Below are 111,932 nucleotides of genomic sequence, written 5' to 3'. Positions count from 1 at the left end.
GCGTCGGCGCGCAGTACGAGTCCGAGATCGTCTACCAGAACATGCAGGAGCGCTGGGAGGAGAAGGGTGTCATCTTCTGTGACATGGACAAGGCCGTCCAGGAACACGAAGACATCCTCAAAGAGTACTTCATGACCAAGGCCGTGCCGCCGAGCGACAACAAGTTCGCGGCGCTGCACGGCGCTATCTGGTCCGGTGGGTCGTTCGTCTACGTCCCCGAGGACACCACGGTCGATATGCCGGTCCAGGCGTACTTCCGCATGAACTCCGACGGCATGGGCCAGTTCGAGCACACGCTCATCATCGCCGAGGAGAACTCCGAAGTCCACTACATCGAGGGCTGTTCCGCCCCGAAGTACTCGGAGTTCAACCTTCACTCCGGCGGCGTCGAAGTGTTCGTCAAGGAGAACGCTCACGTCCAGTACTCGACCGTGCAGAACTGGTCGAAGAACACGTACAACCTCAACACCAAGCGCGCCATCTGCGAGGCCGACGGCACGATGGAGTGGGTCTCGGGCAGCATGGGCTCGAAGGCCACGATGCTGTACCCCTCGACCGTCCTCAAAGGGCCCGGCGCGACGGACAACCACATCACCATCGCCTTCGCCGGCGAGGGCCAGGACATCGACACGGGAGCGAAGGTCTACCACAACGCCCCAGAGACGAAGTCCACCATCGAGTCCAAGTCCATCAGCAAGGACGGCGGCCGCACGAACTACCGCGGTCTCGTCCACATCGCTGACGGTGCCGAAGACTCTTCGACCTCCGTCGAGTGTGACGCCCTGATGTTCGACAACGAGTCCACGTCGGACACGATGCCGTACATGGAGATTCAGGAGTCCAAGGTCGACGTTGCCCACGAGGCGACTGTCGGCAAGATCGGTGACGAGGACGTCTTCTACCTCCAGTCCCGCGGACTGGACGACGACGACGCAAAGCAGATGATCGTCGCCGGCTTCATCGAGCCGATCACGGAGGAACTGCCGATTGAGTACGCCGTTGAGCTGAACCGCCTCATTGAGCTTGAGATGGAGGGGTCGCTCGGATAACCATGAGTACGCAGGTACACGCCAATCTCACAGAGGCCCAAGTGGAACAGATTTCAGACGATCTCGGCGAGCCGGAGTGGCTGCTTGAGACGCGAAAGGACGCGCTCGCGGCGCTCGAAGAGCTCGAAATGCCGGACGTTATCCGGACGCCGGGTCGGACGTGGACGAACCTCGACGCGCTCGAATACGAGTCGCTGGTCGACCCGCTCGACTACGCACAGGACAAGGACCGCGTCGACGCCGAGGGCGTCGAGGTCCTCTCTTGGAGCGAGGCGCTCGACGAGCACGAAGACCTCGTTGAGGAGCACTTCGGCAGTACCGTCGACCCGCAGCGAGACTACCTCACCGCGCTGTCGACGGCCCTGTTCTCGGCCGGGACGGTCGTCTACGTCCCCGAGGGCGTCGATGCCGAGGACGTGAAGATCCGGACGACGATGAACAGCCAGTCGCTGTTCAACTACACGCTCGTCCTCGCCGAGGAGTCCTCCTCGGTCACGATTCTGGAACGCCAGCAGACCGGCGAGACGACCGACGCTGACCAGTACTACTCTGGTATCGTCGAGGTCGTCGCCGAGGAGAACGCCTACGTCCAGTACGGCGCGCTCCAGAACCTCTCGGAAGAGACCTACAACTTCCAGGTCAAGCGCGGCCACGCCGACACCTACGCCACGGTCAACTGGATCGACGGCAACATCGGCTCCCGACTGACCAAGTCTAACGTCGAGACCCGACTGCTCGGCGACTCCTCGGAGTCCCAGATTCTCGGAGCCTTCTTCGGCCACGAGGACCAGCACTTCGACATCGCGTCGCGTGTCTGGCACGAGGCTGAACACACTATCGCCGACCTCGTCACCCGCGGCGTCCTCGACGATGACGCCCGCTCGGTGTACGAGGGCGTGCAGGATGTCGGTCGTGAGGCCTGGGACACGTCGTCCTACCAGCGTGAGAACACGCTCATGCTCTCCGACGATTCCGAGGCCGACGCGTCGCCGAAGCTCATCATCAACAACCACGACACCGAGGCCTCCCACTCCGCGACGGTTGGGCAGGTCGACGAAGAGGACATGTTCTACATGACCTCCCGCGGTGTCGACCCGGAGAGTGCAAAGAACATGCTCGTCGAAGGGTTCTACGTCCCGGTACTCGAAGAGGTGCAGGTCGACGAACTCCGCGAAGACCTCGACCAGCTCATCTACGAGCGTCTTCGGGAGTAACGAGGTCCCACAGCGGCCTCGAACTGCAACGGACCGGCCCGCGAGACGCGGCTTGTTTTTGCTGTTTTTTGTGACCGTCTGCAGTCAGTCACCAGTCGCGCTTATCGCCACGGAGCCAGACGTAGTCACACGGGTCCAGCAGGAAGGTGACGCCGCCGTCTTCGATGTGATAGCCGCCGTCACCGACTGCCTTCGACGTGTCGGCGTCGGGGACTTCCCACTGGAGGACGGCTTCGCGGTACTCGTCGGCGAAGTTATGGGCGAAGATGAAGGCGGTGTCACCGGTGTCGACGCGGTGAACGAGCACGTCCTTGTGGCCCGATTCGATCAGATGGAGGTCGCCGCCGCTGAGTTCTGGGTTGCGCTTGCGGGCCGCGACGAGACGCTGGATGTGTGACAGCAGCGAGTCAGGGTCGGCTTGCTGGTCAGCGACGTTGATGTGCTCGAAGCTGTACTCCTTCCCGACGACCGGCGGGTTGTAGCAGTCCTCGCGAGCGGCCGTCGAGAAGCCGCCGTTCTCGGTGTCGTCCCACTGCATCGGCGTCCGGACAGACTCCCGTTCGTCGAGCCACAGGTCCGAGCCCATGCCGATCTCGTCGCCGGAGAGGATGACCGGTGTCCCCGGATACGCAAAGAGGAGGCTGTGAGCCATCGCGATGCGGTCGTGGTCGTGGCCGAGGAGGTCTGCCAGCCGGAGCCGGTGACCCCGACCGAAAATCCACGAGGAACCGTCATCGGGGCCAAAGTACTCCCGGGCGTGTTCCAGCGCTTCGTGGGGGAGTTTCAGGAGGTTCCACTCGTCGTGGTTCCGGAGGAAGTTCGCCCACTGTCCGATCCCTGAGATGTCCGGCAGGACCTCGTTCGCGCGGTGGAGTGGCCAGGTGTCTCTGACGCCGACGCCGTACACCATGTGAGCGTTCAGGACGAAATTGAACAGGAGGTCGAACGCCTCGCCGTCACCGAAGTAGTAATCGAGGTGTTCGGGCTGGTCGTCGGCCTCGGCGATGAGGATGGCGTGGTCCTTCGTCTCCCTGACGACGCGTTTCAGTTCTTTGAACAGCTCGATGTCCTCGGTTGTCCCGTTGTGCCCCTTCGGCAGCAGCATCGGGTGGGCGGCGTCAATACGGAAACCGTCTGCTCCCTGGTCCAGCCAGAAGCGCATCACGTCGTGGATTTCGTCGCGGACAGCGGGGTTGGCGACGTTGAGGTCCGGCTGATGGTGGTAGAACTGGTGGAAGTAGTGCTTGCCGGCGACCTCGTCGTAGCTCCAGACGCCGTCCTCGCGGTCGGGGAAAATGTTGGTCGTCTGGTACGCATCGTCGAGGTGGCTAGTCCAGAGGTAGTAGTCGTGGTACTTCGAGTCCGGGTCCCCGCGGGCGCGCTGGAACCACTCGTGGTCGATCGAGGTATGGTTGAACACGAGGTCGGTGAGGACACGGATGCCGCGGTCGTGGGCGCGGTCGGTGAGTTCTCGGAAGTCTGCCAGTGTTCCCATCCGGTCGTGGACGCTGTAGTAGTCGGCGACGTCGTACCCGTTGTCCCGGAGTGGACTCGGATAGAACGGGCGGAGCCAGAGGCAGGTCACGCCGAGGTCCTCGATGTAATCGAGCTTCTCGATGAGGCCCCGGAAATCGCCCCAGCCGTCGCCGTTGCTGTCGTTGAACGTCTTTACGTCCAGTGTGTAGATGACCGCGTCCTCGTGCCAGCCGTGTTCGACCATCTCGTGTGTGCCATCGAGTCCCAGCCTCTGGTAGTTTCGGGTCCGTCCGCGGACCGAGCCTGAACGGCTTCAGTTCGACGACAGGGAACCGCTTAAGTCCGGCCCTCCCCGAACTACGTGTATGACTGGAGCACAGCACCGAGTGGGGGTTGTACCGTGAGTCTCACACAGCCAGTGGTGTCCGATCATCAGCTGGCCCGGTTGCTACAGATCGGCATCGTCCTCGAAGAGGTCGTCGAGGCACGGGCGGCCAAGCACGCCGAGGAAACGAGCGGAGAGCACGAACAGGCGGTGCTCGACCTCCTCGCGCACGCCGAGACGGAGTCGGCCGAGCACCGCCGGCAACTGGAGGCACTCATCGACGACCTCGAAGCGGACACCGTTCCGTTCGAGGAAATCGAGATGCTAGTCGAGGCCCAGTACGAGGCCGACGAGGACTTCGACGGCGTGTTGTACGACCAGCTCTGTAACGAGGAGACGGCGTACAAGTTCTACGACGACCTCATCGAAGCCATCGAGGCGTCCGACGTGACATTCACTATCGACCGCGAACGGCTGCTTGCCGTGCTGTCGGATATCCGCGAGGACGAGGCAGAAGGTGTCGAAGACGTGACCGACCTGATGGAGGACTATCAATGAACACGCAGGCCCAGTATCTGAAAGCGATCTATCTCACGCAACAGCAAGAAGACGGTCCGGCATCCACCGGCGACGTGGCCGATATGCTTGATGTCAGTCCGGCGAGCGCCAACGAGATGATCGGCAAACTCGAAAGCCGTGGGCTGCTGAACCACGAGAAGTACAAAGGCGTCGACCTCACCGACGACGGCATCGCACAGGCTCGCGAGGCGCTCCAGAACTACTGTATCATCGAACGGTTCCTCATCGAGGTGCTAGAGGTCGAGGAGTTCCGGGCCGAGGCAAAGCAGCTGGAGGGCGTCATCGACGAAACGGTCGCTGACCGTCTCGATACGATTATCGACCGTAAACCGCAGTGTCCCGACTGTTTCGACCCTGAGGGGGATGTCTGTGGCCTGCTCGAAGTCGAGGCTGAAGTCACCAGCGACTGACCGGCCGCTCTCGAAGCGTTCAAGTGCGTTCCGTCGATTATCCTGCATACGGATCGCTCATAGCGAGTGACGTCCCGTGGTGGTGAGCAAATCCTGTGGATTTGCGCGGTACACGGGACAGACGAAGTGAATGAAGTCCCGTGGTGTAGTGGCCAATCATAAGGGCCTTTGGAGCCCTTGACGGCGGTTCGAATCCGCCCGGGACTATCCTCCGACAAACGAACGTGAGAAGTGGGTGGCTCTCGCGGATTCGATATTCAGAAGACGAGAGGATTCGAGTCTTCGCGGTTCGAATCCGCTCGGGACTATTCAGAGCAAGCTTGTGAACCGTAGATATCCTCGGCGAGTCGAACTCAGCGGACGAGAAAATTCGAGTCCCCGTGGTCTGAATTCCACTGAAGTGTCGGCTACCAGAACACAAACAGCGGTCACATTTCTAGAGGGTGCGATAGCAGCGCTAACGGGCTGACACGCCCCATTCGAGGCAACAAATCGCAGTGCCCTCACATGAATAGCCCAACGAGTGTCCCAAATTCTGACACCGAACTGTAGATTTATGATGTTTCGTGCCAACTAGTGGCATATGAAAATCAGGGAGGCAGTGTCGTCGGACAGGCCGGCTATCCGTGACGTGGCGCGTCGCTCGTTAGAGGCGTCGTATTCGCTGGGGCCGAAGGCGATCACGAGCGCTATCGAGGAGTGGTACGACGAAGAGCGTATCAATCAAATACTTACAGAGGAGAGTAACCGGTTGATTCTCGTCGCTGAGCAGGATGGGCAGGTGGTCGGTCTCTCCGAGAGCGTCCTCTCAGGGGATAGCATCGGAACGATACTCTGGCTGCACGTCGACCCAGCGTACCGCGGCGAAGGGATCGGGTCGGCACTGTTTGACGAGACCCACGGAGAGCTCCACGACCGCGGTGCCGAGACGCTCCAAGGGCGCGTGCTGGCCGACAACGTCGAAGGCAACAGCTTCTACGAGGACCGCGGCTTCGAACGCGCTGGCACGGGCGAGGTCGACATCGCTGGGCGGACCTACGTCGAGAACCTCTACACCGACGCCGAAGAGCTCGGCCGCGAACCGATAACCGACGACGGCCGGACGGTCTACGTCGACCACAACAACCACGAGTCCGGGTCGATAGCGCCGTTCCACGTGGTCCACGTCACCGAAGAGGGAAGCGACCGCTACGGGTACTTCTGTAGTAACTGTGAGACGCTGGCGAACGCGATGGATTCGATGGGCCGTATCGAATGTAACAACTGCGGGAACGTTCGCAAGCCGATGCGGTGGGACGCCGCCTATCTGTAACTACGGCGGCGACTGGTCCCCTGTGCGCTGTGACGATTCCTGTCTGTTTGCCGGGAGGAGTATCAGCTTGTAGTACAGGCCGAACAGGCACAGGGCGATACCGACGCCGACGAGCACATCAGTCACCGCGTGTTCGTTCGCCGCGTGGGTCACGATCGACACATCGCCGACGGGCATGTGGAGTGGCTGGAGAGGCATGTATGCTGATTTATCTATTAGATGTAAAAAGCTGGACTGATGTTCCCAGCCGCTGAGAACCAGTCGCTGGCTGGCTCCCAGTAATGACCCTACCTGACACAGCGTCAGAGATAGTAATGCGTCCCTTCGGGAGACTGCGACGACGGGGTTTACCCCGCTATCTCCATCTGAAAATGCCGGTGTAGCAGCCGTTCTCCCTGTCGTAACGCTAAAGAGTCGAACGTACGTCTATATGTGTAAGATGACTATCGAAATCCGTTTCGGGAGGTGGTGCTGTGGGCGTCGAGATTAGGGAGTCACCTGTCTCAGCCGACGCGTTCGAGGAAATGAAGGAGTTCGTCCACGACTACCTCGCGGCGAGCGTCGAAAACGAAGAAGAGGGCGGCCGGATGCGCTGGTATCCGTGGCACTCCGCGGAGTATCGCTTCAACCACATCCTCAACGTCGTCGACATCGCGACAAAAATCGCCCGCAAGGAGGGCGCAAACGTGGACGTGACTCGCGTTGCAGCGTTGTTTCACGACATCGCGAAACTGGAAGCCGAGCAGGACCTCCATGCGGAAGCCGGCGCTCGGATCGCACGCGAGTATCTGCGGGCACACGGTGACTACCCAGAATCGTTCATCGAACAGGTCTGCGCCGCCGTCGAGGCTCACTCGTACCAGGGGCCGCTGGACGACCTGCCGCTGGAAGTACAGTGTCTCATCGAGGCGGACATCCTAGACAAAGTCGGCGCGAACGGGACCGCCCTGATGTTGTTGCGCATGGGCTATGAGTCCCGGACGCATATGGACGCGGCCGAGATGGTCGACCGTGTCATCGAGCGCGGTGAGGACGCGCGCGAGCGCGTGCAGAGTGACACCGCCGAGTCTATCGTCCACCAGCGGCTCAAGCGGACCCGTTGGTTCCAGGAGTGGCTAACGATGGAAGTCGCCGACATGGCTGTCGAAGACGACCTCGACGAGGTGGCGACTGGGATGGGCGATTCATAGCGCCCGCAGCAGGAACAGAACCCCAGTCCCGGCGAGAACAGCGGCACTAATCCACGCGACCAGCGGTGCGAGCCGCTCGATACGCGTTCTCGCGGCGACAATCGCCGCCGGAAATCCCGTAATCCAGATACCGATCCCGCCGAAAAACCCACCCAACAGCACCGGGTGGCCGGTTTGGACGGTTAATGCGTCAGACCCGACCGCGGGCACGTACGACGCCACGTCGACCACACCCGGTTCAAGGAGGCCCACGCCGACGGTGAGCCAGAAGGCGACCTGATAGGGGTTTGTCAGTGCCAGCACGAGCGCCTTGCGAAAGCCCCGGCTGTCCCCGGACGCGACCGACGACTCCCCCTCGGTAACTACTGTATTGGCCTCCTGAACTGCTCCGTACGCGAACCAGAGCATCAGGAGCCCGCCGGCACCGATCATCACTCGTCGAAGTCCCGGCGTCTCGGTGATGATCGTAGCGGCGCCGAGCACAGCGAGCACAAGGAAGCAGGCGTCAGCAGTCATCGCGCCGAGGCCAGCGAGGAAGCCGGCCCGCCAGCCCCGCAGTGCACTCTCCTCGGCAATAACGGCGTTCATCGGACCCGGTGGCGCGGCGAGAGCGAGGCCAAACAGGATTCCACCGAGAGCTGTCGGGACGAGCGAGAGCGCGCCGAGCTGGAGCAGGCCAGGTGAGTGATGCATCTATGGTCCGAGAAAACAGAGAGAAAATCCCGCAGACTTACAGCTTGCCGGCCTTCTGGAGCTTCATCAGGTCCTCGGTGTCGAGGGTCTCGCCTTCCTTGAACTTCTGGTAAATCTCCTCGGCTTCCTCGCGAGCGGCTTCCTGCTTTTCTTCACGCTGGGAGCGCTCCTGCTCTTCTTCCTTCTTGTCGAGCTCGCGGAGGCGCTTCTGGACGCGGACGAAGTCCTCGTGGTGCTGGTCGGCCGCTTCCTGGGCCTCGACGAACTCCTCGTGTTTCTCGTCGGCCTCGTCACGGATCTCGTCGGCCTCGCGGTAGGCCTCGATCATCTCGTTGTGGTGCTTCTGAGCCTCGTCGGCCAGTTCCGTGACCTTCTGGTGGTGCTTCGAGGCTTCCGAGCGGACCTCTTCCGCTTCCTCTTTGAGCTCTTCGAGGTCGCCGCCCTGGTCGAGCTTCTCCTGTTTCTCCTGGAGCTTCTCGCGCTTGGTCTCGATTTTCTCGATGAGCTCCTTCTCGTCCTCCGAGGAGAGCACTTCGGTCTGTTGCTTGAACTCGAGATCTTCGATCTCCTCTTTGAGTTGTTCGACCGACGTGCCCTCATCGAGTTCGAGGTCGTTTTTCAGGTTATCGACTTTGTCGAACAGCTCGTTTGCTTCCGCATTAAGCTCGTTTCGCTTGTCCTTGTGCTCTTGGACCTGCTCGTTGAGCTCGTCGCGTTTCTCGCGGTGTTCCTGGGCTTCGTCGACCTTTTCGCGAGTCTTCGCGTTCAGGTCGTCGCGGGCGGAGGCCCGCTCGGACGCCATCTGGTTCAGCTCGTTCCGTCGGTCGCGGAGCTGGCCGGCGAGTTTGATGAGCTCGCCTTTCGATTTGTTTTCGAGATCCTCTTCGGTTACTGTAACGTTCTTTGATTCGTCTATCGAGTCTGCCATTGTTGAATCCTCTATGCCATCACCGCTTCAGCACAGACAGTCGGCCCACTACTGAGGGGCTGACACCAATAACAAGGGTTCCCTCTCATGTTGGGCTGAAAGCGATACTGCCTGAACGCGGAAGCGTTCTGGTGTCTACGAATAGAGGTGGATATTGTTTAAACATTCCGGTGCACTGAATACCGCGTCAACGTCTCACACGCCCTATTTCGGGGGCGAGACGGTCACTATCGTCTGTGGTTCCCTTGTATATCACGGGCATATATCACTCGCTAATACGGTACTCGTTCTTGACGACAGTCTGGCCGTCGGTGGCGGCGAGCGTCACGTCGTCACCGGCTGAAAGAGTAAGCGTGTCGACGGTGACGCGGGCGAACGGACCGACAGTGTGTTCGGCCTGTTCGCGGTCCCCGTTGCAGTCCCATTCCACGGTGAGGTCCGCTTTTTCTGGACGGTCGTGGAGGACGACGACATCCCGCTCGCCGGGTGCTGGGTCCGAGAGTATTACCTGCGTGGGCTCGTAACAGTCGGCAAGAACACTGAACGCCGTCTTCCCGGTGCCATCCGTGGTGAGCAGACCCATACCGGCGTCACCGACATCTCGGAGGCTATCCACGATCATGAGTGGCGTGGCGCGGCGCCGGAGCGACTCGGCAACCTCGCGGACGACGCTGGCCTGATACGCCTGTGACGCGTCGAGGCCGCCGTCGACGTGTCGGTCGTGGCAGGCGCGATCGAACCCGGGACTGTCGCCCGGGTCCGGCCGCCCAAGCGCACCGGCACCAAAACCGGCGACGACATCGCCAACGCCGAACGTGGAACAGAGCCACGGGAGGTCGGCCGTGTCGGCATACTGCCACCCCGGGTACAGCGTGGCCGCGTCGGGACCGATTCCGGGCGGACCGACCACCGGAAACGTCGGAACGGCGTCGACGCTCCCGGCCACTGACTTGGCGTCCGTGCTGTCGTAGCCGGCTCGCCAAGCGCGCCATCGGACGCGAAGTCTGTCGAGGAACCCAGAGCCCAGCCCGTCAGCGTACGGAGATACTGGCTCGTCGTGAACACCGACCGCCGCGAAACTGGGATGCTGTGCGTAGGTCGTATCGAGCCGCGTTGCGAGGGCAATTCCTCGTTCGCGGTCGAATGAACCAGGGCCCGACAGCGGGAGGTCCTGCCAGAGCAGGACGCCGTGGTCGTCACAGGCGCGGGCCACTTCGGGCGGCGTTCCCTGTGCCCGAATCCGAACCAGATTTGCATTGGCGTCGACAGCCCGTGCGACATCTTCAACAGTTGGGTCCAGCAGCGTTACGCCGCGAACGGGCACGGCCTCGCCGTTGACCCGCAGGCCGTCGTCGTAGGAGACGGTGCGCAGTCCCGTCGTCACCGAGTGCTCGTCGTCGCCGAGCTTCGCCCTGAGAACGTAGCGGGACTGCGCGCCGCGGTCGTGGGGCCACCACAGTGACGGGTCGCGCACGTCCATCGTGTAGGCCACCGTTGTCCGCTCGTCACTGGTCGAGACGCGGGCCCGATCCATCATTCCGCCGCCACGCACGTCGCCTTCCGGCCGCAGAGAGAGGGTTATCCGGTCGTCGAGGGGCTCTTCGGTCAGGACGGTCGCCGACACCTCGACCGTCGCGTCGGACACGTCTTCTTCCGACACCTGTGGCTGGACTGAAAGCTCGCTCACGCAGGGGTCCGGTCTGGTTTCGATGCTCGCATCCCACCAGATGCCCGGGACGCAGCGCTCCGGCGGAAGCTGGTCGGTCGCGTGCAGGCCGCCAAAGCGGTCCTCTGGCGTGCGACACTCCACGACGATCCTGTACTCCTCGCTCTCGGGGAGGCGAATCCGGAGCGGTTCGAAGTAGGCATCGTGGCTGCTGAGTAAATCGCCGTTGCACCACACGCGTGTGTGCGCGTATGTTCCGTTCAGTACGAGCAGGGCGTGTGCGTCGCTCTCGTCCCGCGGGTCCGAGAACGTCGTTTCGTAGGCCACGGCCTCGGCGCCGGCGAACTGTTCTGGCCGGCCGGGTACCGACACCGGTTCCCACGCCTCCGGGGACGGCATCTCGTCGTCCGGCGCAACCGCCGCGCCGCGCCACTCCAGCGACATACCTTGTGGCCCGTTCCCCGAGGGCATATCCTTTGCCCCACGCCTTCACTTTCACTTTCACTGCGGGGACGGCTCGCTTTGACATAGGTAGCCACCTATTATCCAGATATGCTCACTGAACTGCACGAGGCAGCGACACCGACCTGCGAGGCCCAGCACTGCGAGCGCTCGCTCGGGGAGCCGGCGCTGGTGTTCGAGACCGACGCTGGCCGCCGCGAAGCGCACGAGTGCGTCTGCGGTGCGGTGACGGTTACCGTCGTCCGCTCCGAGTCGTCCCGCTGAAGTATGCCCGGCGGCGAGCGAGAGGTATGACACTCGAAGAAGTGGTCCACGCACAGGGCCACGAGAACGTCGCCGGCGAGCACGCGAGCACGCTAGAAGTGACGAGCGACGACTTTCTGACACCGGCCGGTGACTGCATTCTAGCTATCGAAGCTGACCGCGTCCCCGCCGACTTCGATGAGAAGTTCGTAGCGGCCTGCCAGGACGCCGACGCGACGATTACGGCGATTATCGAGGCTGGTGACCACACTGTTACCGTGACCGGAACCGGCCATCCAGACCTCTCCTTCGAGAACGACCGGAGCCACGTCCTGCGGACGAGCGACTACGTCGATGACCGGACTGTGATGGTAAACGCCGACGCGGCGGCCGGCGACGTGGACCGGGACCTCGTCGAAGCGCTCGCTGACGGGGCCGATGCGACGCTGACGCTTTCTGTCGAGCCCAGCGGCGACTGAGCGGTGGTTTCTACAGCGGTCGCGCCGCTCTCTGGCGCGGTCAAAAGAAAACAGGTTTGACGTCTAAACCAGCTTAGCTCGACGAAATAACGTCGTCGATGCGGACGATCATCGTCGCCGCCTCGGTGGCGGAGTCGACCGCTTCGCGCTTGACAGCGGCGGGGTCGAGGATGCCGTACTCGACGGGGTCAGCAACGACACCAGTCTGGCCTTCGCTGATGACGCCAGCGATGCCCTCGCTCTCGTGTTCGGCGCGGAGGTCGACGAGCGCGTCAATGGCATCGAGACCCGTGTTCTCGGCGAGCGTGCGGGGCAGGACGTCGACAGCGTCGGCGAACGCTTCGACGGCGAGCTGCTTGCGGCCCTCGATTGACGCCGCTTCGGAGCGGATGTGGTCGGCGATGGCAATCTCCGTGGCGCCTGCGCCGGGGACCACACCGCCAGCGTCGAGCGCGGCGATGACCACGTCGAGCGCGTCGTTGAGCGCGCGTTCGAGTTCGTCGACGACGTGTTCGGTGGAGCCGCGAGCGATAACTGTGACGGACTCGGCGGTCGCGCCGCCGGTAATGAACGTCACGTCGTCGTCGCCCTGCTTTTCCACGTCGACACTGTCAGCGTGGCCGAGCGCGTCCTCATCAAGAGCTTCGAGGGAGCCGACGCGCTTTGCGCCGGTCGCCTCAACGATGTCCTTCGCGGTCGAGGAGCTGATGCTGTCGGCGACGAAGACGCCTTCCTTGGCGAGCTGGGAGGCGACGCGGTCGGCGACGTCCTCGGTGACGAAGGCGACGTCAGCGCCGCTCTCGACGACTTCCTCGGCGTAGCCCTGCAGTTCGCTCTCTTCGGCGTCGAGTGCGGCGTTGAGCTGGTCGACGCTAGAGACGTTGTACTCGGCGTCGATGTTGCTCTCGCGGACGTCGAGCTCGGTGTCGATGACCGCGATGGACGCGTTCTCGACCGAGGACGGCATGTTGTCGTGGACGGCCGTCTCGTCAACGATGACGCCTTCGACGAGCTTGGTCGCGGAGGAAGCCGCACCCGTCTGGGTGTGGACTTCGATGTTGTCCCGGCGAACGCCGTTGTCGCTCTTGGCGTGACGGACGGCGTCGACGACGACTTCGGCGAGTTTCTCGGCCTCGACATCACCAGTGCCCTTGCCGGTCATCGATGATTCGGCGACCTCGACGAGCGTCTCGTCGTCGAGGTCGACATCGAGGACGATCTCGTTGATGGCCTCCTGTGCGAGTTCGGCGGCAGCGGAGTATCCCTCGACGATTGTCGTCGGGTGGACGTCGTCGTCGAGCAGGTCCTCGCCTTTCGTCAGCAGTTCCCCGGCCAGCACGGACGCGGTCGTCGTTCCGTCGCCCACTTCGTCCTCCTGGGTCTGGGCGACCTCGACGATCATCTGGGCCGCGGGGTGTTCGATATCCATCTCGGAAAGGATGGTCGCCCCGTCGTTGGTGATGACCACATCACCGTCGTCGGAGACGAGCATCTTGTCCATGCCGCGGGGACCGAGCGTGGTCCGTACGGACTCGCTTACGGCCTTTCCGGCGGAGATGTTCGATGACTGTGCGTCCTTTCCGTGTGTGCGCTGGGCGTCCTCATCAAGGATGAAAAGAGGCTGGCCGCCCATGCGTCGCTGGCCAGATGACATATGTGTTGAACCTCACTTAAGACAAGGCAAGCGGTTCTATATAAAACTTTCTAACGGCGCAGACCGCTCGTTGGGCGACAGCGCGGTTCCTGTCTCTGTAATCCTGGCCGGACCTACACATCTTTTAATATGGGTCTATACACACCGTATAGTAGATGCTAGAGCTGGAGCACGGCTTTCGGGTCGTCGACGTGCACGCACGGCTGGAACCCGACGAGCAGCGCCGGCCCCGAGACGGCATGGGTGACCCGGAGCAACTGGAACGGGAGATGCACCAGGCCGGCGTCGTCCGCTCCGTCGTCTTCCCTGGCGAGCGAGACGGGTCGTATCTGAAAGCGAACAACGCCGTCGCCCGGATGACCGTCGAGCGACCGATGGTCGCCTTCGCCAGAGTCAACGGCGCTCGGGACCCGGGGTCCGGCCCCGGGTCGGCGCTTCGCAACCTCGCAAGTAGTCGCACAGATGACCATACCTCGCCTGCGGACATCGAACAGTACGCCTACGACGACCGGTTCTACGGCTTCAAGCTCCATCCACCGACCGACGGGCTACCCGATGACGAAGTCCTCGCAGAACTGGAGTCAGTGTCGCTGCCCGTTATCGTCCACGGCGGCGAAGGGTTCCCGCCCGAAACTGTCGCCGAATCGCTGCTATCGTACGACTTCCCGGTCATTCTCTCACACTTCGGCGCGCATCCACTTCGGCAGGACCTGATGGAACGAGCCATCGACCTACTGGCGGCCCACGACAATCTGTATCTCGACACCAGCGCGGTCCGCTACCGGGGGCCGATGGAACGGGCGGTTCTGGAACATCCTGACCGTGTTCTCTTCGGGAGCGGCGTCCCCAGCGTTCACCCGAACGTGGCTGTCATGGAGATTCTGACACTGGATGTCCCCGAAGACGCGATGCGCAAGGTGTTCTCGAACAATCCAAACCGCGTCATCGAAGCGCTGGCGCCCTGATCGCCGGCAGCCGCCACACCGGTAGAACGGGCGACAGTCGTGGGTTACCGCCAGTCGTACACAGTCACTGCGCGGTCCGCACGCGCGGACCGACCGTTCGGATTCCGGCGGAGTGTCCGGTCGGTCACGCGTGCCCTGACTCCGTCGACGATTCCCGACCCGACGCCGCCGAACACGTCCTGCCCGTTGCCGAGCCACTGCGACGGCGTCGTCTCCCCGCGCACGACATCGACCAGCGCGTCTTTCGCGTCACCGATCGCGTGGCTGAGGAGTCGCCGCACCACAGTCGGCCGGACGTTGTAGTTTTTCACAAGTCGATACGCGAGCGAGCGGTACTTCCAGTTCCAGTCGGTCTCTGCGATGCCGCCGTCGGCCTCGAACTCGCGGCTGACACACATTTTTGTGCTCCAGTCGACACCGTACTCACTGGCGGCCATCCGGTGTGCGAAGTCCCGGGCGCTGCCGACATTCAGATACTCGTCGAATCCGTCCAGTGCTTCCAGTACCTCGGCATCGAACGCGACGTTGCCGGGGTTGAAATACGTCACGTCGCGGCCGGCTATCGTCCGTGTTTCTTCTGTTTCGGTCGTCATCCCGGCCCACAGTTGCTGGTGTGTCGGTCCGGTGATGGCTTGCGCGGTCCCCGAAAGCCCGTCTCTCACGGCGTCAGCCCAGCCGGACTCGACTGAGAGCGACTGATGGACGAGCGCGATAACGTCCCCCGTCGCCCGGTCGATGCCAGCGTTGCGGGCGACTGTCACCGAGCGGTCGGCGATTTCGACGAGAATAGACACGTCGTCCCGGTCGCGGATCATGCCAGTCGTCCCGTCGGCTGACGGGCCGTTGACGACGATTACTTCCGCATCCGGAACCTGCTCGGTGAGTGCGTCCAGACAGCCGGCCAGCTCTTCCCGGCCGTTCAACGTCGGGACCACTACCGAGATATCCATACCTCTGGGTAGGACGGCGAAGGCGCTTAAAAGTCGCGGGAGGCGGACGCGAACTCTCCGCTACAAAACCGGGAGCGTTTGAGCGGCGATGCGCTACACGTGGGTGTTCCAGTACGACACCGACGCCAACTTTTCGCCGAGCGGTGTGCCGCCAAGCGCCGTATCGAGCGAGCGGAACGAGGCGGCCAGTTCGTTCGGAATCTTCCGATAAAACCCGTACGGAAGGAGCCAGTCGTGGTTCGCGTCGGTCAGTTCCAGTCCGGCCCCGTCTAACAGCCGGTCGATCTCCCAGCGGGAGTAGAGCCGCGACCCCATCGGGAGCGCCCAGTTGTATATCGACCGGGTGGAAAACCGGTTGAACGTATCAAAGAAAACCTGCTCCTTCGAGACGCGGCGCATCTCCGCGAGAAACGCCGCAGGTGTGTCCGCCAGATGGAAAAAGCGCATCGCAAACACAGTGTCGAAATGGTCGTCCGGGAACGGGAGTCGGGCGGCATCGCCCCGCATGAACTCCACGTGGTCGTCGACACCGGTCGCCTGTGCTTTCTCACGGCCCTGCTGGAGCATCGGTCCCGAGATGTCCAGCCCGGTGATATTCGCGCCGCGCTCGGCCAGCATCACAGTGAACCGGCCGGTCCCGCAAGCTACCTCTAATACGTCCTTATCGGCCACGGGGCCGATTGCGTCGAGGACGGCCTGCTTCTCGCGTCGGTCGATCAGCCGACCACCACGGGAGAACCGCTTGGCCTCGTACTCTTCGGCCACGGTGTCGGCCTGATACCACTCCTGCCCTTTCACGGTGTATTGCTCACCCCGCGGGGGATAAAACGATACTGGAATCCCCTTTCATCGGTCGGGTTGTTTTCCAGTCCATCCGGAACCGGCCACACTCCTGGCCCTGAAAGTTCCGGGCACGTATTCCTGCTACCGGCCGGAACCGCACGATGGCGGTTTTGTATAAGGACACATTAAACACTTCATAGAATCTGTATTGTTTGGTCATGCATATAGCCAAGTTTTACCAGTAAGTCTGGAATATCAGCCACTATGAGCGCATTAACTGAAAACGCTGCACCGGCACCGTTCACCGATGAGGAGTTCCGCGACACGCTGCGTGAACTCCCGCCGAGCGCGAAGCTCGTCGCGAAGGTGCTGGAAGACGATGCTCCGTTGTCACAGGGCGACCTGGCCGAGAACTCGCTGCTCCCGGACCGTACTGTCAGGTATGCCCTGAACCGGCTGGAGGAGTCTGATCTGGTAGACTCGCGGTATAGTTTCACCGACGCACGCAAACAGGTTTATTTCCTCACGGTCTGACCGGCCGGCATGAACTGGCAGCGGGCCGACGTACCCGTCTCGACACGGGCACCAACTGGCAACACGGCGGCATACGTTTGTGGCGACGAGGCGGCGCTTCTCGTGGACCCTGCGGCGACGAACGATGCGCTCGATTCGCTTCTCAGCGACCGCACCCTCGCACACATTGCGCTCACGCACCATCACCCTGACCACGCTGGTGCCGTTGCACACTACGCCGGAGAGACGGGCGCGACGGTGTGGGCGCGCCACGGTCGAGCAGGCGCGTTTGAAGCTACGACCGGCGTTTCCCCGGACAGACTGTTCAGCGGAGGGACGACGATTCCGACTGATGCCGGCCCAGTGACCGTCATCGATACGCCGGGACACGCGCCGGAGCACGTTGCCTTCGCAACAGACGGGGCCGTCGTCTCCGGCGACCTCGCCGTCGCTGAGGGCAGCGTCGTCGTCGGTGCACCCGAGGGCGACGTTCGGGCCTATCTCGCGTCACTGCGCCGCCTCCACGCCAGAAACCCCGACGTGCTGTTACCGGGTCACGGCCCGCGTATCGAGACGCCACGGGAGACCTGTGCACGACTCATCAATCACCGACTGGAGCGTGAGCGGCGTGTTCGGGACGCTGTCGACCACGGCGCCACTACGCTGGACGAAATCCTCAACGCCGCCTACGAAAAGGACCTCACCGGCGTGCGCGACCTGGCCCGCGCGACGGTGCTGGCCCACATTGAGAAACTCGCTGTCGAAGGCGTGCTCTCGTGGGACGGCGACCGGGCCGTGCCGAACCCGGCGGAGTGACGCCTTTTTGCCCGTCGGCCCGCTAGCGATGCTGTGGACTCCTTGGAAACCGAACTTGAACGGGCCCGTGCCCTCGACGAGTCGGACTTGGCCGACGCAATCGAGACGATCGGGTTCGAATGCACCCGCTGTGGAGCCTGCTGCAAGGCCGAGTCAGCGTGTAGTGCGGGTGGCGCGAGTGACGGACCCGATGGGTCCGACGAGCAGCCCAAGTCCGCTGAAACCGATGCTGAACCCCACACTGCGACGGTGTTTCCCGACGAGATCCGGCAGCTACAGGCGACCGGGGAGTACGACTTCCGCGACGTGGCTCGACCGATGCCGTACGGACTGGCTGACGGCCCTGACGGCCCCGAAGGCGAGACGTTTGAGTGGGCGCTCCAGACCGATGACTGCGGCGACTGTACGTTCTACGCTGAGGACGGCGGCACGGGTGCCTGTACGGTCCACGCTGACCGCCCGCTCATTTGCCGGACCTACCCGTTCAGCGTCGCGCTCGGCGGGACGAGCCAGCCGATGGGCGAAGCCGTCGACGAGGCGGGGATGGTCCGGGCCCACGAATGTGAGGGGCTCGGTCGGGATATGTCCAGAGCCGACGCCGAGGAGTTGGCAGCAGCGCTCAAGGAGCGCGCCGTTCGAGAACTGACGGAAGCAATCGGCGTCCGCGACAACTACCGGCCCGTCGACCAGTCAGCCGGACAGGTCGTCGTCCACGACTCCGAAGGAGCCAAGCGCCCCGACGGCAGCCCCTACGAGTAGCGTCACACGTCGTCGATGATTTCGCCGACTGCGAAGTTCGACTTGACCTCGGTCACTTCGATCTTGACACGTTCGTCGATTTCGGCTCCCGGAACGATGATGACATAGCCGCGCTCGACGCGGGCGATGCCGTCGCCCTGCTTGCCGATGTCTTCAATCTCGACGTAGCGCGTCTCACCCGGTTCGACCGGCGGTTGTGGCTGATCCGGTGGCGTCTCCGCCACTGTCTCCTCGTCCGCCTCTGTCCCCTCGTCTGCGGAGATAAGCGCAACGCGGTAGGTACTGCCCGAGTCGACTGCGCCCGTCTCGACCTCTCGACGAGGGATCTCTACGACGTACCGGTCCCCCTCGCTGCGGATATCGGCACTGAACAGACACAGCAGTTGATCCGAGATTTCCAATGTGATAGACCTCCGTTCGGCCACAAAACGGCCCATTACTAAAGAACTGCCGGAGCGAGCGACCGCGGTGTTTCCCGCCTGTACCAACCGACTGTCGCGTGGCCCAACTCGCGGCAGTATGTCCGCTTCGAATGAGAGAAAACCGCAAGACTACGGGCCGTTAACCGTCTGTACCAAATCCAATAAGGGTGTCTCGGTGCTGCTAGTAACTGTACTAATGAGCGCCACCGCACAACCCACCGACAGTCCGCTCTCGGACAAGCAGCGACGTATTCTGGAGTATCTCCGTTCCAATGCTGACGACCAGACGTATTTCAAGTCCCGGCTTATCGGCGACGAACTCGGGCTCTCGGCGAAGGAAGTCGGCACGAACATGACCGCAATCGCCGACGGCGACCACGACGTGGCCGTCGAGAAGTGGGGCTACTCCTCCTCGACGACGTGGATGGTCGAAGCGTAAGCCCGGACTCCGCCGAACGAGCGGTACTGTCCCCCGCGCAGAGACGGTTCGGTGTCGTCGCTCACTTTTCCGTCAGTCACGACCCCTTGAGATGCATGCTTCTGTCTGCCGAGCTGAATGTGCATATTCATAACAGTTGACGGCATAGTCGGACCCAGTAATGGGAGAGGCTGGTTCCCCGATTCGAGTCCTCCACGTCGACGACGACCTGCAGTACGCGGAGACGACGGCGGCGTTTCTCGAACGAGAGCGGGCCGCGTTCGACATCGAGACCGCGACGAGTGCATCGGAGGGGCTGGCCCGACTCGAATCGGCGACGTTCGACTGCATCGTCTCGGACTACGAGATGCCCGGCGAAAGCGGCATCGACCTCCTTGAATCCGTCCGCGAGGCGTACCCGGAGCTACCCTTTATTCTGTACACGGGCCGAGGCAGCGAAGCAGTCGCCGGGGATGCTATTTCGGCTGGCGTCACCGACTACCTGCAGAAGACGTCTGACACCAGCCACTACGCACTTCTGGCCAACCGCATCACCAACGCCGTCCAACAGTACCGGTCACAGCGCGCCCTCGAAGAGAGCACGGACCGGCTGTCGCTGTTTATCGACCAGTCGCCGCTGGGCTTCGTTGAGTTCGACTCCGACTTCGAAATCGTCCGGGTCAACGACACCCTCACCGAGATATTCGGCTACACCGAAGACGAACTGCTCGGGGAGACGTGGGAGGTGTTCGTGAGTCCGGACAGCTACGACGACGTCGACGCGGTCACCTCTGCCCTCAGTGAGGCCAGCGGCGGCTACCACAGCGTCGACGAGAACGTCCGGAAAGACGGCGAGCGTATCATGGTCGAGTGGCACAACCGCCTCGTCACCGACGACGCGGGCGATGTCGTCACTATCTTCTCGCACTGTCAGGAGGTCACCGAGCGTATCGAGCGCGAGCGGAACCTCGCCCAGCTACGGGACTTTTTCGCCGAGGCGGAGGAACTGGGTGACCTCGGCGCGTGGGAGTTCGACGAAAGCGGGATGTCGACCTGGACAGCGGGCACCCGCCGCATCCACGAGGTCGACGACGACTTCGAGCCGACAGTCGAAGGTGGGCTGTCGTTCTACCATCCCGAAGACAGGGAGACAGTCGCGGACGCCGTCGATGCGGCCCTCGAAGACGGGGAACCGTATGACCTCGAAGTCAGGCTCATCACCGCGACAGGCGACTGTCGGTGGGTCCGGACCCGCGGCAAACGAGTCGAGGACGCGGAACGCCGCACGGTCCGGGGGTTCATCCAGGACATCACCGAACAGAAGGAACGTGAGCGCCGGCTCCGCGTCCAGAACGACCGGCTCGAGTCCTTCGCAAGCGTCGTCAGCCACGACCTTCAGGGGCCGTTGACGGTCGCGCAGGGCCACTTGGAACTGGCCCGTCAGGAAGGGACCGACGACCATCTCGACAGCATCGACAGCGCCCACCAGCGGATACAGACGCTCATCGACGACATCCTGACGCTCGCACGCGACGGCCGCGAGGCGACGACCACCGAGCCGGTCGACTTACACACCGCCGCGACCGCCTGCTGGCAGACCGTCGAAACTGGGGACGCGACCTTAGAGACCGACACCGACAGCGTCGTCGTCGCGGACCCCCGGCGGCTGCGTCGCCTGCTGGAGAACCTGTTCCGGAACAGCGTCGCACACGGATCCCTTCCCACCCAGGGACAGGATGGGGATGTCGAACACAGCACCACGCCGCCCCAGTCGGACGCCGTCGTCGAGCACGGCGACGGCGTGACGGTCACCGTCGGCGACATCGACGACGAAAGCGGGTTCTACGTCGCCGACGACGGGCCGGGCGTCCCCGAGGACGAGCGGGACGCGGTGTTCGAAGCGGGCTACTCGACCGCGTCCGACGGCACCGGCTTCGGCCTCGCAATCGTCGCTGACATCGCCGCCGTCCACGGATGGGATGTGAGCGTGACCGACAGCGAGGCGGGCGGGGCCAGGTTCGAGATAACAAGCATCGTCGAAGGGGGGAGAGACGGACGCGGCTGGGTTGACAGCCGGGACCCGAGCGTCACGGGTCGTACCGCAGTAGCGAGTCGGCCTCGCCGGCTAACGCGGCCACATCGTCGCCGAACGAATCGGCGTACCGAATCAGCAGTGTCAGCACGGTTTCGGGTTCCGTAACTGCGTAGCCGTCTTCTCTGGACAGGAGCCCGGCGGCCTCCAGATCGGCGGCGTAGTTGCTCACCGTCGGCCGTGAGACGTCCAGTTCAGTGGCCAGTTCCGACGCCGTCGCGTCCGGGCGGCGCAGCAGGGTGACGAGCATCCCGCGAGCCGTGGACCGCCGCAGGTAGCCAAGCGCCACCTGTTCGAACTCGGAGAACTGCCCGGCCGGGAAGTACCTGCGGTAGTCGCCGTCCTTCTGTGACGTGACGACGGCCTCGTTTTCCAGCCGGTGGAGGTGGTGCTGGGCCTCACCAGTCCCGAGTTTGAGGTCGTCACGAAGCTTCGAGAAGTGGGTCCCGGGGTGTGTCGAGACGTATCCGGCGATGGCGTCGGGCGCGTCGCTCTCGCTTCCGCTGTCGCCGAAGCGGGCAAACGGACTTGCTGCACCGAGGGCGGCAAAGCGACGGAGTGTCGCTCGTTTATCCTCGTCCACGTCGCCCTCACGCGTCATTGCTACCGAAAAGGTGGGTCGGTAATAAAACGTCTTCGCCTGATTCTCAGTTAGTTGTCTTTGTCGACTTCCGACGTTCGCGTCGTGTCGTCGGGACCGCCGGCCACGTCAGTCGTGCCCGAGTCGTTGTCTATCTCAGCGTCCATCTCCTCAATGACGTCGTCGGCGCTGTCGACGCCGGAGTCTTCGCCGTGTTTGATCTTCTGGGCTTCCTCTTCCATCGCTTCGACATCGACCTGCGCTTCCTCGTCGATCTGGCCGAGGATTTCCTCGATATCGTCCAGACCAAGCATCTCGCGGGTCTCGTCGTCGAAGTCAAGCGCTTCCAGCGAGTGACCGTTCTCCTTCACGTCGGAGCCCTGGAGGTGCTTGCCGTAGCGGCCCACCAGCGAGGTAAGCTCCTGCGGGAGGATGAACTTCGTCGACTCGCCCTGACCGATTTCCGCGAGCGTCTCCATCCCCTTGTCGATGACGGCGCGCTCGCCCATCGACTCGGCGGATTTCGCACGCAGGACGGTCGAAATTGCGTCACCCTGTGCTTCCAGAATCTGGCTCTGTTTCTCACCCTGTGCGCGGATGATGTTAGACTGCTTGTCACCTTCGGCCGTCTCGATGGCGGAGCGCCGTTCACCCTGGGCTTCCAGAATCATGGCACGGCGTTTCCGCTCGGCGGAGGTCTGTTGCTCCATGGCCTGCTGGACGTCCTTGGACGGGTTGACCTCGCGGACCTCCACGCTCTCGACGCGGACACCCCACTCGTCGGTGGGTTCGTCCAGCTCTTTCCGGATGCGGGCGTTGATTTCACCCCGCTTGTTCAGCGTGTCGTCCAGTTCCATGTCACCTAGGACGGCACGAAGGGTCGTCTGGGCGAGGTTGGAGACGGCACGTTCGTAGTTGTCGACTTCGAGGAACGCCTTCTTCGGGTCCATCACCTTGATGTAGACGACGGCGTCGGCGGTCACCGGCGAGTTGTCGCGGGTGATAGCCTCTTGCCGCGGCACGTCAAGCGTCTGGGTACGCATATCGAACCGCGTCACGTCGGAGACAAAGGGATAGATGAAGTGAATCCCCTGGTCGAGGACGCCGCGATAGGTACCAAGGACCGTGTAGGCACCTTTCTGGTACGGGCGGATGATCACGACGCTGGAGTACACCAGCGCGATGGCGATCAGGAGGAAGATTACGGTAACGAAACCGACGAGTCCTCCCAGACCTTGCAGCGGTGCTGTCGCGGGGAACATGACAATCAGAACTCCGGAGCGCGCAATGAAAAGGCTTCGGTGTCCCTGTCACAAACTACCGAATTGCACACCTACGCCCGCTCGGACTCTCGCTCCGGCTCGGCGTCCGCATCGCTCCGGTTTCGGTCACGTTCGAGCGCGCGGTCGATTTCGTCGCCTGCCGCCTCCACCGCTTCGACTTCCAGGACGTTCCCGCCGCCCGGGTCGATGACGATTACTTCCGTCCCCTCCTCGATGGGATCGCCGGAACTGCGAGCCTGATAATAGGGATTGAAACCGCCGTCTTCCAGTTTGACCTCGCCGTCGCTTCGGGTTACGCGCTCGGTAACCGTTCCGAACTGGCCCGTAAGCGAGTCAGAGCTGAGCGTCTGGCCCCGGCCCGGTGCGGCGAAGTCGAGCTTTCGATACCCCCAGAGCGTGACCGCTGTCGTTGCAAGGACAACGACAGTAAGGATGAGTGGGGCGAGGATACCGAGGCTTGCTGGAATGAACAGCCCGACCAGCCCTGCCGTCAGCAGGGCCACGCCGAGAACGAAAAAGTGGGTTCCGGGGGCGAGCGCCTCGCCCACGATGAGGCCCGCGCCGGCCAGAAACAGCAGAATGGAGAGCGACATACCTAACAGTGGTTCGGCCTGCAGCAGGGCAACTGTCGCCAGCGGATTCACCATGCTCTCACCTAGTGTCGGAGCAGGATTAAGTGTCGGGGTCGGGCGTGACACGCCCGGCACTGCTGTAGCGTTACGCGTCGCTCGTCCGGACGAAGAACCCGTACAGTACTGCGGTTCCGAGCGCGACGGACAGGACTACGCCGCCGAGTACGGACGGTGTGTACATCTCCGCCCCGAGGAACATCCGTCCGAGCGCGAGGATTGCGATACAGACCCCCAGCGCGACGAAGACGACATTCTCAGGCTTCGGCGCGTCGGGCGTCACCTCGAGGTCCGGAGCGAGCGAGCCGGCGACCGCGCCCTCCACGTCGTCAGCCGCGTCGCTATCTGGGTCGTCCTCGAGCTGAATAACGTCGGCTTCCGTCGCCAGTTCGTACTCCTCGGTGAACGTATCACCCGTAGCGGCCGCATCGTCTCGTGCGGCCCCGTCGTCATCCATGGTCCGCGGTACGTGCCGTGACTACAAAAGCGCTGGCGACTGCGATTACTTGATTCGGGTCCCCAGTGGGGCGTCCTCGTGCGTCGTCAGCAGGTCCGCCTCGTCGCCGGCGGCCAGCACCATCCCGTTGGATTCGATGCCGAACAGCTCGGCTTTCTCCATGTTCGCCAGCAGGATGACCCGCGTCCCGGGCAGGTCCTCGGCGTCGTGGAGCTGTCGGAGGCCGGCGACGACCTGCCGGACCTCGTGGCCGATATCGACCGCTAACTTGAGAAGCTTGTCCGCGCCCTCGACCGGCTCGGCGCTACGAATCTCGCCGACGCGCATGTCGACACCCTCGAAGTCCTCGAAGCTGATGCGGTCCTCGACGAGGGGCTGGAGGTCGGCGGCGTCTGTATCCCCGTCGTCCGCTTCGTCGCCGGCGTCCTCGCCGTCATCATCCTCGGACTCGTCGTCGCCGGCCGCCTCAACGCGCTCCTGTAGCTCCTCGTTCAGCGCCTCGATGTGGTCGTCCTCGACTTGCTCGAACAGCTCCGCGGGCTCGCCGAACTCGGCCGGCGGCGCTTCGAGCGCGCTGTCGAGGGTCACGTCGGCGACCGACCCCTGCTCGCCCAGCTGGCCCCACAGGCGCTCGGCTTTGCCCGGCAGGACGGGCTGGATGAGCACCGCGACGGCCTTCGTCAGCTGGACGCAGTCGCGGATGACCTGCTCGGCTTCCTCGGGGTCGTCGTCGACGAGGTTCCACGGCTCGTTGCGCTGGATGTACTCGTTGCCGTAGTTCGACAGCTCGATGGCGATTTCGGCGAGGGCGCGCACGTCGTACTCGCGGACGGCGGCCTCGAAGTCGTCGATGGCCGCCTCGATGCGTTCGCGCACGTCGTCGCTGACGGGCGCGTCGGGCGTGCCGTCGTAGTTGCGCTCGGCGAACAAAAGCGAGCGGTAGATGAAGTTCCCGACGTTGCCGACGAGTTCGCCGTTGACCCGCTCCTGGAAGCGGTCCCAGGAGAAGTCCACGTCGGTGTCGATCTGTGCGCCGGTGGCGATGTAGTACCGGAACAGGTCGGGGTGGAAGCCGGCCTCCAGGTACTCGTCGGCCCAGACCGCGCGGTTGCGCGAGGTCGAGAGGGCCTTGCCGTCGATGCCGACGAAGCCGGTCGCGAGGATGGCCCGGGGCTCGTTGTAGCCCGCGCCCCGCAGCATGGCGGGCCAGAAGACGGCGTGGTGCTGGATGATGTCACGGCCGATGACGTGGATTATCTCGCCGTTGTCCTCGCTCCAGTCGTCGTCCCACTCGGTATCGTGGCGCTCTTCGCCGTCGACCTTCCAGACCTGTTCCCAGTTGTACTCATCGTCGCCGACGCGCTCGGAGTACTGCTTCGTCGAGGCGACGTACTCGATAGGTGCGTCGACCCAGACGTACAGCACCAGATCCTCCCCGCCGTCGACGTCCTCGGGATAGTCGACGCCCCAGTCCATGTCCCGCGTGATACAGAGATCCTGCAGTTCACCCTCGATCCACTCGCGGGGCTGGTTCTGGGCGTTGTCGGTCCCTTCGAGACGGTCGAGGAAGTCCTGCAGATACTCCTGGAAGTCCGAGAGGCGGAGGAACTTGTGCTCGCGGGTGCGGTACTCGGCGGGATTCCCGGTCAGCGTCGAGACGGGGTCCTCGATTTCGCCGGGTTCGAGGTGGCGCTGGCATCCCTCATCGCACTCGTCGCCGCGGGCCTGCTCCCCGCAGTAGGGACAGGTCCCCTCAACATAGCGGTCGGGGAGGGGCTGGTCCTCCTCGGTGTCCCAGGCGACCTCTATTTCCTTCTCGTGGACGTGGTCGTTTTCGACCCACGAGCGGACGAACGACTGAGTGAGTTCGACGTTGGTCTCGTCGTCGGTGTGCCCGTAGTTGTCGAATTCGATGTTGAACTGCGGGAACGTCTCGGCGTAGGTCTCATGGAAGTCAAGCGCGAACTCTCGCGGCTCGACGCCTGCTTCGGCGGCGTTGACCGCTACTGGCGTGCCGTGCATGTCCGATCCCGAAACGAACGCCGTCTGCTGACCGATCCGTCGGAGAGCGCGTGACAGCGCGTCTCCGTCGACATACGTCCTGAGGTGGCCGACGTGCAAGTCACCGTTCGCGTAGGGCAACCCACAGGTCACGACCGCCGGCTGGTCCGTCGGAAACTCGTCGTTGCTCATACCTGTTCGTGTGCCACCGACGGGTCAAAAGGGGGTTGGTTTCGGCGTGGTGGCCGCGCTCCGGGGTCACAGCAACGCGAGCGTACCGCCTGCCAGCCCGAGTGTCACGACGAGCCGTCCGGCACTGCCGAAGAACGTCGCTGCGCCGAACCGATAGTAGTCGCGTTCGAGGACGGTGAACGCGTAGATAGAGATGGTGTCGGGGAAAAACGGCACACAGAGCGCGAGCGCCAGACCGACGTACCCGTACTTCTGTGCTAGCTGGACCGTTTTCTTTTCCGACCACTCGATGATGTTGAACCGTGAGCGCTTGATTCGGCGAACGAGCGGGCCGTACTCCTTTGCCTCCTGACCGATATGGAAGGCGACGAGACTGCCAAACGCCTTCCCCAGACCACTGACGATGATAATCGCCACCAGATTCCCGTTTGTGGAGAGTCCAAGTCGAAGGGTTTCGGCCGGAACCAGCACGACCTCGCTCGGAAGCGGGAGAATGAACGCGATCAGAAACGAGTACACCGCGATGATACCCAGTCCGGTCGGACCAGTGGCCGTACAGACGGCTTCTTCGAGCGGCGACAGTGGGGTGCCAGCGGTCGTACAGTCACCGATGAAGGCGATGAACGCTGCGGTCGGTACTACCAAGTCCACGTCTCTCTGTAGCAAACAGGCACTTCTAAACCTTCGTATGTCTTCTCGGGAGCGCTCAGTACGGATACGTTTGACACTAGAGAAGCGATTCAGTACCAATCGAGGCCAGCGGCTCAGTACCAGTCGAGATCCGCGACAAATGAGCGTAGCATCGACCGCGTGACGTGGGGCATACACACGACGCGCATCTCACCGGCCCCGGTCTTCGAGACCCGCCAGCCGCGATCCCGCAGTTCGTCGGTCATCGGCATCGAGAGGTCGGCCGCGACAAGCGGAAGTTCGGGCCCGACCACGTCGTGGCCCCGCGCTGATAGCTGGTCAGCCAGCCAGTCGGCGTTGGCCATCGACGTTTCGTACTGTTGCTCGTAGCCTGCCGGCCACAGCGATTCCATCGCCGCGACAGCCGAGGCCACGCCAGCGCCCGACCGCGTCCCCGTCAGCGTGAGCTGGTCCGTCGATTCCAGATACGGCGTTTCGACGGCGAGTTCGTCGAGCAGCGACCGGTCCCGAGCCAGCAGTCCGCCGGCGGGAACCGCCGCCTGTCCGACCTTGTGGGGGTCGATGGTCATCGTGTCGATGTCCGCGTGGCCGAAGTGCCAGTCGTGGTCGGTGAACGGAAGGTAGAAGCCGCCCCACGCGGCGTCGACGTGACAGAGGGCATCGACCGTTTCTGCGAGGTCGGCGATGGCCGGAATCGGGTCGACGTAGCCGTACTCGGTCGAGCCGGCGACGCCGACGACACACACCGTGTCTTCGTCGACGAGTTCCGACATCGCCGCCATGTTGACACGGTAGTCCGTTGCCGGCGCAGTCCGCAACTCAACCCCGAGCACGTCAGCGGCCTTCGTGAATGAAAAATGCGCGTGGACGGGCGCGACCACGTTTGGGTCGTCTGTATCGGCGCGATTACGGGCGATGCGTATCGCCTGCAGGTTGGCCTCTGTCCCGCCCGAGGCGACGTAGCCCGCGGGGTCCGAGAGGCCGGTCATCCCGCCGAGATAGTCGACGGCCTCGCGTTCCAGATCGGCGATGGTCTCGTACGTACCCGGGTCTCCGGGGTTCGTCGCGAGGAAGCGTTCCGCCGCTTCGCGTGCCGACGGGTGTGGCACGGTACACATCGACGAGAGGACGCGCTCGAAGTCCTGTGGCTCTGCCCGCTGGAGCATCTATCGCCAGTATAGAGGGGGGAGTGGTTTAGCCGTTGTGCTCGGGCGTGTCCGTTGTCTGCTGTTTATTCTTCCTGACCGTAGTCAGGCGGTAGAGCCACTCGTACTCGGTCCGGGAGCGCGCTTCACAGCCGACTTACCAGTTCGACGGCCCGATTTTCTTCGTCGCCTTCGCGCGAAAGCCTGTGGGACCGATCAGCGACTCGAACACAGTCTGGCGCTCGGAGTCGAGCGCGCCGCCGAAGGAGCCGACCCGCATGGTCCGATACGTCTCGAAGCCCTTGTCGTTGGAGTAGAAGTAAACGCTGCCGTGCAACAGCCCATGAATGAGCGCGTCCGACCGCACGTCGCCGGCGGGTCGGTCGAGTTTGACGAAGGCTACGTTCCCCCAGTTGACGACCGCCTCCCGGAGCCCCATCAGGAACGCGATCTCGTGGTTCTGTGGCAGGCCGAACTCCGTCGCCCGTTCGAGGTCGGTCAGCGAGTCGATGACGATGAGCGTCTCTGCGGCGTCGCTCACCCGGTCGCTGATATCGGAGAGAAGTTTCTCGAACGTCTCCGAAGCAGGCTTTCGCTCCGGTAGCTCCGCGTCGGGCTGTTCGATTTCGGCGTCGCTCCGGCGGGCATCGAACAGTGGTTCGGGGACTGGCAACAGCTCCATAAACCGCTGGGAGAAATCGGCGACGGCCATGTTATCGGTGAGCGTATCGAACTGGTAGCCGTCGAGCACGGCGTCGAGTTCGCTGTAGACGTGCTCGCGGTCGTGCGAGAGCGTGATGTAGGTCACCGACTCTGGAATTGCCTCGCTGCGCCGGGCGATGCCGTTCGGAACCATTTCCGGGCGGTGTTTCGCGAGCATCAGCGTGGCGAGGCTGGTGTACGTGAAGGCGTCGCCTCCCGCGTCGGAGGCCCCCGCCAGCAGGACCGTGCTCCCGGTCGGAATCCCGCGGACCTGTCCGTCCAGCCCAGGGATGCCGAATGGGATGTACGACACGCCGGAGCTGATACTCTTGGCTTCCGGCGTCGATTCGGGTGCCATACCGCAACGAGGCGAACGGCGCAAAAAAACCTGCTGGCTACGTCAGGCGGCGGCCTCAGCGGACCGATTCCAGCAACAGGCGCTGTTCGACGCGCTTGACCTCGTGTTGTACGTCACGCACAGCGTCGATGTTCGGCGAGATGGAGGTGACTCCCTCGTCGACGAGGAAGTCGACCATCTGTGGCTTCGAGGCGGCCTGTCCGCAGATGCTCGTCGACACGTCGTGCTCGCGGCAGGTCCCGATGACCTGGCGCATGAGTTCGAGGACGGCCGGGTGGAGTTCGTCGAATCGGTCGGCGACGTTGCCGTTGTTGCGGTCGACGGCCAGCGTGTACTGGGTGAGGTCGTTCGTCCCGAAGGAGACGAAGTCGATGCCGGCGTCACAGATTTCCTCGATGGACAGCGCGCTCGCCGGCGTCTCGACCATGACACCCCAGTCGCGCTTCTCGGGGTCGATGCCGACCTCCTGCATCAGCGACTTCGCCCGCAGGATGTCCTCGGCGTCGGTCACGAGCGGCAGCATCAGCTCGACGTTGTCGTAGCCGAGGTCGTACAGGCGCTCGAACGCGCGGAGTTCGAGCTTGAACTCGCCTGGCCGGTCGAGCGAGCGCCGGATGCCCCGGTAGCCCAGCATCGGGTTGTGTTCGCTGGGTTCGTCCTCGCCGCCCTGGAGCTGGCGGAACTCGTCGGAGGGGGCATCGAGCGTGCGGACCCGTACCGGCCGCGGGTAGAACGCCTCGGCGACCGAGCGGACGCCCTCGACGATTTCGTCGACGTAGGCGCGCTCGCCGTGGTCCTCGACGTAGCGGGCGGGCGTCTTGTCCGTCGAGAGAATCATGTGCTCGATTCGCAGCAGACCGACGCCGTCGGCCCCCGTCGCGGCGGCCCGCTCGGCGGCCTCCGGAATGGAGACGTTGACCTTGACTTCCGTTCCGGTCATCGGCTTGACCGGCGAGTGTCCCTCGACCGCCCCGGCGTCGTCCTCGTCTTCGCTCGTCTCCGGGACCTTCGCCCCTTTCTCGACTGTGCCCTTGTCGCCGTCGAGCGTGACCGTCTCGCCGTCACGGAGCTTCTGTGTCGCGTCCTCTGCGCCGACGACGGCCGGGACGCCGAGTTCGCGGGAGACGATGGCGGCGTGGCTTGTCATCCCGCCTTCGTCGGTGATAATGCCGTTTGCCCGTTTCATCGCCGGTACCATGTCCGGCGTGGTCATTTCGGCGACGATGATGTCGCCGTCCTCGACCTTGTCGAGGTTGTCGAGCTTGTCGACGATACGGACGACGCCGGTGACCCGGCCCGGCGCGGAGCCGATGCCGGAGAGCCGGACCGACTCCGACTGGCTCTCCATCGCCCCACCGTCGGCGACGCCCGACTGCGCCCCCGGCGGCTGACTCTCGGCTTCGTTGGCCGAGCCGGCGCTTCCTTCGGGGTCGTCGATGGTAGTAATCGGGCGGGACTGGAGCAGATACACCTCGCCCTCGTAGACTGCCCACTCCACGTCCTGTGGAGTGTCGTAGTGGTCCTCGACGCGCTCGCCGACCTCCAGGAGCCGGTGTATCTCCTCGTCGGAGAGGACTCGTTCGTTGCGCTTCTCTTCGGGAACGGAGCGTTCGATGGTCTCGCCGTCCTCGCCCCGTACACACATTACCTTCTTGTCGGCGACAGTCACCTCGTCGATGGTCCCCGTCTCGCGGTCGATGATGTAGTTGTCGGGCGAGACCGCGCCGGAGACGACCGCTTCACCCAGTCCCCAGGCAGCTTCGATGATGGCCGTCGGACCACCGGTCGAGGGATGGCTGGTGAACATGACGCCCGATTTCTCCGCGTCGACCATCTGCTGGACGACGACGGCGATGTCCACGGCGTCGTGGGCGAAGTCGTTCTCGTTGCGGTAGTAGATGGCCCGCTGGGTGAAAAGCGACGCCCAGCACTCCTTGACTCGCTGCAGGAGGTCTGCACGCGAGACGTTCAGGTACGTGTCCTGCTGGCCCGCGAAGGAGGCGTCCGGGAGGTCCTCCGCGGTCGCCGAGGACCGCACCGCCACGTCCTCGTCCCCCATCTCGTCGTAGGCGGCCAGCAGGTCCTCGCGGACCGACGGCGGGGTGTCGGTCTCTAGGATCAACTCCTGGGCGCGTTCAGCCGCCTCGGCCAGTGCCTGCGAGTCGTCGCTGTCGACATCGACGGCCTCGAATAACGGCTCGTCGATTCCAGTTGCTTCGATGAACGACCGATACGTGTCGGCGGTAACGACGAACGCCGACGGAACGGGCAGGTCCGCTCCGGTCAGTTCTCCGAGAGACGCCGCCTTGCCGCCGACCCGCGCCAGGTCGTCGGCACCGATTTCATCGAGCCACAGTGTTGGCATGGACTCATTCGTACCATCTCCAACGACAATTAAGGAAGTTCCGGTTACAGCCAGTGATGCGGCCGCTCTTCACTCGATTTCGAGTGAATTAGGCGGTCACGCCGCCGGTGCGGTTGCGTGGTCACGCCTCGATGATGTCATCGTCGTCGACAGCGGGGACGGTCACTGTGCCGTCCAGTGCAGTGACGGCGCGCCCGCCGACCCACACCTCGGTCCCGTCAGTATCGACTGATACCGTCCCGGGTCTGTCACGGAAGTGCCCGCCCTCAGCGATAATCTGCTCGATAGTGTCATCAAGCGCGCCGTAGCGGCGGACAAACGCCGCACAGGCCCCCGAGGCCGCCGCGGTCACCGGTTCCTCGGTCCGGCTCCCCGCTCGGAAGGCGCGTCCGTGGAACGTCGACCGGCGCGTCGCGTCGGCACCGACGGTGTCGAACGTGAACGGATACACGCCGGCTACGTCCAAGCGGTCACAGAGTGAGGCGACGGCGGCCACGTCAACGCTGAGAGCGCTCAGATGCTCGAAGTAGTTGACTGGGACCATGAGCCACGGCTCGCCCGTGTCGGCCGTCACGAGCGGGAGATCAGCGCCCACGTCCTTGAGCGTGGCTTCGTCGAGACCGAGTGCGTCCGCAACATCACTGTAGGGGAGGTCGACTTCGGTGATGTCGGCCCGGCCCTGTTCGACCCAGACCATCCCGTTCTGTTTTGTCTCGACAGCGACTTCGCCGGCGGCGGTAGCGACCGTCCACTCGCCGTCGCTGATTTCACCACGCTCGGAGAGCGCTGCGTGCGCGGCGACCACTGCCGTCTCCGCCTGTGCCAGTTCCTCGGTCGGCGAGAAGCAGCGAAGTTGGCGGTCGGTGTCTTCCGCCGGCAAGACGAACGCTGTCTCGGCGGCCCCCAGTTCGCTGGCGACGGCCCGCATCTGGTCTGCAGTCAGTCCGTCGGCATCGGGCACGACGCCGGTCGGTGTGCCGGCCGTCGGCTCCGCAGCGAACGCGTCGACAAGCAGCGCCTGTCGGGTATCCATGGCACGGAGTTGTGCTGACCCGCAGATAACCTTTTCCGGAGCTAGCCGTGGCCGTCCGGTGGTGAGACATGCGTCGATGACCGGGACGCACCCCTGACGGACGACTTTAGTACAGGGAGGTATCACTGGAACGCATGAGCGATGACGTCGATCTCCCTGAGAGCCACCCCCGCTACGAGTCGCTTTTGACCCGCCACCGGATCGAGGCGGGCGTCGACCGCGGTATCACCTCCCGACAGGGCCTCATCGCACAGGGCCGTGGCGAGGCCTTCGACTACCTGCTGGGTGAACACACGCTCGACAGCGCCGACGACGCCGAGCGTGCCGCTGCGGCACACATCCTCTCCGCCGACCACGCCGTGATTTCGGTCAACGGCAACGCCGCCGCGCTGGTCCCCGCCGAACTGGTCGAACTGGCCGAGGTGACCGGCGCTGACCTCGAAGTGAACCTGTTCAACCGAACCGAGGAGCGCATCGAGGCCATCGCCGAGTACCTCCGCGAACACGGCGCGACAGACGTGAAGGGGCTGACCGCCGACGGGCGCATCCCCGGCCTCGACCACGAGCGCGCGAAGGTCGACGCCGACGGCATCGGCGCGGCGGACGTGGTGCTCGTCCCGCTGGAGGACGGCGACCGCGCCGAGGCGCTGGGCGAGATGGGGAAGACGGAACTGGTCATTGACCTCAACCCTCAGAGCCGCTCGGCAGAGGTGGCGGCGGTCCCCATCATCGACAACATCATTCGCGCGATACCGAACATCACCGAGCATGCCCGTGACCTCCGCGGCGACCCGGCCGCCCAGCAGGACGCTATCGACACGTTCGACGCCGACAGCGCCCTGACCGCCGCCGAGCGGCGGATTCGGGAGGGCGACCTCGAATGAGCTTGCCGCCGTACATCTACGCCGACCGGCGGGTCCCCGACGAGGAGGCCGTCAGAGAGACGCTCGACCAGCGGACGATGACGGCCTTCGGCGATACCGAGCGACTCGAACGGCTCCACCGAGTGTTCTATCCGGTGTTCAAGGTCGACTACGAGTACGAGACCGGCGAGGGCAGACTGTTCGGCACGACGAGCAAATCCGAGACGGCGTTTCTCGACGGCCTCTGGGCGGACAACGACCGGGCCGTCGCCCAGTACGTCGACGACACCGACGCGGTGGTCCGGCGGGCGACCAGCGACTACGACTTCGGCCGTAGCGACCCGGCGCTCGGTCGCTCGGTCCTGTTGCAGTTCCAGGTCACCGACGACGACGCCCGGTCGCTACTGCCCCAGCGTGTCGCGGAGTACCGCGAACAGCGCCACGACTCCGCCTCGGGCGCGGCGAACGTGTTCCTCCGGAAGCTGCGCGAGTCCTACGGCCTGCCCGGTGATTTCGACCCCGACGGGTTCGACGGCGTGACCGCCGTCGACCGGCTCTACCTCCCCTTCTGGCTCGCCGAGTACCACTCGCCTGACAGCACGGATGTCAAGCTCGTCACGTTCCGGGACCCGGACGCCTCAACCGAGGACCTCAAACGCCACGGCTGGCTCGCGGAGTTTTTGAGCGCCGAACCCCGACGGCTGGCCGAGTACGGCTACGAGGTCAACCCCGACCGGCTCGAACGGAACATTCGGGAGCGGATCGACCAGTCCGACGACTCCGGCTCGGCCGGGACGGGCGGTGATTCCGGCTCCGACAGCAACGACGGCGCGCCCTCGATAAACCGCGAGCGACCCTCGGACGATGGGACGGTGGTCCAGCCCGACGGCGTCGACATGGAGGCCGACGGGCTGGTCGACCCGAACCCGTCCCGAAGCTTCGCCGACGTGGGCGGGATGTCAGAGCTACTGGAGACGCTCAACCACAAGGTCGTCCGGCCGCTGCAGGACCCGAGTGCCTTCGAGGAGTACGGCATCGGTGTCGTCAACGGCGTCCTGTTGCACGGCCCGCCCGGGTGCGGGAAAACCCACGTCGCCGGCGCGCTTGCGGGCGAGGTCGACCATGCCTTCATCGAGGTCACGCCCGCCGACGTGACCAGCAAGTACATGGGCGAACCCGCACAGAAGGTCGAGGAGCTGTTCCAGATTGCCCGCGCGAACGCCCCGTGTATCCTCTTTATCGACGAAATCGACGGCATCGCTGGCGCGCGTGACGGCGATAGCAACATGAACAGCAGCGAGCAGCAACTGGTCAACCAACTGCTGACCGAACTAGAGGGTATCGCCGACGAGGACGTGGTGGTGCTCGGCGCGACGAACCTCGTCGAAGACGTGGATGACGCCATCCGCCGCTCGGGGCGGTTCGACGAGCGGGTGGAAGTCCCGCCGCCGGACCCGCAGGCCCGAAAACAGATTCTCGAGATTCACCTCGCCGGCCGGCCGACGGCCGACGACATCGATTTGGACCCAGTCGTCGAGGAGACCGCCGGCTTCGCCGCCAGCGACATCGAACTCCTCGCGGAGGACGCCGCCCGCAAGGCACTGCGGGCGGACGCCCCCATCGGGACGAACCACTTGCTGCAGGCCGCCGCGGAGACCGACACCAGCATCCCGGACTGGGTCGACCCCGAGATGGTCGCGGAAAACGGCGTCGTCCAGCCCGACGGCGTCGACCTGCAGGCCAGCTCGCTCGTCGAGACTGACCCCGGACGCGACTTCGCAGACGTGGGCGGCATGGGCGAACTGAAGGAGCGGCTCGAAGACACGGTCCTCGACCCACTGGCGAACGCCGACGCCTACGCCGAGTACGGCATCGACGTGCTGTCCGGACTGTTGCTGTACGGCCCGCCCGGCTGCGGAAAAACCCACCTCGCCGGTGCGCTCGCGGGCGAACTCGGCCACAGTTTCGTCGAAATCAGCCCGGCAGACGTGACGAGCAAGTGGATGGGCGAGCCGGCCCGCAACGTCGCCGAGGTGTTCGAGGTGGCCCGCGCGAACGCTCCCTGCGTGCTGTTCATCGACGAGATCGACGGTATCGCTGGCTCGCGACGCGGCTCGATGAACACGAGCGAGCAACAGCTGGTCAATCAGCTGCTCACCGAACTCGAAGGCGCGGCGGCCGAGGACATCGTCGTGGTCGCCGCGACAAACTTCGTCGAGGACATCGACGCGGCGCTCCGGCGCTCCGGCCGCTTCGACGAGCGCGTGGAGGTCCCGCCGCCGGATGCTGAGGCTCGAAGACAGATTCTGGAAATTCATCTACAGGACCGACCCGTCGCCGGCGACATCGACTGGAACGCCATCGTCGAGCCGACGGCTGGCTACGCCGCCAGCGACCTCGAACTCGTCGCCGAGGACGCGGCGCGTCACGCCTTGCGAGACGGCTCGGACATAACGCAGGCGCACCTCGAAACCGCCGTCTGGGAAACGCATTCGAGCATTGCCGACTGGGACGACCGCGACCGCTATCAGGGGGCTGAGGGCACCGCGGACCTGGGGCTCGGGCCCTGAGGACGGCTCACTCTAGCTCCTCGTCGAGGGCCGCAGCAACCCGCTCGGTGAAGGCCGGTGACTCGACAAGCGCGCCCGCGGCCTCGATGTCCTCGTGGACCGGTCGGTCTGTGGTCAGCTTCGGGACCACTGCACGGACGGCGTCGTAGGCCTCGGCCGAACCGACGCCCAGTTCGAGGGCATCGTCGACGAAATCAGCGGCCTGTGCCCCACAGCACAGCTCGACGCCGAGAATCGCGGCGGCGTTTCGGGCCGCGTTTCGGGCCAGATAGGCCGACTGCGCGCTCATGCTGACGTGGTCCTCCTGATTGCCGCTGACGGGCGTGTTGTCCATCGAGGGCCGGCCAAAGGACCGACATTCGTTCAACAGTGCGGCAGCGGTGTACTGTGCGATCATGTAGCCCGACCGGACGCCGCTTCGCTCGGTGAGAAACGGCGGGAGGTGTGGCTCCTGCAGATTCGGATTGAGCATCCGGTCCGTCCGGCGCTCCGAGATGGCCGCGAGTTCGGTGAGCGCGTTCGTCAGATAGTCGAGGCGCATGGCGAGTACCGCGCCGTGGAAGTTCCCGCCGGACAGCACGCCCGCGCTGTCGGAGCCGGAGGCCCGGTCCCCAACCGCCTCGCGGGGGAATACCAGTGGATTGTCGGTCGCGCTGTTGAGTTCTACCTCGACGGCCTCCCGGAGATGGGCGACGGCGTCGCGGACCGCGCCGTGGACCTGCGGCAGACAGCGCATCGCGTAGGCGTCCTGCACGCGGTCGCAGTTTCGGTGGGACTCGACCACATCGGAGTCGGCCGTCAGCCGCCGGATGTTTCGCGCGCTCGCGGCCTGGCCGGCGTGGGGCCGGACGTCGGTGATGGCTTCGTGGGACGGTACTGTCGAGGAGAGGGTCACCTCCGTCGTGAGCGCACCGGCGATGTCGGCGGCGGCGACCAGCCGTTCCGCGTCGGCGAGGAGGAGTGCGGCCACGCCGACGGTCAGTTGTGTCCCGTTGATGAGCGCCAACCCCTCCTTGGCCCGGAGCGTCACCGGTTCGAGGCCGACTGCGTCGAGCGCCTCGTCGCCGGGGAGTCGGTCCCCTTCGACCTCGGCTTCCCCCTCCCCGATGAGCACCAGCGACATATGTGCGAGCGGGGCGAGGTCACCGCTCGCACCGAGACTGCCTCGCGATGGGACGACCGGGTGGACACCAGCGTCGAGCATCGCCACCAGCAGATCGACGACGGACTCACGGATGCCTGAATACCCCTTCGCCAGCGTGTTCGCCCGCGTGACCATCATCGCCCGGACTTCCTCGGTCGTCAACTCCCGTCCGACCGCGGCGGCGTGGCTCCGGAGAAGGTTCCGCTGGAGGTCGTCGAGGTCCGCGTGTGGGATGCGCTCGTCGACGAGATCGCCGAAGCCGGTAGTGACGCCGTACACCGCCTCGCCGCTGTCCAGCACGCTCTCGACGCGTTCGCGGGACTCACGGATTCGCTCGCGAGCGGTTTCGGCAACCGTGACGGTCGCGCCGTTCCGGGCGACGGCGACCACGTCGGCGGGCGTGAGCGACTCGCCGTCGAGGACAACTTCGGCGGTCATGGGTTGACCCCCCGGTCGTATGACTCATGCGTTGGGGTGCTGACGACTGAGCCGTCTTTCAGGACAGTGTCGACGACGTTGGTCCCGTACTGGTAGGGTATGTGGACGTGACTCGGCGCGGCAAGGACGACAACGTCACCGGGCGCACCCGCACGAAGCGTCCCAAGTCCGCCGGTCCTGTTCAGTGCGAGCGCGGCGTGGCTCGTCCCAGCGACCAGCGCTTCGGCCGGCGTCAGTCCCATCTCGACGCAGGCCAGCGACAGCGCAAAGCCCATGCTGTGGCTGTGGCAGTTCGGATTGAAGTCCGTCGCTACCGCGACGGGCGCACCCCGGTCGCGGAACGCCGTCGCGTCCGCGTACGCTGCGCCGAGACCGAACGCTGTCCCGGGTAGCAACACCGGCGTCACGCCAGCGTCGACAAGCGCGTCGATGTCTTCGCCGGTCGCGTGCAGGAGGTGGTCGGCACTGGCCGCGCCCACGTCCGCCGCCAACTGCGTCCCGCCGATATGGGCCAGTTCCCCGGCGTGGACCTTCGGTGTCAGCCCCGCGGCCGCGCCTGCTTCGAGGACCCGTCGGGACTGCGAGACCGAGAAGACCCCTTCCTCGCAGAACACGTCGCAGAACTCGGCGATGCCCTGCGATTCGACAGCCGGAAGCTGCTCGTCGACGACCGCCGCGGTGTAGTCGTCGGCGTCCCACCCCTCGGGAACAGCGTGTGCGCCCATGAACGTCGGGACCACGTCGACGGGATGAACGTCGTCGGCCCTGTCGATAACTCGGAGCATCCGTAGCTCCGTCTCCGTGTCGAGTCCGTAGCCGGACTTCACCTCGACTGTCGTCGTCCCGTGAGCGAGCATGGTGTCGAGATGGGCCAGCAGGTTCGACAGCAGCGTTTCCTCGTCGGCTTCCCTGACCGCTCGGACCGTTCTGAGGATGCCGCCGCCCGCTGCGAGGAGGTCCTGATATGACTTGCCGCGCAGTTTGGCGGCGAACTCGTCCGAGCGGTCGCCGGCGAACAGCGCGTGGGTGTGGGGGTCGACGAAGCCCGGAACGACGGCCTGACCGTCGGCATTGACAGCGTGCCCGGCGTTCTCCGGCGGGTACTCGGCAGTCACCTCCGTGGTTGGACCAACAGCGGCGACAGTGCCGTCCACGATGGCGACTGCGCCGTTCTCGTAGGTCTCCAGACTGCCGCCGTCGGCTGCCGGGCCGGCGACGAGTTCGGCCGCGCCGTAGACCACCGCATCGAGGGTTGTCATCGGTCACCTCCAAGGCCGCTGAGGAAGTGTGCGACGGCGCGGGCCCCGGCGCGGGCGGTCCGGTCCCCGGCGTCCAGCGGCGGCGCGCACTCGACTACCTCGAAGCCGGCGATACGATTGTCCGACGCCACGCGGCCCAGCATCCGGAACAGTTCCCGTGTCGAGATGCCGCCCGGCGTCGGCGCGCTCACGCCCGGCGCGGCTGTGGCGTCGAGCACGTCGAGGTCTAAGCTAACATAGACGGCGTCTACGTCACCAAGCGCGTCGAGCGCGTCGTCCACCGCGCCGGCTGGATCACCGGCCACCGACGCCGGCGGCAGGACTGTCCCGCCCTGCTCGGCGAGGTAGTCGTGGTACGCCGTCGAGGTTTCGAAGTGGCGCGCGCCGACAACGGCCAGTGCGTCGAGGCCTGCATCGTGCAGCTGCCGGTACGGCGTCCCGCTCGTCGGCTCGTCCCGAACGGCGCGGCAATCGAGGTGGGCGTCGAAGCTGACTGCGCCGACCGTTTCGTGAGCCACCAGCGGCGCGGCGTTCGGGAACGTCAGTGAGTTATCGCCACCGAGAAACACCGGTACTGCGCCCGTCGCGTGAATCTCGGCAGTCATCGAGCGGACAGCGCTCTGGACCCGTTCGACGCCGCCGGCCGGAATCTCGATGTCGCCGAGGTCGGCGACCGAGCGGACCGGTCCGCGTTCGATGTGATGCGTCTTCGCTCCGCCGAGTTCGCGTCGGAGAGCCGCCGGACCGGCACGCGCGCCCGACCGTCCGATGACGGCCCTATCGTACGGCTCTCCCACCAGTACAGCGTCGTACTCAGACGCGGTCGCGAGCGTGGCCGTCTCGACGATGTCGCCGAACTGCTCGTCGTTTGGGTCGCCGGAGGGGCCGGTCCACGGCGACGGGGCTGTCAGGTCAGTCATCGGTCGCGGTTGCGGTCACGCATCGGGACCGCGACGTCGTTCTCGTCGGCCATTTCCTGTGCGATTTCGTAACCGGCGTCGGCGTGGCGAATGACGCCCATCCCGGGGTCGGTCGTGAACACACGGCGGGCCTTCTCGGCTGCGAGATCAGACCCGTCGAGGACGACGTGGTTGTTCGTGTGCAGGGAGTTGCCGATGCCGACGCCGCCGCCGTCGTGGACGCTGACGATGTCCGCGCCGGCGGCACAGTTCAGCAGGGCGTTCAGGATCGGCCAGTCGGCGACGGCGTCAGTGCCGTCTTTCATCGCCTCGGTTTCCCGGTTCGGCGAGGCCACGCTCCCGGCATCCAGATGGTCCCGCGTAACGACGACGGGTGCCGAAATCTCCCCGTCAGCGACGAGTTCGTTGATGCGGAGCGCGAGGCGGGCACGCTCGGTCAGCCCGTCCTCGGTCGCGTACCCAAGCCAGCACACTCGCGAGGGGAGCCCCTGGAAGGATACCTGCTCCTGAGCGAGGTCGATCCAGCGGTGGAGGTCGTCCTTCTCCGGGAACAGCTCCTTGACCGTGTCGTCTGTCCGGTGGATGTCCGCGGGGTCGCCCGAGAGCGCGGCCCAGCGGAACGGCCCCTTGCCCTCACAGAACAGTGGGCGGATGTACGCGGGAACGAACCCCGGGAAGTCGAACGCGCTGTCGAGGTCGCGCTGGTCCTCGACCTGTCCACGGATGTTGTTGCCGTACTCGAAGGCGATGGCTCCCCTGTCTTGCAGTTCCAGAATGCCCTCGACGTGTCGCGACATCGTATCGAGGCTCTCTGCGACATACGTCTCGGGGTCGCGTTCGCGGAGCCGGTCGGCGTCCTCGACAGTGTAGCCAGCGGGGTAGTACCCTTCGAGTTCGTCGTGTGCGCTCGTCTGGTCGGTCACTACATCGGGGACGAACCCCATGTCCAACATCTCCGCGAGCATGTCGGCGGCGTTCATGTGGACGCCGACGCTGTAGGGCTCACCGTTCGCCGCGGCCGCCTGTGCGCGCTCGATGGCCGTCGCGAGCTCGTCGGTTTTCTCCTGGCAGTACCCCGTCTCGATGCGCCGGTCGATACGGTCCGCGTCGACTTCGGCCGCGATACAGACGCCGTGGTTCATCGTCACCGCGAGCGGCTGCGCACCGCCCATTCCGCCGAGACCGCCGGTGACGACAATCTTCCCGCGAAGGCCGTCGTTCTCTGGGTAGTGTTTCCGGGCAAGTGCGGCCAGCGTCTCGTAGGTCCCCTGGATGATGCCCTGCGTGCCGATGTAGGCCCACGAACCGGCGGTCATCTGGCCGTACATGATCTGTCCCTTTGCTTCGAGTTCGTGGAAGTGCTCCCAGGTGTCCCACTTGCCGACGAGGTTCGAGTTCGCGATGAGGACACGGGGGGCTTTCTCGTGGGTTTCGAATCGACCGACCGGCTTGCCGCTCTGGACGAGGAGTGTTTCGGTAGCGCCGAGTTCGCGGAGTTCGTCGACGATGGCGTCGTAGGCGTCCCACGATCGGGCCGCACGCCCGGTTCCGCCGTACACGACCAGCTTCTCGGGCTGCTCGGCGACGTCGGGGTCAAGGTTGTTGTTCAGCATCCGTAGCGCGGCCTCCTGTCGCCACCCTTCACACTCGATATCAGTGCCGGTGGGCGCACCCTGGTACTCGCGCCACTGTTCTGAGGGCGTCCCGACGTCGTGGCCGGTGTCTGGGCCAGACTGCTGTGTCATACCCTCCTGTTTGCGCCCGAGTGTGATAGCAGAGGCCCTCCTTGCGGAACTGTTTTTATATGTATGTGTGTATTGGTTGCTATGTACGAGGCGGTGTTCCGGGTGGCCGGTGACGGGGCCTACGAGGCGGCGACCGACGGGACGGGCACGCGAATCGAGCTGTGGTGTACCGACCACAGCGACCTCCTCTACGTCCGCGGAGGGGATGTCGGGCCGGTCGTCGAGCAGGTCCGTGAGACTGTCGGCGTCGCCGAGCGCCTCGAAACAGATGACGGGCAGGTTCTGGTCACAGAGGCGTGTCTGAAGGTACACTTAGCGGATACCGTCGAGCACTATCTGGCCGACGAGGGGTGTCTGCTCGTGCCGCCACTTCGGTACGCGGAGGGGCACAAGCTCGTTCGAGCGCTGGGGCTCAGTTCCGAGGCGCTGTCGGCGGTGTACCGGTCATTAGCGTCGGCGTTCGAGGTCACTGTCGAGTCGAAACGCGAGGTCGGATCACTGACGCCCGACGCGCCGCTGGTGACCGTTGGCGACGTGGTCCCGTCGCTCTCGCCACGCCAGCGCGAGGTGTTCCTGACGGCATACGAGCAGGGGTATTACGAACTGCCGCGCGGGACGACGACGGCGGCTATTGCGGACCGTGTTGGTGTCCAGCGCCGAACTGCGGAGGACCACCTGCGGCGCGCCGAAAAGAAACTGGCCGACGCGCTGGTGGGGTACCTGTAGCGACGGCGGGTGCGACCAATACGCTGTCCTAGCAGCACCCTGTTCGGGGATGGTATCGATGCCCGCAGTCCGGACACGTCGCGCTGAACGCCGTCGCGTCATACTCGAAGCCGGTGTCACACTGCTGGCAGACGAGTAGCTGTGCCATAACAGTAATGCAGGTCTGCGTCCACATCAGTGTCCTGCTGCCGCTGGCGGGGTGTATTTCCGTGTCCGGGCGAAGGGCCGAGTATGGACCTCGACCGCTTTACCGACGACACGCCGGCCGACGACGCACCCGGCGAGGCCAGGGTCTGTGTTGTCGCCGCGCAGACGGAGACGTTCGAACGCTGTCGGCAGGGTTTCTACCCGTCTCCGGAGTCGTATGACCGAACGACAGAACCGTTCGACTACATGGCGTTCTACCGGACTGCCCCGGTATCGGCGGTCACGCACTACGCTCCGGTGACCGCCAGAACGGAGCAGACCCGTGGCGGCCCGGGACCGATGGACGCTGACGATTGGGCCGCCCTCATCGACCCGTTCTCGGAGACGGACGATGTCGTAGTGTTCGAACTGGCCGACCTCGTACCGCTCGGAAGTCCTGTCGAGAACGACCAGCACGGCCTCCGAGGGGCGTGGTACTGCACTATTGAGAACCTACGGACCACCGATACGCTCTCGGCGCTGGCTGCTACCGCGACTACCTGAGCAGGGTCCGATAGCCCACGCAACACCCCGCTATCAGGGGCGAGGGTTCAAGCGGGAAGCGCCCGTATAGATGGCGAATGCTCATCTACCCATCAGTCCGAGACCACGGCGTCTCGCTGTGTGAGCGGGCCGGCTACGATGTGGCGGTGCGTGACGATAGCGGCGGACCGCCCGCGCTCGCGACGCCGAACGACGACGCGGTCGGTCTCGTGGATGCCACAGACCCGCGCCCCGTCGCTATCGAGCCGCTGACCGAAGCCAACGTCGGCCCCGATGGACTCATTCCCCGGTTCGTCGACGCGGTTCGGGAGGGCCGGGACTGCCTGTTCGTGGTCCCGTCAACGGAGGCAATGGGAACGACACTGACACAGATGGTCGCTACCATCCTGGGTGAGCCCGCCTGTCTCGCCGCCGACGGCCCTGACGGCCGGCAGTTCTACAATGGCCCCGACCGCGTCCCGCTCTCAGATGGAACCTACGCCTGTGCGCGAGCCCCCGCCAGTGACCTCCAGTGGCGCGAAGTCAGAGTCGATCAGGGTCGGCCCAGACTCGAACTCGGCGTCGGGACGGAGGTGATCGCAGTTCTCGAACACGTCGACTCGCTCGCCGAGGCCGGTCGCCACGCCTTCCAGCACGCCTACCGCCGGGCGGATAACGGGCAGTTCGAGGTGACAGCCGGCGGCGACGTAATCGAACGGTTCCCCGGTCCGACAGCGATGCGGCGCGGCGGCTACCCGCCCGTGCCGATGCCGCTGGTCCCTGAGCACCTGTTCCCCGAAAACGCGGACAGCTCACGGTGGGCCGTCTGCCAGCCCGATGGCGGTACGGACGTACTGACCGCTACTGGACTGAGTGCCTGGGGCTGACGGCGGGCATTTTCTTCTGCTACTGTGTGGACAGCGACTGGTGTCTGCATCAGAACGACTATGTACCACCGTAAAATATCACTAGGTGGTATGAGCGATTCCGACTCATTCGAACAGTTCAGCGACGTCGGCGAGGCGGAAGTCACACGCGCCATCGGGCAGGAGTGGACCGAGGAGTTCATGGACTTCTCGGACTCCGACGTGATTATCGTCGGCGGCGGCCCCTCGGGGCTGATGGCCGCGAAAGAACTCGCAGAGCGCGGCGTGCAGGTGATGGTCGTCGAGAAGAACAACTACCTCGGCGGCGGTTTCTGGCTCGGCGGTTTCCTGATGAACAAAGTCACCGTTCGGGACCCGGCCCAGCAGGTACTCGACGAACTCGACGTCGACCACAAACAGTCCAAAGACAGCGAGGGGCTCTACGTCGCCAACGGGCCTGAGGCCTGTTCCGGCCTCATCAAGGCCGCCTGCGACGCCGGCGCGAAGATGCAGAACATGACGGAGTTCACCGACATCGTCATCCGCGAGGACCACCGTGTCGGAGGCATCGTCATGAACTGGACGCCGGTCCACGCGCTACCCCGCGAAATCACCTGCGTCGACCCGATCGCCGTCGAGGCCGACCTCGTCATCGACGCGACCGGCCACGACGCGATGGCCGTCAAGAAACTCGACGAGCGCGGCGTCCTCAACGCGCCGGGCCTCGAAGACGAAGCCAGCGGCATGGACCAGACCGACGACGACACCTACGGTGCGCCCGGCCACGACTCACCCGGCCACGACTCTATGTGGGTCGGCGAGAGCGAAGACGCTGTCGTCGAACACACAGGCCTCGCCCACGACGGCCTCGTCGTCACCGGCATGGCCACCGCGACGACCTACGGCCTCCCGCGCATGGGCCCGACGTTCGGCGCGATGCTCGTCTCTGGCAAGCGCGCGGCGCAGGTCGCGCTTGATGAGCTTGAAGTCGATGCCGAGCCGGTCGACGTCACGAGTCGCGACGCAACCCCGGCTGACGACTGAATCCCCTCCCACGTCACTGGTTTTAAAAAACCCATCTTTTATACGTTTCAGTAATCCATTCAGGCCATAATATCGCATTAATACAAACAATTATACAACCGTGCGATAGTTCTGTTAGTGATTGACAATCAATGCCTGAAGAGATGCAGCGGAGCGACAACCACGGGTCTGACGAGCCAGTCGGCGGCGAGATCGCGGTCCAGCTCTGGAGTCGGCGACCGGTCTGTGGCCCTCGAACGACAGCTATCGACCGGTTCACAGAACTCGCCGCAACGGGAGTTATCGATGACTTCGATATTCAGACGTGGCCCGAGGAAATTCCCGTGTCCCAGCGGAGCGAGCATGGAGAGATGCTTGCGACTGTCGACAGATACGAACAGTGGGCGACCAGACGAGGACTGAGTCTCCGACCGCCCTTTGAGACGCGGACCTCGTCGTTACTCGTCGGCGGCAGTACGGAGGTGCTGCGACTCCCGATGATAGCCGTCGCCGTCTACGCGGACGACGATCTGGTCGGGGCATACCCGTGTACTGACGGGGAAACCACGTGGTCGGTCACGGACTGCATCGACGCGCTCACTGCGGACCCGACGGCACTCCCGCACGAACCGAAGTAGTGCTCGCCACTGGAACGTCACAGACTGTCCGTGGCGGTTCTGGCCAGCACTGCGGTAGGTGGCTGTCTCTCACCGGTAGCGCCGCATCGACCCGTTCGCTCTGATTCTTCAGTTCGCCGTCTCAATGCGCGGGGGTCTCCGAGACACAAATGGTATTACCCAACGATACCACTGGCTAATACAATGAAGTCCGTCACGCTGTACCGCGCCCCGACGGCGGTCGTCGACGCCGACGCGATCGCCGACTGGCTCGACGAACGGGTCGAGGCCACTGTCTCCGTCCGGGACCGGTTTCTCTCGTTGCATGGCGACTCGGACCTGGCGGAGTCGTTCGCGGAGGCGCGGGTGCTCTCGCCGTACGATCGCGAGACCGGGAACACGATGCTCGGCATCGTCCGCTACGAGGAGCGAGCCATAGAGTCGCCCGAGCGGGCCGGCGGCGTCATCTACGACGGGCTGGCCGTCCAGCGGGCGCTCCACGAGCGACTCCCCGAGTCCGAGCGGTCGCTGGACCACCTCCACGTCCCGCTGTTGGACCGCGTCGTCGGGACCTGGGGCGACCACGACGGCCGCTGGCACAAGCGCGTGCACGTCCTCGGCCAGCCCGCGGTCGTCTCGGTGCCGGGGCTGTACGAGGCCCCCGCAAAGCCCGAGCAGTACTACAAGGAACAGCAGAAACACGCCCTGCTCTCCGGCGGTACGCCGCCCCGCGAGGTGCTCGAAAACGAGGTCGAGGGGGAGTTTCTCGTCGAGGACGACCCGCGGACGACCGAGGCGCTCAAGGGCTACGTCCTGCAGGCGTACCACTACCTCGACACGGGCGAGGCGTTCTGTGACGAGGAGACCTGTCGGCTCCACAACCCCCACCGCCAGCCCGGCGTCGTCGCTGCACAGCTACGGAAGCCCGAGTTCTGTCCGGCGCACGCTGAACGGTACCGACCGTAGCGGTTCGGCCCGCGCCCGTCAGGGCACAGTCCCGCTCAGCAGGCCGAGGTATCCCCCGGCGAGCGCCTCGTAGCGCCTGTCGACGGTCAGTTCGGTGAGTCGCTCCCGGGCCGCCCGGACCCGCCGCTCGAACGCGCTGGCGTGTGACCGCCGCGACAGCCGCGTCCCCGGCGCTGAGAGCCGGACGAACCCCTCGAACGCGAGGTTCAGCGGCGCGGCGAGGGCGCTGGGACTCCGCTGGAAGTTCAGCAGGGCGACACGGCCGCCGGGGGCGACGCTGTCACACCACGCATCGACCGCTGCCGCGGGATCCTCGAAGATGCCGGCAACGAACGTCGCCAGGACGGCGTCCGCCTCTCGAACAGGCGGTCGGGCGGCGTCGGCTTGCACGTAGTGTACGGTCCCGCCCGTCCGCGCGGCGTGTTCGCGTGCGCGTTCGAGCATCGCCCGCGTCACGTCGACGCCGACGATCCGACCCGACGGGTCGACTCGCTCACGGAGCGCCGGCACGTTCGCCCCCGTGCCACAGCCCATCTCGACGACGGTATCGCCGGGCGCGAGCGCCAGCGCCTCCGCCGTCCTGTCGCGCCATGCCGTCACACCGGGTGCATTCGCTATCCAGTCGTACACCCGCGCCCACCGGCCGTAAAACGACTGCGCGTCGGTCACAGGATTTCGCGGGCCGTTTCAGCGACCGAGACGGCGTCGTCCCCGAGCAGGTACACCACCGGTTCGATACCCATCGCGCCGGTGTGATAGAGCACGTCGACGCCCGGGTCGTCGGCCAGCGCGGCTGCGACGGCTGGTTCGACGCGCTCCTCGGCGTCGAACTCGACGACGGTCCGGCCCGCCTCTCGCAGCGCGGCCACGACGCCGTCGTCGTACCGGACGTTCAACACCGCGCGGGCGTCGCTCCCGGCGGTCCGCGCCGCCAGCAACAGCGTCGCGACGTGTTCGCTGACGCCGAACTCCGGGTCTGCCGGAATCGTTGCCCGCCCTTTCACGTCGAGAATCCGCCCCGGGACGGCGGCCACGTCCTCGATGCTCTCGGCGTCGGGGAGACACTGGACGAGGTTCGACCCCACTGCTGGGATGAGCGTCGCGAACCCGCTGGTGTTTTCCAACACACTGAGTCCGCGCCGCACCGACGCGAGCGTTCGTTCTGCTGCTCGGAGCTGTGAGTCCGGGTCGTGGACGGCGAACTCGTCGTCGTAGTCGCCCAGTTCCGGGACGGCGTCCTCGTGTATCTGCGCCAGCACGCCGCCCTGTTCGAGTTCGCGGATGAACACCTCCGTTTCGACCAGCGCTTGTACCGGACTCATATCGCCGTCAGCCAGCCCGTCGGCCAGCCGCTCGACCAACTCTTCCAGCCCGCGGTGGGCCAGCAAGTCCTCCTGACGCGCCACGTCGCCGTGGACGTACTTCGAGACCGCACTCTGGCTGATTCCCAGCAGGTCGGCGACTTCGGACTGTGTCAGCCCGCGCTCCCTGAGAGCGTCGGCCAGCAGCGAGCGAAACGTCGGCAGGAAGTCGTCGACGACGATCTCCTCGATGAACCGCATCTATTGGTCGCCTCCGAACTCGCGGTCCCCCTGTATCTTGCTGGCCTGCGGTCCGGACTGGCCCTGGTACTTCGAGCCGCGTTCGGCCCCGTACGGGCGGTCGGCGGGTGTCTTGAGTTCCGTGAACGTGAGCTGTGAGATCCGCATACCGGGCGTCAGCGCGACCGGCGCAGTGCCGAGGTTCGACAGTTCGAGCGTGATCTGTCCCTCGTAGCCGGGGTCACAGAGTCCGGCGGTCGCATGCACCACAATCGCCAGCCGGCCCAGCGACGACCGGCCCTCGACGTGGGCGATGAGGTCGTCAGGGATGGCGACGCGCTCGTGGGTCGTCCCCAGCACGAAGTCGCCGGGGTGGAGGATGAACTCCCCGCCCTCCTCGATGATGGTTTCCTCGACGTAGTCTGCGACTTCGTCCTCGGAGTTCGGATGAATACAGGGGATGTTGGCGTGCTGGAACTCCAGGAATTCCCGGCCGAGACGGAGGTCGACGCTGGCGGGCTGAATCTGGATGTCCGGGTCGTCAAGCGGCTCGACGACGAGGTCACCCTGTTCCAGCCGTCGGAGAATATCCGCATCTGAGAGTATCATGAGAGTGGCGTTTGCGGCCGCGGGCCTAAACCTCCCGGTTCCGGCCCACGCTCGACCGCATCGCGGGGTCGGCGCGAGAGCACTCGGTCCGCTACAGCTGCCGTCGTCGGCCGACAACTGTCATACCGAGCAGCGTGGCGCCGAACCCGAACAGCACGAGCGCCGACCGCCGCCCTGCCGACGAACTCGGCCCGCTGGTAGGCTGTGGGATACTGATGGTCAGCGTCCCGGTCTCGCCAGCGGTGAAGTTCCCGCTTGTGACCGTGTGCAGTTCTTGCTGGGGGACTTCAGAGTAGTTGAACGCCCCGGGCAAGGTGAAGGATGCAAGGTGGAGCGTCCGGTTTGGCCCGTCCTCCGGAATGGTGAATTCCACGGTGACCTGCGTCGGGTCGTCCGGGTCGTCGAAACTAAACGACTTGCCGGTGATGGTGACGTTCTGCAGTTGCCCCGGCCTGTTCTGGTGGAGAACGGAGGGGTTCTGTCTGACCCCGTCCTCGGAGTTTCCGAGTGCGGCCATCAGGTCACGGTCGTTCTTGCCGTAATACGGCGGATCAGGCGGTTCTTCGCCCGGTCCGAAGTCTACCTGCCAGTACACCGTGTCTTCCGGCGTCTTCGTGGGCTCCTCTGTGGGTTGTTCGGTTGGTTCTTCAGTGGGTTGTTCGGTTGGTTCTTCAGTGGGTTGTTCGGTTGGTTCTTCAGTGGGTTGTTCGGTTGGTTCTTCAGTGGGTTGTTCGGTTGGTTCTTCAGTGGGTTGTTCGGTTGGTTCTTCAGTGGGCTCCTCAGTTGGTGTCGGTGTCGAGGGCACCGTACAAAAAGCCAGGAAACTAATTCCCTGCTGTGACGTAGCTGTTCCCGATGTTGCCGCCGGGTCCAGTTCGTTGGCTTGGTTTATACTGCTCCCGCCGCCAGACTTGACAACCTCGACATCGACGGGGACTTGCGATGTCCACTCGACTTCAGTTGGTCCTTCGGACGGGCCTCCATCATACGCTCTCACATTGAACGTGACGGCGTCGCTTGCTCCCTTCTCGAAGACGAATCCGAACCCGTCATCGGTCGATTCCCAGTTGTACTTCGCCAACAGGTCCTCGCCCGGGGCACAGGGCTGGGACGGGCTCCGGTCGTCAGTCTGTACCAGAAACGACTGTGCCGATGGAGTGACCTGTCCCAGGCCGACGCCTGCGACGGCGACTGTCGTCCCGACGACGAACAGCGTGATTACGGCCGTGACCGCGATGAATGGGATATCGACACCCCCTGGGTCGTCACTCATCGACAGACTCCCTGGCTGTTGTTCGGCCTGAACTATACAGCCTCCCAGCTACACTGCATTCGATTGGTAATATCGATGACATCGACCATTAGTAACAAGGGGTGTTTTTTCGTTAATACCCAACTTATGCCAGTAAGGCGATACTTCGTTTCGTATCTTGGTCGGGGATGAGATGCCGACTGAAGCTATTACGGCTGACACACGGCGTTGGCCCCGTTAGAAAGACGAGACCCGGCAGTTTGCCAGTGTCGCAAACGCTGATGAGCCAACGGTAATCGATATGTATCTCGGACGCACCAGCCGAAGAATCGTTAGGGATGTGCTCGACCACGGCGTATGTACTCTGTGGTATGTGCAACCGTGGAGGGAGTCCGACGGGAGTTTAAGTACGGGTGGCCATGTAAGCATATGAAGCAGGCTATCGTCGCACGGGCCGACATCGGCATGGGCGAGGGCAAGCTCGCCGCCCAGGTTGCCCACGCCTCGCTGTCGGCCTACGAGGACGCCGGCCCGAAACCCCGGAAAGCCTGGAAGGGCGCGGGCCAGAAGAAAGTCGTCCTGAAAGCCACGAGCGAGTCCGAGCTGTTCGAACTCGCGGACGTGGCCGAGCGCGAAGGCCTGCCGCATGCGGTCGTCCGGGACGCCGGCCACACACAGCTCGACCCGGGAACCGTCACGGCGCTCGCCGTCGGCCCCGCCGAGGACGAGCTGGTGGACCGCGTCACCGGCGACCTGCCGCTGTTCTGAGGGCAGCGGCCCGCGATACGGTTATATAAGAGCAACCCTAACCTCAGGTGAACAACAACACGATACATCATGCAAGGAAACGAACAACAGGCCTACGACCGCGGGATTACCATCTTCTCCCCGGACGGACGCCTCTATCAGGTCGAGTACGCACGAGAAGCCGTCAAGCGCGGAACCGCCAGCGTCGGGGTCCGTACCGAGGACGGCGTGGTCATCGCCGCCGACCGCCACGCCCGGTCGCCGCTCATCGAGCGCGACAGCATCGAGAAGATCCACGAAATCGACTCCCACGTCGGCGTCGCCAGCGCGGGCCACGTGGCCGACGCGCGCCAGCTCATCGACGTAGCTCGTCGTCAGGCCCAGGTCAACCGCCTGCGCTACGACGAGCCGGCCTCCGTCGAGTCGCTGACGAAGGAAATCACGGACTACATCCAGCAGTACACCCAGACCGGCGGCGCGCGCCCGTTCGGTGTGGCGCTGCTGGTCGCCGGCATCGAGGACGGCCAGCCGCGGCTGTTCGAGACGGACCCGTCGGGAACGCCCTACGAGTGGCAGGCCGTCGCCATCGGCGGCTCGCGCGAGGACATCCAGTCGTTCCTCGAAGACGAGTACGCCGAGGAGATGGACCTCGAAAGCGGCATCGAACTCGCGCTCCGGGCGCTCGCGTCGGTCAACGAGGAAGGCCTCGACGCCACGGGCGTCGACATCGCCACCATCGACGTGGAGACCGAGCAGTTCGAGAAGCTCTCGGAGGAGGACATCGCCGAGCGCCTCGAAGAGTTCGAACTCGGAGGTGAGAACTGATGTACGACCCCGAGAACCGGCTGACCGACGCCTACGAGCCCGAGGTCGGGACCCTCCCCAACGAGAGCGAGGGCCGCGACGAGGAGAACGTCGTCAAGACCGGGACCACGACCGTCGGCCTCTCGACCGAGGACGGCGTCATCATCGCCACGGACCGGCGCGCGTCGCTCGGCGGCCGTTTCGTCTCGAACAAGCAGGTCACGAAGGTCGAGCAGATTCACCCGACAGCCGCGATGACGCTGGTCGGCAGCGTCGGCGGGGCCCAGTCGTTCATCCGCTCGCTGCGCGCGGAGGCGGACCTCTACGAGGTGCGCCGCGACGAACCGCTCTCGATTCACGCGCTGGCGACGCTCGCGGGCAACTTCGCCCGCGGCGGCCCGTACTTCGCCATCAACCCCATCGTGGGCGGCGTCGACGAAGAGGGCAGCCACGTCTACAGCGTCGACCCGGCCGGCGGCGTGCTGGAAGACGACTACACCGTCACCGGGTCCGGGACGATGGTCGCGACGGGGACCATCGAAGGGCAGTACGACCCCGAGATGACCCTCGACGAGGCGCGCTCGCTTGCCATCCGCGCGGTCAACGCCGCGGCCGAGCGCGACACCGGCTCCGGCAACGGCGTCGTCATCGCCGAGATCACCGACGAGGGCGTCGAAATCGACGCCTTCGACGACTACGAGTCGGCCGAATAGCTCGGCTCCCTCGGTTTTCGGTTTCTTTGCGGTCAGTTGTTCCCGGCAGTTGCTGCTCAGTCTCGTGGCACGACCCGCATCGGGTACTCCGACTGCCGCATGATGTCCTGTGCGACGCTGCCGAAGATGAGCCGGTCGGTCTGACTCCGCTTGCGGACGCCGATGACGAGTTCGTCGGCGTCGACCTCCGCCGCGATGTCGAAGATATCCGTCGCGGGGCTGTTGCCCCGGATTATCTGGTAGGTCTCGACGGACACCTGGTCGCCCAGCCGGTCCGAGACGACTTCGAGCGCGGCCTTCCCGTCGGCGACCGCCGCCGACGACGTGCTGTCGCCGCCGCGCTGTGAGTTGACCGCGTAGACGCTGTCGTCGGGATCGAGGACCCCTTCGAGGTACGAACACAGCGTTTCGCTGACTGTCTCTGAGTTCGTCGCGAGCACGAAGGTCTGCATACGCCGAGGTGCGACCGCCGCGGTTATAAGTGTGTTTCTAGTTACCAATCCACATTCTAGCGACGCTCCGTGACGACCAGCCAACAGACCGCCAGAAAGACCGCGAGGACGAGCAGTATCGACCCCCAGACGAGCGCCCCGAAGGCCGTCGAGCCCAGCGCGGCGAGGGGGAGCGCGGCCGTCGCGGTCATCGCTCGGACCCCCCGTCGGCCACCGGGTCGTCGAGCGCGCGCACCTCTCGTCCGAGAGTGTCGAGGTCGGCGTCGGCCCCGCCGAGCAGCGTCGCCGCGGCGGTGAGCGCGGCCGAGACCAGCGTCGCGCCGGCGAAGGCGACCAGGAACGACGGCGCTGGCAGCAGACTTCCGATGCCCGGCACGGCGGCGACGAGGCCACGCAGCGACGGGAAGTACGCGAAGCCGACGACCAGGCCCGCAACTCCCGAGACCATCGCGCCCGGCCCAGTGAGTCGCTCGGTGTAGAGGCCGGCGAGGAACGGCACGAAGACGCCGGCGGCAAGCAGGTCGGCCGTCAGGAACAACTGGAGGACGCTGTACCCCTGTGCGCCGATGAACATCGCGGCGAGGGCGACGGCGACGGTCAGCCCCCGCCCGCCGAGCCAGAGGGTCCGCTGGTCGGGGTCGTCGAGCAGTCGGGCGAGGTCGGCCGTGACGACGCTGGCGATGGCGTTGAACATCGTGTCGGCGGAACTCATCACCAGCAACACGGCGAGGACGACGACGGCGAGGGTCACCCACGCCGGGAACGCCTCCGCGACCACGAGGAAGAAGGCGATGCTGGCGGAGCCGGATTCCGTGAGCCCCAGCCCTGCGGCGGCGATGCCGAACAGTCCGGACAGCAGGAGCATCGGGACGACGACGATGGCGGCGATGCCCATTCCGCGGCGGAGGGTACGCTCGCCGTCGGCGGCGTACACCCGCTGCCAGACGCCTTGGTTCAGCATATTCGCGCCCAGCAGAGCGAACGCGACGTACAGGCCGAACTTCAGGCCGGGACCGAACGTCGGGTCGAGCAGCGTCGGGTCCGCCGACACCACCGTCGCGTGGAATTCGCCCGTGCCACCCAGCGAGAGCAGCGCGCCGCCGAAGCCGACGGCCAGAAGCGGCAGGATGACCAGCGTCTGGACGGTGTCGGTGACGATGCTGGCGAGCAGGCCGCCGTATGTCGTGTAGATGAGGACGAAGCCGCCGATGAGCAACGAAGTCTGCCAGAGGGGTACGTCCGCGACGAGTGCGAGCGCGCCGGCGATGCCAGTCATCTCCGCAGCGAGGAAGATGAACATGTAGAACACCGAGACCAGCAGGACGAGCAGGTACATCCCGGAGCCAAAGCGGGCGTAGGCGAACTCAGTCAGCGAGTGGCCCGCGGGCATCACCTCGCGGATGCGAGCGCCGACCGGAATAAAGAGGACGAGCGGGATCGCGCTGCCGATGGCGTAACCCAGTACGGCGGGCAGCCCACCGAAGGCGGCCCCGGCTTCGGCCGGGCTCAGCAGAATCCAGACGCCCATCATCGACGCGATGACGGTCGCAGCGAGGGTTCCGCTGCCGGCCGAGTCACGAGCAGAGATGTACGTCTCCACTGAGTCGATGCGGCCGCGGGCGGCGAAGAGGCCGACGCCGGTGAACACGAGGACGGTCGCCGCCGTCAGGCCGAGAGCCACGGTCGAGGAGACCATCTACGGGCGCACCTCCCCGTCGGCCGCGCTCTCATAGGCCGTCTCGAAGAACCGCCGTTCGAGCGCGACCGTGCGGTCGAACAGCGACGCGACGCGTGCCGCTCGCCGCGGGGAGAGCGTCGGGCCGACGGCGTCGAGTTCGCCCCGGAGCCAGTTGACGAAGGCGACGAACGAGTCGACGGCGTGGAGGTCCACCCACTCGGCGAAGTAGAAGGGCAGTCCCATCCCGGCGCTGGGCGGGCCGTCCGGGTCGCCGTGGTCCGTAGCGACCGCTGTCGCCCACGACTCGTATATCCACTCTGCCGGGACGAGGACGGCCAGCGTCTCTGCGTACCCGCCTTCCCGTGCGGCGCGGCCGAGCAGGTCGACGAACGCCGCCGTCGTCGGCGTAGGCTCGGGGTCCTGCCGGCGCGACTCGTCGACCCCCAGTGCGGCAAAGGAGCGCTCGAAGTAGTCGTCTTCGTCATCGGTCACGGTATCGAGGAACTCGACGAGGCGGCGCTTGGCGGTCATGTCCGGGGCCTGCCCGACCGCATGGCCGAACGTCCCGACGAGTTCGCCGACGAAGGCATAGTCCTGCACCAGGTAGTGTGCGAACGCGTCCTCGTCGAGCGTGCCGGCCCCGAGTTCCTCGACGAATCGGTGGCCGACAGCGTCGTCCCAGTCCGGCTGACTCTGGTCGCGGAGCCACTCGGTGAATCGGGGTTCGTCGGTGCGCTCGGCGTACGCTGAGTACGTCTCGGCTGTCATAGCGCCCACCCTTCTTGCGTGTAGGCCATCTCCCAGAACCGGTGTTCGAGCTTCGCACTCGTCAGAAACGCGTCCTCCATGGCGTCGCGCTGGCCGGGATACCGCTCGCCACAGCGGTCGACGTACGCCCGACACCAGCCCGTCGCCTCGCGGAAGTCATCGCTGGTGTACATCTCGATGAACGGTGTGTACCGGTGTTCGCCGTCAGCCAAATCGGCCATGTGCTCGGCCACGTCGAGATAGCCCTGCATGCAGGGGTACAGCGCAGCAGCAATCTCCGCCTCGTGGCCCTCGTAGGCTGTCCGAACGAGGAAGTTCGTGTACGCCAGACAGGTCGGGGCTTTCTCGGTCGACTCCAGTTCTCGCTCCGAGATACCGTACTCCGACGCGAACTCCCGGTGGAGATCCATCTCGGTATCCAGCACCTGATGGGCGACCCCGAGTAGATGCGTCATCGTCGACTCGTCGTCTGCCGTCGCGCCGGCGAGCGCGAACAGCCGCGCGTAGTCCTGCAGGTACCGGTAGTCCTGTTTCACCCAGTGTTTGAACGCCGACTCGTCGAGCGTCCCGTCGGCCAGTTCGCGGACAAATGGGTGGTCCTTCTGTGCGTCCCAGATGTTCTCGCCGATGTCAAGCAGGTGGTCGCTGAACGCCATTGGTAGCAAATACAACAAACTCCGAGGTAATATATCCTGCTAATACAACTAGGTTGTAACTCCGTAGACGAGCAGTGCGCGCAGTGAGCTACAGGTGCTGCGCGTCTCGGGGCCGGTTTCGCTGCTGGCAATCACGACAACGCAGTCGACCGACAGCGTCCGTAGTCCCAACTGCTAAGCGAACTACGCCCCTCACTTCCGGCAATGACACTGCAGTTACCGAGCGAAATTGTGGTCGAGCGGTTTCTCCCGACGGCCCGGGCGATGCTCGCCACGAGACTCGACGAGGAGGGCTGGACGCAACAGGAGATCGCCGACCAGCTCGGCGTGACACAGGCCGCAGTGAGCAAATACGGCAGCGGCTCGGTCACCATCGAGGAGCGGTTCCGGGACGACGCCCGGATGCAACAGACCATCGAGCGGATCGCTGACGGCCTGGTCGCGGGCGAGATGGACGAGTACGCGGTGCTGAACGAACTGCTCACCCTGGTACGGGAGTTCGAGGACCGGGGTCCCATCTGTGCGGTCCACGAGGAGGAGATGCCGGCGCTGCAGGGGATGGGCTGTGACCTCTGTGTTCGGGGGACAGACACCGCAGTACAGGCGGAACGGGCTGTGCTGTCGTCAGTCCGGCGAGCCACGCGGCTGCTGGCCGACAACGACGCCGTCGTCGACGCCATCCCGAATGTGGGGATGAACGTCGGCATGGCACTGCCGGACGCCGAAGACGCGCTTGACGTGGCGGCAGTTCCCGGTCGGATTCACAACCTTCGAGGGCGGGTCAACGTGCCGTCGAACCCCGAGTTCGGGGCGTCGGAACACGTCGCCCGGACGATACTGACCGCGATGGCGGTCGATCCCTCGTGCCGAGCGGCGCTCAATCTGACGACTGACGAGGCATTTCTCGATGCTGCCCGGGAACACGGTGTCGAGCCGCTGAAGTTCGACGCCGGCTACGAAGACCGTAACGAACGGCTCGAAGCCACCTTCCGCGAACGCGGCGCTGTTCCGCGTGTCATCTACCACAGCGGTGCGTTCGGTATCGAACCGATAACCTACGTTTTCGGTGAGTCAGCGGTCGAAGCTGCTGAACTGATGATCGAACTTCTCGACGCGGCCGACTCCTGAGCGGTTTCGGTCGCCGAACCCGTCAGAACCAGCCGGTCTCGGGGTCGATGGGATTCTCGGGCTCCTCGCCCCGCAGTACCCGGATGACATCTTCGGCCACGGTCTGTGTCAGCTCGACCCGGGACGCCTCGGAATACCACGCGACGTGCGGGCTACAGACGACGCTATCGAGGTCATGAAGCGGTGCGTCTCCGGGCGGTTCTGGCTCGCGCACGTCTAGTCCGGCCCCGCCGAGGTCGCCGCTGACGAGCGCGTCGTACAGCGCCGTTTCGTCGACGAGGCCGCCTCTGGCCGTGTTCACGAGCAGCGCGTCGTCGCGCATCCGGTCGAGCGCGTCCGCGTCGACCATCTCCCGTGTCTCGTCGGTCAGCGGGGCGTGCAGCGAGACGATATCGGAATCGGCCAGCAACGTCTCGAAGGTGACTGACTCGACACCGAGGTCGCCCATCCGGTACTCGGGCACGTACGGGTCGTGGGCGACGACATCGACGTCGAACCCTCGAAGCTTCGCGGCGAAGCGGCTGGCAAGCTTACCGAAGGCAACGAGACCCACGGTACTACCGGCAAGACGGCGCATCGGCTGGCCGACAGTCCACTCCCACTCACCACGCTTGACCGAGCGGTCAAACGTCGGTATCTTCCGCAGGCAAGCCAGCGTGAGCGCGAACGTATGAGTTGACACCTCCTCGACAGAGTAGTCCGGGACATTGACCACCCTCACACCGGCATCGACCGCCGCTCGCACGTCGATGTTGTCCACGCCGATGCCAGCCCGCCCCACCACTTTGAGCGAGTCCCCGGCTTCGACGACCTCGGCTGTGACCTGTGTGCCGGCGTCGACAATTAACGCATCAGCGTCGTTCACTGCGCGCGCGACGGCCGCCGGTTCTTTCGCCGCTGTCGTTTTGACGGTCGCTTCAACCGCATCCAGCACCGCCGCCCGTGTCTCTCCGTCCATCACTTTGGTGTCAGAGACGACAACTTTGTGAGACATACTCTGGCTTGCTCTGCCCCGGAAATAAAATCATCTGTCAGGATCGGTTCAGTCATTGAAACCGCGTCACTGTGGCACTACTGCGCCCCGGTAACCGGCACAGAACTGACAGAATAGTAGCAAACTTTTATGATACATTCGCGAGGAGGTGGCAACAGTATGTCGGCTGGTAACACAGGTGAGACAGCGCTCGAACGTATCGGCTATCGACTCTCTGCGTGGGTGGAACGGTGGATGCCAAGCCCGTTCCTGTTCGCGCTCATCCTCAGCTACGTCGTGTTTCTGGCCGGCGTCGGCCTCACCGGCTCCGGCCCCGTGGAGATGGTCCAGTTCTGGTACGACGGCTTCTGGGCCTTCCTGACGTTCTCGATGCAGATGGTCCTCATCCTGATGACGGGCTTCGTTGTGGCGTACCATCCGCGCGTCAATGCCGGCATCCGCCGGCTGACAGAGCTACCCAGCACCGGAAAGCAGGCGGTCGTCCTCGTCGGACTGTTGACGATGCTGCTTGGCTGGGTCCACTGGGGACTGAGCCTCATCCTCGGCGCGATCTTCGCCCGGGAGATGGGCAAGACCGCCCACGAGAACGACATCAACGTCCACTATCCGGTCCTCTGTGTCGCGGGCTACCTCGGTCTCGGTCTCACCTGGCACTGGGGGCTGTCCGGGTCTGCACCGCTCTTGCTCGCGACGGAGGGCAATGAGTTCATTCAGCAGGGCGTCATTGACGTCGTCGTCTCCGCCTCAGAAACCATCTTCCACCCCTACGGCCTCATTCTGACCGGCCTGTCGATAGCCTACGCGCTCGTCGTCCTCTACGTCATCACGCCGACCGGAGACCAGGCGCGGGGCATCACGCATTACATCCCCGAAGACGACCTGTTCGAATCCGCGAGTGACGGCGGCGTGGAAGCAACCGCAACCACCAATCAGGTCCCGGCCGAGCGCATCAACCACAGTCGCGTTCTCGGCGGGATTATCGGCCTGACCGGCATCGCGCTGGTCGCCTCACAGTTCGTCCAGTCCGGCATCGACGCGCTCGGACTGAACATCGTCAACTTCGGCTTCCTGACGATTGGTATCTTCATTTACATGGACCCACAGACCTACCGGGAGAAGTTCGGCGAGGCGGCGACCGCCGCCTCGGGCATCGTGTTGCTCTTTCCGTTCTTCGCCGGCATTCAGGGCATGATGGCCACCTCCGGGCTGGCGCAGTTGATGGCAAACGCGCTCATCTCGGTCTCGACGCCACAGACGTTCCCGGTCATCGCCTGGCTCACCGGCGCGACGGTCAACATCTTTGCTCCCTCCGGCGGCGGCGAGTGGATCATCCTCGGGCCGCCGATTCTCGAAGCCGCGCAGAACCTCGGGGTCCCGGCCGGTCAGGCGACGATGGCCTACGCCGTCGGCGACGCCCACACGAACCTCCTGAACCCTTTCTGGGCGCTGCCGTTGCTCGCTATCACCCGCATCAAGGCCCGGGAGATGTTCGGCTACGCCATTGCAATGTTGCTCGCGCTGACGCCGTTTCTGGCTGTCGTGCTGTTCGTCCTCCCGTACTGAGACGGCAGCGGCGTGACAGCCGAGGCTGATTGCCTCTTCTTCGAGCGTTAAGTTGTTAGAGAAACTGCACTCCGACAATGGCAACTGAGACGGGAGCCGAGGGGGACGTAGATCTTCTCGACTCCTTTCGGCAGTTCTTCGCGCTGGAGCGGGACGTGCTCGTGCTGTCGCTGTCCATGCTGGCATTCAGCCTCGCGTTCCAGATGACCAGCCGGTACGTCCCCGAGTACATGCGGATTCTGGGGGCCAGTGCCGGCGTCATCGGCCTGTACGGGAGCGTCGGGAACCTCATCAGCGCGGTGTACCCCTACCCCGGCGGCGCGGTGTCTGACCGCATCGGCTCGCGGCTGGCACTGACCGCCTTCGCGACGCTGGCGACGGTCGGCTTCGGTATCTGGTATCTCGCTTCGGTCATCGGCGACATCGCGCTTGGAACGGTGACGCTGCCGGCCTGGACGCTCGTGTTCGTCGGCCTCTTTCTCGCACAGGCTTGGAAGTCCTTCGGGCTGGGTGCGACATTCGCTATCGTCAAGCAGAGCGTCCCGCCGGGGCGACTGGCGATGGGATTTGCCAGCACGGAGATGTTCCGCCGCATCGGCTTCCTGCTCGGACCGCTCGCCGCCGCGGCGCTGCTGGCGACGACTGCGACGTTCGTCGAGGGGTTCCAGCGCGTGCTGGCGGTCGCGCTTGCCTGTGGCGTCGTCGCCACTGTCGCTCAGCACGTCCTCTACGACGCCAGCGAGGACACGCTCGGGAAGTCCTTCGAGGGCATCGACCAGATTCTCGCCGACCTGCGGACGATGCCGGCGACGCTCCGCCCGCTGCTGGTCGCCGATACGCTCGTCCGGTTCGCTAACGGCATGGTGTATGTCTTCTTCGTCATCGTCGTCACCGAGTTCCTCGCTGTGGGGTTCACCGGCTTCGGCGTCCAGTTGCGGCCCGACGCCTTCTTTGGCGTCCTGCTCGGCGTCGAGATGGTCGTCGCTATCCTCTCGATGGCCCCCGTCGCAAAACTCACCGAGTGGGCCGGCCTCAAGCCCGCCGTCGCACTGGGCTTTCTCGTCTACGCCGTCTTTCCACTCTTGCTCATCTTCGCACCGGGTGACCAGTGGGTGCTGGTGCTGTTGTTCGCGTTTTCGGGCCTGCGATTTGCCGGCCTGCCCGCTCACAAGGCGCTCATCGTCGGCCCGGCGAAACAGGATACTGGCGGCCGCGTCACCGGGACGTACTACCTGCTTCGGAATACGCTGGTCATCCCCAGCGCTGCGCTCGGTGGCTGGCTGTACGGCAGTGAGTGGGCCGTCGGCGTCGGTGGCGTGACGCTACGGGCCGGCCCCGAACTCGCCTTCGGCGTCGCTACCGCCGTCGGACTGGCCGGCGTCGCCTACTTCGTCGCCTTCGGTCGGGAGTTCGAAGCCTACGAGTAGTCGGGCTTACCACTCCTCGCGGGGCGGGAACTCCTCGCCACAGCGAGGGCAGTACCGCATCGGTGCGCGGGACTCCTGACCGTCCCTGTCGAACGTTATCTCCCGTCCACAACTCTCACATGCTAGCTTTGGCATCGTGGTGCTCTCGGGTCGCCTGCACAGCCACGACCTGTGCTAGATAGAGTATGTCCCGTGATAACACTAGGTATCGGCTGAGAGACGGACCCACGCCGAGTCCGCAAACGCCAGTCATAAGCGCCGAGCAACGAACTACTCGACCAATGCGAGACGCCCATCCAATCGAGCGAGCGGTCGGCATGGAGTACTACGTCAGCGACGCCGACGGGGTGGGCGGCCGCCTCCGTGCCGCCCCGGCGGACTTCCGGGTTCGGGAACTGGAGGCGTTCGACACCGAGCCGGTCGACGCCGACACCGGCGCGTACCCGCATCTCGTCTTCCGGGCGGAGCTTCGCAACTGGGAGACAAACGACTTCGCCAGCGAGCTGTCGGACCGACTGGGCATCTCCCGCGAGCGGGTGTCGTGGGCGGGGACGAAGGACAAGCGCGCGGTCACGACCCAGCTGTTCTCGGTGAAAGGCGTCGCGGCCGGGGACCTGCCGGATATCGGCGGCACGGACATCGAAGTCGTCGGCCGCGCCGGCCGCCCCATCCTCTTTGGCGACCTGGCTGGCAACGCCTTCGAAATCGTCGTCCGGGACACCGAGAACGACGACGCCGCCGCGAGCGTCGTGGCGGACCTCCAGGCGTTCGCCGCCGGGGAGGACCCGACTGCCGGCGAGGACCGCTCCAGCGACGCCGCGCTACCGGCCGGCGACACGACGGTCGGCGTGCCCAACTACTTCGGCCAGCAGCGGTTCGGGTCCCGCCGGCCGGTCACCCACGAGGTTGGGCTGGCCATCGCTCGCGGCGAGTGGGAGGATGCGGTTCTCGCCTACGTCGGGAACCCCCACGACCGCGAACCCGAGTCAACCCGGGAAGCCCGCGCGTACGTCGACGAAACTCACGACTGGGCCGGCGCGCTGGACAGGCTGCCCGGCGCGTTGGGCTACGAGCGCTCCATCTGTCACCGCCTGGTCGAGAACGGGGCCGATGAGCCGACGGATTTCCGTGAGGCGCTAGAAGCGCTACCGTCGAACCTCCAGTCGCTGTTCGTCAACGCTGCACAGTCCTACGTGTTCAACCGCATCCTCTCGGAGCGGCTGGAGCGGGGGCTCCCCTTCGACCGGCCGGTCGAGGGCGACGTGGTCTGTTTCCGGGACAGCGACGCGCCCGAGGACTTCCCGATTCCGGACGCCGACCGCACCCAAGAGGTCACGGCAAAGCGGCTCTCGACCGTCGAGCGTCACTGCGAGCGTGGTCGAGCGTTTGTCACCGCGCCGCTGGTCGGGACCGACACCGACCTCGGCGGCGGCGAGCCGGGCGACATCGCCCGCGGGGTCCTCGACGACCTCGGGCTCGAACGCGGCGATTTCGACCTCCCCGGGGCGTTCGACAGCGACGGGACGCGCCGCGCGATACTGCTCCGGACCGACCTCGGCGTCGACCGTACCGGCGACGACCTGACGTTCACCTTCTCGCTGCCGAAGGGGAGCTACGCGACAGTCGTCCTCCGGGAGTTCCGGAAAGGCGACCCGGCAGAGTGAGCAGTCGCTTGTGGCGCAAGTGACGCGGAATATGCAACGGTTAAGTCCGGCCACACACGCCATCTCGTATGGGCGAGCTACCGGACGAGTTTTCGTGTACCATCACCGACTGGGAGTACATCTACGGCCTCTGTCGAGACGTGGCCGACGACGTGAAGGCCGCCGAGTTCGAGCCCGACGTGGTCGTCGCGCTGGCGCGGGGCGGTTGGTTCGGCGGGCGCTGTCTCTGTGACTTCCTCGGGCTGGACGACCTGGCGAGCCTGAAAGTCGAACACTACGTCGGGACCGCGGCGAAAGGCGAGGAGGCACAGATTAAGTACCCGCTGGCCGACGGCGCGGTCGAAGGCAAGGACGTGCTGGTCGTCGACGACATCGCCGACACCGGCCAGTCAATCGAGACAGCCGCCGAGTGCGTCCGCGACCGAAACCCAAGCAGCGTCCGAACGGCGACGCTCCAGTTGCTCCAGACCAGCGACCACGAACCGGAGTTCGTCGGCGAGCGCCTCGACGAGTGGACCTGGGTCGTCTACCCCTGGAACTTCGTCGAGGACATGGTCGAACTCGTCGCGGGCGTGATGGCAAAGAGCGATCAGCAGACCCACACCGAAGATGACATCCGCCGTCTGCTCCGGGAGTACCACGGTGTTAGCCGGACGAATCTGGAAATCGCACAGCCGAACCGCTTGGGCGAGGTCACGACCGAGATGGAACGGCGGGACGTCGTCAAATCGGTCGGTGACGGCTGGCAACTCACCGACGACTGAGCAGGTCAGCCGCGACAGCCCGGCAGGTATCGCTCACGCTCGCTAGTCCCGACGCCCACTGCCGCTAGGTCCAATACACACCGCCGCCGGTCACGATACAAACGCGGTTAACGGCGAGTTCGGCCGTCGTCCCGAACGTACTCTAACGCACTGAGGAACAGTTCTGTGTCGACTCGTTCCTCGGACTCTTCGAGTCGTTCACGAATTTTCGTTGGAGTCATGTGTGTTGGTAACATGGTTCTACATCGGTATAACTCTTTCTCACCTGCTAACACATTCGACGCGAGCGCAGGTCTGACACGGCAGTAGGGCCGCCCGGTGGGCCGCCAAAACCATCACACGGGAACACCCCGTTGAGGGAATATATTTAATACCCTGCTCACCCAACAGAAACCATGGCCGCTTACGGCCGGCCGTCACTTCGAGACCTGTTCGATGAATCACCGACGCCGCACATCGCGCATCCACCGCGGAGTCACCATCGAGACTCCTACATCGCCACAGACGGGTCGTTCAGACCCCACAACGGCACCACATCACCCGACAGCGAGGCAGCTAGCTCGACCGGCGGACTGGGTGTCGTCGTGGAAACTCTCGACGGTGAGCGCGTCGTCAGGCTATCGGTCCCGGACACCTGCCCCGACAACAACGTTGCGGAGTATCGGGCACTCCATCTGGGGCTTGACGTGCTTGCGAGACGGGCTCCGCCCAACGCCCGCGTCGGCTTACTCATCGACCACGACCAGCTCGCTGAGAACGTGAACGCGGAGGTACTGGCCTCTCACGGCTCCGCCTACGACCCACCACACTCCGTGTCGGTCCCGCCGGCGACAGGGCTGCACTGGCGCGGGATTCAGGCACGTATCAACGGGTTCGGCGAGGTCCGCGCCGCACGGATTTCCGGCGACCGCAACCCCGCGCATCCGCTCGCGAACGCGCCCGACCAGTACGCCCACGTCAACGGCGAACCGGACCGGTGTGTCCTCCCCGACGCGCCGACCGTGAACGAACGCGTCCCGCCGCCGTCGCGCGCCGAGCGCGGCGGGGCATCGGACTGACGGCATCCGGTCGGTCCCACCGACCGGCGGCCCCCTGTTCTCTCGAATCGTTGCCGACAGCGCCGCGTCGCCATCTGGTTCTCTCCGGCCCTGCCCCCGAGTTCGGGATACTAACATACGGCGACGATTCTGCGAGATTCGACAGCCACGGTGAGAGCGTGTCGTAGCGAGCGGCTCTAGGGTGCTGTACCGGTCCTGTTTCACAGTAGATTATCTCTATAAGTTATGCAGATAGCGTAGCGAGTGGCCGCGTACGTTCGGGTAACGTCACACAGACCAAATTTTATGTATTAGAAATGAGATAGTATACGGTGGGAGGTGAGCTACGTTGAGTACCAGAACTGACGGACCCGACGGTTTCAGCGGACAGTACGTCGAGCAGCTGTTGCCGCGTCAGTCGCCGACGCGGCACGACCTCGTCCTCGCCGTCATCCCCGCGGTGTTTGTCCTCACACTCGCCGCCGCGGTCGTTCTGGGCCTCTCGTTGCAGGCGGCGATAACCGGCGCGTCGCTCGTCGGCGCCGTGGCGGTCGTCGACGCGCTCTTCCTCCACCCGCCGACCCGCGGCCGACGGCGAGGCGATACGTGACATCGCGTTCCGGCGACAGGCCTGAACGCTACGTTTTTCGGACGGATGATTCCGACCTAACTCGAAAAAAGCAGTCGCCTGTCCGTTACTCCTGTTGCGCGTCGACGACAGCGACGCCGGCGAGGTTCACGATGTCCTTGACCTCGTCGCCGCGCTGGAGGACGTGGACCGGCTTGTCCATGCCGACGAGCATCGGCCCGATGGCCTCAGCGCCGCCAAGCCGCTGGAGGAGCTTGTAGCCGATGTTCCCGGCTTCGAGGTTGGGGAACACGAGGACGTTCGCGGGGTCGTCGAGTTCCGAGAACTCGTAGGTGTCCTGCAGGATGTCCTCCACGACGGCGGTGTCGGCCTGCATCTCCCCGTCGACCGGGAAGTCGACGCGGTCGTCGTCCTGCAGGCGAGAGACAGCCCGGCGGATCTTCTTCGTCCCGAGGTTGTCGACGCTGCCGAAGTTGGAGTACGACAGCATCGCTGCCCGCGGTTCGACGTTGAACCGGCGGGCCAGTTCCCCCGTGTGGCGGGTGACCTCCTCCAGCACGTCCGCGTCGGGGGCCTGATTCACGGTGGTGTCGGCACAGAAGATGACGCGGTTCTTGAACGTCAGCATGTAGACGCCGGCCGCGTAGTCGGCGTCGTCAGCCGTCCCGATAACCTGGAGCGGCGGGCGCAGCGCCGAGGGATAGTGGTGGGTCAGGCCGGTCAGCATCGCGTCGGCGTCGCCCATCTCGACCATGACGCTGCCGAGGTAGTTCCCGTCCCGAATGAGCTCGTCGGCCTCGCGGCGCGTGACGCCCTTGCGCTGGCGGAGTTCGTACAGCCGGTCGGCGTAGTCGGCCACGTCGGCCGTCTCAGGGTCGACGACGACGGGGTCGAACTCAAGCCCGAACTTCCGGCGCGTGGACTCGATGCGGTCGGCGTCGCCGATGAGTATCGGCTCGGCGATACCCTGTTCGACCAGCTGGTAGGCCGCGCGGATCATCTTCTCGTCGTGGCCCTCGGCGAGCACGACGCGCTGGGGGTCGCTCTTGGCTTTGTTGAGCACGACGCGCATCATCTCGCGGGACTTGCCAAGCCGGGCTTCGAGTTCCTCGACGTAGGCCTCCGTATCGATTTCCGTCCGTGCCGCGCCGCTCTCGATGGCGGCCTCGGCGACCGCGGGCGTCACCTCGAACAGGACCCGCGGGTCCAGCGGTTTCGGAATGATGTAGTCCGGGCCGAATTGCAGCGGCTGGTCGCCGTAAGCCTTGACGACCTCGTCGGGCACATCCTGCTTGGCGAGGTCGGCCAGCGCTCGGGCCGCTGCCACCTTCATCTCCTCGTTGATTTCGGTCGCTCGCACGTCGAGCGCGCCGCGGAAAATAAACGGGAACCCGAGGACGTTGTTGACCTGATTCGGGTAGTCTGAACGACCGGTCGCCATGATAACCGTGTCGTCACGGGCGGACTTGGCAGACTCGTAGTCGATTTCTGGATCCGGGTTCGCCATCGCGAAGATGATGGGGTCGCTGGCCATCGACTGCACCATCTCCTGGTCGACGATGCCGCCGACTGAGAGCCCGACGAACACGTCGGCCCCGTCCATCGCGTCGGCGAGGCCACCCTCCGGAATATCCCGGGCGAACTCCTGTTTGAACCGGTTGAGTTCCTCGTGGGTCGCCCGCTCCTCAGTGATGATACCCGAGGAGTCACACATTGTGATGTTGTCCTTCGAGACGCCCAGAGAGACGTAGAACTTCGCCGAGGCAATCGCGGACGCTCCGGCCCCGGAGAAGACGACCTCTAGGTCCTCCAGTTCCTTCTCGGCGATGTCGGCCGCGTTGACGAGCGCCGCGCCGGAGATGATCGCGGTCCCGTGTTGGTCATCGTGGAACACCGGGATGTCGAGTTTCTCGCTGAGTCGGCGCTCGACTTCGAAACACTCCGGGGCGGCAATGTCTTCCAGGTTGATACCGCCGAAGGTCGGTTCCATCGCCGCCACCGTCTGTATCATCGCCTCAGCGTTGTCCGTGTCCAGTTCCACGTCGAACACGTCGATGTCGGCGAACCGCTTGAACAGCACGCCCTTGCCTTCCATGACCGGCTTCCCGGCCTCCGGACCGATGTCGCCCAGGCCGAGCACGGCGGACCCGTCGGAGACGACGCCGACGAGGTTCCCCTTCGCGGTGTACTCAAAGGCCCGCTCGGGGTCTTCGTCTATCTCCTTACACGGTGCGGCCACGCCGGGCGAGTACGCCAGCGAGAGGTCACGTTGGGTGTTCGTCGGCTTTGTTGTCGCAATCTCTATCTTCCCCGGCGGCTTGCTCCGGTGGTACTCCAGTGCGTCCTCGTCAAGTCCCATACCCGGATGTCGAACCCAACTGTAAAAAAGACAAGTTTACCGTCAACGGACGAGCGGTACAACGACGGTTGTCGAATACCGGCCGGTTGCAGCGGATTTTGCCCCGGTTGTATCCCATCAATTGGAAAATATCCACTGCCGAGACAGCGTCGTGCTGGACCGCCGTTGGCCCTCAGTTCGCGTTCGTGAGTTCGCCGACTCGGTCGGTCAGTTCGGTGACTGCGTCTTCCTGCTGGTCGGTCGCCTCGACGATCTCCTTCGTCGCCGCTTCGGCCTCTCGAGCGTGGTTCTGCGCGTCTTCGACCATCGAAGTCACGTTCTCGATAGCGCTCGCCTGATCGTCGTTGGCGTCGGCGACTTCCTGGATACCACTCGTCGCCTCCTCGACGGCGTCGGAAATCTCGTCCAGCGCATCCAGCGCGTCCTCAATCTCGGACTCCGCACGCTCGACCTGCTCGTGTGATGTCTCGACCATTTCGGCTGTCTCGGTCGCCTGGTCCTGAATCGAAGTAATGCTCGTCGAGATCTCGGAGGCGTATTCGCTTGTCTCGTTCGCGAGCGTTTTCACCTCGTCGGCCACGACAGCGAACCCGCTCCCGCTTTCACCGGCCCGGGCCGCTTCGATGTTGGCGTTCAGCGCGAGCATGTTCGTCTGCTCGGCCACGTCGGCGATTATTTCGACGATCTCGCTCACCTCGTCCATCTGGTCGTCGAGATCAGTGACGGTGTCCACGAGGGCTTCGCTCGTTTCGGCAAGCCCATCGGTGACATCCATGACTGCTTCACCGGCCGCTGAGCCGTCTTCTGCGGCCGCCTTCGCGCGCTGTGCTGCTGACGCCACTTCGCTGGACGTGGCGGCGACCTCCTCCATCCCAGCCCCGATGTCCTGAATGTTGTCGGCCGCTTGAGTGAGGGAGGCGGTCTGTTCGGTAACGCGACTTTCGACGGCCTCTGCGGACGAGTTCGCCTGTTCGATAGTGACCGCGAGTTGCTGTGCCTGCTCGTCCACCTGGTCCGCCAGCTCCTCGACCTGTTCTGCCATATCGTTGAGCGACCCGATGACTTCGTACAGCTGATCGTCGACGTATTCGCCGCCGTCAGTCCGGTCGAACGACGCCCGGGCGTCGAGGCGGCCGTTCTTGAGTGCAGCCATGGTCGATTTGACCTCATCGACTAGGTCCGTCACCGCCTCGTGGCGCTTGGCCTCATCAGTCCGGTCCTGGACCATCTCGACAACCGCGATGAGTTCGTCGTCCTCGTCGTAGATGGGGGCGGCGCTGAACGAGATGTTGCGCTCGTTTCCGTGCTGGTCGGCCATCACGCTCGTATCGCGGTACAGCGTGAAGTCCTCGTCTTCGACCTTTGGCACGTCGTACTTCCTGTGGGTCGTCTCCGGTGCGTCGAGGACCTTGTCGGCGAGGGTCTTCCCGCGTCGACCGTCTGGATAGAACGCCATGCTCGCCATCTCCATCTCCTTTGCTTCGGCCTCGGAGACACCAGTCAGGTTTTCGATCGAACTGTTCCAGCTGCGGATATCACCGTTCGTATCCAGAACAAAGAGCGGCGTCCCGATATGCTGCAGTACGTCGTGGTAGTCGAACCCATCGGTAGCGCTGTTTTCAGCTGTAGCGTCAGTGAAGGCGTCGATACCGGCCTGGGTGACTGACTGTGTTGTTTCCAGCCCTTCGTGAAGCTCTGCCTCGACAGTGTCGATAGCATTCTGTGCATCCGGGCCGAGTTCGTCCCGAAGCTGTTCGAACGCACTTTCGACGAGCGATTCCGTGACAAAGCCCTGGGTGGCGATGAACTCACGCTGGCTTATGCCAGCTGTTTCGTAGTCGTCAATCAGCGCCCGGAGTTCGTCAGGCTCGAGTTCGAACTGCCGCTCGACGTGCTGTGTCCCGATAGCGGCCGTCTCCGGGTCGTCGAAGCGATCAGTGAGGCGTGGCGAGTTCGGGTCAAGGGCGTCGGCCAGAAAGCGAGCTTGTCCGTCACTCGCGACGAATCCGCCGTCCGCCCGTCTGGCCGCAGCGTCCGGAGAACGGGACCGCTGGCCGTAGAGATAGGTGCGGATCTGTTCGAACATAGGGTGGTTATGTTACATTGGCTAACAGCTGTAGATAAAGATGACTCCGAGAGTATCAGTAAAGATAATTGTGCTCGGTGGCCGAGCGCGAAAAGAGAGCATAAGTACGTGCAACCGAAGGTCTAGGTATGACCACCCGTTTCCGCCGACTGGTGGCGACGACGACGGTGCTGACGTTCGCACTCATCCTGCTCGGCGTGTACACCGGTGCTATCGGTGCCGGGCTGACCTGTGAGGCACGCTGGCCGTTCTGTGACGGCTGGATGGGGCTGTTCCCCGCAAACTGGGCGAGTTTCGTCGAGTGGTTCCACCGTTTAGTCGCAATGATCACTGGCTTTGGCATCCTCGGTTCGACAATCGCCGCGTGGCGCGGTGAGTACAGCCGGCGGATCAAGCTTGCGACAGGTGTTGCCACGGTCGTGCTCCCGGTGCAGATTCTCCTTGGCGCGAACACTATCTTCAACTTCGGTGCCACGGCGCAGGTACTCCACCACGGGGCCGCACAGCTTATCTTCGGTGCGATGGTCGCGGCGACGGCGTGGGCCTACACCGATACGGCGGAGTCGCCGTCGGTACAATCGACCGAGACCCAGCACACAGCACGCGCTGACGATTGAACACGTGTCCCACCTCTGTGGGTAACACGTAAGATATATTCCGGTCTGTCGTGTGGTGAGGACTATGTCAGACAACGGTCTTTCACGACGCCAGTACCTCTCCACTGTCGGTGGAACTGCAGTAGCTGTCTCGCTCGCTGGGTGTTTCGGGGGCGGTGGCGGCGACGGCGGCGCTACCGAAATCACTGCCGGAACTGCACCGGGGTTCCCCCCGTTCGAGATGAAACAGGACGGCGAACTCGTCGGGTTCGACATCGACCTGCTTGAAGCGGTCGTCGACGAGACCGACTACACCCTTGCCGGCTGGGAAGAATTCGAGTTCAAGTCTCTGATCCCGGCGCTGACGAACGAGAATATCGACGTAGTCGCCGCGGGGATGACGATCAACGACGAGCGTGACGAGACCATCGACTTCACCGACCCGTACTACAGTTCGAACCAGGCGATTGTCGTCCGTGAAGACGGTGACTTCTCACCGGAGTCGATGTCGGACCTTTCCGGGCGCCCAGTCGGCGCACAGAAGGGCACGACGGGCGAGAGCACGGTCCAGTCGGAACTCATCGAACCGGGGAACCTCGACGAGTCAAACTACAACTCCTACGGCAACTACGTGCTGGCGGTCGAAGACCTCCAGAACGGCAACATCGACGCCGTCGTCATCGACGAGCCGGTCGCACAGACCTTCGCCGCACAGCGTCCGGTCACCATCGCCTTCACGTACGAGACGGGCGAGAACTTCGGGTTCGGCGTCCGGGAGGGCGACGACGAGTTCACCCAGGCGCTCAACGATGGCCTGTCCGCAGTCCGCGATGGGAACACGTACCAAGACCTGACGAACAAGTGGTTCGGCCAGCAGTAACCGATGCCACCGCTCCCGTTGCAGAGTGACTGGGCGTTTGTCGCCGGGAACCTCGACCTGCTGCTCGCAGGCACGGGTGTCACGGTCGGCCTGACAGCCGCGAGTATTCTGCTCGGCTTTCTGCTCGGCTTTCCGGCGGGGGCCGTCGAAGTGTACGGCCGTGGGCCGCTCAAACGCGCGGTCGAGACGGCCGGCGTCGTCCTTCGCGGCACGCCGCTGCTCGTCATCATTATCCTGCTGTTCTTCGGTCTCTCGGTGTCGAGCAGCGCCTTCGTGACGGCGACTATCGCGCTCGGACTCCGGAGTGCCGCGTACCAGTCACAGATCTTCCGCGGCGCACTCCAGAGCGTCGACGAGGGACAACTGGAAGCCGCTCGCGCCGTCGGCATGGGCCGGCTCCAGGCCATCCGGAGCGTCGTCGTGCCCCAGGCACTCCGCCGAAGCGTGCCCGGCTTCCAGAACGAGTTCACGATCGTCCTGAAAGACACGAGTATCGCCATCGTCATCGGTCTCGGCGAACTGCTGACTGTCGGCCAGAACCTCTACCAGGGCGGTCAAAGCACTGCTGCGCTTGAAATTTTCCTGACTGTGAGCCTCATTTATTTCGTTCTCACGTTCGTGACGAACCGCTCGCTCGATTACGTCGACGACCGCTTCAGCATCCCCGGCGGTGAGCGTGCATGAGCGACCCGTTACTGGAACTTGACGACGTGTACAAGTCCTACGGCGAGGAACAGGTGCTCTCCGGCGTCAGTTTCGAGATGGACGCCGGGGACGTGGACGTGGTCATCGGCCCCAGCGGAAGCGGCAAGTCGACGATGCTCCGCTGTGTGAACCGCCTCACCGAGATCGACAGCGGCGACATCTACCTCGACGGCGACTGCGTCACCGACGCCGACACCGACGTCAACGAACTCCGAAAACAGGTCGGGATGGTGTTTCAGGATTTCAACCTCTTTGCTCATCTCACGGCGCTCGGGAACGTCACACTTGGCCTGCGGAAAGTCCGCGGCATGGACAAATCGGCGGCCCAGGAGAAGGGGTACGAACATCTGGAACAGGTCGGACTGCTGGATCAGGCCGACTCGTACCCCGCTGAACTCTCCGGCGGGCAGAAACAGCGCGTCGGCATCGCGCGCGCACTCGCCATGGACCCGAAGCTCCTGCTGTTCGACGAGCCGACCAGCGCGCTCGACCCCGAACTCGTCGGCGAAGTCGTCGAGGTAATGCGCGACCTCGCCGCCGAGGGCATCACCATGCTCGTCGTCAGCCACGAGATGGGATTCGCGCGGTCGGCGGCGTCAGACATCATCTTCCTTGATGACGGGCGTATCGTCGAACACGGCCCGCCGGAACAGCTGTTCGAGAACCCAGAGGCGGCACGGACCGGCGAGTTCCTCAGTCGCTTGGAGACGACCCACGAGGGGGAGTGACCCATGGGGACGCCGGAGTCAACGACCGCCGGGCGAACGCTTCGCGCCCGCGCTGCCGGGCTGACCGACCAGCCGTTGACGCTGCTTACTGTCGCCGCCTTCTGGACGTGGCTCGTCGTGCGCTGGACGAACGACTTCCTGCTGGACGGGGCGCTCATCGAGCGCAATACGTCGTTCTTCCCGACTGCGCCGTTCGAGGCGGCCGCGTCAACGCTCGGTGGGCTCGCGACGAGTCTCGGTCCGGTCGGGGTCCCCGTCGGCTGGGTCGCCGGCTTCTTCGAGTTCCTGGCGGCATCGATCCCGTACTTGCCACCGCTGGCGACCGGCGTGTGGGCGACGATACTGCTGACGGGGCTGGGTATCGCGCTCGGTTTCGTCATCGCCGTCCCGCTTAGCGTCGCTCGGGTATACGGCGGGTCTATCACCCGTCTGGTCGCACTGGCGTACACCGAACTGTTCCGCGGAACGCCGCTGCTCGCCCAGTTGTTCGTCCTCTACTTCGCGACGCCGCTGACGGCAATCATCCGCGAACTGCCCACAGTCGGGACCGGATTCATTCCCGCACAGGCGTTCTGGGTGGCCGTTATCGCGTTCATGCTCAACAGCGCCGCCTACCAGTCGGAGTACATCCGCTCGGCGCTGAACTCCGTCCCGGAGGGGCAACTCACCGCCGCGCGCGCCATCGGCCTCTCGAAGGTTGATGGGATACGGCACGTGGTCCTGCCGCAGGGCCTGCGCTACGCGATTCCGGGCTGGTCGAACGAACTGGTGTACCTCATCAAGTACTCGTCGCTTGCGAGTTTCATCACTGTCCGTGAACTGTTCGAGCGGACCGACGCCATCGCCAGCGAGACCTACCGGTACACGGAACTGTTCGTCCTCGCCGGCCTGCTGTATCTGGCGCTGGTGCTCTCGGCGTCGCTCCTGATGGAATTCGTCGAGGACCGGGTCGCCATTCCCGGCCTCGGCACGACCAGCCGATGACTACATAAAGTCAGAAAGGCCAGACTGCTGGTCGTCATCGGCTGTCTCGCTCGCTGTTTCCGTCTCGTCGTCGGTAGCGCTGTCGTCCTCGGCGGCGTCGGAGCCAGCGCCATCGTCCGCCGCAAGCGTCACCTGCTGCTCGCCGTTCTCCTCGTCAGCGCTGGTATCCTGACTATCGGTCTCCGTATTGGTTTCGCCGTCCCCGTCGGCACTCGCATCCTCGAATGCCCCACCGGAGTGTTCGACGGCAGCTTCCTCCTTGAGTGCCTCGGCGTCAGCGACGATGTCCTGCACCTTATTCGTGTCTTTGCCCGATCCAGTGACGAATGAGACGTGCTCGGCCTCCATGTCGTAGGTCGCCGCCATTGCCACCGTCAGGTCCCGGTTCCGGCAGTGGTGAGTCATCGTCGAGAGGAAGGGCATGATCTCCCGGCGGGCGGTCCGCATCGACACGCCGTCGATAGCGGCAATCTGCTGGGCGACGTAGTCCCGTGTGTTCCGGGTTCCCTTCGACCGGCCGAGCTTCGACCAGTAGCTCGGCGGGCCGTAGCGAGTCCAGCCGCCCTTTGTCCCGTCCCGCGCTGCGGCGACGCCGGCGGTCATGTTGTCGCCGGCATACCGCCAGAAGGAGTAGTTCTGCGTCTCGCGGACGCGGCCAAGCCACTGGTCGGCGTTCGAGAGGAACTCGTAGGCGCGGACCAGTTCGGCCCCTTCGTAGTCCTTGGGCATGTTGTCCTCGATCCAGTTGATGAGGTCATCGGGCGTCTCATCTACGTCGTAGCTGGCCTCAAGGGCTTCCTGTGCGCCGGCCTCCTTGAGCACCACGTCGAGGTACTCGAAGATGCCCTCAGTCGTGTCGCGCTCGCCGGTTACCACGTCGTCGGCGGTCAGCTGCTCTGTCGTTTCGGCGATGGCTTGGAGGTCTTTGACCGCGCCCCGCAGGTCGCCGCTGTTCTGCTCAGCGAGTTCCTGCAGCGCGTCGGACTCGTACTCGACACCCTCCTGGCGGCAGAGGTCACGGAGAACGGGGACGATAGAGCGGGGCGAGACGTCCCGGAACTCGATGTCCTGGCAGTTGTTTCGCAAGCCGTTTGACATCTCGTAGTACTCGTTGGCGATGAGAATCATCGGCTGACTGGCCTCTTTCACGAGGGCCGTGATCGCTCGTGCACCCCCGCGGTCGGCGTTGCCGTGGATGTTGTCCGCCTCGTCCATGATGACGAGCCGGCGGCCGCCACCGCCAGCGGTCAGCGTCCCTGACTTGGCCGCCTCGCCGGCAACCCGATTGATAACGTCCTTGGTCCGGGAGTCGCTGGCGTTGAGTTCGATAGTCGGCCACCCCATGTCGTTTGCCAGCGCGTGGGCCGCTGAGGTCTTCCCGATACCCGGGGAGCCATAGAGGATGACCGCCTCACGGTGGTCGTCCCACGTCTCCGCCCACTTTTTGAGTGCGTCGCGGGCCTTGTCGTTGCCCCGCACCTCCGACAGTGTCGTCGGGCGGTACTTCTCCGTCCAATCCATTGGCTCGTTGTTGGCGCGACCGGCGTTTAGGGATTGCGGAGCGGTGTCGGTCCACTACTGAGATTTTTATTGAAAGCACCGGACAGTGTGTCCCACCAGTGGCCGGACGAAATCTCCCTTCTGCTCGTCGCGGCGTCAGTCCCGTCGTCGGCGTGGTCCTCATGCTCGTGATTAGCGTCCTTTTGGCGGCAACAGTCAGCAGTGTTGTGTTCAGTGCCAGCAGCGACCTGAACCAGCAGACACCGACCGTTGCCCGCTCGACAGGGGAGTTCGTGATTGGTCCGTCGGGTAGATGCGGTGAAAATACGGTGACGATTCGACACGACGGCGGCGACCCGGTCCCGGCCGACGAACTGGAAGTCGCTGTTGGACTGCCGGACAACGGCGCCCGCATCGTTGCGCTGCCAGTTTCCGGGACGGCGCTGTCAGCGAGGAATACTGCTGATCCGGACAACGTCGTCTACGACTACTGTGTCGGCGGTGTCATCGCTAATGGCGGACAGCGGTGGTCTGCGGGCCGGATAATCGCGTTCCAACTGAACGCCGGCGGTGGAACCGTCGAGCCGGGCGACAGCATCGAAGTACGCGTCGTCCACGCTCCCACGAACGGTGTCCTTGTCGAGGCCGAACTGACCGCTCGCCGGTAAGCGCCCGTGGTTCCGATACCCTTTTATTCGCGACCCCCCAGCGTGTGAACTAATGGCAGGGGGCGCACGTGACGACCTCGCGGAAAAAATGGCGGGCGAGGTGGCACTGAGCGACGACCCAGGGGCGACCCTGCGGAAGTGGCGTACCGACTTCGACGTTGCACAGACCGAACTCGCCGACAAACTCGATGTCTCCCCGTCCGTGGTCTCGGACTACGAGAGCGGTCGGCGTGACAACCCCGGTATCGGCGTTGTCAGGCGACTCGTCGTCGCATTGCTTGACATCGACGAGAACCGCGGCGGCGACCACATCCGCCAGCACGCCCGCGTGCTTTCGGCTGGATTCGACAGCGACGTGGTCCACGACCTCCGCGAATACTCCGCGAATGTGGGCGTCGAGCGGGTCTACGACGCTATCGACGCCGAGGAACTGTTCCGAGGTAGTCAAGACACCGTGGCGGGCCACACTGTCATCAACTCCATCGCCGCCATCACGCGCCTCTCTTCGGACGAGTTCTACCAGCTGTACGGTCAGTCGACGAACCGCGCGCTCGTGTTTACCAATGTGACCCGCGGCGAATCCCCCCTGGTCGCACTTCGGGTCGTCTCACCGACGCCCAACGCCGTCATCCTCCACGGACTTGACGACGAGGCCGTCTGGGAGCACGCGCAGGACCTCGCCCGCATCGACGACTTTTCGCTTGCGATCACCAATACAGATCTTGAGGATCTGTTGGGTGGCCTTCGAGAGCTTCCCTGAGCGCGCCGGTTCTGGCCGTGCTGTTTCGCGCCCGTCGACGTACTCTCTGGAAAACGACTGTTGTCGTGACTGCGATCTCTTTGTTCACCGGACAGCGTGACACAACTGCTCCGTCGGACTGCAGAGTTTCTAGGGAGAACTACTTTGATACCGAGGTGTCATGTCCACGCATGGTGCAATTGGGCTATCTTATCCTCTGGGCGTTCGCCGGCTTTGGACTTCTTGTTGCTGCCTCATTCGTCGGGACGATGCTTGCGCTTCAATACTACAACAGTGGGGGAACCCTCTCTGTGTCTCTCGACGACAGTATTAGCCGCCTCAACAACGATAAGCCGTAGTCGGGTAGTGTATACTGTCCAGTGCAGTACAAATAGAATTCCACGTATCCACGACAATAGATGGGATACCCCTCGCTATTCTCCACGGCTCCCTGCGGTCGCCGTTCCGACTCGAGAGCCACTCCCTTCGGTCGTGCCTCTCGCTGCTCACGGGTCACTCCGTTCCCCGTTCGCATTTCGAGGTTCTCGCTCGCGCTGCTCGCTCCGAACCTCGCTATTCTCGCGGCTGCGCCGCTCGTCTGTACGAAACCCCTCGCTTCGCTCGGGCTCTCGCTACTCCACGTACCGATATTTCCGCTCACCCATCCGGCCCCAGCCGTCGAAGGCGAACTCGTTTTCAGGGGCGGTGAACTCCTCGACATCGGTCTCAGTCTCGTGATTATGGACGTCGTGGACTTGTTCGTACTCGGCGAAGGAGAGGTCGTAGCGGTTCCGGATCTGTTCGTCGATGTCGAGCGCGCCGATTTCCTCCTCCCAGCCGGGGACGACAGTCTCGGCGTGGACTTCCGCCTGCGCGCCGGACCCGTAGGAGGCAACTAACAATCTGGCATCGTCCAGATCCAGTCCGTTCTCACGGGCGTGTTTCAGTCCGGAGGCACGGGCGATGTGGACGGAGCCGGTGTACCAGTTGCCGACCTCGCGGGAGATCTCAAGCGTCGGCTCTATGGTATTGGCGTACCAGTCCTGATAGCGCTCGGTTTCGGTGAGTGCGTCGGTGTACTCCTTGATTGCGGCATGGAACTCGTCGTCTGTCTCGAAGTCCGACCGCATGGGCTGGTGACCGATTTCCTCGGCCATCAGGTCGCCCACGTCGGTGCCGCGGATGATGTGTCGGTAGCCGAGTGCCGCGGCCTTCCGGACCATCCCCGGGAACGGCGTGTGGAAGGGAATCATCTCGTAGTCGCCCGGGTGGATGTCGCCGGCCACCTCGGCGAAGTCCTCAAGCGCTTCGCGCATGCGGGCGAGGTAGACGTTCACCGAGCGTTTCCCGTCGACTGACGGGAACTGCTGATTGGGCTTGAGGAAGTCAGTCTCGTCGGCGCTGCCGTATCCCTGTTCGGCAGAGAGTTCGACCAGATTCGGGTCTTCGTCGACGAGCATCGCCACCGCGCCGGCCCCCTGCGTGGCCTCGCCGGGGTCGTCGCGGGCGTACAGTGCGGTGTCAGTAGCGATGACGAGCGCGGCCCGACCGCGGTTTCGTCCGGCGCGAATCCAGTTGTAGGCGTCGTCGAGGCTCTGTGTCCCGGAGATACAGGCGAACTTCCGCTCGCCCTTGTTGGCGTGGTGGAAGTTCTCGTCGTATACCTGTTCGAGACAGCCCGCGATGTATGTCGAGACGGGTTTTGAGTTGTCGAAAGCGCTCTCGGTCGCTACGTCGATACGGCCGATATCTTCCGGTGTTAGCCCCTTGCGCTTCATCAGGCGATGGGCCGCATTCGCCCCCATCGTGACGATGTCCTCGTACACATCGGGGAACGATGACGCGCGCAGGCCCAGTCCCTTCGTGTACTTCCCCGGATCGTCTCCCTGAGCCGGTGCGAACGTCTCAGCGAGGTCGAGTTTGAGCTTCCCGGTCCAGATCTCCATGGCGTCGATACCGACTGCAGTCATGAGTCTAACGTCAGTGTGGATGTATATGGGTTTGTCGACTGGTCTTTCGACGATTGCCTAGTATTGCGCCAATATGGCGCGAACGGTCCGTGAGATAGTTATTCGCTGGCTGCCGGCTTCGTATTAAAGGAGAAATCGACCATACATTCGTCTTCGAGAACGTCGTACGGCTCACTTGGTGACGGAACGGCACGCGACCAGTCGGTGTTGTTGACTACGAGCCGATACGTTCCCGGCTCGATAGTAATCCGGTTGTCGCGGATGTTCGTCTTGTGGAACCGTGACACCTCACCAGCGTACCGGGCCCGGTAGCGACTCTGGAACGCCCGGTACTCTTCTTCGGTGAACAGAATGACATCCACGGCCGGGCCGCGCCGAACGATGAGGTCGTAGGTGAGCGTCGTCTGGCCAGTCACGTCGACTGTGAAATCTTCGTACTCGTTTTCTTCCAATCGGAACGTCGTATCAACCGACCGGTGGTTCGGCTCGGGTGTCGGCGTCGGTGTCTCAGTCTCGACCTGCAGCCGTGCCGATGTTTCCGTAGTGCTGTTCGCCTGCGACGCCTCGGCGCGCTGTGCTGTTGAAGTGTTTGCCGGAGCAGCACTATTCGCTGACGAGGCAGTGTTAACACGATCCGCTGTCGCGGTGCGTTGTGACGCTGTCGGTTCCGGGACTGGCGTCGTCTCGGACTCCTCTTCAGGTCGATTCCCGAGACAGCCGGCAGAGAGCGCGGCGAGCACCGAGGCTCCGAAGCCGCGCCGCGACAGGTCACCCATACCTCAGGACACTCATCCACAGTAAAGATGTTTACGGGCGGGTTCTCGTCGCTGGTAATTGGATCGCCGCCCCCTCCCAAACATATTTGTGGAGAGAGAGCCGAATCTACGCCGTTCGAGACGGGTCCGAGATAACTGTATCCAAGGTATCATTTCTCGGAACCGAACAGGAACGTTTCATATGAACAGGTCGGTCATCACACTCGGAGTAGTGGTTCTGGCGGTACTCAGTGTCTCGGGACTTGCGGGAGTAGCGGTCGAGGGAACGCTTGGCGTAGACGCGAGTCAGCCAGCCCCGACGGAGTCCGTAGAAGCGTCGTCGGCGACGACGCCCCACACGGACAGTGTGTCACCCGATACGCCACGCAGTGAGAAGACCGCGGCCGTGGTCACACAGTCCACCGAAGCTCCCTCGACGCCGGAAGCGGTACAGCCCACACCGGCAGACTCGGGGACAGATATCGATACGGCCCGCCTCGAAGACCGGCTCGTAGCGGCAATCAATGACCGACGCGGCAACCCGGTTGCCAACGACGCTTTCGACGGCTCGCTCTCGGATGAGACCAAAACCGGACAGAAGCTCTCAGCGATGGCCGGCAACCACAGCCAGCGAATGGCTGCACAGGGGTTGGCCTCCCCGATTGCGAACGGGTCAGATACGACAGATCGATACGCAGCCGCTGGACTGTCCGAGCAGTGTCGCCTCCGTCACGAAGGCAATGCGTATCTCCGCCCGGTGACCGACCTCGAACTGGTCACAAGCATCGACCCGAACGGGGCGAACGCGACCCGGACGGCGAACGCCGTCGCCGACCACTGGTTCGACCTCTCGGGCCCCCGTGACACGTTGTACGTGGCGAACGCGAACCACATCGGCGTCGGCGCGGCGACCGCCGACGGCGTCGTCTACATTACTGTGAATCTCTGCTGAGACCGGCGACAGAGCGGCCGTTACGGCACCTCTTTGCGAACAGTATCGGCATTTCCTCCCGAGTCAACAACGCGGAGTGCGACTACTGTGCCGGAGTCTACCTTTCTGTTCTCTACCGTCTGTCCGGTTGCATCGTCGAAGATACCGTCGCCGTCGAGGTCCCACTCGTAGGCTGCGATGTCGCCCTGCGGGTCGCTGGATGGGCTGGCATCGAAGTCCCACTTGTCGTTCGATTCCGGTCCATTGGAGGCTATCGTGAAGTCGGCGTTCGGTTGCTCGTTCGTGTTCGCGCCGCCGGGAGTGACCGTGAACATCTTCGAATCAGTACCGCCGCTTGCCAGCTCGTAGGTGACTGTTATCGTGACGCTCTCGCCGGCCATATCCACCTCGGAGGTGCCAAATAAAGTGTCCTGGACGAACTCGAACAGGTGGAACGTCGCAGTTGATGTGTCGGACAGTACCGGGTTTGGACCGTTCAGGCTGCCATCACTGTCGACATCAACAGTTCGTGGGATATCTGTTCCGCCACCGAAGTCGGTATATCCGTCCGTGTCTGCCTGGATATATATCTCATTCTCTTGTGGTGCCGGGGGACGGTCGTTGCTAAAGCTGTCGCTGAGTCGGATTATATCGTCATTAACGGGGTCGATTGCCACCGTCGTTATTGTGATCTCCTCATCCAATTCATTGGTGACAGTAAACTGGACGCCACCGTCAGTGTCCCCGTTGCTATCGAGGGCAACAGCGTCCTCGTTGTAAATGAGACCACTGGTGCCAGACCCATCACCGGATCCTTGGTTTGGCTCCGTCACCGTTACCGGAATCGAGACATTTTCTGGGGTCTCCCCATCGAACGACCCGTCGATTTCACCGAGGCTGAACTGTGCGGTGTATGTTCCAGTTGCCGTCGACTGGTTCGCTTCGTAGACGAACTTGACCCGACCGTCGTTGTCGGACACTTCCGTACCCGTGGTAAGCGAGCCGGCGTTACTCCCGTCGACTGTGCCGTTGACTTGGATATCGCCGCTGGGATTGTTGTACGCGTCCCGAACCTCCAGCACAACCTCTCCGCTTTCGCCTTTCGCGACAGTAATATTCTCACTGTCGACCGTCGTGAGGTACGCCTCGCTCTCGGAGGTAACCCGAGTACCGACACCTGCTTTCGCCATCTTCAGGCGGTAGTTCGTCCCTCGTTCAAAGACGATGGTGATGTTGTAGAGCGATCCGGGTCCATCAGCCTCGGTGACGTTCGCGACGTATCGTTCGTTGCTCATGTCGCCCGGATTCGGGTCGATTTGGTCCTCAAGAAGGACACTCCACTCCTCCTCCGGGAGACGGGAGAGAAACGAGACCGAGACGTTCGATGTCGCCGTCGTATTTGTTACGCGGACCGTCCGGGAGGACTGGGATTTCGGCTCTACGTCGACCGTGACCGAATCGCTCGCCGAGCGGCTCATCGACCCGTTGAGCGTGACGAGCGTGATGTCGCGCCCGTCGACCATCGCCTGTTCCGAGAGCGTGATGTTCCCCCCGCGGAACTGGTTGTAGACCACCGAGTGCTCGTAGACAGTCTCCGGCGCCTCCCCGTAGACGTTGTATTCCGGCTTGTAGGCGATGGCCCCCGTGTTGTAGTGTCGCGGCGTGGCTCCGTCCCAGTAATCTGCCGTTTCAGGGGTAATCGCCTCAGCGTTGCGAACCGTGAGGTTTTGCGACTCGTTGCTGGTCCCATCTGTGTACAGCAACCCCGACGGTGGCCCGGGATTCGTCGCCACCAGCCGACTCGGGTATCGCGTCCCCAACTGGACCGAGACGGCTTGCCGGCTCGGCTGTCCCGGGACAGAGACGATTGCGTTTCGCAGGTCCTGTAGTTGCGTTTGGACCTGCTGATTGTGGTTGAACTCCACCTCCCGGTTTTGCTCCGGCACGGCAAACGCTTGGTACGATGAGAAGGCGATGATCAGCACGCCAAACAGCAGTACAGCCCCGACCTGTACTGACTGCGCACGCTCATCGCCCATGAAAGTCATGGCGATGAGTTGCGGAGACGGCGGTAAAAACCTGACTGCCGAATTATCAACTCTCGTCTTCTTCGACGACTTCCGGATCGCTCATCGCAGTCTGGAGACTGTCGAGTCCATTGACCCACTCGGAGACGAGTCCGTATTCGAGGTCCTCAGCGACCTCCATCGGGAGCTCCGACCCGCCGATGATCTGCGTGCCGGCCTGCACACAGTACCCGAGCGCCGCATCGAGATCCTCTTGGGCTTCCGCGTCTGCGGCAGCTTCAATGTAGTCCGTGATGGTCGCGTCGTCCGCGGCCCCCTCAGCAACGAACTCCTCGGCCGCGTAGAACACGCACAAAAGCGAGGTCTGGACGCCGTCGATCAGCATCACGGTCTCCTCGTCGTCGATGTTGATGTCATCGAGAACGATTTCCCGGACCCCGGTAAGCTCGTCGAGCGTCGCCTCCTCGTCAAGCGGTCCGTCCTCGTAGTCGGTGATAATCTTCGCGACCGCGATCGCGGCGTCGTCTTGGAGGTTCAACAGGAGACGCGCCGAATCCTCGTCTTCAGGGTCGACGTCTTCTTCCTCGATACGGTCTAGCCAGTTCTGCCAGCGTTCTTCGGTGTAATACTCCCCCGGCGGAGTGCTCATACCAGTCCGTTCGTGCCGTTGGGGATAGTAGTTTCGACCGGCGGTCGCTCTGGCGCGCGGGCTTTCTCATAGAGAGGGACAAGCGAACCACTATTTTAGCGCTTGAAACAGCTCCTTTGTGAGGATTTCCGGATCGTCTGCACGCTCCGAAGGCCTGCTACGGTCTCGGTTGAGGGACGCACTTTTATGTCAGCCGAACATGTTATGTTCTGTCATGGCACAGCGACAGCCAGTTCCGACCTATGACGGCCCACTCGAGCCGGCTGCAGTGGCCGTGCTGGCCAAACGTGTTGGTCTGGCGCTGGTCGCCGTGGCGCTGCCGGTTGCAGTCGGTGCGTTCGCCGGCATGGCCCTTACCGCCGGGTCGCTCTCGGCCGCGACCGATGCCACGGCCGGCGCAATGAGCGGGCCGCTGACAGCAGCGCAGGGCCTGTCTCGGCTGTTCTACGTCAGTGCGCTCGGGACCGCGCTGGGATGCTGGGCTCTCGGGCTGGGGCTCCTTCTCGACGGTCTCGACCTGTAGGTCAGCCGTCGCCGTCCGGACGCATCTCCACGCTGCCTTGCAGTGACTCCTCGTCCGCCGCGTCCACGCGGTTCGAGAGGGTCCGCTGAGGGAACGGGATCGAGATGTCTTCCTCGTCGAACGTGGCTTTCACGCCCCGGACCACCGCCGAGATGGCGCGCCACTTCCGCGGTGGCGTCGGGTGATCGATCCAGAACCGGAGTTCCATCACCACGGCGGAATCGCCGAAGTCCTTCGGGACAACGTCCGGCGTCGGCGAATCGACGACGTGCTCGATGTCCGCCATCGCTTCACGGGCAAGGTCCATCGCCCGGTCGATGTCGGTGTCGTAGTCCACACCGATGTCGACTGTGAGCCGCAACAGTCCCTTCCGGCTGCGGTTCGTCACCGCGCGGTCGCTCACGCGGTCGTTCGGTATGATGACGAACTCGCCGTCGAAGTTCTCCAGCCGCGTGTTGAAGATCGTTATGTCGGTCACGATACCCTCCTGATCGCCGACGAGCACCCAGTCGCCGATAGTGAACGGACGGGAAAACATCAGGACGAAGCCGGCGATGAGCGAGCCGAGCGTCTGTCTGGCGGCCAGACCGACAACAATACCGAGAAACCCGGCCCCGACGAGCAGGCCACTGAGATCGATACCCCAGACGGCGAAGATCGTTGCACCGATGGTGACGAACACGGTGACCTGCCCCAGTCGGAGGAGGATCTCCTCCTGATGTTCTGTGAAGCCGGTAACAGCTTGGCTGAACCGTCCAATCCACCGCTGCATCTGGTCAGACAGGACGAAGGCCAGCATGACGAGAACGACCGTCTGTATCGTCGCCAGTACTGACCGATCGCTCCCGTTGAGGTACGGCCCGACTGTCTGGACGATATCGAGAACGCCCCAGACGATGAGAAACGAGACGACGACGAGAACGACCATCGAGAACTGGGCGATCCTGAGAAACACGCCCCGGATGGTCGTCGGCGTGTAGTCGGCCATGAGCTGCAGCCAGTCCCCGGTTCGGGCCGATGCGACAGATCGAAGCCGGGAGAGGACTGCTGGAACGACGACGACGCTGAGAAGGAGCACAGTCAGGAGAATGAGCGTCGCGACGAGTCGCCCCTGCGTTGCGACCAACTGGTCCAGCGACCGCTGTAACACGGTAAAGAGGTCCAGAAGGCTTTCTCCGGTGTCGTTGGCCGTCGGCGTAGGCGTGGCCGTCCCCTGCACAGCCACGTATCGCCGCCGTAGGAACTTGTGTCTTCGTCTTTGAGACGGTCTGTAAGTATCTGAAACCGGTCAAAAGCGACTCGTTGTGGCTCCAGTTAGACGCCGCGACCCTGCAACTGCTCTTCCTCGTCTAGGTCCGCGTTCGCTTGGCCTTTCATCCCTTTGCCGGGGTTCTTTGCGATCTCTTTGAGCTGTTCGGGGTCGTCGTAGTTGTTGACCGCCGCGACGACGGACTCACCCATCGCCTGTGGGTTCTCAGCGCCGAAGATACCCGAGCCGACGAAAATGCCGTCACAGCCGTGTTGCATCATGAGCGCGGCGTCGGCGGGCGTGGCGATGCCGCCGGCCGCGAAGTTGACAACCGGAAGCCGACCGCGGTCGGCCGTCTCGTGGACGAGCCGCCGGGGCGCGCCGTGTTCGCGGGCCCACTCGTCGCGTTCTTCGTAGGCCATCCCTTCGAGCTTGCCGATAGCACGCTGGATGTTACGCTGGTGCGTGACGGCCTGATTCACATCGCCGGTACCCGCCTCGCCCTTCGTGCGAATCATCGCCGCGCCCTCGTCGATGCGGCGCAGCGCCTCGGCGAGGTTCCGCGCCCCGCAGACGAATGGAGCGGTGAACTCGCGCTTGTCGATGTGGTAGCGGTCGTCGGCCTGGGTCAGCACTTCCGACTCGTCGACCATGTCCGCGCCAGCCGCTTCCAGAATCTGGGCCTCGGCGGTGTGGCCGATGCGGGCCTTGCCCATCACCGGAATCGACACTTCCTCGATTATCTCTTCGAGTTTACTGGGGTCAGCCATCCGGGCGACACCGCCTCGCTTGCGGATATCGGCCGGCACCGACTCTAGGTGCATCACGGCAACCGCGCCGGCGTCCTCGGCAATCCGGGCTTGCTCACGGTTGACGACATCCATGATGACGCCGCCTTTCTGCATCTTCGCGAAGCCGCGTTTGACGAGGTCAGTCCCGCGACGGAGGTCCTCGAGGTCGGTCTCTTCAGTCATTATCCAGACTTAGTGCTGGATTTACTTAACGCGTGTCCTTTCGAGGGACAGAACGCCGTTTGACCCACCCGCGGGGACCCGGTATCGGGCCAGCGATCACAGGACGAAGCTGAGACCACTACCGTTTTCATCGCGTCTCCCCACTCCATCGACATGGCTCCGGATGAGGGTGTCGGCGGACGCATCGACGCGGCTGTCGCGCGGGTGTTCAGCCGGCGGCTCCCCGATGCCGAAGGGCTTCCGCGGTACGTCGCGCCGCTGCCGGCGTGGCTAGAGAACGTCGGCCTCAGACTCGCCTGGCCAATCGCGCTCGTCAATCTGGTCGGGACGCTGTTCGGGTTCTGGTACTACGCCGGCCGGCCGCTGAACACAGCGCCGCCGCTCATAGAGGGGCAGCTCGGTGCGGCTCCGCTAGCTGCTTACCCCCTGATTCCGGATTCACCCGTGGCGACGATGTTCATCGGGCTCTCGCTGGTGGCCTGGCGGCTCGACTGGAACGCTGAGTGGCTCCACATGCTCGGCTTCTTCGGCTGCATCAAGCTCGGCCTCTGGACGCCGTACGTCCAGCTCGCTCTCAATGGTCCCGGCGGAATTCCGCTGTGGCTCTACTGGTTCCTGATTCTGAGCCATCTGGCGATGGCGCTGGAGGCGTTTCTCATCCACCGCTACGCGAGCTTTTCGGTCATCTCGGTTGCCGTTGCGGTGTTCTGGTACGGCTTCAACGACATCGTGGATTACTTCCTCCCGATTCTGGACGGTCCCCACCACACTTGGCTGCGTGCTGAACCTCTCGCCGCCACCGGTGGGTTCGACCACACGGTGCTCGCCCACGACCTTGCGGCCGGCTGGGCGGTCGTACTGACGCTCTTGGCGACATTTCTCGCGCTGGCGACGCGTGTAGAGAAAGTAAAACGACAGGCGTGAACGGTTCGGTCTCCCGCCAGTGGTTTCGGTAGTGTCTCAGGTCGTGAATCCGTCCTCTGCCTCGCGCTCGTCGAGCACCCACTCCAGTTCCTCGATAGCGCGCAGGATGGCGACCTCCGCCTCGTCTTCCAGTTCGGTCGACGGCGGGTCGTGCTTGTCGTACTCGTCCTGCAGCGCCTCGATGCGGTCCCGAATCGTTTCCTCTGTTCGCATGGTTCAAATGACCGGACCCGCAGGTCTTGATGCTACTGGTCCCGGCGATGTGCGGTCAGTGACCGCCGGGAACACCTGCAAAACGAGCCGAGTCTACCGAACGACGACGACGGCGCTCTCGGTTTCGGTCATTTCGCCCTCGCCGGAGTAGGTCCGGGACTCTTCGACGGTGAACATCTCGTCGGTGAGCGTGACACCGGCAACGTGCAGTTCGTCGTCGTCGATATCGTAGTCGCCATCTTCGATAGCAGCGTCGATAGCGCCGACTTCGCTGCCGAACTCGGGGCCGACCAGCGAGTAATCGAGGTCAATGCCGCTGACCTCGGTCGTGATGTCCGGGGCCTCGTCGTAGGTGTCCAGTTGCGCGACGTGCATCGCCTCGGCGACGGCGTCCTCGAAGCCGGCGACGTGGCCGAACACCTCAACGTGGTCGAGGTCGGCGTTCAGCGGCAGACCGTTCTCGGTCTTGTACCGCCGGAGCGCGGAAACGACCTCCATCGCCGTCTCGCCCGCTTCGAGGTCGGCGTCGTAGCCGCCCGAAGTCGGCCAGTCCGTCGTGTGGATTGAGGTATCCTCGTTATAGCACCGCTCCCACAGCTCCTCCGTGATGTGGGGGAGGAACGGCGCGAACAGCTGCAGGAAGGTCCGGTGGGCCTGCAGCAGCGTGAACTCGGTCGAGGCCGCGGTCCCGTCCGAAAGCCGCTGCTTGGCGATTTCGAGGTAGTCGTCACAGAACGTGTTCCAGAAGAACGACCGGAGTTCGTTGCGGGCCTTCGAGAACTCGTAGGCCTCGAACTTCGCCGTGACCGACTCGATGGTCGCGTCCAGTTCGGCCAGCAGCCACTCGTCGACCGAGGCGAGGTCGTCCGGTTCGGCCGGGCGCTCGGCGGGGGTCAGCTGGTCGACCAGCCGGGAGGCGTTCCAGAGTTTCTGGAGGAGTCGCTCACCAGCTTCGAGGTCCCCCTCCTTGTATGGGAAGTCGTCGCCGATGGAGGTGCCGGCGGCCCAGTACCGGGTGGCGTCGACCGGGAACTTCTCCAAGACCTCGCTTGGCGGGATGACGTTGCCCTTGGACTTGGACATCGCCTCGCGGTTCTCGTCTAAGACCATCCCGTTTATCATCACGTTCTCGAAGGGCACCTCGCCGGTGTGTTCGTAGCACTTGACGACGGTGTGGAACAGCCAGAACGAGATGATGTCGTGGCCCTGCGGGCGCAGGTCGAAGGGGTACAGCTCCGGCAGTTCCATGGTGAACGACTCGCTGTCGGGGTCCCAGTCCCAGCCGGCATTCACGAGCGGCGTCAGCGACGAGGTCGCCCAGGTGTCGAATACGTCCTCCTCGGGCGTCAGCGAGTCGTGGCCGCACTCAGGACAGCTATCGACCGGCGGGTCGTCTGACAGCGGGTCGACCGGGAGCTGGTCGCGCTCGGCCATCACGGGCTCGCCGCAGTCGTCGCAGTACCACACCGGAATCGGGATGCCCGAGTCGCGCTGGCGGGAGATACACCAGTCCCATTCGAGCCCTTCGATCCAGTGCTCGTAGCGGGTGGCCATCTTCTCGGGGAACCACTCCATCTGGCGGCCCGCCTCGATGTACTCCTCTTTCTTGTCGAGCAGTTCGATGTACCACTGCTCGGTGACGAGGTACTCGACTTCCTCTTCACAGCGTTCGTGGACCTGGACGGTGTGGTCGTGGTCGCGGCTCTCCAGCAGCGACCCCTCCTCGCGCAGGTCCTCGATGATGGCCTCGCGGGCCTCGGTGGTGTGCATCCCCTCGTAGTCGCCGGCGAGGTCGGTCATCGTCGCGGACTCGTCGATGGCGAGCCGCAGCGGCAGGTCGTGGGCCTGGTACCACTCGATGTCGTTCTGGTCGCCGAAGGTACAGCACATCACGATGCCGCTGCCGGTCTCCATGTCGACGCGCTCGTCGGCGATGATGGGAACCTCTTGCTCGAAGATGGGGACCCGGGCCGTCCCGCCGACGAGGTGCTGATTGTCGTCGTCCTCGGGGTGGACGAAGACGGCGACACAGGCCGGAAGTAGCTCGGGCCGCGTCGTCGAGATGGTGAACGTCGCGTCCTCGTCGGCAGGCCCCTCGCCCGTCTCCACGAGGTCGAAGGCGATATCGTTGAACTTCGTGTGCTTGTCCTTGTCCTCCTGTTCGACCTGTGAGATGGCCGTCTCACAGTCCGGACACCAGATGGTCGGTGCGCGCTGGCGGTACTCCCGGCCCTGCTCGTAGAGGTCGAGGAAGGATAGCTGGGAGACCCGCTGGACGTCCGGCGCGATGGTCTTGTAGGTGTTGTCCCAGTCGACCGAGATGGCAAGCGACTGCACGTCCTCGGTGAACTCGTCCTCGAACTGTGTACACACGTCGCGACACTTCTCCTGGAACTCTCGGCGCGGGTAATCCTGGTGTCGGATGCCGAGTTCGCGCTCGGTGAGCCGTTCCGAGGCGATGCCGTTGTCGTCGTAACCGAAGGGGAAATAGACGGTGTCGTCGCGCATCCGGTGGAAGCGGGCGACGAAGTCCTGCAGGGTGAACTGATAGAGGTGCCCCATATGGAGGTTCCCCGACACCGTCGGCGGCGGCGTGTCGATAGTGAAACGGGTGTCGGCGTCCCCGTCGTAGGCGTAGGTCTTGTCCGCGACCCACTGGTCTTGCCACTCCGGCTCTACCTCGCGAGGGTCGTACTCCCCCTCAAGGGCGTTTTCTGGTTTGTCTGCGCTCGATTCGTCCTGCGGTGGGTCCTGTGTATCACTCATATTCAAACTGTGGGTGTAACACCCGGGTCGCATCTGACTGCGGCGTGGTTATCAGCGGTGCGTGCGTCGATTTGGGGAGGTGGTGTGGGGCGTGGGGGCCCCTACACCGACGGGCGCGAGAACCAGCGTTCGGGAGAGTCGACGCACCATCTGTACAATACTCGACCAACGGCAGGATTAATGACTTCGGTTTTCACTGGCGCCCCGGCGGGCTCACACCAGCGACCGGCTCACGGCAGGTCGGGCTCGCGATGTTCGCGGTCCTCGGCAGAGTGAGCACGGACCCAGAGCTGTCCGATACGCGAGAGTGTCGTCCGGTAGGACTTTCCGTGCTCTTCCTGCTCGATATACCCCTTCCCGCCGGGGCCGAGCCGGTCAACGTTGTAGATGACCTTCGATCGGAAGGAGTCGGTGTACTCCTCGCCCATGTCCCGGGCCAGCTGTTGGGCCAGTTCGGAGACGGATTCGAACTCGCCGTGTTCGCCGAGGGTAAACAGAATGACCTCCTCGAAGGGCTTGACGTTCGAGAAGGACGCGACCGGCAGTTCGACGATGTGGGACCCGTCGATCTCTTTCGCGCCGATGGTCGTCCCGCGTTCGTCGAACTCCGCCAGCAGATCCCGTGCGGTTTCGAGTCGGTCATCGACGCGTTCGTCGACATCCTCGCCCGTGCGCATGTCTTCCAGCATATCGATCTGCTTGCGCAGTTCCTCGGCGAGTTCCGTCTCCAGATACTTCTCGGGAACCGTGTAGTAGGTGTGGATGCGATCCCGGTCGCCCTCGCGCTCGACCATGATCGAGTGGGCCGCGGTCGCAAAGGCAAAGGAGACAGTCCGGGGCATCGCAGAGACGTTGACCCACACCTCGCTTCCCGCGTCGAGTTCCGCGTTGATGAGCTCGAAGGCCTGCTCGAAGGCCTCGTCGTAATCGTACACGTCGGCGACGACGAACCGCTCTGTTTCGGCCCCGAGCAGGTTCTGGTAGTCCTTTTCGAGCTTCTCGGCGAGGTTGCGCGAGTACTCGACGTTGGCCTCGCTGCCGACCGCCCCCTCGAGCAGGATGACGCGGTCAACGTCGAGTTGCTCGCGCACCAGCGGCGCGATGAGCCGGTCGTAGTCGAACCCGACCGGGACGATGTGGGTCTGCATATGTGGGACAGTGGGCGGGAATTTATAAAAACATCAGCCTCTCGATCGCCGTTATGCCCATCCTGATGCTTGTCACAGCACTCTCCTGTGTTTCTATAGCGATAGGACCGCCGTGGCGGTTTCAGTCCGTCCCGTATTCCAGAAGACCGTCGCAGAATGACTTCGCTGGCGCGCTGATTTCGGGCACTGAGGTAAAGCACTCAGTACAACAACCAACGGCGGATGTGACGCCTGCGCGAATACTCTTGATTATTGACCGAACTGATTGGATATCCATTCTTGGTCGTCTGTCGGCCAGTAAGGATGAGGTCAGCCGGGCAGTACCTCTGACTATTATGCCCCCTATTGTCGTTTAGTTGTAATAAACACGGCTATACAACCCGTTGCCCACCTCTATAACCTGAGAACACACTACTTTATACGTGGGTTCCCGAAAATCGTATATGTTTCCAGAAAGGTACAACCTTACCAATTTACAGCGGGTCTTTAGTAATCCCACGCTTCTCAGACGGGAACTTGGGCGTATAACTTCGAGGGTAGTGTTCCCCATAAATAATGAAATATTTGAGAGGAGGCACGGAGACGGCATTGATATAATGTCCCAAGACTGGGATAATTTGGTTATTCTTGACGCGTGCCGATATGATCACTTTTTAGAACAAAATACCCTTCGGGGTTCGCTGCGTCCAGTCCTGTCTAAGGGAGCCCACAGCTGGGAGTTTATGCGGAATAATTTCGCTGGAAAGTCTCTCTATGATACCGTTTATGTGACGGGAAATCCGCACACCCCAAAACTGCCTGATAATACATTCCACGCTATCGACATAACACACAACCCATCTGAACCTGAAAAAACAATACAAATGGCACTCGATGCTCATGAAAAGTATCCGGATAAGCGTTTAATTATTCATATCATGTCGCCTCATGCACCTCATCTTGGAAAGACTGCTAAGAAACTCAGAGAGCGAAATGAGGAGCTGAACACCTCAAAGACAGGGAACTCCAGTGGGCAAAATATATGGAAGTCGACAATAGAAGGGCAGGTTACACGGGAAGAACTTCGTCAAGCCTATCAAGAATCGGTTGACATTGCTTTAGAACATGCTGAAACATTAGTTAATGAACTCGACGGCAAGTCCGTTATAACATCAGATCACGGCGAAATGCTCGGAGAGCGGGTATTCCCGTTAACACACCGCCAGTACGCTCACCCGCATAACTTGTACACCCGTGAGTTGCGCTTTGTTCCTTGGTTTGAGGTTGAGCAGGATTCAGAAACCCGGCGTGAAGTGGTTAGCGAACCACCTACTGCATTTAACAGACCAGATAAGGAGACTGTTGACAACCGTCTCGAGGCACTAGGTTACAAATCCTGATATTCTGTCCAACACTTTTTAATTGATTCATAGTTCTGCCCTATTTATTGAATACCGTTAAAATGACATAGTGATACGATTTGGTTACGACCGCTGGCGATGGTTAGCAGCATTTTGTCGTAATTGTCTCCCCCACAAGAGGACAGGTTGTCTTGTGCAGTTGTCAGTGACAGGCGCCATGTGGTTTGTCTCTCTATGACCACTAGCGACGTTCCAAGGCTTGGAAGAGTCTCGTGGGGCCGCTATAGTAACAATTGAAACGATTTACACACTGATCGCACTGCCGTCGGGCGATCAGGTGTGTATTGATTTTCAATGGCTACTATCGTCTTCGGGGGTCAGCAATAGATATGTTGTTGCCAAGGGTATGATTATATCAGACTCTTATTTTTGAAAGCGTAAGTTCCCCCCATTTCGTCCAATTCAACAAACCCAGCAGAGACCATTTTATCCACATATTCTCTTTCGCTAAACTCGTCAAACGGGTGGAACTCGATAATTGCAAAGGGAACGAAATCTGAAATAATATTGAGTTCTTCGTCAATCATTCTAAATTCTCCTCCTTCCATATCAGATATTAATACGAAATCGTTTAATTCATATTCGGCACAGATGCTTGATATACTGAACCCTTCGACACTAATTTGTCTGTCAGACATTTCCTTTTCCGTACTCCCGGAGGAAAACTTATTATCAAGACTCAACTTTACGTCATCGTCATTTGCAGAATATGCACCTTCCAGCAGAATATAATCAGACTGATTTAGCTGCTTCGTCATTTTATTACAGTTAACATTCTCCGGATTTGGTTCGACAGCGATTTGCCTCTCGTCGTCTCGAACTTTGCTATCAATGTAAGCTGAAATATACCCAATTCCGGCACCAAACTCAATTATAGGATAGTTTTCTGGAAGATACGCGTCAATGAGATTTTTTTCTCTTATTGAATGTTCATTCCGGAAGTAATACGGAAAGAAACGCGCTTTATTCTTCGTTTGTACTGCTCCACAGTTTGTGTTTATCTTTACGCCATTATAATCAACCGGGTTGAGAAATTTCTCAACCGCATGACCAGACATTATCTGGTAGGCTTGTGCGATCTTGTTTTTGATTGTGTTCATCAATGGTTCCTACAGCGTGTGGCATACAGAGGGACGCGAACGGTATATATCTACCACCAATTGTCCTACTAGTGAATCAGGCATTCAGTTGACGTATTCGCTGAACTCGTTCGAAGCCCGAACCGTATACTCCCTTGCCTGCCTCGTGAGGGTCAATTATCAGCGTCAATAGCTGTAGCGTGTTTCATACATCTATTTCAACTTGTTGTCGTGGGGTGTTCGGCCGGTCTCAATGCTATCCTCGCTTGAAGTAGCCACGACGCTGTTCCCCCTCCATCGATATATAGCGCCGGTCGTAGTCGAACCCGACCGGGACGATGTGGGTCTGCATACATGCATGACTGGGGCGGTGATTATAAAAAGGACCAGACTCAGGCTGCCGAACGCGTCTACGGGCGACCGCTATTCGCAGCTTTCGTGCACGATAGCGCCTTCTTCGTTCGGTCCGCGGCGCTCACCAGGAACGATTGGGTCCTCACAGACGGCACAGGTAAGCTTCCCGCTGGCGTGGCCGTTCGAGGCCTCGGCGTCGTCGGACGACGTGAAATCCACACTCACGTCCGTCGACTCATCTGCTGGCTCGTCGTCCACGTTCGGAGCGAACACGTCGTCGTCATCGGCCGTCGTATCGATGTCAAGCGTATCGTTGAAACCACAGTAGCCGGTTGAAGCGTTGAAACCCAGGCCGAGCGCGCCGATTCCGGCGAGCAGGCCGCGCTTGCGTTTCCCGCTGCGAAGCCAGCGCAGGGAGACGATTGTCAGGACAACTGCCAGCACCGCTCGGATCAGGCGGTCGCGACCGCCGACATTCTTATCGGAGTCCATATTGACACATTCGTCTGGATGCTTTTGTAGGTTTACATGTCGGCCGGTGGCCGCCGTCCGGCGGTTCCCGTGTAGAACGGAGCGCCCTGTTCAGTCGCTCTCGACGCCGGAGACGGCGTAGACGGTGTGGTTCTCGGTCGCAGCGGGAGCAGTCACCAGCGAGACGCTGACCGTCAGCACGAGACCGACTATGATACCGACGATGCCCGGCGTCCAGCCCAGGTATGCCGTCGGCAGGGCAACGCTGATACCGACAAGTCCGCCAAGTGTCGAGAGCACCGGGAAGACGTGCAGGCCATAGAACACCTGGCTGCCGATCACGCCGGCGTACATCCCCGTTCGCGTGGTCCCCTGCCAGTACAGCGCAAGTGCGACAGGAAGGGTAAGCTGTGCGAACCCGCTGAAGGCCGTTTCGCCGATTTGGACCAGCGTTCCCGGCGAGTAGAGACTCGCAATGAACGAGAGGGTGGCAAAGACGATCACGCCGAGGCGGGCAACGAGCGCCTCGCGCCGGTCGGTTGCTTCGTCGCTAGCGTTGCTACGGCCGGTCAGTGGGCGGTAGAGGTCTCGAGTCAGGTACGACGAGCCCGACAGCAGCATCGAGTCGCTGGAGGACATCATCGCGGCCATCGCGCCGGCGATGACCAGCGCGGTGAACCACGTCGGCGTGTACTCGCCCAGCAGCGCGGGGATGACGTTGCCGCCCTCCGGCACCGTGACACCGAGGCCGGCCGCCCACGCGCCCAGCATGAACGCCGGCACGAACAGAAGCAGGACCAGCACCGGCCAGAGCGCGAACGTCCGCTTGAGCACCTTCTTCGAGCCGGCGGCGAAGAAGCGCTGATTGATCTGGGGGAACATCGTCACGCCGAAGGCGATGCTGACCGCGGTCGAGATGATGTACTGCGGCGTGTAGAGGCCGCCGCCGAGACCGACGAAGGCTGGCTCTTTGGACGCCAACAGGGCCGTCGCCTCGCTAGCGCCGCCGACAGCAGAGAGGACCCAGGCGACGGCGACCCATATTAAAGAGAGCATGAACAGCCCCTGAAGCGTGTCGGTCCAGGCGACGCCGCGCATGCCTGAGAGCGCAACGTAGGCAATCATGAACAGCGTGATGCCGCCGGCCCCGACCCAGAACGGGACCGCGCCGTTCGTGAGGCCGACGATAGCCTGTCCGGCTCCTTTCTGCTGGAGCATCACGTACGGGAACAGCCAGACAAGGCTCACGCCGGCGACAACAACGCGGAGCGCCGTCGAGCCGAAGCGATCGCCCAGCATTTCCCCCAGCGTGACGTAGCCGTGGCGCTTGCCGACGAGCCACTGCTTGTACCCCAGCACGTACCAGAGGACCGCGAAGATGATGCCGTCCATCAGCCCCATCACGAGAATCCACTCGGGACCGGCGCTGAAGGCGAGGTTCGGGCCGCCGAAGAACGTAAACGCCGACAGGAGCGTCGCAAACGTCGTGAACAGCAGGACGACCGTCCCGAGCGTCCGGCTGGCGAGGTAGTAGTCCTCGGCGGTCCGGTCGGTCAAACGGTAGGCGACTGCGCCGACCGCGAGCGCGATGATCATGTACGCACCGACGATACCCAACTGGAGCCCGGTGTCAGCCATCTCACCGCACCTCCTCGACCCCGAGACCCCAGTCGGTGCGCGCGAAAACGGCGAAGACGATGCTCGCGAGCGCCATCCATCCGATGTGCCACCACAGCCACACGGGTAGCCCAGCCGTGACTGTGCTGGTGTCCCAGAGGAACCACGGCACTGCCAGCGCCATCAACACGAGCGCGACGACTGTCCACCCAGCGGCCCTGACCGTACTCATATTACAACGGGCTAGCCGCTGGCCGTACTAATGGGTAACGAACCTTCATCAACTCTGGTTGAAGAACTATCTTCTTCAATACACGCGGGTGCCGGGGTCGACCTCCCGTTCGGGTGTCAGGTGAACGACGCCGTCCTCGCTGTCGACGCCGGTCACCAGACACTCGCTCTCGAACCCGGCGATAGAGACTGTCCCGAGGTTGACGACGGCGACGACCTGTGAACCCAGCAGGTCCGCAGGCTCGTACACGTCGGTCAACCCTGCGGCCGACTGGCGGGTCTCGTTGCCGAAATCCACGTCGAGCTTGTACACATCCTTGCGTGCTTCGGGAAACGGCTCGACATCGACGATTTCACCGATACGCATCTCTACGTCTTCGAGGAACCGTGCGGGGTCGATCTCGGTTTCAGTGAATCCCATGCCCCCCGATAGCCCGTCCAGTTATTTTACGACAGCGTTCGCAGCAACGATATGCAGACAGCGATCCAGCTCTGGACACTCCGCGAGCTCCGGGAACCGCTATCGGACGTGCTCGACCGCATCAGCGCCGCGGGCTACGACGGCGTAGAGTTCGCCGGTATCGGCGACCCGGGTGCGTCTCAGCGCGCACTCGACGATGCGGGGCTCGACATTGCCGGCGTCCACGTCCCGCTGGACGACCTGCAGTCCGACCCGCGCACTGTTGGCAATCAGGCCCGGACGCTCGATGCGCCGTACATTGTTCTCCCGTATCTCGACGACGACCACTTCGCAAGCGAAAGCGCGGTCGAGTCGACGGCGACGCTGCTCGGGATGCTCGCGGCGGACTTTGACCGGCCCCTGCTGTACCACAACCACGACCACGAGTTCGTCCCGCTTGGCGACGGCACCGCCTTCGACGCGCTCGTCGACCAGACGACGATTGATTTCGAGTTCGACGCCGGTTGGGCGCACGCGGCAGGACAGGACCCTGTCGCACTGCTTCGGCGACTCAACGGGCGCGTTCCTGTCGTCCACCTCAAGGACATGACTGCGGATGGGGAACCGACTGCCCTCGGAGACGGCGTGGTGCCGCTCCAGGCGGTGGTCGATGCGGCCCGCGAGGCTGGGACTCAATGGCTCGTCTTCGAACACGACAATCCAACGGACCCAGTCGACGCTATCCGGGCTGGTATCGACGGCATGCGCCCGTTGCTAGAGTGAGTGGCTGCCCTGTCGGAGAGAGTGTTTCACAGCGGCAGTGTTGACTCACCACGCAGCTGTGGGACGATTCCCCCATCGAGTCGGGTGCGCAAGGTTATTCCGCTGTACATCCCAACATCAGTATAGTGACAGCAGTCCGTCGGAACACCGGTTGACGGGCTGGAAAACAGGACAATCATGCAAGATACGGCGAAATATCTGATACATGCCGACATCACGGCGGCGGGAGTCGTCGAGCGGAGCGACGTCGTCGGCGCGGTGTTCGGCCAGACGGAGGGACTACTCGGCGACGAACTGGACCTGCGGGACTTGCAGGACTCGAAGAAGGTCGGCCGCATCGACGTGGAAATACGCTCCGAAGGTGGACAGTCCTTTGGCGAAATAACCGTCGCAAGCGGCCTCGATAGGGTCGAGACCGCGATTCTCGCCGCGGCACTGGAGACCATCGAACAGGTGGGACCGTGTCGGGCCGAGATAGAGGTCTCCGAAATCGAGGACGTGCGTAGCGCCAAGCGGCGCGAGGTCGTCGAGCGCGCGACGGAACTGCTGAACGACTTCGAGGAGAAGTCCATCCAGACCGCGGACATCGTCGAGACGGTCAGACAGCAGGTCCGGGTCGCCGACGTGACCGACTACGAGGGGCTCCCGGCCGGACCGCGCGTGGCCGACTCCGACGCAATCGTCGTCGTCGAGGGCCGCTCGGACGTGATGCAACTGTTGAAGTACGGCATCAAAAACGCCGTGGCGGTCGAGGGCACGGACGTCCCCGACGCCATCGCAGACCTGACAGCTGGCCGCACGGTGACCTCGTTCCTCGACGGCGACCGCGGCGGCGACCTCATCCTGAAGGAACTCGCGCAGGTCGGCGACGTGGACTACGTCGCGGTCACGCCCACCGGCAAGTCCGTCGAGGACCTCTCGCGTAGCGAGGTGATGGCGGCGCTCCGGGACAAGGTGCCCTACGAGACGGTCGCAAGCGCACAGAGCCTCGACACCATCCGCGAGGAGATGTCCCAGACAGGAGAATCGACGACCGCTGATGGCGGTGCCGTGGCGACTGCGATGTCGGACGACACCGCTGACACCCAGCCCACACCCAGCACACAGGCTGGGTCGGCACAGGCCGAAACAGCCGACGAGGCGACGGCGGCGTCCGACGAGTCGGATACGACCCCTCCGGCGGCCGACGCGACCGACGAGGATGCCACCGACAACCCGGCCATCCCGTCGCTCTCAGACCACATCGAGGCTGTCATCCAGAACCACAGCGGGACGGCCAGACTGCTCGACGAGGACGCGACGCTGCTCGCGGAGGGCGAGACCGACGATGTCGTCTCGTTGCTTGCGTCGGCCGAGACTGTTCCCAGGACGGTCGTCGTCGACGGCGACTGCACGCAGAAGCTCCTCGACGTCGCCGCCCAGTGCGGCGTCGATGTTGTCGTCGCCGCCGGCCACGGTGAGTACGTCAAACAGCCGACGGCCGTGCAGGTCCGTATCGAGGGTTAGAGGTCCCGAACGAGCAACACGCCGTCGCCGTCGTCGTAGTGGCCGGGGAGTTCGTCGGCGACCGAGAACCCGAACCCGTCGTAGAAGCCGCGCGCTCGCTCGTCGTCCGTGCGCGCGGTGAGTCTGACTGTTTCGAACTCACGAGTCCGGAGCCTGTCCAGTAGCCCGTCCATCAGTGCCGTCCCGAGGCCCTGTCCCTGTTTGCCGGGGGCGATAGCGAACTCCGCCAGATACGCGACTGGCGGGTCCGGTACGACCAGCGCGTAGCCGAGCGGTTCACCGATGTGGAGCACCAGCACGAGCGGCGGACCGTCGATTCCGAAACCGAGTAGTTCCGGCCACGGCTCGTCAAGCGTGTTTGTCTGGATCGCCCGGAGCCGGGCTTCGTCCTCAGGGCGGGCCTCACGGATCATAAGAGGCCGACGACCAACACGACGCCGACTCCGGCTAATGCGGCCGCCAGAGTCGCGAGCATGTTGACACCCTGATTGCCGACGACTGACCCCTCGACGGTCGCACCCAGCAGGCTGTCGACGGTCATGCCGACCAGCCCACAGAGGAGGATAACACCGCTGCCGACCGTGGTGATGTCCTGTGTGAGTGCGGCGATGCCGGCGATGATACCCGCGCCGACAGCCCCAGCAGCTACGCCTTGCCAGGTCACGCCCCCGTCAGTACCCGGCTCGACGGGTTTGAGCGTCGTGATGAGTCGCGGGTTGTCGTAGAGCCCGCCGAACTCGCTAGAGAACGTATCGGTCATTGCCGCGGCGACGGCCCCGGCAAAGGCATAGAAGAACAGCAGCGGGTCGACGGTGATGTGGCTCGGGCTCGCCGCCGCGGCGACGACGGCAAAGAGCGCGACGATGGAGTTCGCCAGCACGTTCCCGCTCCCGCGTGCCCCCTCGTTTTCCTCGGCGATGCCTCGTTCCAGTTTCTCGTCGTAGCGGTACTTCGTCGAGAGGCCGCCGAGCCCGAAGAAGGTTATCAGCATGGCGAACCAGCCGAAACCGCCGAGCACGATGGTCAAAAAGGAGAGGAGGACGCCGGTGAGCATTCCGGGGAGCGACGCGGTGTCGAGCGCGTAGGAGAGGTAGCCAAGCAGTACTGTTACGGCGAGTGCGATGACGACGCGCCGTGTCGTCACTGACGGGTCGAGCTCGAAAAACAGCCACAGCAGCAGTCCCACGGTGAGTATCACCAGCGGGTCGTCCCGTTCGAACAGGACCGAGCGAAGCAGGGCGGCGACGAACGCGCCGCTGGCGGCGAGAAACAGCACGAGCGGCAGATCGACGGCGGCTGCTCCCTCGCCGACGGCCGCCTGAATCCGCGTTCCGAGCACCTGCCCTGTGACCCCGGCGACGAAGCCGACGAAGACGAAGCCCGCGGTTGCCACCACCTCGTCTGCGCGGACGGTGTATGCGAGTCGCTGGCCGAGGTTGCCGTAGGCGACGATGACGACGACGCCGACGAACACCGGCACCGGTAAACTGAACCGGACGGCAAGCAACGCGAGCCCGGCGGCGGCCAGTGAAAAGGCTGCCAGCCCGTACAGTTTCCCATCCTCGTAGTCGCCGGGGCGCGCGAACAGGTCGAACAGCCGAGAGTCCTGTCCGATGACCGTTACGCCGAGCGCGGCGACGATCACGAAGGGCGCGATAGCGGCGACAGTCGCGAGTTCGAGCGAGCGAAAGCCCGTTGCGGCCGGGACGGCGACCGCGAGGGTCCCCACCGCGGCGAACGCACCTGCCCGACGGACTGTGCCAGTCACGTCCCACCGGTATCCCCGAGAGGCACTTACCCTTTCCGAACTGTGGAGGCGACGGTACCGTGGGATTTACTGTGGCTGTCAGCATACCGGCGGGCGTGGGACTATACGACCGGTATCTCGCAACGCGTGTTCGGCGCAGCGACGCCGACCTGCCCGAAACGGTCGCGCTGGTGATTACAGAGCGAGACCTGCTGGGTGACGGTGCATATCGGACCCTGGAGCGGTTTTTCGACTGGGCTGTTCAGTACGGCACTGACACCGTCGTCGTCTACGTGAGCGTCCTCGACGAGGAGGCGATTCCGACGCTACAGCGTGAGCTCGAAAATGTCACCGCGCCACGGGAGATAGCGGTCAGAGTACCGGACGACGAGACGACGGCCGACGCCCCGATTCAGATTTCAATCGGACTCGGCGGGCAGTCGGAGTTCGCGACGGCCGTCCAGAAACTCGCGGAAGACGTCGATGCGGGCTCACTCGACCCGGACGACATAGACGAGGCCGCGGTCGAGGAGCACCTCGTCTTCCCGACCGACCCGGACCTGGTCATCAAGACCGGGGCCGAACGGCTCTCCGATTTCATGATTTGGCAGTCCGTCTATTCGGAACTGTACTTTACCGACGTGAACTGGCAGAACTTCCGGCAGCGGGATTACTTGCGGGCGCTGCGGGATTATCAGGAGCGACAGCGGCGGTTCGGGCGGTAATCAGTCCGCGAGGTCGTACTCTTCGTCGAGTCGCTCGCGTTCGGTACTCGGGAGCGCGTCACGGAATCGCCCGAGCATCCGCTTGGCCGTCGGTAGCTCCGATTGCTCGATGGCACGAACCAGTGCCAGCGACCGCTCGGCACGGGTCGTCCGCCAGGACTGCTCTCGGTTCTGGTACGTCCGGATCGCTCGCAGGAAGTCGACTTTCCGGAACTCCGGCCAGTAGGGGGTACAGAAGAACGTGGCGGCCTCGTTGCCGTTGGCGTGCCACGGCAGGAAGTTCGAGGTGCGTTCGTCGCCGCCGGTCCGGACGATGAGGTCAACGTCGCGGGTCGGCCCCTCGTAGAGCCGTTCTTCGATGGTTTCCGCGGAGACATCCGTCGGGTCGAGAGTCCCGTCCTCGACAGCAGTGGCGATGTCGCGAGCCGCACCGAGCAGTTCGGCCCGGCCGCCGTAGGCCAGCGCGACGTTGAGATTGAGCTGGTCGTACTGGGCGGTTCGTCCCTCCGCGTAGTCGATGGCGTCACGAACCCGCTCGGGGAGCATCTCTGTCTCGCCGATGGCGCGGATACACACGCCTGCCTCGTGGACCCGGTCAGCGTCGGCAAACGTCCGGAGCTTCTGTTCGACGAGGTCGAAGATGTGTTCGCGTTCCTCGGGGTCGCGATCGAAGTTCTCCGTCGAGAACGCGTACAGGGTCACTTCACGAATGTCGAGTTCGTCACACCAGTTCAGGAGCGCCTCCGTCGTTTCAGCCCCTTCTGTGTGGCCCTTTTGCTTCTTCGTCCCTTGTTTCTCGGCGTAACGGCGGTTCCCGTCCTGAATGACAGCGACGTGGTCGGGCGTCCCGGATAGTTCCCACTGGAGCAATCGCTCGTAGGCCGCATATCCCAGTCGCTTCCCCCTCGATAGCATCGTTGTAATCATTTCAACCACTCAATAAGGGCTTTGTGGAAGGGACTGGGTACAGTTATTTCCTGCCTAATATGGTGAAATATATGCGCATAGTTTTAATATACCCCGGCTTAACGTTCAAATTGCAATGGCGACCGGTACGGTAGACTTCTTCAACGACACAGGCGGTTACGGTTTCATCGATACCGAAGACTCCGACGAGGACGTCTTCTTCCACATGGAGGACATCGACGGTCCTGACCTCGAGGAGGGGCAAGAAGTGGAATTCGAGATCGAGCAGGCCGACAAAGGCCCGCGCGCGAAAAACCTCACGCGGCTGTAACCATGGCGACAGGCACTGTAGACTTCTTCAACGATACGGGTGGCTACGGTTTCATCGAAACCGACGATGCCGACGAAGACGTGTTCTTCCACATGGAAGACGTCGGCGGCCCGGACCTCGAAGAAGGGCAAGAAGTCGAATTCGAGATCGAACAGGCAGACAAAGGCCCGCGGGCGAAGAACCTCACGCGGCTGTAGGCGAGAGCGACTCGCTTTTCGATGAGGAGTGTTGCTCGATGGAGCGGCGCGTTCCGGTAGCGCGTGTCTTCTCATCGCTATCTCCGCGCCGTCTCACGGCCCGAATATCTTCGGGTAGAGCCGACCAGCGCTCGGAATCCGAAGTGTCTTAGGGACAGGGCCGCCGACCGCATGGTATGAGCGAGGCCGACGCACTCGACGAGGACCTCTACCGCCGGACCAAACAACTACTCGAGCCGGGCGAGATTCAACTCAACGGCGCTGTCGTCCACACGGAGTACGACGGCAGTGACGAGATAGAGATGATGCAGGCCACCATCGAGGTCGGTGAAATCATCGCCGAGGGCGCGGGGCTGGACCCGACGGACACGTTCGTCTACTCCGGTAGCGACGACCCCGAGTTCGCCTCGAACCAGCATCAGGGCCTCACGCTGGACGACGAAGAGTTCGTCTGGGAGTGCCAGCAGCTCCTGCGCAACGGCTCCTTCGACTTAGTCTTCTACTACGAGGCGAGCGCCGACCACGACGGGATTCTCAAAGCTATCGAGGACGCCGGCTACGCTGTCACCGGGGTCGAAGGCGAGTAGCTACGTTAGTCGCTGGTCACCAGCCGTTCCTGGCAGTTGTGACAGTAGGTGTAGTCAGGGCCGTTCGCTGCGCCACAGATACGGCAGTTTGTTGCTTCGACGGCGGCCTGTTCGAAGTAGGCGTTGAGCTGGCCGGTGTCGCGACCGTTGGGCTGGCCGCTGAACTGCTCGACAAGCGTGTCGTGTGCGGCGTAGTCCATGAGCCGGAACATGAGAACGAACCACAGCGGCACCCCTATCAGGACGAACAGGTAGACCAGCAGCCGGACCGTCAGTTCGGCTGTCGAGATTACCACATCTGGGGTAGGGACGCAAGGAGGTAAAACGCTCCGGCGACCCGGGCGTGCGGGCTGCATTCGCCCGCCTGTCCCGGACTGCTTTTATTCGCAGAACCCCCAGATAGCGCTATGAGCGAAGACCTCGGAACAGTAGACCGGGCCGTGCTGAACGCCTTTCAGGGGGGGTTCCCGGTCGTCGAACGGCCGTTCGAGCCGGCCGCGTCGGCGCTTACCGACCACGGTGTCGACATCGACGCGGACGAACTGTTGACGCGCGTACAGGACCTCGACGACGCGGGCGTGCTCACGCGGTTCGGGGCACTCATCAACGCCGAAGCGATTGGCGGCACTGCCACGCTCGTCGCGACCCACGCCCCCGAGGAGAGCTACGACGACCATGCCGAAATTATAAACGCGTACCCGGAGGTCGCGCACAATTACGAGCGAGCACATCCGCATCTGAACATGTGGTTCGTGGTCTCGGTGGCTGAAGAAGGACGTGTCGAGGAAGTCCTGGCCGACATCGAGGCTGAAACCGGCGAGGAGACGTACAATCTCCCGAAACAGCAGGAGTTCCACGTCGGCGCGAAATTCCCCGTCGAGGGCCCACAGACGCAGGCAGTCGACTGTTCGAACTTAGGGCCGGATGTGACACCGACTGACAGCCAGTCTCTCACCGCCGACGAACTTGATCTCGTGCTTGAAATTCAAGATGGCCTCCCAGTCACTGCCACACCGTACGCCGACGTGGCCGACGAGATCGGCGCCGATGTCGACTGGGTACTGGAGACGCTACAGCGGTTCAACATGGAAGGAAAGGTCCGCCGCGTCGGCGTCATCCCGAACCACTACGCGCTCGGCTACAGTGAGAACGGGATGACCGTCTGGGACGTGCCCGACGCGGTCATCAACGAAGTGGGACCGACCATCGCCGAGTTCGACTTTGTGACCCACTGCTACGAACGGCCGCGCCACGACGGCGTCTGGCCGTACAACTTCTTCGCGATGACCCACGGGCGAAGTGAAGCGGAGAGCCAGGAGCGCATCCAGCAGGTCCGCGACCGAATGGCCGACCACTGGGACGTGACCGAGGACGACTGGGACACGCTGTTCTCGACTCGCATCCTGAAAAAGACAGGTATCAGGCTGGACGAACGAGCGCGACAGAACACCGAGACCGCGTGAACGTACGCATCTCGGACTGGAGTGTCGAATCAGGGAGCCCTAACCGATGATTCCGCTCATGCACGATTTCGAGGGTGAGACGGTACTCGTCGTTGGCGGCGGTCCGGTCGGCGCGCGCAAGGCCCGAACGTTCGCCGCGGAGGCGAGCGTCGTCGTCCTCAGTCCCGAATTCGATGATCGCGCGTTCGCGGACGCAGAAAAAGTCCGGGCCGCACCGACCCCGGAGGACGCCATGGACTGGGTCAAGCGGACCGACCCGGCGCTGGTCGTCGCCGCGACGGACGACCCGGACCTGAACGACGCCTTCAGCACTGCCGCCAATGACCACGGCGCACTCGTCAACCGCGCTGACGACCACGGTGGCCAGTCGTTTGGCAATGTCGTCGTACCGGCCACGGTACGGGACGACCCGGTGACGCTCGCGATTGCAACCGGCGGGCGCGCACCAGCGCTATCGAAGTACCTTCGCGAGGAGTTCGAAGACGAGTTCGGAAACGCTGGTCTGATGGCGGAACTCGTCGGCGACCTCCGTGAGGACCTGCGCGAGCGAGGGGTCCCGCCGGCCAAACGGCGTGACGCCGTTAGGTTCGTTGTCAGGTCACGGGAAGTTTGGAAGGCTTTAGATAGTGGCAGGTCCAAGGGTGAGCAAGTAGCTAGAGACGTGACCGGAGAGTTACCTGGTGATCAAACGTGAGAGGGGACACTGGTGCAATCGTTGGGGTCTGTATCTCCCATGAACGCGCAAGCGTCGACCAATTAGAGACTGCTGCGGCGGACAGCGAGCGCCACGCCGTCGAATCCCTGCTCGCGAATCCCGCAGTGGAAGAAGCGATTGCGCTGCAGACGTGTAACCGTACCGAGGGGTACGTTGTCGTCTCTGATCACGAGGATGGGCTCGACGCGCTCGAACTGTTTACCCGAGCCGTGCCCGACGAAGTTGTCGTCGAGATGGGTCACGAGGAGAGTCTCCGTCACTTGCTCCGGGTGGCCGCCGGGCTCGAATCGATTGTGCTGGGCGAGGACCAGATCCTCGGCCAGCTCCGGACCGCCTACGAGACCGCCCGCGGCGTCGGCGGCATCGGCCCGATGCTAGAAGACGGCATCACGAAAGCGATTCACGTCGGCGAGCGCGCCCGCACGGAGACAAAAATCAACGAGGGCGTCGTCTCGATTGCCTCCGCCGCGGTGCGTCTTCTCAAACAGGAGAGTTCGCTGGCAAACGAGACAGCGCTCGTCGTCGGGGCTGGCGAGATGGGCCAACTCGCTGCCGATGCACTCAGCGAGGAGGTAGACCGGCTGCTCGTGGCCAACCGGACGGTCCCACACGCCGAGCACGTCGCCGAATCGGTCGACATCGACGCCAGTGCGGTGGCGCTCGACGGCATCGAGGCGGCGGTCTCCGAGGCCAGTGCGGTCATTTCGGCGACGGGAAGCGGCGATCAGGTGTTCGATATCGGGACTTTCAGCGATGCCGGCGAGGTGTCAATTGTCGATATCGCACAACCGCGCGACGTTCCGGCCGGCGCGGACCGCCTCCCGTCGGTGACGGTGTACGACCTCGACGCGCTGGAGTCGGTGACCGCCGAAACGCGGAACAAGCGACAGCGAGCCGCCGAAGCGGTCGAGCGTATCGTCGACGAGGAGTTCGACCGGCTGCTCACGCAGTACAAGCGCAAGCGCGCAGACAGGGTCATCTCGACGATGTACGAGAGCGCCGAACAGGTCAAAGCCGCAGAAATAAACAGCGCACTTTCCGCGGCTGACTTCGACGAGGACCAGGCAGAAGTCATCGAAGCGATGGCCGACGCTATCGTCTCGCAGATTCTCGCCGCACCGACCAAGAGCCTGCGCGACGCCGCGGAGGAGGACGACTGGTCGACAATTCACACGGCGCTGGAGCTGTTCGACCCGGACTTCGGCGGCCCCGACCAGGCTACCCAGCCCGAATTCACCAAGGGTATGTCGGTCGAAGACATCCCGGACGGTATGCGCGACGACATCCCGAACGCGGTGCTCGACCGCCTCTCCGACGACTGACCACGCCCACCTTTTTGCCCACGCCGTCCGACGTGGTCGATATGGCAGACCTGCTCTCTGACGAAGAGATTAGCGACCGACTACCGAAAGAGTGGACCCGGGAAGGCGACGAGATCGTCCGCGTCTTCGAGTTCAACGGCTATCTCGACGCGTCGGGCTTTCTGAGCGCTGCGGCTGGCATCGCTGAGGACGCGTGGCATCACCCGGAGATGACCATCCGCTGGGGCGAGGTCGAAGTTCGACTCACGACCCACGACGCCGGTGGCATCACCGAGAACGACATTGATCTCGCCGAGCGCTTGAACGGCATCCACGACTGACAGTGTGACCGTGGACACGACTGACAGACTCGCCGCCCTCCAGCCGACTGCGCCCGACGGCGCGACCGCGCGGTACGTTTTCCGGGTAGAGGTCCGACTGGAGCCAGCCGCAGATGGGTTGTGGACCGACCCTGACCGGTTCGAGACGACGCTGTACCGGGCGGCTGACGACCCGGGGACAAGCGGCTGGCTGTTCTTCCGGGACACGCTCTGGCGGGGTGAAATCGCTGACGAACCGCACTTCCGCCGGCTCGTCGCAGACGAACTCGGCTGTCAGGTCGTTTCGGCGTCGTTCAGTGAACTCAGGACTGACGAGGCGTATTTCGACGCGCTGAAAGCCGAGATTGCGGACGACCTGTCGCTGTTCAATGCCGACTCGGTCAGCGACGTGACCAACAAGTACCTTGGTAGCTCGATCCGGGTGACGTGAAACGAGCCGCCGCTGCGTAGTCAATGGCTACAGAGCAGTTATACGCAATAAAACCGGTCGTAGGGCCCGAAAGACTTTATTAGAGAGTCTCCAAGTGATGTATCCTCATGACCACCGACTACGACTTCTGGCTGTTTGATCTCGACGGGACGCTCGTCGACATCGAGCCAGCCTACCCTCGGAAGGTGATGGGTGCTGTCGGCGACCGCCTCGGCGTCGAGTTCACCGACCGCGAACGGGATGCACTCTGGTACGGATTCGGTGGGACACGGTCACGGACGCTTGCAGAGCGCGGCGTCGACCAGCAGGAGTTCTGGCGGCTGTTCCACGAGGAGGAAGACCCCGTCGCTCGGGCGGAGGCGACGTATCTCTACGACGACGCCGAGGCGTTCCTCGCAACCCTCGATACACCGGTCGGACTGGTCACACACTGCCAGCAGTACCTCACCGAACCGGTGCTTGACCATCTCGACATCGCCGACTGGTTCGAAACAGTCGTCTGCTGTGACGACGATATCGGCTGGAAGCCCGACCCGAAACCGGTCGAACTGGCGATGCGGGAGCTGGGTGTCTGGTACAACGGCCACAGCGGCGTGCTGGCAGGGGACAATCCGTCAGACATCGGTGCGGCGTGGAACGCAGGCCTTGATGGCGTCCACGTTGGTCGGCGGTCCCCGGCGGAGACGGGACGGTGCGTGCGCGGCGACAGACGCGTCGCCACGTTGCTCGATCTGGCGTCGTCTCAGGGCAGGTAGTCCCAGTCCTCGACGGTGACGGCCGTTCCGGCATCGATACCGGCCTCGTCCGCCGGCACGGACACCCAGCCATCGGCCCGGGTCGCTGTCGCGAGGTCAACACCGGGCAGCGGCGTTGCCGTCCCGTCGCTTACGGCGACCGGAGTAAACGTCTCGATGCCGGTCTGACTGTCGACGTGCGCTGCGAGCGTCGCTCGTGTTTCGGGATGAGGAGACAGCGGGGCATGGGCAAACGTCTTCAAGAGCGGGCGCACGAGCTGAACAGCGCCGACGCGGGCAGCGCCTGCCGACTCCGGCAGCAGTACTACCGGTCGGTTCTCGACGACGGCTAGTCCGGCCCGACGGCCGGGGTCGATCGCGAGGCGGTCCGCAAGCACCTCGCCGAGTTCGGCGACGATTTCTCGGAGCGTATCACCCGGCTCCGTTCCGGTAACGACGATCATATCACGGGTAAGGTCGCGCTGGATGGCCATCCGGAGCGCCGGCGCGTCGTCGGCGACTGGGTCCCGGTAGGTCACCTTCCCGCCCCACCGGTCGACGTACTGAGCAAGCGTGAACCCCGCCGTCTCGACCTTGCTGGCCGTGCTGGCATCCGGTCGGAGTTCGTCACCGGTTGGTATGATTCCGGCCTGCGGTCGCTGGCGGACGAGCAGTTCGGAGACGCCGGTTGCCCGCAGCAGCCTCACGTCGCCGGGCCGTACCTGATGGCCCTGTTCGAAGACAGTATCGTCGACCGAGATATCTGCCTCCTCGACAGGCTCGTTCGCTGTCGTATCTGTCGCCAGAATGCGTCCGACGGCGACGGAGAGCGGAATTCTGTCCGTCCGGTCGATGGGTCCGGCAACACTGCCGATTCGGCGGCGGGCGGTCTCCAGCGAGAGCGACGCAGCATCCGACGGCGAGGGGCCAGCCATACCCGTACTAGCAGCCGCTCTATCAAAAGTACCCTGCGTAGTGGCGCTGTCGCGATGCGGTGCCGGTTCAGCCACCGCGGCGACGCTGCTTTGTGCTGGCTGCCGCGTGTGGCGACGTTGCTCTCAGCCGGCTGCCGCGCCCTAGCCGTCGGTCGGCATAACTGGGAACATTTTTTTCAGCCGGGTCCGGCATCGACGTATGGTCCTCCCGCAACTGGTTGCCACCGTCTTCTTGCTCATCGGTAGCGTCGTCCTCTTCCGCGGCGGCCAGGAACTCCAAACGGTGTTTCACATCCTCCGGAACGATCCGGTCCCGGTGCGCTCGCTCGATGGCCACACCGGCCCCGTCGAAATCACCGGTACGGCTGTCGCCCACGAGGAGGGCGAGACCGTTACGGCCCCCTTCACCGGCAGCGAGTGTCTGGCATACACCTACGAGGTCGAGGAGTACCGGTCGTCCGGGAAACACTCACACTGGGAGACGCTGGACGAGGGACAGAACGGCGTCGACTTCGTCGTCGACGACGGGAACGACCGCGTCCGAGTGAACCCCGATGGAGCGGACGTGCGATTCGAGTCTCAGTCAGTGACGGTGTCTCCCGGAACTGAACTCCCCGAGCGCTTGGCCGACTACGTCGAGCGAACGGAGGGCGTCGAGGCGCAGGACGGCTCCGTAAACCTCCTCGTGACGGAGATCAGCCTGGGGAACAAACAGCGCTTTACCGAGCGCCGACTGGACGTTGGGGAGGACGTGTACGTCTACGGCCAGGCGATGCGCGGCCCCGCAACAGAATGGGGGAGCAATCTGGTCGACGCCATCGTCGGGGACGGCAACGCGACGCCGGTATTCGTTATCTCCGACACCAGCGAGCGTGGTACTGCCCGACGGATTGTTCGGGGCAGTATCGCCGAAGTCGCGTTCGGACTTGTCGCAGTCCTCATCGGCGCTGCCGTCCTCCTCTCCGTCCTCCTGTAGTAGCGAAGACCGTCGGGTTTACCACAGCCTACCACCTAGACGAGCGTATGTCTGCCCTGCGTGAAGCGCTTCGGGACCTTCCCGATGCCGTGTTCGCGGACGTGCTCGAATCCGAGGACGAATACCTGCTCGTGCTCGACCTGCCGGGTGTGGCCGCGGATACAATCGACGTGACCGTTGAAGGGGGCCGCCTTCGCATCGACGGGCAACGGACCAAGGATGTGCCCGGAGAGTTCACCTTCGTCCGCGAGGACCGCTCTGTCTTCCTCGATGCCGAACTCCCGCTCCCGCCGGACACGACCGGTCAGGGCGGAGAGGGAACCGTGGAAAACGGCGTCCTCGAACTCCGCCTGCCGAAGGCAACAGCCGCACCGAGTACGACGATTCCGATCGACGGGGACTGACTCAGAGGTGGCAATCCGGTGAACCTTCGCGCGTACTGGCGGTTCCTCGTCGTCGCTCGTCACTTCCTGCCCCTGTTGGTCGCGTACGCACGAGACCGAAAACGGTTCTTCGTGATCGGCTCATCGCGCCGCGTCACGTCCGAACAGCGTCGCAAACGAGCACAGCAACTACTGGACTCGCTGTTGACGCTCGGCCCGACCTTTATCAAACTCGGCCAGATCCTCTCGACGCGGCCGGATGTTTTGCCACCGGAGTACATCGAGGAGTTCTCGAAGCTACAGGACCGCGTGCCACCGGCTAACTGGGACGAGGCGCGGGTCGTCCTCGAAGACGAACTCGGCCCTGTCGACGACCGCTTCGACGAGTTCGAGACGGAGGCGATAAGCGGCGCGTCGCTCGGGCAGGTGTACCTGGCGGAGGTCGACGGCGAGAAGGTCGCGGTCAAGATTCGCCGCCCCGGCATTGAGGCGCTGGTCGAGGCTGACCTGCGGGTCGTCCGCTGGTCGCTGCCGCTGTTGATGTATTTCATCGACGACTCCCGGTCGTTCTCGCTGGAGACGCTCGCCGACGAGTTCTCGAAGACCATCCGCGAGGAGATGGACTACCAGCGCGAGGGGCGGATGCTCACCGAAATCCGGGAGAACTTCCGGGACAACGACCGCATCTGCATCCCCAAGGTCAAGGAGTCCCACTCCACCCAGCGGGTTCTGACGATGGAGTACGTCCCCGGCACGAAAATAAACGACATCGACAGCCTCGATGCGGGCGGTATCGACCGGACGGAGCTGGCTGAGACGCTCCAGCGGGCGTACCTCCAGATGATTATCGACGACGGCGTGTTCCACGCCGACCCCCACCCGGGGAACCTCGCGGTCCAGGACGACGGGACGCTGGTCTTCTACGACTTCGGGATGTCCGGCCGGGTCGACCCGTTCGTCCAGGACAAGATAATCGACTTCTACGCCGCCGTCGCCGACCAGGACATCGACGCCATCCTCGACGCCCTCATCGAGATGGGGACGCTCTCGCCGGAGGCCGACCGGCAAGTGATGGGCGATGTGATGGAACTGGCCATCGCCGACGCTCGCGGCGAGGATATCGAGCAGTACCGCGTCCAGCAGATCATCCAGCAGGTCGAGGACACGATCTACGAGTTTCCGCTCCGACTGCCGGCGAACCTGGCGCTCGTATTGCGCGTCGCCACAGTCGTCGAAGGCGTCTGTGTCACCCTCGATGAGGACTTCGACTTCATCGGCGTCGCCACCGACTACCTGCGCGAGGAGGGGTACATCGCCGAGGGCGTGCGGAACTTCGTCGAGGACCGCGCAACCGAAGTGTCCGATGCCGCCCGGTCGGCCGTCCGGATCCCGCCGAAACTGGAGTCCGCCCTCGACAGGGTCGAGCGTGAGGACTTCCGCGTACAGGCCGACATCGAGGACTCCGACGGCCTGCTCGCGACGATGACGAAGCGACTCATCCTCGGGATGTTGCTCGCGAGCACGCTGTTCTCGACAGCGTTCCTGTACACGCAGGCGTCGCTGCCGGCCACCGGTGTCGGCATCGCCGGAACCGTCGGTCTCTCTCTGGCGCTGTGGTGGTCATTCCGCTCAAAGAAGGCTGTCCGCGCCAAGCCACAGTTCACGCGACAGAGTATGCGCGAGCAAGACCGGGAGAGTCCGGGCGGACTCAACACCTCTTTCGGCGAGGACACCGACGACGCCTACAGCGGCGACTGAACGCCGACCGAGTTGGGGGTCAAAGCCGCTTTTCGAAGTGAACGAGTTCGTACTCGCCCTGTGTCGACCGGCCGACCTCCTGATACCCCTCGTCGCGGTAGAACGCGACCGCGGCGGGCTGGCTCTGTGATGTCGTCGCAAGCAGGACCTCGTACCCCCGCTCAGCCACTTGCTGTTCGAGTCTGTGCAGGAGTCGACGACC

General features: G+C 63.6%; 116 protein-coding genes and 1 tRNA gene (2 of these 117 cut by a window edge). 60 read left to right on the top strand and 57 right to left on the bottom strand.

Annotation, left to right across the window (positions count from 1 at the left end; all coding sequences use genetic code 11):
• Together sufB and sufD are read left to right on the top strand one after the other, a co-directional pair.
• Positions 1-1,049 carry the 3' portion of a Fe-S cluster assembly protein SufB gene (gene sufB, locus DVK00_RS02320; RefSeq protein WP_004517166.1) on the top strand. Its footprint begins 382 nt before the window's first position, so 1,049 of the gene's 1,431 nt are visible here — the last part of the coding sequence; its start codon lies off the left edge, out of view; it ends in the stop codon at positions 1,047-1,049.
• 2 nt (positions 1,050-1,051) lie between these two features.
• On the top strand, positions 1,052-2,263 hold the full coding sequence (gene sufD, locus DVK00_RS02315; protein WP_101350752.1) for a Fe-S cluster assembly protein SufD: 1,212 nt from the start codon (positions 1,052-1,054) through the stop codon (positions 2,261-2,263).
• A gap of 88 nt (positions 2,264-2,351) precedes the next feature.
• On the opposite strand, the gene DVK00_RS02310 is transcribed toward sufD, so the two are convergent.
• A complete protein-coding gene (locus tag DVK00_RS02310) occupies positions 2,352-3,983 on the bottom strand; it encodes an alpha-amylase family protein (protein ID WP_121577165.1) in 1,632 nt (543 codons plus the stop codon).
• A gap of 156 nt (positions 3,984-4,139) precedes the next feature.
• Here DVK00_RS02310 and DVK00_RS02305 point away from each other — a divergent pair, with 156 nt between their 5' ends.
• From DVK00_RS02305 to DVK00_RS02290, 4 genes are all read left to right on the top strand, one after another.
• Positions 4,140-4,622 carry a rubrerythrin gene (locus DVK00_RS02305; protein ID WP_101350750.1) on the top strand — a complete coding sequence of 161 codons (483 nt, stop codon included), beginning with the start codon at positions 4,140-4,142 and terminating at the stop codon, positions 4,620-4,622.
• Positions 4,619-5,053, top strand: coding sequence for a metal-dependent transcriptional regulator (locus DVK00_RS02300; RefSeq protein WP_053967475.1), 435 nt, complete (start codon positions 4,619-4,621; stop codon positions 5,051-5,053). Before DVK00_RS02305 ends, DVK00_RS02300 begins: the two co-directional genes overlap by 4 nt.
• 134 nt (positions 5,054-5,187) lie before the next feature.
• A tRNA-Gln gene (locus DVK00_RS02295) sits at positions 5,188-5,260 on the top strand.
• Between the two features lie 376 nt (positions 5,261-5,636).
• Positions 5,637-6,365, top strand: coding sequence for a GNAT family N-acetyltransferase (locus DVK00_RS02290; protein ID WP_101350749.1), 729 nt, complete (start codon positions 5,637-5,639; stop codon positions 6,363-6,365).
• Here the strand turns inward: DVK00_RS02290 and DVK00_RS02285 are convergent, their stop codons facing one another.
• On the bottom strand, positions 6,366-6,563 hold the full coding sequence (locus tag DVK00_RS02285; RefSeq protein WP_101350748.1) for a hypothetical protein: 198 nt from the start codon (positions 6,561-6,563) through the stop codon (positions 6,366-6,368).
• Between the two features lie 275 nt (positions 6,564-6,838).
• On the opposite strand from DVK00_RS02285, the gene DVK00_RS02280 reads away from it, so the two are divergent.
• Complete coding sequence (locus DVK00_RS02280; RefSeq protein WP_053967478.1) at positions 6,839-7,555, top strand: HD domain-containing protein; 717 nt, start codon at positions 6,839-6,841, stop codon at positions 7,553-7,555.
• Here the strand turns inward: DVK00_RS02280 and DVK00_RS02275 are convergent.
• The 3 genes from DVK00_RS02275 to DVK00_RS02265 all read right to left on the bottom strand — a co-directional run bounded on the left by DVK00_RS02275 (position 7,550) and on the right by DVK00_RS02265 (position 11,286).
• Positions 7,550-8,248, bottom strand: coding sequence for a LysE family translocator (locus tag DVK00_RS02275; protein WP_101350747.1), 699 nt, complete (start codon positions 8,246-8,248; stop codon positions 7,550-7,552). The genes DVK00_RS02280 and DVK00_RS02275 overlap by 6 nt on opposite strands.
• 37 nt (positions 8,249-8,285) lie before the next feature.
• Positions 8,286-9,176 carry a coiled-coil protein gene (locus DVK00_RS02270; protein ID WP_101350746.1) on the bottom strand — a complete coding sequence of 297 codons (891 nt, stop codon included), beginning with the start codon at positions 9,174-9,176 and terminating at the stop codon, positions 8,286-8,288.
• A 265-nt stretch (positions 9,177-9,441) separates the two neighbouring features.
• Positions 9,442-11,286, bottom strand: coding sequence for a hydrolase (locus DVK00_RS02265; RefSeq protein WP_121577164.1), 1,845 nt, complete (start codon positions 11,284-11,286; stop codon positions 9,442-9,444).
• Between the two features lie 108 nt (positions 11,287-11,394).
• Here DVK00_RS02265 and DVK00_RS21555 point away from each other — a divergent pair, with 108 nt between their 5' ends.
• Both DVK00_RS21555 and DVK00_RS02260 read left to right on the top strand, forming a co-directional pair.
• Positions 11,395-11,568: a hypothetical protein gene (locus DVK00_RS21555; RefSeq protein ID WP_199722308.1), complete on the top strand. Its 174-nt coding sequence runs from the start codon at positions 11,395-11,397 to the stop codon at positions 11,566-11,568.
• Positions 11,569-11,594: 26 nt separating this feature from the next.
• Complete coding sequence (locus DVK00_RS02260) at positions 11,595-12,026, top strand: DUF371 domain-containing protein (protein ID WP_101350744.1); 432 nt, start codon at positions 11,595-11,597, stop codon at positions 12,024-12,026.
• A 73-nt stretch (positions 12,027-12,099) separates the two neighbouring features.
• Here the strand turns inward: DVK00_RS02260 and thsA are convergent, their stop codons facing one another.
• Complete coding sequence (gene thsA, locus DVK00_RS02255) at positions 12,100-13,659, bottom strand: thermosome subunit alpha (protein ID WP_101350743.1); 1,560 nt, start codon at positions 13,657-13,659, stop codon at positions 12,100-12,102.
• A 176-nt stretch (positions 13,660-13,835) separates the two neighbouring features.
• Here thsA and DVK00_RS02250 point away from each other — a divergent pair, with 176 nt between their 5' ends.
• Positions 13,836-14,645 carry an amidohydrolase family protein gene (locus DVK00_RS02250; RefSeq protein WP_101350742.1) on the top strand — a complete coding sequence of 270 codons (810 nt, stop codon included), beginning with the start codon at positions 13,836-13,838 and terminating at the stop codon, positions 14,643-14,645.
• A gap of 44 nt (positions 14,646-14,689) precedes the next feature.
• On the opposite strand, the gene DVK00_RS02245 is transcribed toward DVK00_RS02250, so the two are convergent.
• Both DVK00_RS02245 and DVK00_RS02240 read right to left on the bottom strand, forming a co-directional pair.
• Positions 14,690-15,595, bottom strand: coding sequence for a glycosyltransferase family 2 protein (locus DVK00_RS02245; RefSeq protein ID WP_101350741.1), 906 nt, complete (start codon positions 15,593-15,595; stop codon positions 14,690-14,692).
• A gap of 93 nt (positions 15,596-15,688) precedes the next feature.
• Positions 15,689-16,393: a class I SAM-dependent methyltransferase gene (locus tag DVK00_RS02240; protein ID WP_004517150.1), complete on the bottom strand. Its 705-nt coding sequence runs from the start codon at positions 16,391-16,393 to the stop codon at positions 15,689-15,691.
• A 249-nt stretch (positions 16,394-16,642) separates the two neighbouring features.
• Between DVK00_RS02240 and DVK00_RS02235 the strand changes: the two genes are divergently transcribed.
• Genes DVK00_RS02235 through DVK00_RS02225 form a run of 3 tightly spaced genes read left to right on the top strand, consistent with a single transcriptional unit; the run spans position 16,643 to position 18,466 of the window.
• Positions 16,643-16,912 carry a helix-turn-helix domain-containing protein gene (locus DVK00_RS02235; RefSeq protein ID WP_005537824.1) on the top strand — a complete coding sequence of 90 codons (270 nt, stop codon included), beginning with the start codon at positions 16,643-16,645 and terminating at the stop codon, positions 16,910-16,912.
• Positions 16,913-16,921: 9 nt separating this feature from the next.
• Entirely contained in the window at positions 16,922-17,707 is a 786-nt protein-coding gene (locus tag DVK00_RS02230; RefSeq protein ID WP_121577163.1) for an MBL fold metallo-hydrolase, read from the top strand.
• A gap of 33 nt (positions 17,708-17,740) precedes the next feature.
• Entirely contained in the window at positions 17,741-18,466 is a 726-nt protein-coding gene (locus DVK00_RS02225; protein WP_121577162.1) for a YkgJ family cysteine cluster protein, read from the top strand.
• A gap of 2 nt (positions 18,467-18,468) precedes the next feature.
• Here the strand turns inward: DVK00_RS02225 and DVK00_RS02220 are convergent, their stop codons facing one another.
• Entirely contained in the window at positions 18,469-18,867 is a 399-nt protein-coding gene (locus tag DVK00_RS02220; RefSeq protein WP_101350738.1) for a TRAM domain-containing protein, read from the bottom strand.
• 217 nt (positions 18,868-19,084) lie between these two features.
• Between DVK00_RS02220 and DVK00_RS02215 the strand changes: the two genes are divergently transcribed.
• Both DVK00_RS02215 and DVK00_RS02210 read left to right on the top strand, forming a co-directional pair.
• The gene (locus tag DVK00_RS02215; protein WP_101350737.1) at positions 19,085-19,327 is read left to right on the top strand and encodes a hypothetical protein; all 243 of its coding nucleotides are present in this window, start codon (positions 19,085-19,087) and stop codon (positions 19,325-19,327) included.
• Between the two features lie 160 nt (positions 19,328-19,487).
• Positions 19,488-21,506: a hybrid sensor histidine kinase/response regulator gene (locus tag DVK00_RS02210; protein WP_121577161.1), complete on the top strand. Its 2,019-nt coding sequence runs from the start codon at positions 19,488-19,490 to the stop codon at positions 21,504-21,506.
• Here DVK00_RS02210 and DVK00_RS02205 read toward each other — a convergent pair.
• From DVK00_RS02205 to DVK00_RS02160, 10 genes are all read right to left on the bottom strand, one after another.
• On the bottom strand, positions 21,394-21,999 hold the full coding sequence (locus DVK00_RS02205; protein WP_101350735.1) for a MarR family transcriptional regulator: 606 nt from the start codon (positions 21,997-21,999) through the stop codon (positions 21,394-21,396). The genes DVK00_RS02210 and DVK00_RS02205 overlap by 113 nt on opposite strands.
• 50 nt (positions 22,000-22,049) lie before the next feature.
• Positions 22,050-23,240 carry an SPFH domain-containing protein gene (locus tag DVK00_RS02200; protein WP_053967492.1) on the bottom strand — a complete coding sequence of 397 codons (1,191 nt, stop codon included), beginning with the start codon at positions 23,238-23,240 and terminating at the stop codon, positions 22,050-22,052.
• A gap of 71 nt (positions 23,241-23,311) precedes the next feature.
• On the bottom strand, positions 23,312-23,908 hold the full coding sequence (locus DVK00_RS02195; protein WP_101350734.1) for an NfeD family protein: 597 nt from the start codon (positions 23,906-23,908) through the stop codon (positions 23,312-23,314).
• Positions 23,909-23,978: 70 nt separating this feature from the next.
• Positions 23,979-24,347 carry a hypothetical protein gene (locus DVK00_RS02190; RefSeq protein WP_101350733.1) on the bottom strand — a complete coding sequence of 123 codons (369 nt, stop codon included), beginning with the start codon at positions 24,345-24,347 and terminating at the stop codon, positions 23,979-23,981.
• A 45-nt stretch (positions 24,348-24,392) separates the two neighbouring features.
• Complete coding sequence (gene metG, locus DVK00_RS02185; protein WP_121577160.1) at positions 24,393-26,540, bottom strand: methionine--tRNA ligase; 2,148 nt, start codon at positions 26,538-26,540, stop codon at positions 24,393-24,395.
• A gap of 66 nt (positions 26,541-26,606) precedes the next feature.
• The gene (locus DVK00_RS02180) at positions 26,607-27,191 is read right to left on the bottom strand and encodes a YqaA family protein (protein ID WP_053967496.1); all 585 of its coding nucleotides are present in this window, start codon (positions 27,189-27,191) and stop codon (positions 26,607-26,609) included.
• A gap of 113 nt (positions 27,192-27,304) precedes the next feature.
• A complete protein-coding gene (gene mfnA, locus DVK00_RS02175; RefSeq protein ID WP_101350731.1) occupies positions 27,305-28,357 on the bottom strand; it encodes a tyrosine decarboxylase MfnA in 1,053 nt (350 codons plus the stop codon).
• A gap of 136 nt (positions 28,358-28,493) precedes the next feature.
• Positions 28,494-29,396 (bottom strand): chemotaxis protein CheY, encoded by a 903-nt coding sequence (locus tag DVK00_RS02170; protein WP_101350730.1) that lies wholly within the window; start codon positions 29,394-29,396, stop codon positions 28,494-28,496.
• A 55-nt stretch (positions 29,397-29,451) separates the two neighbouring features.
• Entirely contained in the window at positions 29,452-31,761 is a 2,310-nt protein-coding gene (gene ppsA / locus DVK00_RS02165; RefSeq protein WP_121535260.1) for a phosphoenolpyruvate synthase, read from the bottom strand.
• A 121-nt stretch (positions 31,762-31,882) separates the two neighbouring features.
• Positions 31,883-32,794, bottom strand: coding sequence for a PhzF family phenazine biosynthesis protein (locus DVK00_RS02160; RefSeq protein WP_121535258.1), 912 nt, complete (start codon positions 32,792-32,794; stop codon positions 31,883-31,885).
• A gap of 134 nt (positions 32,795-32,928) precedes the next feature.
• On the opposite strand from DVK00_RS02160, the gene DVK00_RS02155 reads away from it, so the two are divergent.
• Both DVK00_RS02155 and DVK00_RS02150 read left to right on the top strand, forming a co-directional pair.
• Positions 32,929-33,678, top strand: a complete 750-nt coding sequence (locus tag DVK00_RS02155; protein WP_121577159.1) for a 4-phosphopantoate--beta-alanine ligase — start codon at positions 32,929-32,931, stop codon at positions 33,676-33,678.
• The gene (locus tag DVK00_RS02150) at positions 33,675-36,227 is read left to right on the top strand and encodes an AAA family ATPase (RefSeq protein WP_121577158.1); all 2,553 of its coding nucleotides are present in this window, start codon (positions 33,675-33,677) and stop codon (positions 36,225-36,227) included. Before DVK00_RS02155 ends, DVK00_RS02150 begins: the two co-directional genes overlap by 4 nt.
• Positions 36,228-36,234: 7 nt before the next feature.
• Here DVK00_RS02150 and hutH read toward each other — a convergent pair whose 3' ends face one another.
• Genes hutH through hutU form a run of 4 tightly spaced genes read right to left on the bottom strand, consistent with a single transcriptional unit; the run spans position 36,235 to position 41,733 of the window.
• A complete protein-coding gene (gene hutH / locus DVK00_RS02145; RefSeq protein WP_121577157.1) occupies positions 36,235-37,809 on the bottom strand; it encodes a histidine ammonia-lyase in 1,575 nt (524 codons plus the stop codon).
• Positions 37,806-39,068 carry an imidazolonepropionase gene (gene hutI, locus DVK00_RS02140; protein ID WP_121577156.1) on the bottom strand — a complete coding sequence of 421 codons (1,263 nt, stop codon included), beginning with the start codon at positions 39,066-39,068 and terminating at the stop codon, positions 37,806-37,808. Before hutI ends, hutH begins: the two co-directional genes overlap by 4 nt.
• Positions 39,065-39,988: a formimidoylglutamase gene (hutG, locus tag DVK00_RS02135; protein WP_121577155.1), complete on the bottom strand. Its 924-nt coding sequence runs from the start codon at positions 39,986-39,988 to the stop codon at positions 39,065-39,067. Before hutG ends, hutI begins: the two co-directional genes overlap by 4 nt.
• A complete protein-coding gene (hutU, locus tag DVK00_RS02130) occupies positions 39,985-41,733 on the bottom strand; it encodes a urocanate hydratase (protein ID WP_121577154.1) in 1,749 nt (582 codons plus the stop codon). The genes hutG and hutU overlap by 4 nt, the downstream gene beginning before the upstream one ends.
• An 81-nt stretch (positions 41,734-41,814) precedes the next feature.
• On the opposite strand from hutU, the gene DVK00_RS02125 reads away from it, so the two are divergent.
• From DVK00_RS02125 to DVK00_RS02100, 6 genes are all read left to right on the top strand, one after another.
• Positions 41,815-42,459 (top strand): helix-turn-helix domain-containing protein, encoded by a 645-nt coding sequence (locus tag DVK00_RS02125; RefSeq protein ID WP_101350721.1) that lies wholly within the window; start codon positions 41,815-41,817, stop codon positions 42,457-42,459.
• Positions 42,460-42,690: 231 nt separating this feature from the next.
• Positions 42,691-43,149, top strand: coding sequence for a hypothetical protein (locus tag DVK00_RS02120; RefSeq protein ID WP_101350720.1), 459 nt, complete (start codon positions 42,691-42,693; stop codon positions 43,147-43,149).
• A 77-nt stretch (positions 43,150-43,226) separates the two neighbouring features.
• Positions 43,227-44,015 carry a hypothetical protein gene (locus DVK00_RS02115; protein ID WP_121577153.1) on the top strand — a complete coding sequence of 263 codons (789 nt, stop codon included), beginning with the start codon at positions 43,227-43,229 and terminating at the stop codon, positions 44,013-44,015.
• Positions 44,016-44,105: 90 nt separating this feature from the next.
• The gene (locus DVK00_RS02110; RefSeq protein ID WP_058994571.1) at positions 44,106-45,038 is read left to right on the top strand and encodes a sulfide-dependent adenosine diphosphate thiazole synthase; all 933 of its coding nucleotides are present in this window, start codon (positions 44,106-44,108) and stop codon (positions 45,036-45,038) included.
• A gap of 131 nt (positions 45,039-45,169) precedes the next feature.
• Positions 45,170-45,655 (top strand): HTH domain-containing protein, encoded by a 486-nt coding sequence (locus DVK00_RS02105; protein ID WP_121577152.1) that lies wholly within the window; start codon positions 45,170-45,172, stop codon positions 45,653-45,655.
• Positions 45,656-45,838: 183 nt separating this feature from the next.
• Complete coding sequence (locus tag DVK00_RS02100; RefSeq protein WP_101350717.1) at positions 45,839-46,600, top strand: DUF7001 family protein; 762 nt, start codon at positions 45,839-45,841, stop codon at positions 46,598-46,600.
• An 18-nt stretch (positions 46,601-46,618) separates the two neighbouring features.
• On the opposite strand, the gene DVK00_RS02095 is transcribed toward DVK00_RS02100, so the two are convergent.
• From DVK00_RS02095 to DVK00_RS21550, 4 genes are all read right to left on the bottom strand, one after another.
• Positions 46,619-47,269, bottom strand: coding sequence for a class I SAM-dependent methyltransferase (locus tag DVK00_RS02095; protein WP_121535240.1), 651 nt, complete (start codon positions 47,267-47,269; stop codon positions 46,619-46,621).
• On the bottom strand, positions 47,266-48,162 hold the full coding sequence (locus tag DVK00_RS02090) for a thiamine-phosphate synthase family protein (RefSeq protein ID WP_101350715.1): 897 nt from the start codon (positions 48,160-48,162) through the stop codon (positions 47,266-47,268). Before DVK00_RS02090 ends, DVK00_RS02095 begins: the two co-directional genes overlap by 4 nt.
• Positions 48,163-48,750, bottom strand: coding sequence for a dCTP deaminase (dcd, locus tag DVK00_RS02085; protein WP_101350714.1), 588 nt, complete (start codon positions 48,748-48,750; stop codon positions 48,163-48,165).
• A gap of 91 nt (positions 48,751-48,841) precedes the next feature.
• Positions 48,842-50,023 (bottom strand): hypothetical protein, encoded by a 1,182-nt coding sequence (locus DVK00_RS21550; RefSeq protein ID WP_199722439.1) that lies wholly within the window; start codon positions 50,021-50,023, stop codon positions 48,842-48,844.
• Positions 50,024-50,431: 408 nt separating this feature from the next.
• Here DVK00_RS21550 and pth2 point away from each other — a divergent pair, with 408 nt between their 5' ends.
• The 3 genes from pth2 (at position 50,432) to psmB (ending at position 52,266) form a co-directional block, all read left to right on the top strand.
• On the top strand, positions 50,432-50,770 hold the full coding sequence (gene pth2 / locus DVK00_RS02075; RefSeq protein WP_004591375.1) for a peptidyl-tRNA hydrolase Pth2: 339 nt from the start codon (positions 50,432-50,434) through the stop codon (positions 50,768-50,770).
• A gap of 69 nt (positions 50,771-50,839) precedes the next feature.
• Positions 50,840-51,574: an archaeal proteasome endopeptidase complex subunit alpha gene (gene psmA / locus DVK00_RS02070; protein ID WP_121535236.1), complete on the top strand. Its 735-nt coding sequence runs from the start codon at positions 50,840-50,842 to the stop codon at positions 51,572-51,574.
• Entirely contained in the window at positions 51,574-52,266 is a 693-nt protein-coding gene (gene psmB, locus DVK00_RS02065; protein WP_121511615.1) for an archaeal proteasome endopeptidase complex subunit beta, read from the top strand. Before psmA ends, psmB begins: the two co-directional genes overlap by 1 nt.
• A 56-nt stretch (positions 52,267-52,322) precedes the next feature.
• Here the strand turns inward: psmB and DVK00_RS02060 are convergent, their stop codons facing one another.
• From DVK00_RS02060 to tenA, 5 genes are read right to left on the bottom strand one after another with little or no spacing between them, the layout of a single operon-like run.
• Positions 52,323-52,718: a universal stress protein gene (locus DVK00_RS02060; RefSeq protein WP_101350709.1), complete on the bottom strand. Its 396-nt coding sequence runs from the start codon at positions 52,716-52,718 to the stop codon at positions 52,323-52,325.
• A gap of 56 nt (positions 52,719-52,774) precedes the next feature.
• Positions 52,775-52,909, bottom strand: coding sequence for a hypothetical protein (locus tag DVK00_RS22185; RefSeq protein ID WP_255410804.1), 135 nt, complete (start codon positions 52,907-52,909; stop codon positions 52,775-52,777).
• On the bottom strand, positions 52,906-54,414 hold the full coding sequence (locus DVK00_RS02055; RefSeq protein ID WP_121577151.1) for a sodium:proline symporter: 1,509 nt from the start codon (positions 54,412-54,414) through the stop codon (positions 52,906-52,908). The genes DVK00_RS22185 and DVK00_RS02055 overlap by 4 nt, the downstream gene beginning before the upstream one ends.
• The gene (locus DVK00_RS02050) at positions 54,415-55,164 is read right to left on the bottom strand and encodes a TenA family protein (protein WP_121535232.1); all 750 of its coding nucleotides are present in this window, start codon (positions 55,162-55,164) and stop codon (positions 54,415-54,417) included.
• The gene (gene tenA, locus DVK00_RS02045) at positions 55,161-55,820 is read right to left on the bottom strand and encodes a thiaminase II (protein WP_101350706.1); all 660 of its coding nucleotides are present in this window, start codon (positions 55,818-55,820) and stop codon (positions 55,161-55,163) included. Before tenA ends, DVK00_RS02050 begins: the two co-directional genes overlap by 4 nt.
• Positions 55,821-56,024: 204 nt before the next feature.
• Here tenA and DVK00_RS02040 point away from each other — a divergent pair, with 204 nt between their 5' ends.
• Complete coding sequence (locus DVK00_RS02040; RefSeq protein ID WP_101350705.1) at positions 56,025-56,948, top strand: thiamine-phosphate synthase family protein; 924 nt, start codon at positions 56,025-56,027, stop codon at positions 56,946-56,948.
• Positions 56,949-56,970: 22 nt separating this feature from the next.
• On the opposite strand, the gene DVK00_RS02035 is transcribed toward DVK00_RS02040, so the two are convergent.
• Entirely contained in the window at positions 56,971-57,942 is a 972-nt protein-coding gene (locus DVK00_RS02035; protein WP_121577150.1) for a C-terminal binding protein, read from the bottom strand.
• Positions 57,943-58,101: 159 nt separating this feature from the next.
• On the opposite strand from DVK00_RS02035, the gene DVK00_RS02030 reads away from it, so the two are divergent.
• Together DVK00_RS02030 and DVK00_RS02025 are read left to right on the top strand one after the other, a co-directional pair.
• On the top strand, positions 58,102-59,505 hold the full coding sequence (locus DVK00_RS02030) for a short-chain fatty acid transporter (protein WP_053967526.1): 1,404 nt from the start codon (positions 58,102-58,104) through the stop codon (positions 59,503-59,505).
• A gap of 77 nt (positions 59,506-59,582) precedes the next feature.
• Positions 59,583-60,932, top strand: coding sequence for an MFS transporter (locus DVK00_RS02025; protein ID WP_101350703.1), 1,350 nt, complete (start codon positions 59,583-59,585; stop codon positions 60,930-60,932).
• A gap of 6 nt (positions 60,933-60,938) precedes the next feature.
• Here the strand turns inward: DVK00_RS02025 and DVK00_RS22180 are convergent, their stop codons facing one another.
• Positions 60,939-61,067: a hypothetical protein gene (locus DVK00_RS22180; RefSeq protein ID WP_255410195.1), complete on the bottom strand. Its 129-nt coding sequence runs from the start codon at positions 61,065-61,067 to the stop codon at positions 60,939-60,941.
• A 146-nt stretch (positions 61,068-61,213) separates the two neighbouring features.
• On the opposite strand from DVK00_RS22180, the gene truD reads away from it, so the two are divergent.
• The 4 genes from truD to DVK00_RS02005 all read left to right on the top strand — a co-directional run bounded on the left by truD (position 61,214) and on the right by DVK00_RS02005 (position 65,007).
• A complete protein-coding gene (truD, locus tag DVK00_RS02020; RefSeq protein WP_121577149.1) occupies positions 61,214-62,596 on the top strand; it encodes a tRNA pseudouridine(13) synthase TruD in 1,383 nt (460 codons plus the stop codon).
• Positions 62,597-62,664: 68 nt separating this feature from the next.
• A complete protein-coding gene (locus DVK00_RS02015; RefSeq protein ID WP_101350701.1) occupies positions 62,665-63,360 on the top strand; it encodes a phosphoribosyltransferase in 696 nt (231 codons plus the stop codon).
• A 395-nt stretch (positions 63,361-63,755) separates the two neighbouring features.
• A complete protein-coding gene (locus DVK00_RS02010; RefSeq protein WP_121577148.1) occupies positions 63,756-64,418 on the top strand; it encodes a ribonuclease H in 663 nt (220 codons plus the stop codon).
• Between the two features lie 328 nt (positions 64,419-64,746).
• Entirely contained in the window at positions 64,747-65,007 is a 261-nt protein-coding gene (locus DVK00_RS02005) for a hypothetical protein (RefSeq protein WP_101350699.1), read from the top strand.
• 85 nt (positions 65,008-65,092) lie between these two features.
• Here the strand turns inward: DVK00_RS02005 and DVK00_RS02000 are convergent, their stop codons facing one another.
• Together DVK00_RS02000 and DVK00_RS01995 are read right to left on the bottom strand one after the other, a co-directional pair.
• A complete protein-coding gene (locus DVK00_RS02000) occupies positions 65,093-67,345 on the bottom strand; it encodes an NADP-dependent malic enzyme (RefSeq protein ID WP_101350698.1) in 2,253 nt (750 codons plus the stop codon).
• A 172-nt stretch (positions 67,346-67,517) separates the two neighbouring features.
• Positions 67,518-69,431: a methyl-accepting chemotaxis protein gene (locus DVK00_RS01995; protein ID WP_101350697.1), complete on the bottom strand. Its 1,914-nt coding sequence runs from the start codon at positions 69,429-69,431 to the stop codon at positions 67,518-67,520.
• A gap of 128 nt (positions 69,432-69,559) precedes the next feature.
• Between DVK00_RS01995 and DVK00_RS01990 the strand changes: the two genes are divergently transcribed.
• The 5 genes from DVK00_RS01990 (at position 69,560) to DVK00_RS01970 (ending at position 73,324) form a co-directional block, all read left to right on the top strand.
• Positions 69,560-70,048, top strand: a complete 489-nt coding sequence (locus tag DVK00_RS01990; protein ID WP_053967533.1) for a COX15/CtaA family protein — start codon at positions 69,560-69,562, stop codon at positions 70,046-70,048.
• Positions 70,049-70,112: 64 nt separating this feature from the next.
• Positions 70,113-70,907, top strand: coding sequence for a basic amino acid ABC transporter substrate-binding protein (locus DVK00_RS01985; RefSeq protein ID WP_101350696.1), 795 nt, complete (start codon positions 70,113-70,115; stop codon positions 70,905-70,907).
• 3 nt (positions 70,908-70,910) lie between these two features.
• Positions 70,911-71,591, top strand: a complete 681-nt coding sequence (locus tag DVK00_RS01980) for an amino acid ABC transporter permease (protein ID WP_101350695.1) — start codon at positions 70,911-70,913, stop codon at positions 71,589-71,591.
• Positions 71,588-72,340 (top strand): amino acid ABC transporter ATP-binding protein, encoded by a 753-nt coding sequence (locus DVK00_RS01975; RefSeq protein ID WP_101350694.1) that lies wholly within the window; start codon positions 71,588-71,590, stop codon positions 72,338-72,340. Before DVK00_RS01980 ends, DVK00_RS01975 begins: the two co-directional genes overlap by 4 nt.
• Positions 72,341-72,343: 3 nt before the next feature.
• Positions 72,344-73,324, top strand: a complete 981-nt coding sequence (locus DVK00_RS01970) for an amino acid ABC transporter permease (RefSeq protein ID WP_101350693.1) — start codon at positions 72,344-72,346, stop codon at positions 73,322-73,324.
• Here DVK00_RS01970 and DVK00_RS01965 read toward each other — a convergent pair whose 3' ends face one another.
• Entirely contained in the window at positions 73,325-74,845 is a 1,521-nt protein-coding gene (locus tag DVK00_RS01965; protein ID WP_101350692.1) for a replication factor C large subunit, read from the bottom strand.
• 98 nt (positions 74,846-74,943) lie between these two features.
• Between DVK00_RS01965 and DVK00_RS01960 the strand changes: the two genes are divergently transcribed.
• The 3 genes from DVK00_RS01960 (at position 74,944) to DVK00_RS21290 (ending at position 76,590) form a co-directional block, all read left to right on the top strand.
• Positions 74,944-75,492, top strand: a complete 549-nt coding sequence (locus tag DVK00_RS01960; protein WP_232794475.1) for a type IV pilin — start codon at positions 74,944-74,946, stop codon at positions 75,490-75,492.
• 52 nt (positions 75,493-75,544) lie between these two features.
• Positions 75,545-76,252, top strand: a complete 708-nt coding sequence (locus tag DVK00_RS01955) for a helix-turn-helix domain-containing protein (RefSeq protein WP_101350691.1) — start codon at positions 75,545-75,547, stop codon at positions 76,250-76,252.
• A gap of 170 nt (positions 76,253-76,422) precedes the next feature.
• The gene (locus DVK00_RS21290) at positions 76,423-76,590 is read left to right on the top strand and encodes a hypothetical protein (protein WP_158598756.1); all 168 of its coding nucleotides are present in this window, start codon (positions 76,423-76,425) and stop codon (positions 76,588-76,590) included.
• A gap of 273 nt (positions 76,591-76,863) precedes the next feature.
• On the opposite strand, the gene hmgB is transcribed toward DVK00_RS21290, so the two are convergent.
• Together hmgB and DVK00_RS01945 are read right to left on the bottom strand one after the other, a co-directional pair.
• Positions 76,864-78,201 carry a hydroxymethylglutaryl-CoA synthase gene (gene hmgB, locus DVK00_RS01950; protein ID WP_121577147.1) on the bottom strand — a complete coding sequence of 446 codons (1,338 nt, stop codon included), beginning with the start codon at positions 78,199-78,201 and terminating at the stop codon, positions 76,864-76,866.
• Between the two features lie 98 nt (positions 78,202-78,299).
• Positions 78,300-78,977 (bottom strand): hypothetical protein, encoded by a 678-nt coding sequence (locus DVK00_RS01945; protein WP_101350689.1) that lies wholly within the window; start codon positions 78,975-78,977, stop codon positions 78,300-78,302.
• A 181-nt stretch (positions 78,978-79,158) separates the two neighbouring features.
• Here DVK00_RS01945 and DVK00_RS01940 point away from each other — a divergent pair, with 181 nt between their 5' ends.
• Entirely contained in the window at positions 79,159-79,908 is a 750-nt protein-coding gene (locus DVK00_RS01940; protein WP_101350688.1) for a CAP domain-containing protein, read from the top strand.
• Between the two features lie 20 nt (positions 79,909-79,928).
• On the opposite strand, the gene DVK00_RS01935 is transcribed toward DVK00_RS01940, so the two are convergent.
• Both DVK00_RS01935 and DVK00_RS01930 read right to left on the bottom strand, forming a co-directional pair.
• On the bottom strand, positions 79,929-81,935 hold the full coding sequence (locus DVK00_RS01935) for a hypothetical protein (RefSeq protein ID WP_121577146.1): 2,007 nt from the start codon (positions 81,933-81,935) through the stop codon (positions 79,929-79,931).
• Between the two features lie 46 nt (positions 81,936-81,981).
• Positions 81,982-82,563: a DUF2150 family protein gene (locus DVK00_RS01930; protein WP_101350686.1), complete on the bottom strand. Its 582-nt coding sequence runs from the start codon at positions 82,561-82,563 to the stop codon at positions 81,982-81,984.
• Positions 82,564-82,777: 214 nt separating this feature from the next.
• Between DVK00_RS01930 and DVK00_RS01925 the strand changes: the two genes are divergently transcribed.
• A complete protein-coding gene (locus tag DVK00_RS01925; RefSeq protein ID WP_101350685.1) occupies positions 82,778-83,086 on the top strand; it encodes a hypothetical protein in 309 nt (102 codons plus the stop codon).
• Between the two features lies 1 nt (position 83,087).
• Here DVK00_RS01925 and DVK00_RS01920 read toward each other — a convergent pair whose 3' ends face one another.
• Both DVK00_RS01920 and pdxS read right to left on the bottom strand, forming a co-directional pair.
• Positions 83,088-84,311, bottom strand: coding sequence for a mechanosensitive ion channel family protein (locus DVK00_RS01920; protein ID WP_101350684.1), 1,224 nt, complete (start codon positions 84,309-84,311; stop codon positions 83,088-83,090).
• Positions 84,312-84,400: 89 nt separating this feature from the next.
• The gene (pdxS, locus tag DVK00_RS01915) at positions 84,401-85,309 is read right to left on the bottom strand and encodes a pyridoxal 5'-phosphate synthase lyase subunit PdxS (protein WP_004517082.1); all 909 of its coding nucleotides are present in this window, start codon (positions 85,307-85,309) and stop codon (positions 84,401-84,403) included.
• Between the two features lie 153 nt (positions 85,310-85,462).
• Between pdxS and DVK00_RS01910 the strand changes: the two genes are divergently transcribed.
• Positions 85,463-86,233: a DUF1405 domain-containing protein gene (locus DVK00_RS01910; RefSeq protein WP_101350683.1), complete on the top strand. Its 771-nt coding sequence runs from the start codon at positions 85,463-85,465 to the stop codon at positions 86,231-86,233.
• A gap of 36 nt (positions 86,234-86,269) precedes the next feature.
• On the opposite strand, the gene DVK00_RS21545 is transcribed toward DVK00_RS01910, so the two are convergent.
• The 3 genes from DVK00_RS21545 to DVK00_RS01900 all read right to left on the bottom strand — a co-directional run bounded on the left by DVK00_RS21545 (position 86,270) and on the right by DVK00_RS01900 (position 90,360).
• A complete protein-coding gene (locus tag DVK00_RS21545) occupies positions 86,270-86,446 on the bottom strand; it encodes a hypothetical protein (protein WP_004957739.1) in 177 nt (58 codons plus the stop codon).
• Between the two features lie 93 nt (positions 86,447-86,539).
• Positions 86,540-89,212 carry a valine--tRNA ligase gene (locus tag DVK00_RS01905; RefSeq protein ID WP_121577145.1) on the bottom strand — a complete coding sequence of 891 codons (2,673 nt, stop codon included), beginning with the start codon at positions 89,210-89,212 and terminating at the stop codon, positions 86,540-86,542.
• Between the two features lie 230 nt (positions 89,213-89,442).
• Positions 89,443-90,360 carry a DUF6293 family protein gene (locus DVK00_RS01900; protein WP_101350681.1) on the bottom strand — a complete coding sequence of 306 codons (918 nt, stop codon included), beginning with the start codon at positions 90,358-90,360 and terminating at the stop codon, positions 89,443-89,445.
• A gap of 596 nt (positions 90,361-90,956) precedes the next feature.
• Here DVK00_RS01900 and DVK00_RS01895 point away from each other — a divergent pair.
• Positions 90,957-91,739: a hypothetical protein gene (locus tag DVK00_RS01895; protein ID WP_101351466.1), complete on the top strand. Its 783-nt coding sequence runs from the start codon at positions 90,957-90,959 to the stop codon at positions 91,737-91,739.
• A gap of 371 nt (positions 91,740-92,110) precedes the next feature.
• Here the strand turns inward: DVK00_RS01895 and DVK00_RS01890 are convergent, their stop codons facing one another.
• The 5 genes from DVK00_RS01890 to DVK00_RS01870 form a co-directional block, all read right to left on the bottom strand.
• Positions 92,111-92,860, bottom strand: coding sequence for an FkbM family methyltransferase (locus DVK00_RS01890; protein WP_121577144.1), 750 nt, complete (start codon positions 92,858-92,860; stop codon positions 92,111-92,113).
• Between the two features lie 402 nt (positions 92,861-93,262).
• Positions 93,263-93,685, bottom strand: a complete 423-nt coding sequence (locus DVK00_RS01885) for a DUF2892 domain-containing protein (protein ID WP_101350679.1) — start codon at positions 93,683-93,685, stop codon at positions 93,263-93,265.
• 90 nt (positions 93,686-93,775) lie between these two features.
• Positions 93,776-95,302, bottom strand: a complete 1,527-nt coding sequence (locus DVK00_RS01880; RefSeq protein WP_101350678.1) for a sodium:solute symporter — start codon at positions 95,300-95,302, stop codon at positions 93,776-93,778.
• A 1-nt stretch (position 95,303) separates the two neighbouring features.
• Complete coding sequence (locus tag DVK00_RS01875) at positions 95,304-95,513, bottom strand: DUF3311 domain-containing protein (RefSeq protein WP_101350677.1); 210 nt, start codon at positions 95,511-95,513, stop codon at positions 95,304-95,306.
• 75 nt (positions 95,514-95,588) lie between these two features.
• Positions 95,589-95,933 carry a tRNA-binding protein gene (locus DVK00_RS01870; protein WP_101350676.1) on the bottom strand — a complete coding sequence of 115 codons (345 nt, stop codon included), beginning with the start codon at positions 95,931-95,933 and terminating at the stop codon, positions 95,589-95,591.
• Positions 95,934-95,984: 51 nt separating this feature from the next.
• Here DVK00_RS01870 and DVK00_RS01865 point away from each other — a divergent pair, with 51 nt between their 5' ends.
• Together DVK00_RS01865 and dnaG are read left to right on the top strand one after the other, a co-directional pair.
• Positions 95,985-96,695: a sugar phosphate isomerase/epimerase gene (locus tag DVK00_RS01865; RefSeq protein ID WP_121577143.1), complete on the top strand. Its 711-nt coding sequence runs from the start codon at positions 95,985-95,987 to the stop codon at positions 96,693-96,695.
• 177 nt (positions 96,696-96,872) lie between these two features.
• Positions 96,873-98,201, top strand: coding sequence for a DNA primase DnaG (gene dnaG / locus DVK00_RS01860; RefSeq protein ID WP_121577142.1), 1,329 nt, complete (start codon positions 96,873-96,875; stop codon positions 98,199-98,201).
• On the opposite strand, the gene DVK00_RS01855 is transcribed toward dnaG, so the two are convergent.
• Complete coding sequence (locus DVK00_RS01855) at positions 98,198-98,614, bottom strand: N-acetyltransferase (RefSeq protein WP_121577141.1); 417 nt, start codon at positions 98,612-98,614, stop codon at positions 98,198-98,200. The two genes, dnaG and DVK00_RS01855, sit on opposite strands and share 4 nt — an antisense overlap.
• The gene (locus DVK00_RS01850; protein WP_101350672.1) at positions 98,611-99,969 is read right to left on the bottom strand and encodes a DUF92 domain-containing protein; all 1,359 of its coding nucleotides are present in this window, start codon (positions 99,967-99,969) and stop codon (positions 98,611-98,613) included. Before DVK00_RS01850 ends, DVK00_RS01855 begins: the two co-directional genes overlap by 4 nt.
• 95 nt (positions 99,970-100,064) lie before the next feature.
• Here DVK00_RS01850 and DVK00_RS01845 point away from each other — a divergent pair, with 95 nt between their 5' ends.
• Entirely contained in the window at positions 100,065-100,673 is a 609-nt protein-coding gene (locus DVK00_RS01845; protein WP_101350671.1) for an undecaprenyl diphosphate synthase family protein, read from the top strand.
• Here DVK00_RS01845 and uppS read toward each other — a convergent pair whose 3' ends face one another.
• Positions 100,674-101,600, bottom strand: coding sequence for a polyprenyl diphosphate synthase (uppS, locus tag DVK00_RS01840; RefSeq protein WP_121535209.1), 927 nt, complete (start codon positions 101,598-101,600; stop codon positions 100,674-100,676). It lies immediately after the preceding gene.
• Positions 101,601-101,715: 115 nt separating this feature from the next.
• On the opposite strand from uppS, the gene DVK00_RS01835 reads away from it, so the two are divergent.
• From DVK00_RS01835 to DVK00_RS01825, 3 genes are all read left to right on the top strand, one after another.
• On the top strand, positions 101,716-101,910 hold the full coding sequence (locus tag DVK00_RS01835) for a cold-shock protein (RefSeq protein WP_004517065.1): 195 nt from the start codon (positions 101,716-101,718) through the stop codon (positions 101,908-101,910).
• Positions 101,911-101,912: 2 nt separating this feature from the next.
• Positions 101,913-102,107 (top strand): cold-shock protein, encoded by a 195-nt coding sequence (locus tag DVK00_RS01830; RefSeq protein WP_004517064.1) that lies wholly within the window; start codon positions 101,913-101,915, stop codon positions 102,105-102,107.
• 176 nt (positions 102,108-102,283) lie between these two features.
• Complete coding sequence (locus DVK00_RS01825) at positions 102,284-102,694, top strand: DUF5778 family protein (RefSeq protein WP_121511644.1); 411 nt, start codon at positions 102,284-102,286, stop codon at positions 102,692-102,694.
• A 5-nt stretch (positions 102,695-102,699) separates the two neighbouring features.
• Here DVK00_RS01825 and DVK00_RS01820 read toward each other — a convergent pair whose 3' ends face one another.
• A complete protein-coding gene (locus tag DVK00_RS01820; protein ID WP_101350668.1) occupies positions 102,700-102,990 on the bottom strand; it encodes a hypothetical protein in 291 nt (96 codons plus the stop codon).
• Positions 102,991-103,101: 111 nt separating this feature from the next.
• Between DVK00_RS01820 and DVK00_RS01815 the strand changes: the two genes are divergently transcribed.
• The 6 genes from DVK00_RS01815 to DVK00_RS01790 all read left to right on the top strand — a co-directional run bounded on the left by DVK00_RS01815 (position 103,102) and on the right by DVK00_RS01790 (position 107,699).
• The gene (locus DVK00_RS01815; protein ID WP_121577140.1) at positions 103,102-104,157 is read left to right on the top strand and encodes an Lrp/AsnC family transcriptional regulator; all 1,056 of its coding nucleotides are present in this window, start codon (positions 103,102-103,104) and stop codon (positions 104,155-104,157) included.
• Between the two features lie 46 nt (positions 104,158-104,203).
• A complete protein-coding gene (locus tag DVK00_RS01810) occupies positions 104,204-104,851 on the top strand; it encodes a bifunctional precorrin-2 dehydrogenase/sirohydrochlorin ferrochelatase (RefSeq protein WP_101350666.1) in 648 nt (215 codons plus the stop codon).
• Positions 104,848-106,194 carry a glutamyl-tRNA reductase gene (gene hemA, locus DVK00_RS01805; protein WP_101350665.1) on the top strand — a complete coding sequence of 449 codons (1,347 nt, stop codon included), beginning with the start codon at positions 104,848-104,850 and terminating at the stop codon, positions 106,192-106,194. Before DVK00_RS01810 ends, hemA begins: the two co-directional genes overlap by 4 nt.
• 41 nt (positions 106,195-106,235) lie before the next feature.
• Complete coding sequence (locus DVK00_RS01800) at positions 106,236-106,514, top strand: 4a-hydroxytetrahydrobiopterin dehydratase (protein WP_101350664.1); 279 nt, start codon at positions 106,236-106,238, stop codon at positions 106,512-106,514.
• A gap of 10 nt (positions 106,515-106,524) precedes the next feature.
• Complete coding sequence (gene lwrS, locus DVK00_RS01795) at positions 106,525-106,944, top strand: LWR-salt protein (protein ID WP_101351465.1); 420 nt, start codon at positions 106,525-106,527, stop codon at positions 106,942-106,944.
• A 107-nt stretch (positions 106,945-107,051) separates the two neighbouring features.
• The gene (locus DVK00_RS01790; protein WP_101350663.1) at positions 107,052-107,699 is read left to right on the top strand and encodes an HAD family hydrolase; all 648 of its coding nucleotides are present in this window, start codon (positions 107,052-107,054) and stop codon (positions 107,697-107,699) included.
• Here DVK00_RS01790 and DVK00_RS01785 read toward each other — a convergent pair.
• Positions 107,687-108,613: a molybdopterin-binding protein gene (locus tag DVK00_RS01785; RefSeq protein WP_121577139.1), complete on the bottom strand. Its 927-nt coding sequence runs from the start codon at positions 108,611-108,613 to the stop codon at positions 107,687-107,689. The two genes, DVK00_RS01790 and DVK00_RS01785, sit on opposite strands and share 13 nt — an antisense overlap.
• 199 nt (positions 108,614-108,812) lie before the next feature.
• On the opposite strand from DVK00_RS01785, the gene DVK00_RS01780 reads away from it, so the two are divergent.
• From DVK00_RS01780 to DVK00_RS01770, 3 genes are read left to right on the top strand one after another with little or no spacing between them, the layout of a single operon-like run.
• On the top strand, positions 108,813-109,589 hold the full coding sequence (locus DVK00_RS01780) for a GIDE domain-containing protein (RefSeq protein WP_101350661.1): 777 nt from the start codon (positions 108,813-108,815) through the stop codon (positions 109,587-109,589).
• Between the two features lie 47 nt (positions 109,590-109,636).
• The gene (locus tag DVK00_RS01775; RefSeq protein WP_121577138.1) at positions 109,637-109,993 is read left to right on the top strand and encodes an Hsp20/alpha crystallin family protein; all 357 of its coding nucleotides are present in this window, start codon (positions 109,637-109,639) and stop codon (positions 109,991-109,993) included.
• Positions 109,994-110,011: 18 nt separating this feature from the next.
• On the top strand, positions 110,012-111,730 hold the full coding sequence (locus tag DVK00_RS01770; RefSeq protein ID WP_101350659.1) for an AarF/ABC1/UbiB kinase family protein: 1,719 nt from the start codon (positions 110,012-110,014) through the stop codon (positions 111,728-111,730).
• Positions 111,731-111,749: 19 nt separating this feature from the next.
• On the opposite strand, the gene DVK00_RS01765 is transcribed toward DVK00_RS01770, so the two are convergent.
• Positions 111,750-111,932: the 3' end of a GNAT family N-acetyltransferase gene (locus tag DVK00_RS01765; protein WP_121535205.1), read on the bottom strand. Its footprint extends 345 nt past the window's final position; the window shows 183 of its 528 coding nt (coding positions 346-528); its start codon lies off the right edge, out of view; it ends in the stop codon at positions 111,750-111,752.

This window comes from Haloarcula sp. Atlit-47R (assembly GCF_003665985.1).
Taxonomy (GTDB): Archaea; Halobacteriota; Halobacteria; order Halobacteriales; family Haloarculaceae; genus Haloarcula; species Haloarcula taiwanensis.
This window is presented reverse-complemented; position numbering and strand designations above follow the sequence as displayed.

Coding starts and splice junctions, on each gene's coding strand:
- DVK00_RS02275 (WP_101350747.1), bottom strand. CDS start 8,248: ATGCATCACTCACCTGGCCTGCTCCAGCTCGGCGCGCTCTCGCTCGTC.
- DVK00_RS02060 (WP_101350709.1), bottom strand. CDS start 52,718: ATGCAGACCTTCGTGCTCGCGACGAACTCAGAGACAGTCAGCGAAACG.
- DVK00_RS01775 (WP_121577138.1), top strand. CDS start 109,637: ATGTCTGCCCTGCGTGAAGCGCTTCGGGACCTTCCCGATGCCGTGTTC.
- DVK00_RS02115 (WP_121577153.1), top strand. CDS start 43,227: ATGCTCATCTACCCATCAGTCCGAGACCACGGCGTCTCGCTGTGTGAG.
- DVK00_RS02160 (WP_121535258.1), bottom strand. CDS start 32,794: ATGGATACCCGACAGGCGCTGCTTGTCGACGCGTTCGCTGCGGAGCCG.
- DVK00_RS02190 (WP_101350733.1), bottom strand. CDS start 24,347: ATGGATGACGACGGGGCCGCACGAGACGATGCGGCCGCTACGGGTGAT.
- DVK00_RS02040 (WP_101350705.1), top strand. CDS start 56,025: ATGACACTGCAGTTACCGAGCGAAATTGTGGTCGAGCGGTTTCTCCCG.
- DVK00_RS02250 (WP_101350742.1), top strand. CDS start 13,836: ATGCTAGAGCTGGAGCACGGCTTTCGGGTCGTCGACGTGCACGCACGG.
- DVK00_RS02230 (WP_121577163.1), top strand. CDS start 16,922: ATGAACTGGCAGCGGGCCGACGTACCCGTCTCGACACGGGCACCAACT.
- DVK00_RS02235 (WP_005537824.1), top strand. CDS start 16,643: ATGAGCGCATTAACTGAAAACGCTGCACCGGCACCGTTCACCGATGAG.
- DVK00_RS21545 (WP_004957739.1), bottom strand. CDS start 86,446: ATGCGAACAGAGGAAACGATTCGGGACCGCATCGAGGCGCTGCAGGAC.
- hutH (WP_121577157.1), bottom strand. CDS start 37,809: ATGACCGCCGAAGTTGTCCTCGACGGCGAGTCGCTCACGCCCGCCGAC.
- DVK00_RS02265 (WP_121577164.1), bottom strand. CDS start 11,286: ATGTCGCTGGAGTGGCGCGGCGCGGCGGTTGCGCCGGACGACGAGATG.
- DVK00_RS02105 (WP_121577152.1), top strand. CDS start 45,170: ATGCCTGAAGAGATGCAGCGGAGCGACAACCACGGGTCTGACGAGCCA.
- DVK00_RS02210 (WP_121577161.1), top strand. CDS start 19,488: ATGGGAGAGGCTGGTTCCCCGATTCGAGTCCTCCACGTCGACGACGAC.
- DVK00_RS01955 (WP_101350691.1), top strand. CDS start 75,545: ATGGCAGGGGGCGCACGTGACGACCTCGCGGAAAAAATGGCGGGCGAG.
- DVK00_RS02125 (WP_101350721.1), top strand. CDS start 41,815: ATGTACGAGGCGGTGTTCCGGGTGGCCGGTGACGGGGCCTACGAGGCG.
- DVK00_RS02155 (WP_121577159.1), top strand. CDS start 32,929: ATGAGCGATGACGTCGATCTCCCTGAGAGCCACCCCCGCTACGAGTCG.
- DVK00_RS01985 (WP_101350696.1), top strand. CDS start 70,113: ATGTCAGACAACGGTCTTTCACGACGCCAGTACCTCTCCACTGTCGGT.
- DVK00_RS01890 (WP_121577144.1), bottom strand. CDS start 92,860: ATGAACACAATCAAAAACAAGATCGCACAAGCCTACCAGATAATGTCT.
- DVK00_RS01810 (WP_101350666.1), top strand. CDS start 104,204: ATGATTCCGCTCATGCACGATTTCGAGGGTGAGACGGTACTCGTCGTT.
- DVK00_RS02205 (WP_101350735.1), bottom strand. CDS start 21,999: ATGACGCGTGAGGGCGACGTGGACGAGGATAAACGAGCGACACTCCGT.
- DVK00_RS02310 (WP_121577165.1), bottom strand. CDS start 3,983: ATGGTCGAACACGGCTGGCACGAGGACGCGGTCATCTACACACTGGAC.
- DVK00_RS01875 (WP_101350677.1), bottom strand. CDS start 95,513: ATGAGTACGGTCAGGGCCGCTGGGTGGACAGTCGTCGCGCTCGTGTTG.
- DVK00_RS21555 (WP_199722308.1), top strand. CDS start 11,395: ATGCTCACTGAACTGCACGAGGCAGCGACACCGACCTGCGAGGCCCAG.
- DVK00_RS01910 (WP_101350683.1), top strand. CDS start 85,463: ATGGCTCCGGATGAGGGTGTCGGCGGACGCATCGACGCGGCTGTCGCG.
- DVK00_RS01905 (WP_121577145.1), bottom strand. CDS start 89,212: ATGAGTGATACACAGGACCCACCGCAGGACGAATCGAGCGCAGACAAA.
- DVK00_RS01925 (WP_101350685.1), top strand. CDS start 82,778: ATGGCACAGCGACAGCCAGTTCCGACCTATGACGGCCCACTCGAGCCG.
- DVK00_RS01995 (WP_101350697.1), bottom strand. CDS start 69,431: ATGTTCGAACAGATCCGCACCTATCTCTACGGCCAGCGGTCCCGTTCT.
- DVK00_RS01930 (WP_101350686.1), bottom strand. CDS start 82,563: ATGAGCACTCCGCCGGGGGAGTATTACACCGAAGAACGCTGGCAGAAC.
- DVK00_RS01990 (WP_053967533.1), top strand. CDS start 69,560: ATGACCACCCGTTTCCGCCGACTGGTGGCGACGACGACGGTGCTGACG.
- DVK00_RS21290 (WP_158598756.1), top strand. CDS start 76,423: ATGGTGCAATTGGGCTATCTTATCCTCTGGGCGTTCGCCGGCTTTGGA.
- truD (WP_121577149.1), top strand. CDS start 61,214: ATGCGAGACGCCCATCCAATCGAGCGAGCGGTCGGCATGGAGTACTAC.
- DVK00_RS02030 (WP_053967526.1), top strand. CDS start 58,102: ATGTCGGCTGGTAACACAGGTGAGACAGCGCTCGAACGTATCGGCTAT.
- hmgB (WP_121577147.1), bottom strand. CDS start 78,201: ATGACTGCAGTCGGTATCGACGCCATGGAGATCTGGACCGGGAAGCTC.
- pth2 (WP_004591375.1), top strand. CDS start 50,432: ATGAAGCAGGCTATCGTCGCACGGGCCGACATCGGCATGGGCGAGGGC.
- DVK00_RS01935 (WP_121577146.1), bottom strand. CDS start 81,935: ATGACTTTCATGGGCGATGAGCGTGCGCAGTCAGTACAGGTCGGGGCT.
- DVK00_RS02035 (WP_121577150.1), bottom strand. CDS start 57,942: ATGTCTCACAAAGTTGTCGTCTCTGACACCAAAGTGATGGACGGAGAG.
- DVK00_RS22185 (WP_255410804.1), bottom strand. CDS start 52,909: ATGACCGCGACGGCCGCGCTCCCCCTCGCCGCGCTGGGCTCGACGGCC.
- DVK00_RS01785 (WP_121577139.1), bottom strand. CDS start 108,613: ATGGCTGGCCCCTCGCCGTCGGATGCTGCGTCGCTCTCGCTGGAGACC.
- DVK00_RS01980 (WP_101350695.1), top strand. CDS start 70,911: ATGCCACCGCTCCCGTTGCAGAGTGACTGGGCGTTTGTCGCCGGGAAC.
- dnaG (WP_121577142.1), top strand. CDS start 96,873: ATGCAAGATACGGCGAAATATCTGATACATGCCGACATCACGGCGGCG.
- DVK00_RS22180 (WP_255410195.1), bottom strand. CDS start 61,067: ATGCCAAAGCTAGCATGTGAGAGTTGTGGACGGGAGATAACGTTCGAC.
- DVK00_RS01830 (WP_004517064.1), top strand. CDS start 101,913: ATGGCGACAGGCACTGTAGACTTCTTCAACGATACGGGTGGCTACGGT.
- DVK00_RS02100 (WP_101350717.1), top strand. CDS start 45,839: ATGAAGTCCGTCACGCTGTACCGCGCCCCGACGGCGGTCGTCGACGCC.
- DVK00_RS01940 (WP_101350688.1), top strand. CDS start 79,159: ATGAACAGGTCGGTCATCACACTCGGAGTAGTGGTTCTGGCGGTACTC.
- DVK00_RS01825 (WP_121511644.1), top strand. CDS start 102,284: ATGAGCGAGGCCGACGCACTCGACGAGGACCTCTACCGCCGGACCAAA.
- metG (WP_121577160.1), bottom strand. CDS start 26,540: ATGAGCAACGACGAGTTTCCGACGGACCAGCCGGCGGTCGTGACCTGT.
- DVK00_RS02090 (WP_101350715.1), bottom strand. CDS start 48,162: ATGCGGTTCATCGAGGAGATCGTCGTCGACGACTTCCTGCCGACGTTT.
- DVK00_RS02300 (WP_053967475.1), top strand. CDS start 4,619: ATGAACACGCAGGCCCAGTATCTGAAAGCGATCTATCTCACGCAACAG.
- DVK00_RS02245 (WP_101350741.1), bottom strand. CDS start 15,595: ATGGATATCTCGGTAGTGGTCCCGACGTTGAACGGCCGGGAAGAGCTG.
- DVK00_RS01790 (WP_101350663.1), top strand. CDS start 107,052: ATGACCACCGACTACGACTTCTGGCTGTTTGATCTCGACGGGACGCTC.
- DVK00_RS01895 (WP_101351466.1), top strand. CDS start 90,957: ATGTCCCAAGACTGGGATAATTTGGTTATTCTTGACGCGTGCCGATAT.
- DVK00_RS01975 (WP_101350694.1), top strand. CDS start 71,588: ATGAGCGACCCGTTACTGGAACTTGACGACGTGTACAAGTCCTACGGC.
- DVK00_RS01900 (WP_101350681.1), bottom strand. CDS start 90,360: ATGCAGACCCACATCGTCCCGGTCGGGTTCGACTACGACCGGCTCATC.
- dcd (WP_101350714.1), bottom strand. CDS start 48,750: ATGATACTCTCAGATGCGGATATTCTCCGACGGCTGGAACAGGGTGAC.
- DVK00_RS01800 (WP_101350664.1), top strand. CDS start 106,236: ATGGCAGACCTGCTCTCTGACGAAGAGATTAGCGACCGACTACCGAAA.
- DVK00_RS01970 (WP_101350693.1), top strand. CDS start 72,344: ATGGGGACGCCGGAGTCAACGACCGCCGGGCGAACGCTTCGCGCCCGC.
- pdxS (WP_004517082.1), bottom strand. CDS start 85,309: ATGACTGAAGAGACCGACCTCGAGGACCTCCGTCGCGGGACTGACCTC.
- DVK00_RS02170 (WP_101350730.1), bottom strand. CDS start 29,396: ATGGCACCCGAATCGACGCCGGAAGCCAAGAGTATCAGCTCCGGCGTG.
- DVK00_RS01835 (WP_004517065.1), top strand. CDS start 101,716: ATGGCGACCGGTACGGTAGACTTCTTCAACGACACAGGCGGTTACGGT.
- DVK00_RS02270 (WP_101350746.1), bottom strand. CDS start 9,176: ATGGCAGACTCGATAGACGAATCAAAGAACGTTACAGTAACCGAAGAG.
- uppS (WP_121535209.1), bottom strand. CDS start 101,600: ATGATTACAACGATGCTATCGAGGGGGAAGCGACTGGGATATGCGGCC.
- ppsA (WP_121535260.1), bottom strand. CDS start 31,761: ATGCCAACACTGTGGCTCGATGAAATCGGTGCCGACGACCTGGCGCGG.
- DVK00_RS02120 (WP_101350720.1), top strand. CDS start 42,691: ATGGACCTCGACCGCTTTACCGACGACACGCCGGCCGACGACGCACCC.
- thsA (WP_101350743.1), bottom strand. CDS start 13,659: ATGGGCGGCCAGCCTCTTTTCATCCTTGATGAGGACGCCCAGCGCACA.
- DVK00_RS02010 (WP_121577148.1), top strand. CDS start 63,756: ATGGCCGCTTACGGCCGGCCGTCACTTCGAGACCTGTTCGATGAATCA.
- DVK00_RS01780 (WP_101350661.1), top strand. CDS start 108,813: ATGGTCCTCCCGCAACTGGTTGCCACCGTCTTCTTGCTCATCGGTAGC.
- mfnA (WP_101350731.1), bottom strand. CDS start 28,357: ATGCTCCAGCGGGCAGAGCCACAGGACTTCGAGCGCGTCCTCTCGTCG.
- tenA (WP_101350706.1), bottom strand. CDS start 55,820: ATGGCGTTCAGCGACCACCTGCTTGACATCGGCGAGAACATCTGGGAC.
- hutG (WP_121577155.1), bottom strand. CDS start 39,988: ATGACTGACCTGACAGCCCCGTCGCCGTGGACCGGCCCCTCCGGCGAC.
- DVK00_RS01870 (WP_101350676.1), bottom strand. CDS start 95,933: ATGGGATTCACTGAAACCGAGATCGACCCCGCACGGTTCCTCGAAGAC.
- DVK00_RS02260 (WP_101350744.1), top strand. CDS start 11,595: ATGACACTCGAAGAAGTGGTCCACGCACAGGGCCACGAGAACGTCGCC.
- hutI (WP_121577156.1), bottom strand. CDS start 39,068: ATGACAACCCTCGATGCGGTGGTCTACGGCGCGGCCGAACTCGTCGCC.
- DVK00_RS02000 (WP_101350698.1), bottom strand. CDS start 67,345: ATGGGACTTGACGAGGACGCACTGGAGTACCACCGGAGCAAGCCGCCG.
- DVK00_RS01965 (WP_101350692.1), bottom strand. CDS start 74,845: ATGGATTGGACGGAGAAGTACCGCCCGACGACACTGTCGGAGGTGCGG.
- DVK00_RS01885 (WP_101350679.1), bottom strand. CDS start 93,685: ATGGACTCCGATAAGAATGTCGGCGGTCGCGACCGCCTGATCCGAGCG.
- psmA (WP_121535236.1), top strand. CDS start 50,840: ATGCAAGGAAACGAACAACAGGCCTACGACCGCGGGATTACCATCTTC.
- DVK00_RS02150 (WP_121577158.1), top strand. CDS start 33,675: ATGAGCTTGCCGCCGTACATCTACGCCGACCGGCGGGTCCCCGACGAG.
- DVK00_RS02025 (WP_101350703.1), top strand. CDS start 59,583: ATGGCAACTGAGACGGGAGCCGAGGGGGACGTAGATCTTCTCGACTCC.
- DVK00_RS02290 (WP_101350749.1), top strand. CDS start 5,637: ATGAAAATCAGGGAGGCAGTGTCGTCGGACAGGCCGGCTATCCGTGAC.
- DVK00_RS02015 (WP_101350701.1), top strand. CDS start 62,665: ATGGGCGAGCTACCGGACGAGTTTTCGTGTACCATCACCGACTGGGAG.
- DVK00_RS02055 (WP_121577151.1), bottom strand. CDS start 54,414: ATGGTCTCCTCGACCGTGGCTCTCGGCCTGACGGCGGCGACCGTCCTC.
- DVK00_RS21550 (WP_199722439.1), bottom strand. CDS start 50,023: ATGAGTGACGACCCAGGGGGTGTCGATATCCCATTCATCGCGGTCACG.
- DVK00_RS02215 (WP_101350737.1), top strand. CDS start 19,085: ATGAGCGCCACCGCACAACCCACCGACAGTCCGCTCTCGGACAAGCAG.
- DVK00_RS01880 (WP_101350678.1), bottom strand. CDS start 95,302: ATGGCTGACACCGGGCTCCAGTTGGGTATCGTCGGTGCGTACATGATC.
- DVK00_RS02195 (WP_101350734.1), bottom strand. CDS start 23,908: ATGGTGAATCCGCTGGCGACAGTTGCCCTGCTGCAGGCCGAACCACTG.
- DVK00_RS02285 (WP_101350748.1), bottom strand. CDS start 6,563: ATGCCTCTCCAGCCACTCCACATGCCCGTCGGCGATGTGTCGATCGTG.
- hutU (WP_121577154.1), bottom strand. CDS start 41,733: ATGACACAGCAGTCTGGCCCAGACACCGGCCACGACGTCGGGACGCCC.
- DVK00_RS01855 (WP_121577141.1), bottom strand. CDS start 98,614: ATGATCCGTGAGGCCCGCCCTGAGGACGAAGCCCGGCTCCGGGCGATC.
- DVK00_RS01865 (WP_121577143.1), top strand. CDS start 95,985: ATGCAGACAGCGATCCAGCTCTGGACACTCCGCGAGCTCCGGGAACCG.
- DVK00_RS02110 (WP_058994571.1), top strand. CDS start 44,106: ATGAGCGATTCCGACTCATTCGAACAGTTCAGCGACGTCGGCGAGGCG.
- psmB (WP_121511615.1), top strand. CDS start 51,574: ATGTACGACCCCGAGAACCGGCTGACCGACGCCTACGAGCCCGAGGTC.
- DVK00_RS02050 (WP_121535232.1), bottom strand. CDS start 55,164: ATGACAGCCGAGACGTACTCAGCGTACGCCGAGCGCACCGACGAACCC.
- DVK00_RS01815 (WP_121577140.1), top strand. CDS start 103,102: ATGAGCGAAGACCTCGGAACAGTAGACCGGGCCGTGCTGAACGCCTTT.
- sufD (WP_101350752.1), top strand. CDS start 1,052: ATGAGTACGCAGGTACACGCCAATCTCACAGAGGCCCAAGTGGAACAG.
- DVK00_RS01945 (WP_101350689.1), bottom strand. CDS start 78,977: ATGGGTGACCTGTCGCGGCGCGGCTTCGGAGCCTCGGTGCTCGCCGCG.
- DVK00_RS02200 (WP_053967492.1), bottom strand. CDS start 23,240: ATGTTCCCCGCGACAGCACCGCTGCAAGGTCTGGGAGGACTCGTCGGT.